The organism is Pseudomonas sp. OV546 (assembly GCF_900116845.1).
GTDB lineage: Bacteria > Pseudomonadota > Gammaproteobacteria > Pseudomonadales > Pseudomonadaceae > Aquipseudomonas > Aquipseudomonas petroselini.
This window is the reverse complement of the sequence record NZ_FPCE01000001.1, coordinates 342,279-457,621: the sequence shown is the minus strand read 5'-3', so window position 1 is coordinate 457,621 and position 115,343 is coordinate 342,279. Positions and strand designations below refer to the sequence as shown.

General features: G+C 57.4%; 99 protein-coding genes, 4 tRNA genes and 6 pseudogenes (1 of these 109 only partly in view). 52 read left to right on the top strand and 57 right to left on the bottom strand.

Annotated elements, in window-relative coordinates:
* The 5 genes and pseudogenes from BM403_RS02165 to BM403_RS02140 all read left to right on the top strand — a co-directional run.
* Positions 1–829, top strand: the 3' portion of a protein-coding gene (locus BM403_RS02165; RefSeq protein ID WP_056858396.1) for an acyl-CoA dehydrogenase family protein. It extends 362 nt beyond the left edge of the window; only the last 829 of its 1,191 coding nucleotides appear in the window; its start codon lies off the left edge, out of view; its stop codon occupies positions 827–829.
* Positions 830–1,153: 324 nt separating this feature from the next.
* Complete coding sequence (locus tag BM403_RS02160; protein WP_056858395.1) at positions 1,154–2,779, top strand: methyl-accepting chemotaxis protein; 1,626 nt, start codon at positions 1,154–1,156, stop codon at positions 2,777–2,779.
* A gap of 284 nt (positions 2,780–3,063) precedes the next feature.
* Positions 3,064–3,312, top strand: a pseudogene (locus BM403_RS32080) (hypothetical protein); the annotation flags it as partial.
* Between the two features lie 73 nt (positions 3,313–3,385).
* Positions 3,386–4,606 (top strand): multidrug effflux MFS transporter, encoded by a 1,221-nt coding sequence (locus tag BM403_RS02145; protein ID WP_056858394.1) that lies wholly within the window; start codon positions 3,386–3,388, stop codon positions 4,604–4,606.
* Between the two features lie 17 nt (positions 4,607–4,623).
* A complete protein-coding gene (locus BM403_RS02140; RefSeq protein ID WP_056858393.1) occupies positions 4,624–5,229 on the top strand; it encodes a TetR/AcrR family transcriptional regulator in 606 nt (201 codons plus the stop codon).
* Positions 5,230–5,324: 95 nt separating this feature from the next.
* On the opposite strand, the gene BM403_RS02135 is transcribed toward BM403_RS02140, so the two are convergent.
* The 6 genes and pseudogenes from BM403_RS02135 to BM403_RS02115 all read right to left on the bottom strand — a co-directional run bounded on the left by BM403_RS02135 (position 5,325) and on the right by BM403_RS02115 (position 11,293).
* Positions 5,325–6,281: a LysR family transcriptional regulator gene (locus BM403_RS02135; RefSeq protein WP_083207176.1), complete on the bottom strand. Its 957-nt coding sequence runs from the start codon at positions 6,279–6,281 to the stop codon at positions 5,325–5,327.
* A gap of 93 nt (positions 6,282–6,374) precedes the next feature.
* A pseudogene (locus BM403_RS32075) lies at positions 6,375–6,845 on the bottom strand (hypothetical protein); the annotation flags it as partial.
* A gap of 58 nt (positions 6,846–6,903) precedes the next feature.
* Positions 6,904–8,307 carry an APC family permease gene (locus BM403_RS02130; protein ID WP_065876905.1) on the bottom strand — a complete coding sequence of 468 codons (1,404 nt, stop codon included), beginning with the start codon at positions 8,305–8,307 and terminating at the stop codon, positions 6,904–6,906.
* 43 nt (positions 8,308–8,350) lie between these two features.
* Complete coding sequence (locus BM403_RS02125) at positions 8,351–9,643, bottom strand: NAD(P)/FAD-dependent oxidoreductase (protein ID WP_056858391.1); 1,293 nt, start codon at positions 9,641–9,643, stop codon at positions 8,351–8,353.
* A gap of 49 nt (positions 9,644–9,692) precedes the next feature.
* Positions 9,693–10,112: a Rid family hydrolase gene (locus BM403_RS02120; RefSeq protein WP_056858537.1), complete on the bottom strand. Its 420-nt coding sequence runs from the start codon at positions 10,110–10,112 to the stop codon at positions 9,693–9,695.
* A 38-nt stretch (positions 10,113–10,150) separates the two neighbouring features.
* A complete protein-coding gene (locus tag BM403_RS02115; RefSeq protein ID WP_065873529.1) occupies positions 10,151–11,293 on the bottom strand; it encodes an ornithine cyclodeaminase family protein in 1,143 nt (380 codons plus the stop codon).
* Positions 11,294–11,677: 384 nt separating this feature from the next.
* On the opposite strand from BM403_RS02115, the pseudogene BM403_RS32415 reads away from it, so the two are divergent.
* Both BM403_RS32415 and BM403_RS32070 read left to right on the top strand, forming a co-directional pair.
* A pseudogene (locus BM403_RS32415) lies at positions 11,678–11,852 on the top strand (helix-turn-helix domain-containing protein); the annotation flags it as partial.
* A pseudogene (locus tag BM403_RS32070) lies at positions 11,843–11,992 on the top strand (IS30 family transposase); the annotation flags it as partial. The pseudogenes BM403_RS32415 and BM403_RS32070, both read left to right, overlap by 10 nt.
* 52 nt (positions 11,993–12,044) lie before the next feature.
* Here the strand turns inward: BM403_RS32070 and BM403_RS02105 are convergent.
* Positions 12,045–12,995: an alpha/beta fold hydrolase gene (locus tag BM403_RS02105; RefSeq protein ID WP_175538042.1), complete on the bottom strand. Its 951-nt coding sequence runs from the start codon at positions 12,993–12,995 to the stop codon at positions 12,045–12,047.
* A gap of 292 nt (positions 12,996–13,287) precedes the next feature.
* A pseudogene (locus tag BM403_RS32065) lies at positions 13,288–13,430 on the bottom strand (IS5/IS1182 family transposase); the annotation flags it as partial.
* A 229-nt stretch (positions 13,431–13,659) separates the two neighbouring features.
* Here BM403_RS32065 and BM403_RS02100 point away from each other — a divergent pair.
* Complete coding sequence (locus BM403_RS02100) at positions 13,660–14,493, top strand: helix-turn-helix domain-containing protein (protein WP_056858389.1); 834 nt, start codon at positions 13,660–13,662, stop codon at positions 14,491–14,493.
* Between the two features lie 384 nt (positions 14,494–14,877).
* Here BM403_RS02100 and BM403_RS02095 read toward each other — a convergent pair whose 3' ends face one another.
* Complete coding sequence (locus tag BM403_RS02095) at positions 14,878–15,840, bottom strand: alpha/beta fold hydrolase (protein ID WP_093541409.1); 963 nt, start codon at positions 15,838–15,840, stop codon at positions 14,878–14,880.
* A 169-nt stretch (positions 15,841–16,009) separates the two neighbouring features.
* Here BM403_RS02095 and BM403_RS02090 point away from each other — a divergent pair, with 169 nt between their 5' ends.
* Entirely contained in the window at positions 16,010–16,900 is an 891-nt protein-coding gene (locus BM403_RS02090) for a LysR family transcriptional regulator (RefSeq protein ID WP_093541407.1), read from the top strand.
* Between the two features lie 233 nt (positions 16,901–17,133).
* Positions 17,134–17,487, top strand: a complete 354-nt coding sequence (locus BM403_RS02085) for a hypothetical protein (protein WP_056858387.1) — start codon at positions 17,134–17,136, stop codon at positions 17,485–17,487.
* 357 nt (positions 17,488–17,844) lie between these two features.
* On the opposite strand, the gene BM403_RS02080 is transcribed toward BM403_RS02085, so the two are convergent.
* Positions 17,845–18,117 carry a type 2 periplasmic-binding domain-containing protein gene (locus BM403_RS02080; RefSeq protein ID WP_236447961.1) on the bottom strand — a complete coding sequence of 91 codons (273 nt, stop codon included), beginning with the start codon at positions 18,115–18,117 and terminating at the stop codon, positions 17,845–17,847.
* Positions 18,118–18,227: 110 nt separating this feature from the next.
* Positions 18,228–18,686: a VOC family protein gene (locus tag BM403_RS02075; protein WP_093541405.1), complete on the bottom strand. Its 459-nt coding sequence runs from the start codon at positions 18,684–18,686 to the stop codon at positions 18,228–18,230.
* Between the two features lie 234 nt (positions 18,687–18,920).
* Here BM403_RS02075 and BM403_RS02070 point away from each other — a divergent pair, with 234 nt between their 5' ends.
* Positions 18,921–19,700 (top strand): AraC family transcriptional regulator, encoded by a 780-nt coding sequence (locus tag BM403_RS02070; RefSeq protein WP_236447963.1) that lies wholly within the window; start codon positions 18,921–18,923, stop codon positions 19,698–19,700.
* Positions 19,701–20,167: 467 nt separating this feature from the next.
* Here BM403_RS02070 and BM403_RS02065 read toward each other — a convergent pair whose 3' ends face one another.
* Positions 20,168–20,950 carry a substrate-binding periplasmic protein gene (locus BM403_RS02065; RefSeq protein ID WP_056858385.1) on the bottom strand — a complete coding sequence of 261 codons (783 nt, stop codon included), beginning with the start codon at positions 20,948–20,950 and terminating at the stop codon, positions 20,168–20,170.
* 702 nt (positions 20,951–21,652) lie between these two features.
* On the opposite strand from BM403_RS02065, the pseudogene BM403_RS31275 reads away from it, so the two are divergent.
* Positions 21,653–21,781: pseudogene (locus tag BM403_RS31275) on the top strand (transposase); the annotation flags it as partial.
* Between the two features lie 202 nt (positions 21,782–21,983).
* Positions 21,984–23,119, top strand: a protein-coding gene (locus tag BM403_RS02050; protein ID WP_218189859.1) for an IS3 family transposase whose coding sequence is annotated in 2 segments (ribosomal slippage) — positions 21,984–22,236 and positions 22,236–23,119 — 1,137 coding nt in all. Because the reading frame shifts where the segments join, the coding sequence is not laid out codon by codon here.
* Positions 23,120–23,319: 200 nt separating this feature from the next.
* Here BM403_RS02050 and BM403_RS02045 read toward each other — a convergent pair.
* The 5 genes from BM403_RS02045 to BM403_RS02025 form a co-directional block, all read right to left on the bottom strand.
* Complete coding sequence (locus BM403_RS02045; RefSeq protein ID WP_056858383.1) at positions 23,320–23,706, bottom strand: hypothetical protein; 387 nt, start codon at positions 23,704–23,706, stop codon at positions 23,320–23,322.
* A gap of 144 nt (positions 23,707–23,850) precedes the next feature.
* Entirely contained in the window at positions 23,851–24,306 is a 456-nt protein-coding gene (locus BM403_RS02040) for a hypothetical protein (RefSeq protein WP_175538041.1), read from the bottom strand.
* Between the two features lie 413 nt (positions 24,307–24,719).
* Positions 24,720–24,926 (bottom strand): hypothetical protein, encoded by a 207-nt coding sequence (locus tag BM403_RS02035; RefSeq protein ID WP_032883549.1) that lies wholly within the window; start codon positions 24,924–24,926, stop codon positions 24,720–24,722.
* Positions 24,927–25,025: 99 nt separating this feature from the next.
* On the bottom strand, positions 25,026–25,340 hold the full coding sequence (locus BM403_RS02030) for a hypothetical protein (protein WP_015371109.1): 315 nt from the start codon (positions 25,338–25,340) through the stop codon (positions 25,026–25,028).
* 29 nt (positions 25,341–25,369) lie between these two features.
* A complete protein-coding gene (locus BM403_RS02025; RefSeq protein WP_015371108.1) occupies positions 25,370–25,972 on the bottom strand; it encodes a hypothetical protein in 603 nt (200 codons plus the stop codon).
* 376 nt (positions 25,973–26,348) lie between these two features.
* Between BM403_RS02025 and BM403_RS02020 the strand changes: the two genes are divergently transcribed.
* On the top strand, positions 26,349–27,371 hold the full coding sequence (locus BM403_RS02020) for a hypothetical protein (protein ID WP_093541401.1): 1,023 nt from the start codon (positions 26,349–26,351) through the stop codon (positions 27,369–27,371).
* Between the two features lie 281 nt (positions 27,372–27,652).
* Here the strand turns inward: BM403_RS02020 and BM403_RS02015 are convergent, their stop codons facing one another.
* From BM403_RS02015 to BM403_RS01985, 7 genes are all read right to left on the bottom strand, one after another.
* Entirely contained in the window at positions 27,653–28,369 is a 717-nt protein-coding gene (locus tag BM403_RS02015; RefSeq protein ID WP_093541399.1) for a Cthe_2314 family HEPN domain-containing protein, read from the bottom strand.
* A gap of 71 nt (positions 28,370–28,440) precedes the next feature.
* Positions 28,441–28,692, bottom strand: a complete 252-nt coding sequence (locus tag BM403_RS02010; RefSeq protein ID WP_058410964.1) for a hypothetical protein — start codon at positions 28,690–28,692, stop codon at positions 28,441–28,443.
* A gap of 362 nt (positions 28,693–29,054) precedes the next feature.
* Positions 29,055–33,038, bottom strand: a complete 3,984-nt coding sequence (locus BM403_RS02005) for an NACHT domain-containing protein (protein WP_139237933.1) — start codon at positions 33,036–33,038, stop codon at positions 29,055–29,057.
* Between the two features lie 457 nt (positions 33,039–33,495).
* Entirely contained in the window at positions 33,496–33,864 is a 369-nt protein-coding gene (locus BM403_RS02000; RefSeq protein WP_082463679.1) for a hypothetical protein, read from the bottom strand.
* 279 nt (positions 33,865–34,143) lie between these two features.
* A complete protein-coding gene (locus BM403_RS01995; RefSeq protein ID WP_093541395.1) occupies positions 34,144–34,890 on the bottom strand; it encodes an AAA family ATPase in 747 nt (248 codons plus the stop codon).
* Between the two features lie 324 nt (positions 34,891–35,214).
* The gene (locus BM403_RS01990) at positions 35,215–36,858 is read right to left on the bottom strand and encodes a GMC family oxidoreductase (RefSeq protein WP_056861409.1); all 1,644 of its coding nucleotides are present in this window, start codon (positions 36,856–36,858) and stop codon (positions 35,215–35,217) included.
* 256 nt (positions 36,859–37,114) lie between these two features.
* Positions 37,115–38,074 (bottom strand): LysR substrate-binding domain-containing protein, encoded by a 960-nt coding sequence (locus BM403_RS01985; protein ID WP_234010441.1) that lies wholly within the window; start codon positions 38,072–38,074, stop codon positions 37,115–37,117.
* A gap of 149 nt (positions 38,075–38,223) precedes the next feature.
* Between BM403_RS01985 and BM403_RS01980 the strand changes: the two genes are divergently transcribed.
* The 3 genes from BM403_RS01980 to BM403_RS01970 all read left to right on the top strand — a co-directional run bounded on the left by BM403_RS01980 (position 38,224) and on the right by BM403_RS01970 (position 40,531).
* Positions 38,224–39,081 carry an SDR family NAD(P)-dependent oxidoreductase gene (locus tag BM403_RS01980; RefSeq protein WP_056861411.1) on the top strand — a complete coding sequence of 286 codons (858 nt, stop codon included), beginning with the start codon at positions 38,224–38,226 and terminating at the stop codon, positions 39,079–39,081.
* A gap of 2 nt (positions 39,082–39,083) precedes the next feature.
* A complete protein-coding gene (locus BM403_RS01975; protein WP_056861412.1) occupies positions 39,084–39,827 on the top strand; it encodes an SDR family NAD(P)-dependent oxidoreductase in 744 nt (247 codons plus the stop codon).
* 122 nt (positions 39,828–39,949) lie between these two features.
* Positions 39,950–40,531, top strand: coding sequence for an NADPH-dependent FMN reductase (locus BM403_RS01970; RefSeq protein WP_065883890.1), 582 nt, complete (start codon positions 39,950–39,952; stop codon positions 40,529–40,531).
* Between the two features lie 197 nt (positions 40,532–40,728).
* On the opposite strand, the gene BM403_RS01965 is transcribed toward BM403_RS01970, so the two are convergent.
* Positions 40,729–41,436 (bottom strand): efflux RND transporter permease subunit, encoded by a 708-nt coding sequence (locus BM403_RS01965; RefSeq protein WP_256577108.1) that lies wholly within the window; start codon positions 41,434–41,436, stop codon positions 40,729–40,731.
* On the opposite strand from BM403_RS01965, the gene BM403_RS32060 reads away from it, so the two are divergent.
* Complete coding sequence (locus BM403_RS32060; protein WP_256577107.1) at positions 41,416–41,712, top strand: hypothetical protein; 297 nt, start codon at positions 41,416–41,418, stop codon at positions 41,710–41,712. The genes BM403_RS01965 and BM403_RS32060 overlap by 21 nt on opposite strands.
* A 71-nt stretch (positions 41,713–41,783) precedes the next feature.
* On the opposite strand, the gene BM403_RS01960 is transcribed toward BM403_RS32060, so the two are convergent.
* Positions 41,784–42,221 (bottom strand): GNAT family N-acetyltransferase, encoded by a 438-nt coding sequence (locus BM403_RS01960; protein ID WP_056861406.1) that lies wholly within the window; start codon positions 42,219–42,221, stop codon positions 41,784–41,786.
* Positions 42,222–42,682: 461 nt separating this feature from the next.
* On the opposite strand from BM403_RS01960, the gene BM403_RS01955 reads away from it, so the two are divergent.
* The 5 genes from BM403_RS01955 (at position 42,683) to BM403_RS01935 (ending at position 47,210) form a co-directional block, all read left to right on the top strand.
* Positions 42,683–42,997 (top strand): zinc-binding dehydrogenase, encoded by a 315-nt coding sequence (locus BM403_RS01955; RefSeq protein ID WP_236708867.1) that lies wholly within the window; start codon positions 42,683–42,685, stop codon positions 42,995–42,997.
* Between the two features lie 63 nt (positions 42,998–43,060).
* Positions 43,061–43,378: a hypothetical protein gene (locus tag BM403_RS01950; protein WP_056861405.1), complete on the top strand. Its 318-nt coding sequence runs from the start codon at positions 43,061–43,063 to the stop codon at positions 43,376–43,378.
* Between the two features lie 338 nt (positions 43,379–43,716).
* Positions 43,717–44,847, top strand: coding sequence for a carbon-nitrogen hydrolase family protein (locus tag BM403_RS01945; RefSeq protein WP_015884712.1), 1,131 nt, complete (start codon positions 43,717–43,719; stop codon positions 44,845–44,847).
* Positions 44,844–45,872 (top strand): AraC family transcriptional regulator, encoded by a 1,029-nt coding sequence (locus BM403_RS01940; protein ID WP_093541393.1) that lies wholly within the window; start codon positions 44,844–44,846, stop codon positions 45,870–45,872. The genes BM403_RS01945 and BM403_RS01940 overlap by 4 nt, the downstream gene beginning before the upstream one ends.
* 333 nt (positions 45,873–46,205) lie before the next feature.
* On the top strand, positions 46,206–47,210 hold the full coding sequence (locus tag BM403_RS01935) for a transketolase-like TK C-terminal-containing protein (protein WP_043205565.1): 1,005 nt from the start codon (positions 46,206–46,208) through the stop codon (positions 47,208–47,210).
* A gap of 250 nt (positions 47,211–47,460) precedes the next feature.
* On the opposite strand, the gene BM403_RS01925 is transcribed toward BM403_RS01935, so the two are convergent.
* Positions 47,461–47,931 (bottom strand): MarR family winged helix-turn-helix transcriptional regulator, encoded by a 471-nt coding sequence (locus BM403_RS01925; RefSeq protein ID WP_015884715.1) that lies wholly within the window; start codon positions 47,929–47,931, stop codon positions 47,461–47,463.
* A 145-nt stretch (positions 47,932–48,076) separates the two neighbouring features.
* Here BM403_RS01925 and aceE point away from each other — a divergent pair, with 145 nt between their 5' ends.
* Positions 48,077–50,737: a pyruvate dehydrogenase (acetyl-transferring), homodimeric type gene (gene aceE, locus BM403_RS01920; RefSeq protein ID WP_093541388.1), complete on the top strand. Its 2,661-nt coding sequence runs from the start codon at positions 48,077–48,079 to the stop codon at positions 50,735–50,737.
* Position 50,738: 1 nt separating this feature from the next.
* Here aceE and BM403_RS01915 read toward each other — a convergent pair whose 3' ends face one another.
* Both BM403_RS01915 and BM403_RS01910 read right to left on the bottom strand, forming a co-directional pair.
* Positions 50,739–51,530, bottom strand: a complete 792-nt coding sequence (locus BM403_RS01915) for a DUF2242 domain-containing protein (protein ID WP_093541386.1) — start codon at positions 51,528–51,530, stop codon at positions 50,739–50,741.
* 89 nt (positions 51,531–51,619) lie between these two features.
* Positions 51,620–52,519 carry a LysR family transcriptional regulator gene (locus tag BM403_RS01910; RefSeq protein WP_046035624.1) on the bottom strand — a complete coding sequence of 300 codons (900 nt, stop codon included), beginning with the start codon at positions 52,517–52,519 and terminating at the stop codon, positions 51,620–51,622.
* A 118-nt stretch (positions 52,520–52,637) separates the two neighbouring features.
* Here BM403_RS01910 and BM403_RS01905 point away from each other — a divergent pair, with 118 nt between their 5' ends.
* Positions 52,638–53,843, top strand: coding sequence for an MFS transporter (locus BM403_RS01905; protein ID WP_093541384.1), 1,206 nt, complete (start codon positions 52,638–52,640; stop codon positions 53,841–53,843).
* On the opposite strand, the gene BM403_RS01900 is transcribed toward BM403_RS01905, so the two are convergent.
* The 11 genes from BM403_RS01900 to BM403_RS01850 form a co-directional block, all read right to left on the bottom strand.
* A complete protein-coding gene (locus BM403_RS01900) occupies positions 53,790–54,314 on the bottom strand; it encodes a GNAT family N-acetyltransferase (protein WP_093541382.1) in 525 nt (174 codons plus the stop codon). The genes BM403_RS01905 and BM403_RS01900 overlap by 54 nt on opposite strands.
* A 97-nt stretch (positions 54,315–54,411) precedes the next feature.
* Positions 54,412–56,286, bottom strand: coding sequence for a SurA N-terminal domain-containing protein (locus BM403_RS01895; protein ID WP_046035621.1), 1,875 nt, complete (start codon positions 56,284–56,286; stop codon positions 54,412–54,414).
* A 231-nt stretch (positions 56,287–56,517) separates the two neighbouring features.
* Entirely contained in the window at positions 56,518–56,790 is a 273-nt protein-coding gene (locus BM403_RS01890) for an HU family DNA-binding protein (protein WP_003174819.1), read from the bottom strand.
* A gap of 149 nt (positions 56,791–56,939) precedes the next feature.
* Positions 56,940–59,336: an endopeptidase La gene (lon, locus tag BM403_RS01885; protein ID WP_015884722.1), complete on the bottom strand. Its 2,397-nt coding sequence runs from the start codon at positions 59,334–59,336 to the stop codon at positions 56,940–56,942.
* A 173-nt stretch (positions 59,337–59,509) separates the two neighbouring features.
* Positions 59,510–60,793 carry an ATP-dependent Clp protease ATP-binding subunit ClpX gene (gene clpX, locus BM403_RS01880; protein WP_003238279.1) on the bottom strand — a complete coding sequence of 428 codons (1,284 nt, stop codon included), beginning with the start codon at positions 60,791–60,793 and terminating at the stop codon, positions 59,510–59,512.
* A 112-nt stretch (positions 60,794–60,905) separates the two neighbouring features.
* Positions 60,906–61,541: an ATP-dependent Clp endopeptidase proteolytic subunit ClpP gene (clpP, locus tag BM403_RS01875; RefSeq protein ID WP_015884723.1), complete on the bottom strand. Its 636-nt coding sequence runs from the start codon at positions 61,539–61,541 to the stop codon at positions 60,906–60,908.
* 91 nt (positions 61,542–61,632) lie between these two features.
* Positions 61,633–62,943 (bottom strand): trigger factor, encoded by a 1,311-nt coding sequence (gene tig / locus BM403_RS01870; protein WP_015884724.1) that lies wholly within the window; start codon positions 62,941–62,943, stop codon positions 61,633–61,635.
* A 399-nt stretch (positions 62,944–63,342) separates the two neighbouring features.
* Positions 63,343–63,418 (bottom strand) — tRNA-His (locus BM403_RS01865).
* 77 nt (positions 63,419–63,495) lie between these two features.
* A tRNA-Leu gene (locus tag BM403_RS01860) sits at positions 63,496–63,580 on the bottom strand.
* Positions 63,581–63,637: 57 nt separating this feature from the next.
* Positions 63,638–63,713 (bottom strand) — tRNA-His (locus BM403_RS01855).
* Positions 63,714–63,745: 32 nt separating this feature from the next.
* Positions 63,746–63,822, bottom strand: a tRNA-Arg gene (locus tag BM403_RS01850).
* Positions 63,823–64,101: 279 nt separating this feature from the next.
* On the opposite strand from BM403_RS01850, the gene folD reads away from it, so the two are divergent.
* On the top strand, positions 64,102–64,956 hold the full coding sequence (gene folD, locus BM403_RS01845) for a bifunctional methylenetetrahydrofolate dehydrogenase/methenyltetrahydrofolate cyclohydrolase FolD (RefSeq protein ID WP_093541379.1): 855 nt from the start codon (positions 64,102–64,104) through the stop codon (positions 64,954–64,956).
* A 207-nt stretch (positions 64,957–65,163) separates the two neighbouring features.
* Positions 65,164–66,087, top strand: coding sequence for a D-alanyl-D-alanine endopeptidase (pbpG, locus tag BM403_RS01840; protein WP_015884726.1), 924 nt, complete (start codon positions 65,164–65,166; stop codon positions 66,085–66,087).
* A gap of 64 nt (positions 66,088–66,151) precedes the next feature.
* On the opposite strand, the gene BM403_RS01835 is transcribed toward pbpG, so the two are convergent.
* Positions 66,152–66,814 carry a C39 family peptidase gene (locus BM403_RS01835; protein WP_015884727.1) on the bottom strand — a complete coding sequence of 221 codons (663 nt, stop codon included), beginning with the start codon at positions 66,812–66,814 and terminating at the stop codon, positions 66,152–66,154.
* A gap of 210 nt (positions 66,815–67,024) precedes the next feature.
* On the opposite strand from BM403_RS01835, the gene BM403_RS31820 reads away from it, so the two are divergent.
* Complete coding sequence (locus BM403_RS31820; protein ID WP_163825860.1) at positions 67,025–67,186, top strand: hypothetical protein; 162 nt, start codon at positions 67,025–67,027, stop codon at positions 67,184–67,186.
* Here the strand turns inward: BM403_RS31820 and BM403_RS01830 are convergent.
* Entirely contained in the window at positions 67,183–67,593 is a 411-nt protein-coding gene (locus BM403_RS01830) for a PA0061/PA0062 family lipoprotein (protein WP_015884729.1), read from the bottom strand. The two genes, BM403_RS31820 and BM403_RS01830, sit on opposite strands and share 4 nt — an antisense overlap.
* Positions 67,594–67,789: 196 nt before the next feature.
* On the opposite strand from BM403_RS01830, the gene BM403_RS01825 reads away from it, so the two are divergent.
* The 4 genes from BM403_RS01825 (at position 67,790) to BM403_RS01810 (ending at position 74,259) form a co-directional block, all read left to right on the top strand.
* The gene (locus BM403_RS01825) at positions 67,790–71,011 is read left to right on the top strand and encodes an efflux RND transporter permease subunit (RefSeq protein WP_093541377.1); all 3,222 of its coding nucleotides are present in this window, start codon (positions 67,790–67,792) and stop codon (positions 71,009–71,011) included.
* Entirely contained in the window at positions 71,001–72,170 is a 1,170-nt protein-coding gene (locus tag BM403_RS01820) for an efflux RND transporter periplasmic adaptor subunit (RefSeq protein ID WP_015884731.1), read from the top strand. Before BM403_RS01825 ends, BM403_RS01820 begins: the two co-directional genes overlap by 11 nt.
* Positions 72,154–73,572: an efflux transporter outer membrane subunit gene (locus BM403_RS01815; protein WP_093541375.1), complete on the top strand. Its 1,419-nt coding sequence runs from the start codon at positions 72,154–72,156 to the stop codon at positions 73,570–73,572. The genes BM403_RS01820 and BM403_RS01815 overlap by 17 nt, the downstream gene beginning before the upstream one ends.
* A gap of 228 nt (positions 73,573–73,800) precedes the next feature.
* Positions 73,801–74,259 carry an REP-associated tyrosine transposase gene (locus BM403_RS01810; RefSeq protein WP_093541373.1) on the top strand — a complete coding sequence of 153 codons (459 nt, stop codon included), beginning with the start codon at positions 73,801–73,803 and terminating at the stop codon, positions 74,257–74,259.
* Positions 74,260–74,365: 106 nt separating this feature from the next.
* On the opposite strand, the gene BM403_RS01805 is transcribed toward BM403_RS01810, so the two are convergent.
* On the bottom strand, positions 74,366–75,649 hold the full coding sequence (locus BM403_RS01805; protein ID WP_093541371.1) for a Zn-dependent hydrolase: 1,284 nt from the start codon (positions 75,647–75,649) through the stop codon (positions 74,366–74,368).
* A gap of 78 nt (positions 75,650–75,727) precedes the next feature.
* Positions 75,728–77,215, bottom strand: a complete 1,488-nt coding sequence (locus BM403_RS01800; RefSeq protein WP_046035772.1) for an NCS1 family nucleobase:cation symporter-1 — start codon at positions 77,213–77,215, stop codon at positions 75,728–75,730.
* A 591-nt stretch (positions 77,216–77,806) separates the two neighbouring features.
* Here BM403_RS01800 and hydA point away from each other — a divergent pair.
* The 3 genes from hydA to preA all read left to right on the top strand — a co-directional run bounded on the left by hydA (position 77,807) and on the right by preA (position 82,018).
* Positions 77,807–79,246, top strand: coding sequence for a dihydropyrimidinase (gene hydA, locus BM403_RS01795; RefSeq protein WP_093541369.1), 1,440 nt, complete (start codon positions 77,807–77,809; stop codon positions 79,244–79,246).
* A gap of 130 nt (positions 79,247–79,376) precedes the next feature.
* Positions 79,377–80,744, top strand: a complete 1,368-nt coding sequence (locus tag BM403_RS01790) for an NAD(P)-dependent oxidoreductase (protein ID WP_093541367.1) — start codon at positions 79,377–79,379, stop codon at positions 80,742–80,744.
* Positions 80,741–82,018 carry an NAD-dependent dihydropyrimidine dehydrogenase subunit PreA gene (gene preA / locus BM403_RS01785; protein ID WP_175538049.1) on the top strand — a complete coding sequence of 426 codons (1,278 nt, stop codon included), beginning with the start codon at positions 80,741–80,743 and terminating at the stop codon, positions 82,016–82,018. The genes BM403_RS01790 and preA overlap by 4 nt, the downstream gene beginning before the upstream one ends.
* A gap of 120 nt (positions 82,019–82,138) precedes the next feature.
* Here preA and BM403_RS01780 read toward each other — a convergent pair whose 3' ends face one another.
* Positions 82,139–82,759, bottom strand: coding sequence for a TetR/AcrR family transcriptional regulator (locus BM403_RS01780; protein WP_043205574.1), 621 nt, complete (start codon positions 82,757–82,759; stop codon positions 82,139–82,141).
* A 116-nt stretch (positions 82,760–82,875) separates the two neighbouring features.
* On the opposite strand from BM403_RS01780, the gene copC reads away from it, so the two are divergent.
* The 9 genes from copC (at position 82,876) to BM403_RS01735 (ending at position 91,267) form a co-directional block, all read left to right on the top strand.
* The gene (gene copC, locus BM403_RS01775) at positions 82,876–83,241 is read left to right on the top strand and encodes a copper homeostasis periplasmic binding protein CopC (protein ID WP_093541363.1); all 366 of its coding nucleotides are present in this window, start codon (positions 82,876–82,878) and stop codon (positions 83,239–83,241) included.
* Positions 83,242–83,244: 3 nt separating this feature from the next.
* Positions 83,245–84,102, top strand: coding sequence for a copper homeostasis membrane protein CopD (gene copD, locus BM403_RS01770; protein WP_046035775.1), 858 nt, complete (start codon positions 83,245–83,247; stop codon positions 84,100–84,102).
* Between the two features lie 163 nt (positions 84,103–84,265).
* Complete coding sequence (locus BM403_RS01765) at positions 84,266–85,528, top strand: OprD family porin (RefSeq protein WP_093541361.1); 1,263 nt, start codon at positions 84,266–84,268, stop codon at positions 85,526–85,528.
* A 230-nt stretch (positions 85,529–85,758) separates the two neighbouring features.
* Positions 85,759–86,577, top strand: a complete 819-nt coding sequence (locus BM403_RS01760) for an NAD-dependent epimerase/dehydratase family protein (RefSeq protein WP_015884743.1) — start codon at positions 85,759–85,761, stop codon at positions 86,575–86,577.
* Positions 86,578–86,607: 30 nt separating this feature from the next.
* On the top strand, positions 86,608–87,483 hold the full coding sequence (locus BM403_RS01755; protein ID WP_093541359.1) for an SMP-30/gluconolactonase/LRE family protein: 876 nt from the start codon (positions 86,608–86,610) through the stop codon (positions 87,481–87,483).
* A gap of 51 nt (positions 87,484–87,534) precedes the next feature.
* Complete coding sequence (locus BM403_RS01750) at positions 87,535–88,497, top strand: TRAP transporter substrate-binding protein (protein ID WP_093541356.1); 963 nt, start codon at positions 87,535–87,537, stop codon at positions 88,495–88,497.
* 64 nt (positions 88,498–88,561) lie between these two features.
* The gene (locus tag BM403_RS01745) at positions 88,562–89,089 is read left to right on the top strand and encodes a TRAP transporter small permease (protein ID WP_046035779.1); all 528 of its coding nucleotides are present in this window, start codon (positions 88,562–88,564) and stop codon (positions 89,087–89,089) included.
* A gap of 1 nt (position 89,090) precedes the next feature.
* Positions 89,091–90,371, top strand: coding sequence for a TRAP transporter large permease (locus BM403_RS01740; RefSeq protein WP_015884747.1), 1,281 nt, complete (start codon positions 89,091–89,093; stop codon positions 90,369–90,371).
* 2 nt (positions 90,372–90,373) lie between these two features.
* Entirely contained in the window at positions 90,374–91,267 is an 894-nt protein-coding gene (locus BM403_RS01735; protein ID WP_093541923.1) for an aldose 1-epimerase, read from the top strand.
* Positions 91,268–91,343: 76 nt separating this feature from the next.
* On the opposite strand, the gene BM403_RS01730 is transcribed toward BM403_RS01735, so the two are convergent.
* From BM403_RS01730 to BM403_RS01710, 5 genes are all read right to left on the bottom strand, one after another.
* The gene (locus tag BM403_RS01730; protein WP_093541354.1) at positions 91,344–92,495 is read right to left on the bottom strand and encodes an HlyD family secretion protein; all 1,152 of its coding nucleotides are present in this window, start codon (positions 92,493–92,495) and stop codon (positions 91,344–91,346) included.
* A complete protein-coding gene (locus tag BM403_RS01725) occupies positions 92,492–94,138 on the bottom strand; it encodes an MFS transporter (RefSeq protein WP_015884750.1) in 1,647 nt (548 codons plus the stop codon). Before BM403_RS01725 ends, BM403_RS01730 begins: the two co-directional genes overlap by 4 nt.
* A 412-nt stretch (positions 94,139–94,550) precedes the next feature.
* Positions 94,551–96,029 carry a DASS family sodium-coupled anion symporter gene (locus tag BM403_RS01720; protein ID WP_093541351.1) on the bottom strand — a complete coding sequence of 493 codons (1,479 nt, stop codon included), beginning with the start codon at positions 96,027–96,029 and terminating at the stop codon, positions 94,551–94,553.
* A 183-nt stretch (positions 96,030–96,212) separates the two neighbouring features.
* On the bottom strand, positions 96,213–97,019 hold the full coding sequence (locus tag BM403_RS01715) for a sulfite exporter TauE/SafE family protein (RefSeq protein WP_015884752.1): 807 nt from the start codon (positions 97,017–97,019) through the stop codon (positions 96,213–96,215).
* On the bottom strand, positions 97,020–98,264 hold the full coding sequence (locus BM403_RS01710) for an NAD(P)/FAD-dependent oxidoreductase (RefSeq protein WP_093541349.1): 1,245 nt from the start codon (positions 98,262–98,264) through the stop codon (positions 97,020–97,022).
* Positions 98,265–98,431: 167 nt separating this feature from the next.
* Here BM403_RS01710 and BM403_RS01705 point away from each other — a divergent pair, with 167 nt between their 5' ends.
* Positions 98,432–99,295 carry an MBL fold metallo-hydrolase gene (locus BM403_RS01705; RefSeq protein WP_093541347.1) on the top strand — a complete coding sequence of 288 codons (864 nt, stop codon included), beginning with the start codon at positions 98,432–98,434 and terminating at the stop codon, positions 99,293–99,295.
* A 75-nt stretch (positions 99,296–99,370) separates the two neighbouring features.
* Here BM403_RS01705 and BM403_RS01700 read toward each other — a convergent pair whose 3' ends face one another.
* Positions 99,371–100,990, bottom strand: coding sequence for a methyl-accepting chemotaxis protein (locus tag BM403_RS01700; RefSeq protein ID WP_371913988.1), 1,620 nt, complete (start codon positions 100,988–100,990; stop codon positions 99,371–99,373).
* 185 nt (positions 100,991–101,175) lie between these two features.
* Positions 101,176–101,658, bottom strand: coding sequence for an Lrp/AsnC family transcriptional regulator (locus BM403_RS01695; protein ID WP_015884756.1), 483 nt, complete (start codon positions 101,656–101,658; stop codon positions 101,176–101,178).
* A gap of 194 nt (positions 101,659–101,852) precedes the next feature.
* Here BM403_RS01695 and BM403_RS01690 point away from each other — a divergent pair, with 194 nt between their 5' ends.
* The 5 genes from BM403_RS01690 to BM403_RS01670 all read left to right on the top strand — a co-directional run bounded on the left by BM403_RS01690 (position 101,853) and on the right by BM403_RS01670 (position 108,016).
* Positions 101,853–103,088 (top strand): 3-methyl-2-oxobutanoate dehydrogenase (2-methylpropanoyl-transferring) subunit alpha, encoded by a 1,236-nt coding sequence (locus BM403_RS01690; RefSeq protein ID WP_046035783.1) that lies wholly within the window; start codon positions 101,853–101,855, stop codon positions 103,086–103,088.
* Position 103,089: 1 nt separating this feature from the next.
* On the top strand, positions 103,090–104,148 hold the full coding sequence (locus BM403_RS01685; RefSeq protein ID WP_043205577.1) for an alpha-ketoacid dehydrogenase subunit beta: 1,059 nt from the start codon (positions 103,090–103,092) through the stop codon (positions 104,146–104,148).
* Positions 104,149–105,408: a dihydrolipoamide acetyltransferase family protein gene (locus BM403_RS01680; protein WP_015884759.1), complete on the top strand. Its 1,260-nt coding sequence runs from the start codon at positions 104,149–104,151 to the stop codon at positions 105,406–105,408.
* A gap of 3 nt (positions 105,409–105,411) precedes the next feature.
* Complete coding sequence (gene lpdA, locus BM403_RS01675; protein ID WP_093541345.1) at positions 105,412–106,791, top strand: dihydrolipoyl dehydrogenase; 1,380 nt, start codon at positions 105,412–105,414, stop codon at positions 106,789–106,791.
* A 205-nt stretch (positions 106,792–106,996) separates the two neighbouring features.
* The gene (locus tag BM403_RS01670) at positions 106,997–108,016 is read left to right on the top strand and encodes a branched-chain amino acid aminotransferase (protein ID WP_015884761.1); all 1,020 of its coding nucleotides are present in this window, start codon (positions 106,997–106,999) and stop codon (positions 108,014–108,016) included.
* Positions 108,017–108,088: 72 nt separating this feature from the next.
* Here BM403_RS01670 and BM403_RS01665 read toward each other — a convergent pair whose 3' ends face one another.
* Positions 108,089–108,982 (bottom strand): GNAT family acetyltransferase, encoded by an 894-nt coding sequence (locus BM403_RS01665; protein WP_080943252.1) that lies wholly within the window; start codon positions 108,980–108,982, stop codon positions 108,089–108,091.
* Positions 108,983–109,252: 270 nt separating this feature from the next.
* Here BM403_RS01665 and BM403_RS01660 point away from each other — a divergent pair, with 270 nt between their 5' ends.
* Both BM403_RS01660 and BM403_RS01655 read left to right on the top strand, forming a co-directional pair.
* Complete coding sequence (locus BM403_RS01660) at positions 109,253–110,299, top strand: ornithine cyclodeaminase (protein ID WP_093541343.1); 1,047 nt, start codon at positions 109,253–109,255, stop codon at positions 110,297–110,299.
* Between the two features lie 121 nt (positions 110,300–110,420).
* The gene (locus BM403_RS01655; protein ID WP_093541341.1) at positions 110,421–110,918 is read left to right on the top strand and encodes an Lrp/AsnC family transcriptional regulator; all 498 of its coding nucleotides are present in this window, start codon (positions 110,421–110,423) and stop codon (positions 110,916–110,918) included.
* A gap of 76 nt (positions 110,919–110,994) precedes the next feature.
* Here BM403_RS01655 and BM403_RS01650 read toward each other — a convergent pair whose 3' ends face one another.
* From BM403_RS01650 to BM403_RS01635, 4 genes are all read right to left on the bottom strand, one after another.
* Entirely contained in the window at positions 110,995–111,828 is an 834-nt protein-coding gene (locus BM403_RS01650; protein WP_046036492.1) for a TIGR03915 family putative DNA repair protein, read from the bottom strand.
* Positions 111,825–113,045 (bottom strand): putative DNA modification/repair radical SAM protein, encoded by a 1,221-nt coding sequence (locus tag BM403_RS01645; RefSeq protein ID WP_015884767.1) that lies wholly within the window; start codon positions 113,043–113,045, stop codon positions 111,825–111,827. Before BM403_RS01645 ends, BM403_RS01650 begins: the two co-directional genes overlap by 4 nt.
* Before the next feature lie 180 nt (positions 113,046–113,225).
* Positions 113,226–114,563: a lysine N(6)-hydroxylase/L-ornithine N(5)-oxygenase family protein gene (locus BM403_RS01640; protein WP_015884768.1), complete on the bottom strand. Its 1,338-nt coding sequence runs from the start codon at positions 114,561–114,563 to the stop codon at positions 113,226–113,228.
* A 119-nt stretch (positions 114,564–114,682) separates the two neighbouring features.
* Positions 114,683–115,165, bottom strand: coding sequence for a sigma-70 family RNA polymerase sigma factor (locus BM403_RS01635; RefSeq protein ID WP_064055287.1), 483 nt, complete (start codon positions 115,163–115,165; stop codon positions 114,683–114,685).
* Positions 115,166–115,343 lie beyond the last annotated feature (178 nt).

Here is a 115,343-nt window from a genome sequence, read left to right as displayed (position 1 = left end):
CCAGGTCTATGCTGGCGGCCTTTACCCTCTACAACCTGCCAAAGAGACTGAAAATGGCTGGGAAGTCAGCGGGCACTGGCGGTTTGCTAGTGGGTGCAAAGGTGCCAACTGGATTGGTGTAGGCATCGGTGGCACATCGGCCAACGGTGGAGGACCGACGGCAGGCAAACCGCTGACCGCTGTGTTCCCGGCAAGCGAAGTGCAGATCGTCGACAACTGGAATGTTGTCGGGATGCAAGGCACGGGGAGCCATGACCTCAAATTGCACCAAAAGAACGTCCAACGCGAGTGGACTTTCGTGCGGGGCAGTGCCTCCACAATTGACGAGCCCCTCTATCATTACCCGTCTGTTTCCTACCAGGCGCAAGTTCACGCCGCCGTTAACCTCGGGCTGGCACGCGCAGCACTGGACTTGGTGATCGCAATGTCGGGCAGCACCAAGACTGTCACCGGTGCCCCGCGTTTGGGTGATCGCGCTTATTACCGCAGCGAACTGGGTAAGGCAGAGGCGATGCTGCGAAGCGCCCAGGCGTTTTTCTACGAATCCGCCGAAGCTGTATGGGCCTCGCTCATCGCCGGTAATCCGGTGACCCTGCAGCAGACTAACTTATTACGTCTCAGCGCCACCCATGCCGCTCATACCGGAGCGGACGTAGTCATGAAGGCTTATCGACTGGCGGGGACTGCAGCCATCTTCAATGACAATCGTCTGCAATGGATCGTACGCGACTCCATGGTAGTGACACAGCATGCTTTCCTCGGCGAAGCGACTTACGACGGCGCTGGCGCGGTGTTCGCGGGCATCGAACCGACCATCCCCTATCCTTGAGCACCACTATGCACAGCAGCTTCTGTCACGCTGCTGCAGCCTCTAGAGCTGATTCTGTAAGAGAAATATGCAACCTTGTTAGCGAGTCTCTACCAACTGAACGAAAATCGCGTCCAGGCCGTCTGGGTTGAAGATTGTCGCAATCGGGCTGCATCGGGCCGACATCAGTCGATGTATGTAAGTTGGTGAGTGGGCAATATCAGTTTTAATATGCGGCACACAGCTGTTTTCGCTCAAGTGTGTCATCAAGCGACCGATAAAAACTTATGCGCTGGGCCATCCGCCGCTGCTTGCGGGGAGCACATTCCACGCTCTGGGAAAACCATGACAATAAGAACAATGAACATTGCTCCGCGCGCATTTCTGGGGTTCTCCCTGATAGGCGCGCTCATGCTGATTCTCGGCCTCTTCGCCCTGTCTCAGATGAGCAAGATCCGAGCAGCTGGCGACGACATCGCGATAAATGGCGTCCCTAGCTTTCAGACCCTGAATGCTCTAACGGTGACGGGCGTCCGCATGCGGGTTTTATCGCATCGGCTGTTAACTGATCGCGAACCAAATATTCAGAACAGGACCATCGAATTACTTGCGGAACAAAACCAACAACTTAACCAGTCGCAGGCAGCATACGCCAAACTGATTTCATCCCCTGTAGAGCAATCCGACTACAACGACTATATGCGGCTGATGGGTGAATATCGCAAGATTGAAACGCGCCTTGTTACCCTCAGTCGGGCTGGCGATCTGCAGGAGCTAACGCGCGTGCTGAACGCCGAGTCTGCGGCTAACGCTGAGCAGATAAACGTGGCGTTGGGTAAGCTTACTGACTTCAATAACGCCCAGCTGGCTATCATCAATCAATCCGCTGCTGACCAGTACAGCTCTGCGTTCAACTGGGTTGTCGGCCTCCTCATTATTGCCTCGCTGCTGACCATGCTGTTTGCCTGGCTGCTGACCAAGAGCATCACCCAACCTATAGCGTTGGCACTTGAAGCGGCTGAAACCATAGCCGAAGGTAATCTGACCCGACCGATAAAGGTTGATGGCACTGACGAAGCGGGCAGGTTGCTGCTCGCCATGCAAAAAATGCAGGAGAAACTGCGCGATACCTTGATGCGTATTTCCGGATCCGCAACACAACTGGCTTCCGCTGCCGAGGAGCTGAACGTAGTTACCGATGAAAGCGCCCGCGGCCTTGCGCAGCAGGACAACGAAATAGAACAAGCCGCGACTGCAGTCAACGAAATGACCAGCGCCGTCGAAGAAGTGGCGCGTAACGCAGTGAGCACTTCAGAGGCGTCAAAAAACGCGACGGCGTCAGCAGGCGATGGCCGGGATCTAGTTCACGAAACCGTCAACGCTATCGAACGCATGAGCGGGGATGTGCAAAGCACCGCCGATCTGATTGGTAATCTTGCGGAGGAGTCCCGCGACATCGGCAAGGTTCTGGACGTGATTCGTGGCTTGGCGGATCAGACCAACCTGCTGGCGCTGAACGCAGCTATCGAAGCGGCCCGGGCCGGTGAAGCCGGTCGCGGTTTTGCGGTTGTCGCCGATGAAGTACGCGCTTTGGCCCATCGCACCCAACAGTCCACAAGCGAAATTGAACGTATGGTTGGCAGCATTCAAGGCGGCACCCAAAAAGCGGTCAGTTCAATGCGTAACAGCACTGACCGTGCTGAATCTACCCTGAGCATCGCGAAAGGCGCAGGCTTGGCGCTGGAAACCATCAACACCGCAGTGATCGAGATCAACGAGCGTAACCTGGTCATCGCCGCCGCTGCGGAAGAACAGGCTGCAGTCGCCCGTGAAGTGGACCGCAACTTGGTCAACATCCGAGACCTGTCGACGCAATCTTCCAACGGCGCCGCCCAGACCAGCGCCGCCAGCGGCGAGTTGACCCGCCTGGCGGTTGACCTGAACAGCATGGTGTCGAGGTTTCGCTTGTAAGAGGTATCGGAGGCCATCTGTTGGAGCGAGGCTTGCCCGCGCGTACGATGAAGAGGTCTGCCTGATACACCAAGGCGCCTAGTTCGCAGGCAAGTCTGGCTCTCATAGAGTTCAATTTGAACCCTGATCCCGCCCACAAAGTTACGGCCATTGGCGCTAAGTGTCCCGTTGGCGTGTGGGCCAACCGTGGCGCTGGATAACGGCGCCAGGTGGTCCTCTGTGTTGCCTCAAAATTGCCCCGACTACAACGAGATGGCCACCCTCTCCGCCCCATCGCTGGTGCGGAAGGTGACGGCGTCTGTCGATACATCCAGCGCGCCAGGCTCGAACGCAGCGTGATCGATTTGGCCAACCCGTTGCTGCGCACTGAGTCGCTTACCTCGATCGCTTAAAAATGATGTTTCACAGATTCCGCTCATTTCAGCCGCTTCTTGAAAAAACACTTTGAACTGAAGCCTAAAACACTTTCGTGCGCATGCATTGCGCGGAGCGCTGGGAGGTGCTGCCTGGCCACTAAGAAAATAACCGCTTGACCTTGCCTCTCGGTTCTCGTTAACTTCACGCCACTTTCCTACCTTCCGGTAGGAAGTCAATCATGAGTTTGTTATGGAAAAGAGTCATTTCGGCAATCCTTCACTGAAGTTTGCCATTGCCTTGGGGGCCATCGCCGCACTGGGGCCCTCAGCCGTCGATATGTATTTGCCAAGCCTGCCCGAAATGGCGGTTGATTATTCGACCAGTGTTGCCAGCATTCAGCTGACGCTCACGGTCTTTTTATTGGCAATGGGGCTTGGACAATTGCTGTTCGGGCCGGTAGTCGACGCCTTGGGCCGTCGACGTCCACTGATAGCAGGCTTGTTGCTGTTCAGTTTGAGTGCGCTGGCTGCAGGAGCGGCACCAACCCTTGAGTGGCTACTCGTGGCACGATTTGCCCAAGGGATAGGCAGTGCTTTGACGTTGGTGGTCATCATGAGCATGGTGCGTGACGTCACTCAGGGCGTTCAGGCAGCAAAACTTTTTGGCCTGCTGCTGACCATTCAAGGTGTTGCTCCCATCATCGCCCCGGGGTTGGGTGGTTACATTGAGGCGCATTTCGGATGGCGGGCCGTCATGCTGGTACTGGCTGTTCTCGGTGCGCTGGTGGCGGTGAATTCGATGGCTGTTTTGCCTGAAACACTACCAATGCAAAAGCGCGAGCCATTGAATATGAGCCTTGCGATACGCACGTATGCGCGCCTCGCAAAAGACGGTCGTTTTCTAAGGCCAGCTTTAGCGCTGTCAGCCGTGTTCTTCTTTCTCTTTGCCTATGTGGGCGGCGCTACATTTGTTTATCAGAAGGAATACGGACTGCCTGCTGCCCAGTTCGGTACGCTGTTTGGCGCAACCGGCATCGCGATTCTCATAGGGGCCGTCGTGGCTACCAGACTGGTGGGCAAGTACGGTTTGGCCCGCATGGCAACGGCTGGAGCTTTTTGCATCTTTGCAGGTTCTGTCATGGCCTACGGCGCAGCAGTATCTGGTTCTAGTTTGTACTGGCTGGCTGCCGGTGTCGCGGTAGCACTGCTTGGATTGGGGATTGCAGAAACCTCACTGATGACGCTGGTGATGTCTTCGCAAACCACTGCCCTGGGTTCAACGGCTGCATTGCTCGGCGCGTTTCAGCTTGGCATCTCGGCCTTCGCCACACCGTTGACCGGTTGGGCGAGCAGCTATGGCGCCATTGCCTGGTGCGCATTCCTGATAGTCTGCGCCGTTATGGTGGGTGCGCTGACCTGGGTCAGTGTGCGCGAAGGCAGGGCCGAGCACATCACCGCGTTAAATCACTGAATTAAAAGGTCATCCCGATGAAAGTGCTGAGCCCTTCCGCAAGCAGAATCTGTGATATCGCTCTGGTGCATTTCGCTGAGCGGGGATACGACGCCTCGTCGCTCAATGAAATCGCTGTCGTGGCAGGTATGCGCAAGCCCTCGTTATACGCGCACTTCAAGAGCAAGGATGATCTGTTCAACGCCGTGCTGAATCTGGCGCTGGCGACGGAGAGGCACTATATCGAAGAGATGTTTGCAAGCGTCCCGGCGAATGATGACGAGCCCGGCAAGCTGTACACGGACAATCTTTCAAACCGCTACGAGTCTTCCGCTGCCCTGCGTTTCCTGCTGCGAACGGCATTCTTTCCGCCTTCGGAGTTAAAGGCATCGGTGACAAGTGGCTTTGAAGCCTATCTGGACCGTCTTCATGAACGCTTTGGCGCAAGCCTTGAGAACAGGTATCCAGCCCTGTCGGCGAACGAGATTTCAATGTTTCAGGATGCTTATATAGCGGTTGTCGACAGCCTTCATGTCGAGTTGATTTACTGTAGTGAAGGCACCTACTGTCGGCGTCTTACCGCTTTGTGGCGCATTCTTGGTGATTCGCTGTCTCTGGCTGTGGGGAAGGTGGCGCATGGATAAATCAACCATTCAAATTTTGCAAAAACATCTAAACGCTATCATCCGCCTTGCTCCCTTGCCCGCCTCCCGTGCTGCCTTTTTAATGAGAAACACACTCAGACAAGCATACTCTTTGCAGTACGGCCATCGCCTCTACGCATCAATGAAATAGCTCTGGCAAGATGGCGTATCAACGCGTGGCTCACTGGGGAAAGCTTGCGGGATGGGCGAACGATGATTCGCATTTCGGTACTGCTCATTGCCTCACATGCTAACGGGATCGCCTTGAACAACCCTGATGTCAGCTCGGAAACCAAGGGCAGTTCTGGCAGCACGGTACTGGCTATCCCTGCGCGGACCAGGTCCAGGATGACCTGTAGTGAGTTGGCGGTAACCACCGGCTCAATCGTAAACGGCTCATCCTTGCAAGCTTGAGTAACCAGCTCCCTAACGCGGTATTTGGGGCCAGGCAAAACCAACGGTGTATTGGCAAGATCTGTTAACGTCAGCACATGCTTTTTTGCCAACGGACTTTCCCTGGACACAATCGCACGGAGCGGCTGCTCGAACGCATACAAACTGCGGAGGGTGGCTGTGCTTGCTGGCGAAAAAGCAAGGCCAATGTGCGCTTCGTCATCTTGGATCATCCGCTGTACCTCAAAAGACGGCGCGATGATGATTTCGATATGAGCATCGGGGTATTGCTTGAAAAAGTTTTGCAGTTCCACGATTGCCTGGGAGCCCAGCAATCCTTCTCCGATGGCAATGATAGTCGTACCTAGAAAACGCCCTCGCAACTCGCTGAGCTGATCCAGCAACGCTTCATGCTGGCTAGCCCTGGCACGGTAATAATCAATCGCAACCTGCCCAGCCTCAGTCAGGCGAATCCGATGAGTGCCCTGCTCTACCAGATCAATGTCTAGTTCCGCCTCTAACTTGGCAATCTGTCGACTGATCGACGAGGGGGCAATACCTAGCTCGTCAGCCGCTGCACGCATCGATCCGAGTTGATGGCTGAAGAAGAGATATTTGAGTTGTTGGTCCTGGAAGTCCAGTAGGACATTGGATCTCATTACTGTCACCGCTCATCAGGCTACTTTCTGTCCGACTAAGACGCATTTTGAATCCCGGACACGTCTCATCGCTTAGGTGGTTCACGTTTCTCTGCGCCAACCCTCCTGACCATCGAGACGCAGCACGGCCGTTTTGTCGAAGTTCTTGCATGCTCCCAACCAAGTAGGTACTGCCACCCCGTTTATACTCGCTATCGGCCAAACCGTTATCGAAGTTCGTGCCGTCGCCGCAAATTAGAAAACCATCGCCGACCGTAACCCTCTGGCGGCCGAAGGACACGTCTGGGCCGTCTTTACCCAGTGCCTCGAACCATTCGCCAGAGCGCCAGCCAGGCCCTGATCACCACTGATTCCGTACTTGATATAACCTTCGCGCCTGGTAGACGAACCCTTAGACTTACTGCCGGAGTTCGAGTAGTTCTGCTGGCTGTTAAAGACACCGCACGTGGCTTCGAGGTTAGCGCTGAGGTGAGTATCTTCATCTGAGTAAAGTTCGTAGGCGCTGGTTTGTATGCTGCCAGCGATCAACGCTGCAAGAGTGGAAATACCGATGGCCAAGTTAATCGATTGAGCGTAGCGGGTAGGCGCTTACCAATGAACGCCTACCTTGCGCCCAGTTTTATTAGTCCATATCAGGCTCAAAAATACCCCGTTTCATATAAAATTTAACCCAGATAACGCTACAGATGGTGATGAACGAAAGCATGCCGCCAGTAATGGCATAAACAGAACTCGTCAACGCCGGCGAGGGGGAATTATTGATGGCCACATACAGTATGGCAACAATTGCAAAGATTTGCGGTAAAGGGAAGAACGGAGAGCGGTATGGACGTGGGTGATCCGGCATCCGCTTACGCAAGACAATCACATTCAGATGCGCAATCAAGTAGGCGATAAGGTAACTGGTGCTGGCCGCGATAACAAATAGGATGATCGAGTCAATATCAAGCGATAAGTAAGGAATAACTATCGAAATGCTCAGCACTACGGTGGCTACCCAAGGCACATTATAACGATTAACTTTTTTGAAAATGGGTAGCAACTGATTTTGTTCAGCCATCCCATGCATCATTCTTGGAACGGCTGCCAGTACAGTATTAACAGAACTGGAAGTCGCAGTAAGTGCAACAACGGCTGTAATCACCAAGCCGGTAGAGCTACCAAATACAGCCATGATAAAGTCAACATATGGCATTTTAGCACTAACCAAGGTTTCCGAGTCCATATAAAAGGTTATACCATAGCCAAACCCGACGAATAAGAAAAATATTACGAACAAGGAAAGATGCATGGAGCGAGGAACATTTTTATGTGGATCTTTTACCTCGCCTATCAGCGAGCAAATGTACTCTATGCCGACAAAACACCACATCGAGAGTGCAATGAATCCGATAAAACCGAAGTTAGTCACGCTAGCAAAACTCCAGTCAACCGGAGTACCCGCCAACTCTGGGTGTGGTTGTGCTGTTCCCGTGATAGCAACACATGACACCAGTGCAATTGCGCTCACCATGACTACAACAAGCAGGTTTTGTACTCGTGCAAATACGTCTGTCCCCATTAAATTAGTAATGGTAAGGCCGACCAGAATAAGTAGAGATATTGACTTAGTTGGCACGAAGCCAGGCAGCAGTTTTGACACAATAATATCAATCATAAACATCTCAACCGGCACCGCCAGCACGGATACAACAATGTAACCGGCAAAAACGGCAACAATAGCTGGGACATGACCTAGTGCTTTTTGGGTATAGGTAGCCAGTGTTCCTTTTTGAGGAAACATCAGAGAAAGCTCGGCAAAACTCATCGCATTACATTGTGAAATTGCCAACGCTGCCACCATGGCAGCCAGAAATGTCATGGCACCAAAACCAACGCCCTGTGCCGTCGATATCATTGCGCCTTGAGCAACAACCAAGCCGATACAAATTGACATCATCGTGAGTAATCCGAACTTTTTGGATAGTTGCGGATTCGCACCAGCAGCCGTGAGATTGGAACTGGATATCTTCGTAGATTCGCTCATGTGTAGTGTCCATTTATTATTTAAGGGCCAATACTCGATTACTTCAGAGGCGATCAAACCGGTATGGAGCTGGGTCAACGAGTGGGGTCATATGGGTTACGAGGTCTGCTGCCAGTTGCCCAGCAGCGGGGCCGGTACCAAAACCATGACCTGAGAAGCCAGTGGCAATCGTCAGCCCAGGAATGGACTTAATATGGTCAATGACAGGGTTTGAGTCTGGGGTTATATCAATCTGCCCCGCCCAAGCTTCGCAAATGCTTGCGTTTTCAAAAATCGGCCAGGCCTTGCGAAGGTTGCTCAAGGCTTCCTGGATAAGGCTTTCGTTGACAGACGGGTCGAGTGTTCGAACGCGCTCAAACGGTGAGGTTTGGTCTGCACGCCAGCGGCGCTTTAGGGCAAGGTCCTGGAGGAAAGGTTTGCCTAAAGAAACGCGTAAAAAGGAACCTTGCCCACGAAGCAGACTGAGGTACCGGTGGCCAATTAATAAGTGATCCAAGGTTAGATTAGCGTCCAAGGCCGCGCGCTGGGTGATGATGTAACCACCCTCTATGTGTTTTCGAAATGAAAAATCAGGGCCTCCAACGGCAATATCAGTGGGACCCTCCATTGGGGTAGTGCGAAGCACGGAGCATGTGAGAGGAAGAGTTGGGTAACTAACTCCAACATTACCTAGAAAACGGCGAGACCAGGCGCCACCGGCTAATAGCACCTGATCACAGCGAATCTCACCGTGCTCGGTAACGACACCGCTAACTTTCCCACCCGTCGTTGATAGTGTTCTAACGGCACAGTGCTGAATTAAGACTGCCCCTTTTTCGATGGCTGCCTGTGCAAGCGCAGAGGTGGCCAGATGGGGCTCTGCTTTGCCGTCTGAAGGTGTGTAGAGAGCACCCGCCCACTCACCTTTGCCTCTAGGTACACGCTCATTAATCTCGCGTGCGCTAAGCATTTGGGAGTCTAAGGATAAAGACTCCACCGACTTCAACCAGCGTTCATGTAACGCTAAGTGCTCTTGATTTGCTGCAAGAAACATAATACCGGATTGCTGATAACCCACTTCGCGGCCAATGCGCTCAGGCATACCTGCCCATAGGCGATCTGCCGCCAGAGCTAATGGCACATCAGCTGCGTGCCGATTAGTCTTGCGCACCCATCCAAGATTTCGCGAGGATTGCTCGCCTGCAATATGCCCTTTTTCCAGGAGGACAACTGGAATATTTCGCTCGGCTAAGGTCAATGCCGCTGTCACACCAATAATGCCACCTCCGATAATGACGACAGTGGTGGATTTTGGTAATTGATCAGTAGTCCTCACTGACTCGAGAGTTTTCGTCATGACAATTTCCTGAGGTGCCCGCGAGAGTATCTGAAATGCTCAACCGTCGTTACTCTAGTTCTACGTTAACTTTATTTAGATTTGACGCACCACGGTACGCTGTAACCTCCACCTCTACTTTGTATACGGTTGAGCCTAATGGTGGGCAAGTGATCGTCGTGGCCGGATTGATGCCTTTGAATTTCTGCGCGATGAATCCCATCACAGCATTTACATGCTCGGGTGATTGGACAAAGACACGAGACATCACGACGTCAGCCAGAAAAGAGCCCAGTGAAGCCAGGATCTTTTCAATAATCCGAAACACTTGCACAGCCTGCTCAACGGCATCCTCAGGAATTTCCTTAGTATCTGGATTACGCCCCGCAGTGAGAGATACATAAATCCAGTTATCTACCGCCACCGCTCGAGAGTAGCTGCCTAGCACTTCAAATTTTGAGCCGGCATTTACTTTTATAATATCTTTCATCATGAGAAACGCCTATGACATTAAATAATAAATTATATTTAACGAAGTACTGGCTCATCCCATAGATTAAGTTTTACCCCAATGCCTTTTTGAACTGCATTGCGGTAAATCACTGTCGCCCAAGCTACGTCCTCAACCGGCATACCGCCAACAGACAAAATGATGATTTCCTCATCGTTTTGGCGCGCGGGTGTTATGCCTGCACAGATGTCACCCAAGTCCTCCAGCGCATCGCGGGAAAGTTTTCCTTCCCCGACCAGATCCATAAATCGCATACCCACTAACGGGATCAGGTTATGGGCCGGCTTGGGTAGTTCTTCATACCACGCATCGTAAAGCCCCGTGTTATCAAGTACTTTGCGTACATCTGCTTGCTCCATGCCGTCGTCCAAACGGCAAAAGGCAGGCATCGCAAGGAAAGCACCCGGCTTAACCCACTCGCGCTTGACCAAGGGATACGTCGATGGATCGCCGACATCACCGGAGTTACAGTAAGTAATGATGTCAGCACCGCGGACTACGTCTTCAACTGTATCGACCACATTGACATTTCTGATTTGAGGAAATACTTCGTTAACCCACTTAACGAACCTATTTAAGTTGTTTTCTCCACGGCCTTTGATATTGATTGTGTCAATTTCTGGGCACGTCGACATAAATGCAGTGACCGATGTTTTGCCCATGACGCCCGGGCCTAACAAGCCAATAACTTTTGAATTTTTCCGCGCAAGGTGACGAGCACCTACGCCAGGAACCGCCCCAGTTCGATAAGCCGACAACAGATTGGCTGACATATAAGCCAGTGGCGCGCCGGTATCGACATCGTTTAAAATGAACGTCAAAATTGAACGTGGTAAACCTTTTTCGCGATTCGCAACGTTAGAGCCGTACCATTTCACACCACAGGCCTGGAAGTCCCCGCCAAGGTAGGCGGGCATAGCCATTAAGCGACGATCAGGTGTAGGCTTCGGCATGTTGGGAAAGGGAGAATCTGCGGGAAATGTAATTTGTGAGCCATGAGAGTCATTATTAGCACCTGCCATGCGATAATCACCTTGCTGAAGCAGAATAAACATTTGCTCCATGGTGTTCACGCACTCAGCCATGTCCATCACTCCGGCTTTGATCATGTCCTGCTCGGAGAGATAAATGAAATCGATCTTGGCATTATGTTTTGACATAGTTTTTATCCGCAATATTATTATGTTGTAATTGGCATTAATTGAAAATCTGTTCGGATTTTCTTCCAGGCTTACGTCTAAGGGATGTGGGTCACATCTCTCGCACTTTATCGACGTGTCATTCACCCACTCAAAGACGCAAATTCCATTTCCAGTTTCGTAGTGCACCTGGTCATGCCAAGCGAGTAGCTATTCATATAAGGCTGACAGCTGCCTTCGCACTAGGCGGCCATTTTGTCGCTCAAGGAAATCTAAATCTTCCCCATCACTACCCACCCCTTCAGGATCAAGAAAAATTCTTAAACGGACTTGCTTTGAATTTTCCGGCGCAGGGCGATGAAAAATGACCCTGGCGTATTTAACGTCTCAAACAATCCTAAAGTTATTATTTGCCGGGATATTGAATTTTTGCGACATCAAATCGGTCATGCCCAGGCTTCAGCCTGCGTAGGATTGCCTGCTTGATCATCCGATCCCCTTCGACCATCAGCCGGGAGTTGCGCCGCAATCGAGAGCCCGTGACGGCTACTCGGCCCGCGTGGCCCAACACACCGTCAGGAAGAACTGGATCCGATCGCACTGCAACTGACCAATGGGCCCACGTAAGCGCTTTGACTTCAGATGCCAAGCGAAGTTATGGGCAAGGTGATGCAGGACGCCATGGCGATGCGGTATGACGTTCAACCCTCAATTCAATAACCGTATTGCACTCAGCTCCCGCAACTGCCACGTATAAAGTCGATTCAAGAAATCAGTCGCGTTTCTTGCCTATAACATTACATTCAAGATAATCAAAAAAACCATGCACTGCACCTGCAACTTCTTTAAATTTTAATTCCATTAAAGGTATCCCGCCTCCCTTTATTTCTGCGCGGGACACGAAACAGGAATTACAATAAGCATCAACTACTACCTGAGCCCGAGAGTATGTTACAGGATCCTCTGTAGCTGCCAGAACCAACACCGGCGCCTTGACAAGGCCAACTCTATTTTCCATATCATATCTTGCAACTGCAAGATGCCCCTCTAAAGGAGTTACCCCAGGAGCAAGCGCATCTCGAATAAATCGATTTAACACATCAGTGTGCCCTGCTGGGTATAAATTCAAACGTTTTCGCCAAAGTTCCATGAGGTGTGAGCCATCCTCTCTCGTTTCAGCTACATCTACGTCCAGCGCCTCCATTGCTTCTCGAAACTCTGCATCAACAATATCACCAGCAGAAAGAACCACAGCGGTCACACGCTCTGGAGCGATAGCCGCCACCTCTGAAGCAACAAACATACCTGTGTGATGCCCAAGTATAGAAAACCTCTCTATATTTAACGCATTAACCAGTGCCAAAACACCTTTGGCATAGTGTTCAACCGTCTGTGGAGCAGCAAATTTTGCAGACTGCCCAAAACCGTACATATCCATAGCTATTGTACGCCAGCGAGTTGCCAACAGCGGTTGGACTTCAGCGAACTCATCCAGTGAGCGCGGTGTTTGATGCAATAAAATCATCACATCACCTGCACCCGACTCCGCGTAATGAAGTTGGCCCAGGTTCGTATCAATATAATTAAATACGCGCTGATCAGTGACGCCCTGAACAGAACAAGAACTTGAAATCGTCATATCGTTAACCGTTTTTATATTGAGACAACCATAAATCCGAGTCGGATTTCCCAAGAAAAGCTTCGTCAATTTCAAAATTTTCACGAACGTCTTCTGCATGTAGCGTAACAACTATGTTACGTCTGAAAACCAGCTGTAATGGATGCATTACTGAATAGCGCCAATGCCACTTACACGATATATATCTTGAACAAGGCGCACTGAACTGGTGCGTGAACACCCACAATGGATCCTCGACCCCAGTATGGCTTTGTTACAGAACACCCCACTTGTAGAGCCTTTGTTGGTGCTGCGATGTGCCACCATCTGCCAGATAACCTTACCGCCATCATTTTCTGGAAGCTTTTCCAAACCAGTAGGCCTGACGGCCGCCTCCGCCCTTTACGACAGTGCGGCTCGCATCAAGCCAATCAAGCCCTTCCAGGGAGGCACTTGATCGAGCCCGATCAAGAACAACTCGTTACGGATCTGTTTGCGCCTGCCGGAGTGCTCGGCATCAACGAAGGTAACCGGCCTCACAGGAAGGCTCCGCTTTCAGGATCTTGATTGCTTGCCAAGATCAGGAATTTTTAGAGCCCCCTTAGTGATCAAGCTTAGGCGCTGTAGCGATTTTTCGGCTGGAACAAACCTATAACTCTGATATTTTTAAGTATTGAATTTTCACGACATTTGCAAAATTTATTATCAACCAACATGGCACGATACCTGCTTGGACTCAGGTGATCATTTTAATAAGCAGGTGCAGGTTATGTCAGTATCTTCATTGGCTTGTCCCTATTTAAGCATGCACTCCCACCAACCATGGTTTGTGTTGCAAGCCGCTAAAGAATTTTCAGTTTCGATATCGGACAGCCCGTTAATTTCACACTTTTATAGTTTTGAAACAAAACTATCCTCGGCATTCATGCTGTCGGTTCCGGACGGCTGTATCGATATAATATTTGACTGTGATGACACCAATCCTTCTGTAAGCGTACATGGAACAATGCTGCAAGCCGGTTCTGTGGAATTTTGCAAGGGGCGCCGCTATGTTGGCGTGCGGTTTTCACCTGGCTTTGTTCCTGATTTTTTAAATCTTTCTGCGGAAGAGTTGATTGAAGGCTCTTTCGACCTTCTTGACGTTAGCGATAATGCCGAACGTGTCTTTGAGCAGGTAGTGCGTGAGAAAAGCTTTATAACGCAACTCACTTTTCTCAAGCAATTTTTCTTGACGAATACAGCTCCGCGAAAATCATTAAAGCTGACTCTTCCAGTCGTAAATATGATTTGCCAAGCCCAAGGGAATGTGTGTATTAAAAATCTGGAGTCGCTAACGGGCTATACCATTAGAACTTTACAGCGCTCATTTCACGATGATCTGGGAATGACACCAAAAATGTTCTGTCGCATCATTCGCTGCCAGTCCGCGATTTATAAAATTCATCATAATAATATTGGGTTTAGCGATTTAGCATTTGACTTGGGTTTTAGTGATCAACCTCATTTTTTAAGAGAATTCAAACGTTTGGTCAGCGTAACTCCGCTGGACTATAAAAACCGTATACTCAAGGAAAACTTTGTTAGCAGAATGCACTTCTATTAAAGCCATCTGCTTCGCGCAGTAGTTATTTCGCTCCGTTATGTATGCTGCGCTCCCGCTCTCTTTCCGGAGCCAGCCCCGCCATGATGCGACCCGACGCAAAAGTCGAAAAAATGTACCCCTACCCCAAACCGGTGGACTTTTGAAAATCCATCGACGGCCTCGCTGCGCGGGTCGAAATGTTCCGACCACTTGGGGACGCCGACTTTTTCAACAAAATCGGCCGATTGCTGCCCTTCGCGAAGGGCAGAGATCGGCCAAAGGCAGTCAGTCGGATGTTTCTACGAAGCTAGGCGCTATTGAGCCACGTAACACACAACACGCTAACGAGTGAGTAGAGAGGACCACCAACAGCGAGCGCACGCCGTTGCAGAAGTGCGACAGGGCTTATTTTTGCTGCACCACATTCCGGTCTAGGAAAAGGTGGATTTCGCCACTGATCTCGTTCAAGTGTGTTTCCAGTGCGAAGTGCCCGGTGTCGTAGAAATGTACCTCAGCTTTGGGAATATCACGCTTGAACGCGTTCGCTCCTGCTGGGAGAAAAAACGGATCGTTCTTTCCCCAGACGGCCAACATCGGCGGCTGATATTTGCGGAAATACGCCTGGAACTCGGGGTAGCGCTTCACGTTGGTGGCATAGTCTGCGAACAGGTCTAGCTGGATTTCATCGTTACCGGGCCGCGAAACGAACGCGTAATCCAAGGTGTATGTTTCAGGTGCGATACTGTCAGGGTCCGCTACGCCATGCGTGTATTGCCACTTGATTGATTCTGGTTTGAGCAGCTCGCGCAATGCGTTGCGGTTCTCGGCAGTGGGAGCGTTCCAGTAACGTTGAATCGGGTTCCAGCCCTCGCTGAGGCCTTCAACGTAAGCATTCCCGTTTTGGCTGATGATTGCGCTGATTCTATCGGGGTGTGCGACGGCCATCCGCCAGCCTACAGGCGCACCGTAGTCGAACACTTGAAGAGCGTAGCGATTCAGCGCAAGCGCTTCAGTAAATCCGTCCATGGTTTTGGCGATGTTGTCGAACGTGTATGAGTACTTCGCCCGATCAGGGCTGTCCGAGAATCCAAAACCTGGGAAGTCAGGGGCAATCACGTGGTAACGGTCCGCTAGCTTCGACATCAAGTCGCGATACATGAATGACGAGGTAGGGAATCCATGAAGCAACACGATGGTTGGCGCCGATGGGTCGCCCGCTTCCCGATAGAAGATGCGGACCCCTTTTACCTCTACAAAATGGTGTTGAACGTCGCTTGCCCTTTGGTGGCTAATGTCGGCTGCTTCCACTCCTGCGGTGGCGAGCGCTGCACTGAGGGCAGTGGCGGATAACAACGTTTTAATGCTCATGCAAACTCCTTGGACACTGAATGAAAAAGATAAGTGGTCTATCAGGCGGTGAGTTCATGGCTTGTCGAGCGTCAGGCGCACCCACTTGATAGGGCTATATTGCATGTTTCACTAACCCAACATAATCTGAGAATATTGGTAATCTCCCTACCAAATATTGGAATATCCCATGGACAGATTTGAGGCAATGAAGCTGCTCGTGGCTGCGATTGATGCTGGCAGCCTGACGGCAGCCGGACGGCTAGCCGATATCCCTCTTCCCACCATCAGCAGGAAAATTTCTGACCTGGAGACGCTGATAGGTAGCCGTTTATTGATTCGGACCACGCGTAGGCTCTCGTTGACCGATGCAGGGGTGGCTTATGTGGCTGCTGCACGCCGAATATTGGAGCAGTTGGAGGTTGCCGAACGCGAAGCTGCCGGAGAATTCATTGCCCCCAAAGGCGAACTGGTCCTGACCGCGCCAATCATGTTCGGCCGGCTGCATGTGCTGCCGATCGTCAACGCGTTTTTAGGTGAGTTTTCCGAAATCAACATCCGGCTCTTGCTTTCTGATCGCAACGCTCACCTCGTTGACGACCACGTGGACATGGCAGTGCGTATTGGAACACTCGCTGATAGCGGCATGATCGCCACTCAGGTGGGGGCCATGAGAACTGTAATTTGCGCGAGTCCTAGGCTACTGCAAGCGTATGGAAGACCTGAATGTCCCGCAGATCTGCAGAACTTGCCAACCGTGCGACTTGACGCCCCTATGCCTTTTCAACACTCAAAACATGGCGTGGCAGAATCAACGAGGCGGATTACCCCGCGCTTATCGGTGACGACCGCTGACGCAGCAGCGCAGGCCGCCATTGATGGCGTTGGAGTCGTTCAGTTATTGCACTACCAAGTCGCGGAAGCGGTCAGCAAGGGACTGCTGGAGATTGTGCTGGATAAATATGAGCCTTTGTCGGCGCCTATCAACCTGATCCACATGTCACCTGGACACATGCCCCTGAAAATGAGGCTTTTTTTGGATTTTGCTGTTCCTCGGTTTCGTCAACGCCTGGATCAGTAAATTCAGCGATGGCGTGCGTCATCATTCAGATGGCATAAGACTTATATGGGGGATGTTGGCGCGAACACGCCGACGAAGTGGGCTAGAGGCCGAAAACCTCTAAGTTGGCAGCAATCGCGGGGATTCGTCATTTTTTCACGAGATAGTTAAGAACAAAATTAAGAGACTGGACCATCAACCACGATTACGATAACGACCAAAGCCGATTTGCCCCCAAGTTCCAGGAATTGTTCATGCCATTCATTGTTACCTGCGTTGTGTCCCTGTTTTTTTGGACTGTTGTTTCAGCAATCACAGGCGCTGCGGAGCCTTGGGACCTAGCCAGTTACTGGACCATCATCTATCCCGCCGCGCTAGTGTTGTCCGTGATCCTTGGAGCCGTTCTAAAAAGCTCACAGTGGTCCGCAGGCGGCATTGTAATGCTCTCTCAGATCCCCGTGGTTTTGGCGACTTCGGGTACATCCCCGTTGCTAGCTGTTGGTATCATCATTGCGGCCTTTCTCTCAATTCCGGCGATAGCGCTGTCATGGCTCGCCGGCAAATTGCGCTCAGGTAAGAAAGGACGATGGACATCTGCGAAGAAATGAAGGCACCGTTCCAGGAGCACCCGCGACGAATACTGAATACACAATACAGATTGAGCCAGATAAAAAACGGCGGCAAGCTGGACAGTACGACGTAACCACCAACTCGCTCAAATACGACTTTGAGGTCATAACGACTAATGAGACCGCACATGGCCGAGAACTGTTGAGCGGCACCACCATGCCGCCCCATAAATGGGGCTCCAGAATGGTGTACACCTTCGTCCGGTCGTCCGGTGAACCTGTGAGGTTGCGGTGCGCGATTGCACTGATCCTGGCGCCTTGGCGAAAGGCGTCTGGCAACGTCACCTTCTCGACCCCTGCCGTTCACGTTAAATAGAAAGCATCGCCCTTAAGTCATCAGTTTTGTTGAACTCGCTGCGCTACATCGCAAAGCCACCGGCGCAAAAGTTGGGCTGCTTCACCCAGCACCACATCTTTGGCCTGCACCAAATAATAGCCCTTGCCAGTCTTTAGTACAGATTCAAAGACAGGTACGAGAAAGCCTAGTTGTACGTCTTCTTCAACCAACCTACGGCTGGTAAGCACTAAACCTTGATCGCGCCGGGCCGCGTCGATTGCCAGCTCAGACTGGTCAAATTTGAGGCTGCTGGAGAAGCTATCGGGGGACATGCCAACCGATGATAACCATTGAGACCAGTTGGCATGAGACGTCATGCGCGACGGAGAGCGCTTTAAGTAATTGCTTTAGGGAAATAAGCTTAACAGCCTTCGGTAGGAAGCTACTCATTAGCCTGCATCAGTTCCAGAGTGATATGATCTGGCCCGGTCACATATACAACTAGAGTTCCCTTGCGTGGGCCTGCGGGAATCGCTTGAGGCTTGCCTCTTGCTTTCCAGCCTGCTTGCTCAATGCGTTCGAGTACGGCGTATATGTCTTGCACTCTCAATGCCAAATGCGCTGAACCAATCGCTGATGCCGTAGGTAGAGTGATACCGTGGCGGTCACCCTGCGAATATTCCAGCAACTCTACTCGGCTGCCATCCGGGCCTTTGACTATTGCCGTTCGCACGCTCGGATCGGCGGTGCCGGTTACTTGCAAAATGAATGATCCGCCCATTTCCGACTGACGCTCAAGAGTGAACCCAAGTCCAATTGTCCAGAAGCGAATGGCTTCTTCCAATGAACTGACTGCGAAGCCAATATGATCGACGGCATGCACCATGTGGTTAGAATTCATCAAATGCTCCTTTAAAGGTTCACGGGCCAAATAGGGAGGTGAGCTTGCGCATCCAGCTGTTACGGCCAAAACACAGAAAATAAATGTGTGAGAGGTACGCATAATCAGGCCAATCCAAGAGAAGCAACATTTGCGTTTTTTAGACATTGAGTATTCGTCTGACCGGTCTTATTCTCCATTAGGCATTCAGGATATGGCTACCTCGGATATGACATTGGATAACGTAAATCAGCCATGAATCGCGCGCTTATGCCACTGTTGGCGATAGAGCAACGCGACCGGGCGATCCGCGAAACGGCGCCCCACACTCATACGACAGGCCAACTAATCGCAAGCCTTGCCGGCCTGCTTTCCGTCAGCACTGACGGCGGCTCATGGGTAGTGCCAGCGACCCATGCCATTTGGATACCTCCCCGTGTCGCACACGCGATGATGTCACATGGCGCTTTTGCAGGAGCGATGGTCTATATCGCGGAGCGAGAGTGCGGGATCCTGCATCAAATGCCATGCACATTTAGGGTCAGCAGTTTGCTGCGCGAAGCGGTAAGCCGCGCTGCATCGTGGGGACAACCACCCCGCAACGAAATGGAGTCGCGGGTTGCAGCAGTCATCTTGGATGAAATTGCTACCTCACCCGCTGAACCCATCGGTCTGACGCACCCCAATGACCCGCGCTTGAGGCGTATCACCGATGCGATACTTGCTCAGCTTGATGACAATAGATCACTTGAGGATTGGGCTGCTTGGTCAGGTATGGCACCTAGAACACTTGCCCGGCGTCTGGTCGCTGAAACCGGTTTTAGTTTTTCTGAATGGCGACAACGTGCGCGCACGTTGCGCGCTATTCAACTATTGGTCGAGGGGATGTCAGTGACGACAACGGCGATTGAGCTTGGCTACGAAAATATTAGTGCTTTCATTGCCATGTTCCGTCGGATAATGGGTGTTACGCCAGGACAATATGTGCGTGCGCAGACACTGATTAGCAAAGAGGCAATTTCTAGATCAAGTTGATGGGTGTAAGAACCGCTGTACCATCCAACCCGATCCTGCACGCTACAGGCTAGACCTTCAACCATGTGCCGGAACAGATGAAGAAAGAAATGCCAGCCACTTCAGGAGTCGCCAGAGCATCAGTTTTCTTTTAACTGGTGGGGCACTCACGCTGCACTCAGCTAGCGCTTGTAACTTCAACCGTGCTAGTTGCTTATTCCCCCCAATACCACCACAAGCACTCTACGAGCTGTTCGTTAGTGCATTGGCTCAGGCATAACGTTAGTGTACGCGAAGTCCATGCTTCGCCTAATTGTGCGGCGCCAAGTGCTAAGGTGCTTTTGTAGAGAGCGCTGCGCGCACCACGCGATAGCCTTGCGTACCCCGCAATGATGTCTATTGGGAAAAGAGAACAGATTTATTTCTCTGTTCTAAACGTCCGCTTCTGGCCGATGTGGGACCTTCGTGAGAGGCAGCAGTCGATGCGTTCAATGTGAAGGACCTTGGAGCCATTTTTTGACGATAGCGTGATATGTGCCATCTTGCTTGATCCGATCCAATTCTGCCCTAAACCGTTCTACGGTTGCGTCTGGCGTAGCTGGACTGAAGGCCATGTACAGTCCTTCTTCACTTGATAGCTCGGGTAACGGCAGTGAACGCACCATCGTCATTTCAGGATCATCCCCATTCTTGCGCATAAGGTGAATGGCGTTGAGCTCATTGGAGATCCACAGCTCAACGTGATCGACCTTAAGCTTGCGGTAAGTGTTCTCGTACATGCTGCTAGACAGTAACTCTTTGCCCACCTGGAACCCGTGGGCCATCATGTACTGCTCACCAACGTCCTGTTTGACAGTCGCGATGTGATACTGACGTGCATCGTCGAGTGAATTCAGCCAAATAGGTCTTTCGGACAGACTGAACAGAAACCACCTCGTCGGTGCGATGGCTCCGACCCATTTGAAGAGATGTTCCCGCTCTTGGGTTCTTGCCATCGAATAGATCAGGACGTTGTCGGAATGTTGCGCTAAATCATAGGCGCGAGCCCAAGGCAGAATATCAATCTTGGAGTTGAGCCCGAGACCGGCCATAACTGCTTGCACGATTTCCGTACTCAGGCCTGTGACCACTCCGTTTTCTGCCATGTTGTATGGCGGCAATTCCTCAGTGACAACCCGAATCGGCGCTGTAGCCGGATCTGAGGCGACGGAGATGCCTGAGGCAGCGAGTAAGAGGAAAGCGCACAACTGCCTTAAAAGCGGGGAGAACATTTTGCACCTGTGTAAGCACCGAATCCTGTGGGTAAGTCGGACTTCATGAACCTTAGGTATTGTCTGTCTTATAGGCATTAAGACTCGTTCTCACCTTAGGAGTTCATCCACATGAAACCTGAGTGTTGGCTTGCACTTCCTTTGAAGGCTGTCGCTGTATGTACGCAAGGGGAGTAACAAAAACGTATATGCTTGTTTTCATGTGTGCTGCTACCCCATCGCGAGAGAGCGTTGTTACGAGCACCCCATCCCTTGTTGAAAATATCACAAGTCGCGCGGGTTGAGCACCTACGCGCAAGATTATGCACCGTTACTCGCGGGATGAGCTAGAGGAGTGAGCTAAGTAAGCACGCCAATAACCGCACTCACCAGCGCTGCCGCCATGTTGTCTTTGTTGACTATGGCGTCGGGATGGTCTCGCTGAATGATACTGATAGGCACGCTGGCTACAACTGCATCCTGTGGTTCCTGAACCAAGCACTTACCACCAGCTGCTGCCACTGTGTTGGTGTCCCTGGACGCCGCCGCAGTCTCCGCCTGAAAGAACAACGCAAATAACGCGTGGCCCAAATACCTCCGCCGCCGTAGTGGTCGCGGTAGGGACGGCAGTTACCTGCCGCCCCCCGCTCAGATCCGTACGTGCGGAACTACCGCATACGGCTCCTGCCTTGGGTACGTGACGCGAAGCGATCCTCAGGGTAAGGATGTGCACTCTTAGCGATCCCGCGCTCAACACTGGCCCAATGGGTCGGACAGACCGGTGTACAGCTTCAGGCACTGGTTGATGCTTTGCGAGAAGCGGTTCTAGCGCAACGAGTGCATCACACGGATAGAAAAAAGGAAGATGCCATGGACGCAGTAATCCGGCTTGCCAAACTTGCCGATATCGATGCGATTTTAAGATTCGAACCAGTGTTCGGGAAAATCACTTATTGAATCGCCCCTGATTTTCTAGACGCCTTTGACTGGCTTCTGGACTGCCCCCGGCATCGTAGACATCTCCAGCCTATGCTTTGAGCATAGGAGAAAGTTTATGAGCACCCAACGATTCACGCCGGAATTCAAGGCAGAAGCCGTGAGGCAAGTTATTGAACGCGGATACTCCGTTGCGGAAACAGCCGAGCGCCTCGGCGTTTCGACCCACAGCCTCTACAAATGGGTCAAAGCCGTGACGCCTGACAAAACCGAGAAACAGGCCAGCGAGTTGCTCGAAGCCAAAAGCGAGATTTTGCGGCTGCGAGCCCAAATGCGACGCTTGGAAGAAGAGCGCGACATATTAAAAAAAGCAGCGCGGTACTTCGCCAGGGAACCCGAGTGAAATACCGCTTTATGAACGAGCATCGGCATCAATACGCGGTCACTACGCTGTGCCGGGTTTTGCAAGTTGCTCGTGCCGGGTTCTATCAATGGCTACACAAGCCTGTTTCTGACCGCGAAAAAGAGAATGGTCGGCTGTTAGGGCTGATCCGCGACTCCTATGCGGCCAGTCGAGGTGTGTATGGCGCACGGCGGGTGTTTGCTGACTTGCGCGAGGCTGGAGAAAGTTGCGGCAAGCACCGTGTCGCGGCACTGATGCGCACCAATAAAATCAAGGCGCTCAGAGGATATAAAGCCCCGCGCGCAATCAAAGGCAGACCATCGATCATTGCCCCCAATCGACTTAACCGGGCCTTCACTGTCGATGCCCCTAATAAGGCTTGGGTGACCGATATCACTTACATCCGAACGTGGCAGGGATGGCTATATCTGGCTGTCGTACTGGATCTCTACGCTCGCAAGGTGGTCGGCTGGTCAATGAAGCCAACGCTAGGCAAGGAGCTGGCGCTGGACGCGCTGCTCATGGCGGTATGGCGCCGTAAACCCAAAACCAGAGTCATCGTGCATTCGGACCAGGGTAGCCAATATGGTAGCGATGACTGGAAACGTTTTTGTCTGGCCAACCACCTCGAGCCGAGTATGAGCCGCCGAGGAAACTGCTGGGACAATGCCGTGGCTGAGTCTTTTTTCAGTAGCCTGAAAAAAGAACGCATCCGCAAGAGGATCTACAAAACCCGGGACATGGCCCGTGCCGACGTATTCGATTACATTGAGGCGTTTTACAACCGAACGCGTCGTCACAGTCACCTGGGCGGCGTCAGTCCTGAGGCCTTTGAAAGTGCCTCACTTTGAGGCTGGAAAATGTCTACGGGAGCGGGGGTAGTCCACTCCTTTTGGCCGATTTCTGCCTGTCGCGACCGGCTGAAACCGACCCAAAGCTGACGGTGGCGACAGTCAGAGATCGGCCAAAAGCAGCTCCTCAATTCAGGGGGGTTTTCGTCCGAAAAAACACCATTCGGAAATGTCTGAAAGAGGACGCGCAGGCACCTACCTCAAGGACGATGCAGCCCTGTCGCATCCCGCCAGTACAAGGTTTTTTCGAACTGAAAGCTAATAAGAAAGAAAGCCGAACACGACTGAGATATGGACCGAGCGATTTTATCCAGATCTTCCATAGCCGACTCCCCCTCTGGTTCGGGCCCTTTAATTCTGATGGTGCAACGCACAGCGACAGGGAAGTCGATACCCATTGTATTCTCAGCATAAATCGTAGGGGCATCGAGTACGTCATTGGTACTCAATTTAAGTCCCGAGGTAAATTCAGCGTATAGCCCATTTCCTGCGACCTCTATTTCCCAAGCACCGGCATTCGCAACTGCCTTGCTCAGCGTCGAAATTGTGAGCGTACTATCAGCTTCCAAGCACAGATCAAGACTCATGAATCCTCCCTTTTCCTTGGCTGCACACTTGCACCAAAATTTTTGAGTGCGATCTTCGCGACAGTGTATTTGGCTAGGGGTTTGAACGACCTCCGCCGTTCACTATGGGGGGGAGTCGACCCAAAGCCGACATAACTCCGTGCATTATCGTTTTTCCACAACAACCACATAATCGGAGAAGTCGACATCACCCACCCCGTCGCTACATTCCAACGTCATCGTGCCATCGGTCCCGTGGACGTGAATTCCAGCATTGCCAACCCATGCATTCATGCCAAAAGCGCTCTTCCAGACGTTCCAGATTTTTAGAACGTTTCCACCTTTAGAAAACACTTCTATCTCCAAAGCATCGGGACTGATATCAGACCACAAAACTATTTCGGGACAGCCGTTGCCAGAGCCTTCGACGACGATTTGCCCGCCCATCATCTTTAATGCCAATCCTTGCACTCGACCGTTCGTAGCGCCCAATCGACGAACTGAAAAGACGGTTCTGGGCTCTGTGATCTTGATCTCCATGATCGCAACGATAGTTTTTCCATTGAAACTTATGGGCTTCCCTTTGGTGCGCATAAATGTAGAGGAGAGTGTTTCTTCCATTTTTTGATCCCCGGAATCTCTCAGGTGCCTTGCCTCAGTTTGGCCTAGCGAGGTTAGCATCCCTATACCTTAAGGGATTATGAATGGCTGCTTCTGGCCGAGGCTGTGGAAAAACGTTTTTGAGCGCGACAGGTACTCAAAACCGAACCGAAAATCGCGCTTCTACGCAAAATCCACATCTGCTGACGTACCGATAAATTTCAGATTTGACGTAGACGCGGACACTTAAATTTTGGTGAAGCGTTTTTACACACTCTGGGCCATTAGCCGCCATTTACTAAAAGCCGCTTTCGACTCAAAGCTGGCAATGGCGATACCCCAGACTGATTCCGGCCCGATACGATAGAAGCATTTACAACACTTGGTCGTGCCCAGCCCCATTGTTCGGGAACCTTCTGGCCACTTAATAAGAACTAATGCTGATCGTCTGGAGGGACGGTAACGGGATGAAGAAAAGAGTTCCAGGCCTTGTATGCTTCATGATGCTTTTTGACTTCCTCATCCCAATCAGGCCCTGAAACTCTCTTCGAGACCACCATCATCATCATTTTGGTATTGGCGGCATCAAGCTCAACTAGTAGCTCGTGGCATCTAAATCTAAAATCATCTATGTCTTCCATATACTCACCTTGCGACAGGTCTAGCCGGATATACCGGGTCATGCCCATTTTCGTAATGACAAGTCCCCAAAGACAAAGGTTCATTGAGCAGCCGAGTTTCTATTCGGCATGTTTTGAACAGACTGCATCGCACAGCAGCTCCAACAACTCATTCGCCAGGACCGCCGCTTCTTGTCGATAGTCGGCGTTCCAGCGGCACGACCAGTTATCAGGCTTTCCCTCATCCTCCCATTGCGCCAATGCAAGCCCGTTGAGTATTTCCAGCTCGAACCAAACACGCTGCCAAGCGACAGCGTCCTGGACTGACGCCGTGTCTTGCCATAGGAATTCTGTTTGCACGACAAATGCCGACCATGCAAACAGATCCTCTGAGGCTCGCTCACCGATCATTCGGAAGTATTTTGCGCTAGCCAATCAACGATTCCTTGTAGTCGTTTACCTGTTTAGTAAACGTCTATCCCCGGATAGAGATCCGCGGGTGGACGATAATTGGGGTTCTCAAAGCGGCTGTTCTCGTAATGGGTTTTGGCCGTCGGTCCATCGCCGTTATAGGTCACCTGCGGGTTTGGCGTGAGATGCCAACCGCTTCCTTCCTTGTCGCGCTCGATCAGTGATGCGTATAACCTACAGTTGCCTGATGAGCCGGATGTCAGCCTGAACTGGTAATAGCGTCCGGCTTGGGGCGTGAACTTAGTCGAGACATAGCAGGAACGAGTGCGTGTCCCCTCCCAGAATAGATCCACTTGCGTTTCGATACCGGGTCGGATCTGCGTTTCGTAATAGTCCCATGTAAGGTCTTGCCCTGCCTTTGGCATGCCCACGTCCTGTGTGTGGGTGAACGGCAGGGGGCCGGTGCGAACGGCGCCGCCCGAACGTTTGCCGTTTTCGTATTGGTAAATTTCGGCGTGCTGCGTGTAGTCGACGATACGTACCCAGGCAGGGTTGGGCTCGTTTTCGGGCGCGGTAAAGTAGTTGGTATGGGGCAAAAACTGGCAGCCTGCGAACAACGGCAATGCAAGCAGGCAGAGCAGAGGGCGTATCGACATGAAGCCTTTCCTTTTGCGGAGTCAGGGTTACAGACAGCAAAAGAGGAGGCGCATTGCGTAAAGGCTGAAAATTTTGTGGCTGAATCGTCGCGGCGATATCGGTTTCAACCGGTCGCGACAGGCAGAAATCGGCCAAAAGCGGACGCTTACGTAGGGGGCAATCAACCCAGACTCAACCATAGACACACTACCAACGACTTCGTAACATCCGTGCAGATCTTTTCGCTTTTTGTCCGCTGCCCGCGTCGCGTTTCTAACGCTGGACTCAACTGGCTCAAGGGGGCTACGCATGGACGTGGAATTTTATACGCCACATGTGTTGCCATACCTATAGTAATTTGGCAGTCCCCACTAGCTTTTCTGGAACTAACGAATTATGGGAAGAGACGTTACCCTGTACCCCAAGAAGGCATCTCGAAAAGAGCTTGGTGAATACCTAGAAAACCTTGGCTTTGTGAGGTGCGGCCACTTTTGGGATTGGCCCAAGGGAACACTGAATTATTCATGGTTCGATAGCCAAGATTTTAAGTCTATCGATGGTGTTTCGGCTGACATCTATCCTATATCAACAGAAGAGGAAAAAATCACTGAAAACGGCTGGGCATTACATGTGCGAAACCTATACAGTGCAAGCTGGCACGATGTCGCAATGCTAAACGAAGTTCTCAGAGGCGCGAGAAAAAGGTTTGGCGGAACAATAAAGGGCGACTACGGCACCAATAAATATGCGCCATTATGGGAGGATAAAAGCACTCCAATAAGCAGAGGAATATCCGGAATATATCAACATATCACCCAGCAAATATCATCAGTGAAATATGCGCTCCCTCCCCCATCGATAACCCCCCTCAAAAAAACCGGCAATAAAATTGACGAATTCAATGAGCTCGCAAACAGCATGGATCCTAGCCGGATAATTTATAACGGGTTAGTACCATTCGCAGTTGCAATGTTTGAATACTTCTTCTCGCAAGCATTTCAAATCTTAATTGCTTACGACAAACACGCCTTAGAAAAAAGAGAAACGCACAAGGCAAAAATTGATTTCACTACAGCACTAAACGTACATAGAAACAAACAAAGCATTGAAAGCATAATAGCGGAAAGCTACACATTTCAAAATCTTGAGCAGCTAAACAAAGCATACAAAGACTGGCTAAACATTGACGTAAGAAATATCTTATTCAAGAAGAAACGTATCGGACAATCAATAATATTTCTCGAGAATAGAATCTCAGAAATAATCCAGTATCGCCACGGCATTGTCCACCACTTTGCAATAGACAGGAGTCTAACCAAAGAGGCGTACACCCATATCCTTGATGCAATCTCATTAGCCATCGAAGAATTCATCTCTTACATGGAAAACAAGTACAATATAAAAATTGAGAAAACGTGACGCGATATATTAAATTGATCACTGGTCGTTTGTTAGCTTAATCGTTAGTGTCCGCTTTGGGTCGCCCTCTGCCTGTCACGACGGACGGGAGTCGGCCAAAAGTAGTCACTTTGTTTCTCATCGAAAGGATAGCAATTCAGACAGCGGCAGGGCTGAAAAAACTGTACGCTGTTAGTTCAGAGGATATTGCGAAATACTCATTCAAGGGTCGGTGGTGTGCGGTGTTATTTCCCGCTAAATTTTAGCTCTTAGACTCTAATTTGTATTGGGTATCGCAATATTTATTTCCTACGAAACTTTTTCTTGTAATGAATATAAACCGGCAGCATGACGTCATAAAGCTCATGAAGCCGTGTTTCTATTCCGTCCAGGTAACTGGTTAGTTCTTCCTGCTTAGAGCTAAGGTAGTTCTTGATCACCGCACGCAGCACATCTTCATTTACAACCCCCTTCCTACCTACTGTCTTAGCCAAGTGGTCTGCGCTGATGATTAAGGATAACTGATCGAACTGCTCCGCAGTGAAGCGATCATGGTGAATCACCCTATTTCTTATAGTTTTGAACTCGCTACACGCCTTACTAAATGCCTTGAGAGGTTTATCCAAACCATATCGTACAACATTTTCGTTCGTGACAATCAGCGGATGATGGATGTACTGATTGTCAATCCCCAGATCTAGAATATTATTGGTGAGAATTAGCGCCCGATCATATATTGATTGAACTCTAATGATGCCATTCTCTACCATCATCTCTATTAAAGCGCTTCTAGACCGATCTTCCGTAGAAATAGAGTCAAGGTACTTGGTATTCAATAGCTCCAGCGACAACCGAGCTTTGTCCATTGAGCCGCTTAATTGGCTTAGAGCTTTTCCGCAACGGACGATGTAAAACTCGAGATCATTGGCAGTATGAACCTCTACACCATTACCTTTTGCTTCTGCTTTAAAAACTGGACTTTCCTCGTCGAGAAGAATTTCCTTTTCGATTGGATGCATCTTTGACTCCTTGATGAATAACGCGCCGGGGGTGACAGCTACAATTTTTCCTATTTTTCAGCGCAAACTGGCTACGCACTAACGGCATCATTGAGCATTTGCACCAAAGCCTCTTTTGCTGCGTCTCGCTGCTCCCTAAAATGCTTACGATACGCGTCAGGCCTCGAACCTTTTTTAGCGTCAGTAGGCCAATTTTCGGTTTGAAGCGCATACACCGCCTCTCGGTAAGCATTCAGGTGTCTTAATTCACTGATCGACAGAGTAATGGTCAGAGGGGCGTTCAGAAGTGGTGGAGCGACTTGGTTGTTTAATTCTTTGCTCATGACTAGGTCCTTCATTCCTTTGATTGACGGTGGTTTAGGCGCTGCATCTACCAGCACAGCTCGCGCAACTTATCGTTTAATTGTCGCTTGCAGTAGATCGAGCTCGATTCTTTGAGAGCTGCGGCGGGGCCCTCTGAAAAGGGTAACAGCAAGCCGTCGTGGAGTTATAGAAATATTGGTTCAGAAATGCAGTCGTCATCTTCCAGAATTCACTACCATGTCGACAACAACCCGAAACTGAACGGCCGCTTCTGACCGTCTATAATTGTCTGCTTTTGGCTGATAGAAGCCCCCCATGACAGGTCGCTAGGCCTCGCTTGATAGCCAATTCGATAAAAGGTGCGGGGAGGGATAAAGCGATATCACCTTGAGAGATCAAGCACGTGGACATCAATTAGGCCGTGAAGCTCTGGGGGCATGGTTGTCGATATTGCGCTGCAAAGCTCCTCGGGAGTCGTATACCCATGGTTAGTTTTACCGGCTACTTTGACGTCTGCCCCGAACCATAAAACCAGGTAAATACCTTGCGAGGCCGCATCCGGGTGGACAGCGTACAGATCGTTCAACTGGTTAGCCGCGGCGGTGAAGAGCTTCGGGTGCCACTGCCCTTTAACTTCGCAGACGAGGAGATGGCTGCGGCCGTCAATAATTTTGGTTGCGGTAAAGTCGCATCGATTTGAGCCAGCCATATGATGCTCGATGACTACCGACGTATTGAGTGCCGTCATGCGCAGCTGGAGCCTTTCTACTATCCTATTACGCGCAGTGTTTTCATCTACGCGCTTGCCCTGCGGCCAGAACATCTCTAACGGATCGGTTTCTGCACCCTTGAGCCACCGCTGTGCTAATTCCAACTCCTCAACAAGCAAGGCTCTCATATCCTCGACGGACGCAATGCCGCCTTCATCTATGAGCGCAAATATTTCAGAGGGCGTCGCTAATCTAAAATCACGCACCCCCTTTTTACGGATGGCAGCCATTTTCATACTGCGCAGATCATTGTAGAAATCAGAAAATCTGGAATCTGAAAGCATTCTATTGATGACGGGAATGCTCCTGATAGGGTCATCCTGCTCAATTCGCCAAATCGCATCTCTGATGAAGCGGTACGCCGTTTCTTCTTTTGGCGAGTCTGAACCCCAAGACCTAGGCAGAGGGACTTTCGGCCAAACCAATACGTAGGTCTCGACAATCAGAAATATTTTATTTGCATTGAGTGTTGGCCAGCCTGTTGCTTCGCCGTGGTTGAACCGGCCAGCGCGCTGTTCCACAAAAAATATGCTATCAGCTTCGGACAAGGCATCACTCCACATATCGAATGCATCGGTATCGGAAAAGAAAAAATGTCGCAACGCCCAGAATTTTCTGCGCGCTTTTGTAACATCGTCCTCTGCTTTACCTGCCGTCCAGAGCAGTTCCTGACAACGCTTTTCGATCAGTGTGACCAAATACGAGCGGCTGCAGACCTTCGCGCAGAGATCAAAAAGTCTGCCAATCGTTTCCAGCGGTGCGCTGTTGTGCTGTTCGAGCCATTCGGCGCCCAATTTAGATTGTAAAAACTGAAAGGCAACTTTATGTTCAAGAAACCATAAATTATTGTGCTCCCCTTGAGGATTTGAGAGGGTGGGCTCAATAAACTCGCGTGCGAACACTTCGATATCTGTTTCGGATTGAAAAATCCGAGCATCAACTTCCGCCTCCAGCAACTCGATTTCACCGTTTCTGTAGCACCTCGCACCTCCGAGATCGGTTTTCACGGCACGCAAGATTTTTTCGTCTATGTCCGCGAGTGACCCGTTCATACGGAAATGAATCAAACAACCGGCGTGTAAAACACCCACTATATGTTGTCCATGTCCCCTTGCGAGTTCTCCAAGCGTTGGAGTATGTGTCGAGCGCGAGACAATGCAGTTGGCGAGAGCTTTTTCTGCTGTGTTGATGTCGTCAACAATCCTCGGCAGATCCTCGGGGAAATAGAGATAGTTTTGTGCGAAATGCTGATTCCACCACCAATCGACGCCTTGCTCAATTCGACTTCGATTGGCTTGGAGGTGGGCTAGGTTAGAATCCCGGACCAATTGGTCTCGAAGCTTGAATCGTTTATTGCGTCGCAAAAATTGGAGAGGGTGTTGGGAACTGCGCCAATGACGATCGAGCCGAATCCATTGCGCCATAAACTCTGGCTTACCACGAGCCTGGGCGCGCATCTTAAAGCGCAGAGTGTCCTGTTTTTTTTCTTTTGAGTGCCGGTTGTGGGGGGGCACGAATGCTTCCCAAAGCTTTAAGTTATTGGTATTGAAGCCATAATCAACGATGGCGTCGACATCCTGATGTTTGAACCGTAGTCCCTCATGAGGGGAGCCCCAGCGTAGATGGCAAATCATTTCCCAAATCTGGCTAGGTTGCGTCGTATTTTCAAACGCCAGAATGTGTATTGATTGCCGCAACTCATCGTTTTCTTGTAAAAATGCGACTGCACGGCTCTCCTTAGAGGACGCCTCGCGTTCAAATTTGAGGTTTTTTGACCAGCCCCAGATGTGCTTAGGATTGTGCTCTTCCTCGCCAAGCTCGAAATATTGATCAAGCAAGCGAGCGACAATTTTGCTAATGCTTGTGCGGCAATGGCAATCAAACTCGCTCGCCGCGTTGCAGGTGCAGGTCAAGCCGGCGGTCAGATGGTCCAGAAGCCAGACAGTGTGGTCATAGCTGAGGGAGTTAACTAACTGTGTAATGAAGTAACGAACATCGGTGCTTCGTTGCGGCCCGGAATCAAATATAGCATCACCTAACAACGCAAACTGACGGAGAAGCCGGAGAATTAGGTTCTTTTCTATGGGGCGCAATGAGGGGGTGCTGACAAAGCTCGCCGCAATCATCAATGCATCAGGGCTACCCTCGTCGAGTAGCTGCTCGAAATCATTTATTGAGCGATAGCCTGGCACTTTCGATAGGCATCGATGGGCGAGCAGTCGGCTGGTAAATTCGTTGGCTGAATTGAGCATGAATACTCGAAGGTCGACGGTCAGCGGTTCGACCGCTTCAGCGTTGTGTAACAGTTCGAGTATGAGCTGGGGGAGGTGCGAATCATCGCTACGGCCGCGCAGAATAATTTTGATGTCGTCGACTACATCGTCAGTAAAAAAACCGACGAGATTGAATTGGCGCCACGCATCCGAACGCCGAAAATAGGGGTCTGACTCAGACAATTTACGCAGGCTGCGCAGTAACAGTTGCTTTGATTTTGCCGTGAGCTGTGCTGGATCACCGTTGGCCAACACTGCATAGGGATCAATTTCTATGATTGTTTCTTGTAATGCTTGATTACCCAGAGCAGCAAGCCAACCAAGCAAGCCGCGAAGTTCGTCCCGGACGACCGAATTTGGCGCAATTAATGCCAGACACCGGCGTAGAGACAATCGATCGGTAGGATCGCTGATACGTTGCGCGATGTATTGAGCGGCGCAATATTCGGCTACTATCCGGTGCGCAGGCTCGTGAAAATCAGCATTTACTGTCGAGGTGAACACTCGGCTATTAAGGGCACTGAGAGCATGGGTGCTCTCTTTGATGACGCTGCAAACGTAGGGATAGCCACGCTCATCCAGTTGCTCGACAGTTGAAACACCGGTCGAGCCTGATAACAATAGTTTTGCGAACATTTCCGATGCTGCTGAAACGACCTGCGAGATCGGTGGTCTCCTCGTTTGACTGCCCCCTTTGCCATCATCACTGGCAAGCCGGTCGATTGCGTCTTTGAAAATCTGATGCTTTGAATGGAAAAACCTACCGCCTTGTATATAGCCTTCGACGAACAATTTGAAAAACATCGGGTTGCCGAGGATCGGCAATAGCCCGAATCTCGTTGCTTCACTCAGGAATGCTTCGAATTTTTCCTCGGGAAAAAGGCTCTCGAATAACTCCCTTTGTTCACTCTCATCGAATGGGCTCAGACGCACGACGTTAGGTTTGATGCCAAAGCAGTCTTCTATGAAGCGATTTCGTTCATTGCCCCACTCAGATGACCGACTAGCAAACACGACAGTCGACGCTTGCGACTCGAATGTCTTGACGATGGTTTGTTCGACTGCAGACGGGTCTTGTCTCGCGACCTCATCCAGCGCGTCTATCACGATCACCGCAGACGTCGGGACGGTTGTGCTGTAACGAAAGATGCTAGCCCGCTGGCTTCTGACGCCTAATCTTCGTGCAAAACTGTTAAGAAGCTCCGTTTTGCCTGCACCAGGCTCTGCCAGTACGACGATGATCCCCCCTTCAGATAAGCAATCGGATTCTGAAATGGGGTCTTCTCCGACGAAAAGTCTCCGTTCAATGTAGTAGTTTTCCATGCTGCTAATTCCCGGAGTGATCGCTTTCATGTTGGTGAAATTCTATTCGTATACGTTCCATAAGCCTATCCATGCTTTGCCAGACTCTAGGTGCAGGAGTTGCTAGGGAGAGAGAGTCGACCCTATGCACATGCGTGCTTTCCGGCAGGAGGGAAAATGGAATTGATGTAGCAGAAGCTCACAGATGTTGCAGATCAAAGGTATGCTTACGGGCGCATAGCTGTAGGTAATGGGCTGAGGAAAAAGCGGCAGCAGTAGACTGAAGGTTACGAAGTCGTTACCAAGGTGTATCTCGCCTCTGCTGGTGTAAGCGTCATTGCCCGCGAGAGACCGCTTTTGGCCGATTGCTGCCCGTTGCGAAGGGCGGCAATCGGCCAACAGCAGTCGTTCACGGGAGGCGGCTCTCGACCCACAGCAGTAATCTCGCATTGATTTAAAGCAATGCCTCCTGCCCATCCTAAAATCGTGATGGCAGTTCATTTCCGGCCTGGGCATCCGAAAAGACCTCATCTGGATCTGCCTGACACCAATATCTGAAAAGTAGGCGAGGCTCGATATTTCCGAAATATTGATCCACGATGCTCTCGGGGCGCACGACCAATTTAGGTTCTGGCCATTGCTGGGCTAAAACACCTAATGGTTTGCCAGATGAATAAACAACCCAAGTGGCCTTGCCTCCACTGATACGAGGTAGGTAGTCCATATCTTGTATCACTTCGATCAAGGTGCGCAGTGTTGCTGATTGATCGAATGTGATCGATATTGCATGACTTTCCAGATCATCTCCCGCATGAACGCTATCTCGATCAACGGCAACTACCAACATGACTGCTCCTTTTAGTGGTGTGCTTTCACCAGATCGATCAGCGTATAGACATCAGCGGCTAACTGTCGAGTGCGCTTCTAGCCGAAACCTGCCGTACCAGGCTACCGCTTTCGGCAAGAAGTGGCCATTCTCCTCAAAATCGGCGGCATCTCGATCTACGCTAAACAAGGCAATAATACCGTCGTACTTATTAAGCCGCGATCGGCAACAATTCATTTTTTTGCGCCAGCGATCTTGATAAACGCTCTAGCCATCGATGCTCTTCAGTGCCTGAACTAACTAAAAATCATGCTTCTCATCAAATAGTTTGCTCATAAAGCTTTCAGGGTTAGCAAAGTAACTTTTCATAATTAGGTAGTTTTCAGTTTCTGAATATTCCTTCTCTACCAATCCACTATTGGTAAACTCCCAAATTCTGGCGCCCGGGTAAGCAATTAAAATTGGTGAGTGAGTTGCAATTATGAACTGCGAATTTTGTTTTGCGAGTTCCGCTATACGTACCAGCAGAGATAATTGGCGTTGGGGAGATAGCGCAGATTCAGGCTCGTCTAGTAAATACAATCCGTTTCCTCCGAATCGATGTAAAATCAGATCCATAAAAGCCTCCCCATGAGACCTCGTATGAAGATCGTTTCCACCGTATGAGTCCTTAATAGCTGGCCCGCCAGGTCCGCAATCCAACTTATTCATCTCTGTAATTACATTATAAAAACTTTCTGCGCGATAAAAATAGCCATCTCGAGGTCGCTTTGCTGTGCGTGACAAGCGCAATGCCTTGGACAGTAGGGATTTTTCATCGCTGGAAGAAAACTTGAAATTCTTACTGCCTCCCTCATGATTAAAGCCACATGAAACTGCAATAGCCTCTAAGAGGGTTGACTTACCGCCACCGTTTTCTCCAACGAAAAAATTTATCACGGGATGAAGCTCGATTTTGCTAATTGATTGAATTGAAGGCAAATAGAAGGGGAAATTATTCTCTTCTCTATAGTTCTCTAAGATTTCAATTCTCTTAATGTAAGGCATTAACTTCCTGGCTTTATTTATCTTATTTAATGGTTATATTTATATGTGTGATACTTAGGGTAATTATAAATAGTCTTTCTGTAGTTTGGCTCTTTTTTATAAGCACTAGATATGTCCGACATAAAAATAAACCATTCTTGGCTCGCGCCGCAGTTGCGGCGCTGTTTCGGCCAAACTTCTAATTTGCAATTTATCGTCTATTGACGGCGTTTGCTCAACGGTCTCCGTATATTTTATTCAATTTCAGATTATGGTTCTTATTGCAGAGTTCGGCTTTAGCGATCCAATCATTGATGCTCCAGTTTTACGCTGCGTTCGGGGAAATTATCGAGTCAGGTGGGCACCAATGCGTTCGGCTAGCATGATAGTAGTAAGATTTGTCGCCACCGATGGGATATCCGGGATGATAGAGGCATCCACAACACGCAGTGCCGCGATACCTCGCACCGCGCCCCAATTGTTGACTACGGCGGCCTTGTCACCGTCCGCGCCCATCGGCACGCTCGACGTGGGGTGCTGATAGCCGGCGACATTGTTTACGATGTTTTGTCGCAAAGCCTTGCCTTCAAGTACGCTGCTACCCGGTGTCATTTCATGGTCAACCAAGTCAGCAAACGGTGCACTGCGGCCAATCTTGCGAGACAGTTCTACAGCTTCGACCATGCGATCCAAGTCATTTTCCTGTTCAAAAAAGTTGTACCGAATGTTCGGCGCAACTCGGGGGTCACGGCTGGTCAAGCGTACGCTACCGTTGGATTTAGGTAATGTGACGGCGCATGCCAGCACTATCGCACCGCCGGTAGGGCTTGCCTTTGGGTCGATCAGGTGTGTACCGGAGATATGTAAGTCCAGATCGTCCGGTGCGGCGTGTTGCGAACGAGTCCAGGCGATGGCGCCGCCGGCTGGGGTCATAGCAATTGCGGAGGTCTTCAGCGCGTAGACGTTGAAGAAAAACGGATGTTCTTGCAACCGTTCACCTACCGGTAGATCAGCGACGGTGGCGATTCCCATCTCGCGAAGATGGCCTTGTGGGCCGATACCGGAACGTAGCAGGATAGCGGGGCTGCCTATGGCACCGGCCGACAAGATTACTTCGCCGGCTGGAACTATCTCGCCGTCTACTAGCAATACACCTATGGCGCGTTCTCGTTCTATCAGGACGCGGTCGGCTTCAGCGTGGCCGCGGATAGTGAGGTTGGCGCGAGCCCGCACGTCTGCACTCAGGTAAGCCATGCCGGTATTGATTCGGGTGCCGTTGATGACATTCAACGGGTAGGGACCTACGCCGTGCTGGCGCGCGCCGTTGAAGTCATCCACGAGCGGCAGTCCAACTGACTCGGCAGCCGCCACGAAAGCACGCATTGAGATAGTATTCTGCGCAGCAGTGCGCTGACGCACTGGAAATGGGCCGGTACGGCCATGCCATGCATCTTCGCCAGTTGGCGTGTTTTCCATCGCTCGGTAGGCGGACAGCACTTCCGGCCAAGCCCAACCTTCGATTCCGCGTCCGGCCCAGCGCGCAAAGTCGGCAGGACGCGCACGCATCGCCACAGCAGCATTGACCGCGGAGCTACCACCGATCACTCGGCCGCGTGGGATGGCTATGTCGTGACCTATCCGAGCTGAGTCGTCACTATGGTAATGCCAGTCGTATTCGGGAGAGGCGGCAACTAGGTCGGCGTTCGTCAGCACTGCTGGATACCGGTCGGGCGCAAAGTCGGGACCTGCGTCGAGCAGCAGCACACTGCGCAGCGGGTCGGCACTGAGACGTGCTGCAAGGACGGCACCGGCAGATCCACCACCGACGATCACCACGTCAAACTGCTTGCCAGTCCGAGGGGTCTCTTTAGTTTTACTGGAGCTGCGCGTTGCACTAGAGGCAAACGTAGCAGCGCCTGCCGTCATTGCAACCAGCACTGCCTGTGCTCCCAAAGCTATCGCGCCGCGTCGTGTGATTGTCAAAGTCATAGATTCCAGATCAGGTATCGTTAGTGCCGTCGAGGATGAGAGGCAAGAAACCATGGTAGGAACGCGTACCTGACCCAGCAAGACGGGGTTTCTGGAATCTGTGTCCGGTGGAATGGACGTCGAGAACTCCCCCTATCTTCGGCGCCTACCCGCTCGGTAGTGCCGCCGTAGTTGCTGTATTCGGTAAAAAAATGTGCTGTATTCACGGAGAAGCCGCTGCAACGATTTGCCCAGCGTATTAAGGATGGCTTTACAGCTAGAGGATCTTGGGAAACTCCGAAGCCAAGTGATCCAAGAAAACACGTACTGACGGCAGTAATCCTTTGCGGGAAGGTACCAGTGCAGTGATCCTGGCATCGCCAGCTATCCATTCGGGCAGAACTCGATGAAGCTCACCACGCGCAACGGCCGCCCGCGCGATGTAACTCGGCAGGGCCACAATCCCAAGCCCGCTGATAGCTGCATGTTGCAGGCTGAGCATGTCCTCGCTTTGCAGCCGCGGCATGATGGGCACAGCAATTTCTTCGATCGATAAAGTGACATGGCGCAACCGCCAGTTCATGGGGGCATTAGCTCGCGCAAAGAAAATCGAGGCGTGGCTGCTTAGCTCCGCTGGCGTGGCCGGTGCGCCATGTTCGGCCAGATAGCTTGATCCGGCGAACAGAAACCAGGGAGCGACCCCGAGCATGCGCTGGACAAGATCGGAGTCCGGCAATGGAGCCTCATGCGCCCGGATGGCGACGTCGTAATTTTCGCCAACAATATCGATGGTTCGATCGGCTGCATGAGCGACCATATTGATCTTGGGATAGACACGAAGGAAGTCAGCGATCATGCCCGCCATGGCGAAATTCATGGTCGCGACTCCAGCGGTACACCGGATGGTCCCGACGGGCTCCAACAACCGCTGACGCACTGACATTTCTGCCATCTCCGCTTCTCGCAGCGCTGCCAGTGCGTGCTGGTAAAACTCTTCTCCTGCCTCGGTCATACCGAAGCGACGCGACGTTCGGCTGAGCAAACGCACACCTAATTCGCCCTCCAATTGTTGCATGCGGTGGCTAAGCGTTGACTTGGGCATACCGGTACTTGCAACTGCGGCAGTAAACCCACCGCGATCGACCACATTGACAAAAATAAACAGATCGTTCAGGTCCAGCCGATTCACGTATGGCCCAATCATAGGAAGGCAATTTTTAATCTTGAAGAGTTCCAAGGGTACCGTCTAGAACTATGTGGTTATTCGGCAATGTTTCGCTGGGAAGGAGCGTCCAATGAGCGGGAAGTTGAATCTGGCCAAACCGGCTTGTTGGGGGGAGGCCCAATACCTAACATCCGGTGAATAGCCAAACCCCGGAGCAGAGAATGAAATCAATAAATGGCAAAGTCGTCCTCGTTACTGGTGCCTCATCGGGATTGGGGCGCGAGTTAGTGCATCAACTGCTGGAAAAAGGTGCGCTAGTCGCAGCCACCTTTCGCAAGCAAGAAGAAGTGGATTTCTATAACGGTAAACATGCTGCGCAGGGCATGGGCGTTTTGGTAGACGTGACAGACGATGTGGCGGTCAAAACGGGTGTGGCCCAGGTGCTGGATCACTTTGGACGTATCGACATTGTCGCCAACTGTGCGGGTGCTGGCACAGTGGGTGCAGTTGAAGAAATGACGGATCGAGAAGCGCGGCGTGTATTCGATCTGAATTTCTTTGGCGGCCTGAACATCATTCGCGCTGTAACCCCTGCGATGCGCAAGCAGCGCAGCGGGCACATCATTCAATTCTCCGCAATCGGTGGCTTCATTGGCTACCCGGGCATGGGCGTGTACTCGGCCGCTAAGGGCGCTACTGACATCCTGGGGGAAGCACTGGCAGGTGAACTTGCACCCTTTAACATCGCCACGACTGTGTTGACCATCGGTGTATTCGAGACCCAATTTGCGGGTCGCTCACTGGCTTACGTCGAGCAAAAAATCGATGACTATGAAGGCACACCCGTCGGTAAGTTCCGTGTAGCTATAGGTGGTCTGCAAGGTAAGCAGCCGAATGTTCCAGGAAAAGGGGCTTTGGCGATTATCAACCTGATGGAGGCGGATCATCCACCCGTACACGCGGCCTTGGGTGCCGATGCGATGGGCGGAATGCGTGCAAAAATGGCCAAAGTCGAGCAGGAACTTGTCCAGTGGCAGGGCAACGCAACCTCTACAGAACGCAGCATCAACGGAATCTGATCATGCGAATGACCAACAAAGTTGTACTGATTACCGGCGCATCGCGCGGGCTCGGATTATCCCTGGCACGTCGTTTTGCCAGAGAGGGGGCTTCCGTTGCGTTGACGTACAACACTGACGCTGCCGCAGCCGACCGAAATGTCGAGGCTCTCGTTGCTGAGGGCGCTCAAGCAATGGCCATCGGGGGAGACATCAGCGACCCGGACGCTGTCAAAGCCATATTCGCAGCAGTGCTGGCTCGATTTGGGCGCATCGATATTGTCGTGGCCAATGCCGGGCGGGAGCTTATCGACACACCGATCACGGAAATCGATAACGCGATGTTCGAGGCTGTCACCAAAACCAATGTGTTTGGCACCTTCTATACGCTTCGCGAAAGTGCGCGCCATGTTACCGATGGTGGACGCATCATCGTGATTTCGTCCACTACGACGATCGTACCGAACGCAGGCTTCACCGCGTATGCCGGAAGCAAAGCCGCCGGCCGGCTTTACGTTGAATGTCTCGCGCAGGAAATGGGCAAGCGTAACGTCACGGTGAACGGTGTGGTACCGGGGCCGCTACGTGACGCCGGTGTCATCGCAAACCTTCAGGAAAATGACTATCAGGCATTGGCACAGTTGTCGCCATTTGCGCGCTTGGGCTCTGTCGCCGATGTCGAAGGCGCCGTGCTTTTCCTGGCAAGTGACGATGCAGCTTGGATTTCCGGTCATCACCTGGTTGTCAACGGCGCCGCCAAAGTATAGGGCAGACCCACATGACCAGGCGGTGGGGCAGTCCTCATCGTTCGGCCACCGTTCGACGTCCGTTTTTTTGTTCTTTTCAAATTGATTACCCCCTTTAAAGCCACTTAAATCAAGGTCCCATCATGTCGCCTAAAAAGATTGCCGTCATTGTCGGCAGCCTGCGCAAAGAGTCGTTGAACCGCCTATTTGCTCAAGAAGTAATCGCGCTTGCGCCACCGAGCCTTTTATTAGAAATAGTCGAGATCAATGAACTGAATCTGTTTAACCAAGACTTGGAAGAAAACGGTAAGAGTGCCCCTGAAGCCTGGACTCGTTTTCGCCAAAATATGGCGTCGAAAGATGGAGTACTGTTTTTCACTCCCGAATACAACAGGTCAGTTCCTGGTGTATTGAAGAACGCCATTGATATTGGTTCTCGCCCTTACGGCGAGTCTGTGTGGGCAGGCAAACCCGCAGCTATCGTAAGCGTATCGCCCGGTGCCAGCGGCGGCTTCGGTGCTAACCATCATTTACGTCAGTCTATGGTATTTCTGGACATGCCACTTTTGCAGCAGCCGGAAGCGTATATCGGTGGGGCGACAAGGCTACTGGGGCCAGGCGGAAATTTGAATGACGACGGAACTACTCAGTTCTTGAAAAAATTCATTGACGCCTTTGCTGCATGGGTCGAAATCAATACCGCCAAGTCAACGGGTTTAATCTAGGGTGCTAGAAACTCTCTGCTTTGGCTGATCTAAGGCGTTGTATGAGTCGTCTCAGGTTTCACGTACGGCCTTAGTGTCCGCTAATGGCCGATTTCTGCCTTTCGTCACCGCTAACTATGGGTTGTTTGTTACAAGTCAGAATGGCTTTAATTGCAAAACCCCGACCGGGTGCAGAGTTTTTTGGGCAGTTGAGGGTTTCAAAACGTAACCTCAGCGCGGTCGAGCAGTGTTTTTCGACGCCAGCGTTCAAACCATAGATAAACCACCGGCGTAGTGTACAGCGTCAGAATCTGTGACACCGCCAGGCCACCGGCAATTGCGATGCCCAATGGCTGGCGCAACTCGGAGCCGGCACCGTGCCCGAACGCCAGCGGCAAGGCACCCAGCAAGGCAGACAGTGAGGTCATCAGAATCGGCCGCAAGCGCAACAGGTAACCTTCGCGCACCGCATCTCGGGGCGACAGGCCCTGCTGCTGGGCCTGCAACGTGAAGTCGACGATCATGATCGCGTTCTTTTTGACGATACCAATCAGCAAAATCATGCCGATCATCCCCAGCACCGATAGATCCTGACCACAGAGCATCAATACCAGCAGTGCCCCGAAACCAGCTGACGGCAAGGTAGATATGATGGTTAACGGGTGAATAGCATTCTCGTACAGCACACCCAATACGATGTAAACCGTGAGGATCGCCTCGACAATCAGCCAGGGTTGTGACTTTAATGAATCCTGGAAGGCCTGAGCGGCGCCCTGGAAACTACCCAGCACGGTATCGGGCATTGCGACGGCCAGGGACGCCTGATTGATCGCCGTGACCGCTTCACTCAGGGCATGGCCGGGCGCGAGGTCGAACGACAGGGTAATGGCCGGGAACACGCCCTGATGGTTGATGATGATCGGCACTTATTCGGTCTTGACGCTGGCCAGCAGGCTCAGTGGCACCATGGCGCCGGAACTTGCGCGGACAAACAAATGTTCAAGAGTGGCGGCGGATGTTTACCAGCTCGGGTCGAGTTCAAGGAACACGTGGTTCTGATCAAGCTGGGTAAAAATTATCGCAATCTGTCGCTGACCGAAGGCGTCGTAAAGCACGTCGTCGATGGCCTGCACCTTTACGCCCAGCCGTGGGACGGTGGATTACCAGGGTCGATTGGGCGATGGCCTGTTGCTGCTTCGTAAGCGTCCGCCAAACACACCTTGCGCAATTGGCCGGGCGCCCATCTAACCGTCTCGATACCTTTATTCTCGCTTTACTTCAGTTGCTTCTCAAAACGAATGTCACCTTCCGGTAGGTTCTTCACGGGCTGCCAGCCAAGGCTTCTATAGAATCCGCTCGCACGGCTTGCTTCAGCGGTTTCTAACCATATCTTCTGATGGCGTTGAAATAGAAAAGACTCTGCTTTGTGCATCAGATTGCGCCCCAACCCGTACCCTTCGAATTCCGGCAAGACGAAGACCGCGAATACGCAACCATCTTCAATATCGACCATCGAAAAACCGACTGGAACGCCACTGACCTCCGCGACCCAAGCGCACGGATTCTCTGAAATTGCCTGACTTATAGCTTCAGGCGTTATGCCTATCTCCGTTAACTGATCTTGAGATAAGTGATTTTCCCGAACACTGGTTCGAATCTTAAAAATCGCATCGATATCGGCAAGTTTGGCAAGCCGGATTACTGCGTCCATGGCATCTTCCTTTTTTCCATCCGTGTGATGAAAGCATCCTTACATATCTGGGCTATCAAGGGTGGCTCCAATCGTGTGGCAACAACTCCCCAATCTCACTTGCCCGCTGTGTCGGCAGTTTCCGAACGACCACGGACCTGCCACATTCGGGTTGCTCATCCAGTATCCGGAGGCGCACTGAATACCAGCCACTGCCACCCAGATCCATGTCATAAATCGCCACTCGCGATCGCTCGCACACCCAGTGCAAATGGGGGCAAAAATGGGGGCATGATTCTATTTTTTCTGGCTGTAAATACCGCTTTAGAGCCTAGTAAAAATGTTTTTTGGCTATCCTGGGAGTCTTTAGGCCTCGTCGGGCTGGCTGTTCATCTGATCATTTTTGCCCCTCCACAAACCATGGAGCTCCATTCACTTCCAGTGGATTGCTACATTGGGGGCACATCTGAGGGCATGCTTTGGTGTTCGATACCGTTGGCAATGGGTATGCCGAGCGTTCGTTGTCGGTGCTCAAGCCGAACGGCATCGTAGTGACGTCAATGGGCCTCAGTCATGCTCACATGCCCGCGTTGGCGGCTGCTTCCGGATTGCGCTTTTCTAGCGTTGCGGTAGAGCCAGATGGAGCGGGTCTGCAACAGTTGGCGGCGTGGGTGGGGTCCGGCCAATTGACGCCACACGTTAGCCACGAATTGCCACTTAGCGAAGGCGCACAGGCGCATGCGCTGGTGGAGCAAGGAAGCACATCGGGCAAGGTCGTGCTGAGGGTCACACCATGAGCGCGCCATCCAACCCGTCGCTAACTCCCCCCGTGGTTAAACCAGTTAGCGACCGACGCGACCATGATTTCGTCAGTACTCGAACGTACGGTCGTAGGGAGGGATGCGATCATCAAAGTCATACAGGCCGCTGGCGCGCTGTATGAGACTCACTCGGTTACCTTCAGTGCCAGCTTCGGGAATCGGGAACTGTTCGAATATGAGGCGCAGGCGTTCGGCAACGTCGCCGTGCACGGTGTGGTGACACTGACACGAGGCTTGGAAGGAGAAATCGTCGCCGTTGGCGTTCACCACGGTCCGTTGAGCGCGGTAAACAAACTTTCTTCAGCTTTTAAAGAGCGTTTGGGCACAGAACTGGGCGCTGAATATTTCCCGTACTGAGCATCGGTTGTTTTGGCTGTAGCGCCTTTTCCACTTCAAAAAGCAACCGGCGACTTTGGTTGCGTGAGGCACTGGACCGAAAAGTCGGCCTATCGAGAGGCGATGAGCCTTAGGCAACAACTGCGTGCGAGGGCTTCTGAAGCTTGTGTCATTTGAGATCCCGTAATCACTGCGAATTCCATAAGTGAAGCTCAAGTTCGGCGAGAAAGTCAGAGTAGCTGCAAAAAAAAACTCACTTAATCTGAAAGATTAGCCGTAACTGATTGATATGCCGTCGGGCAAAATCTCATAATGAGTGATTACCCACGCCCTGCACACGGTCTGTTGTCTGTTCCCCCATGCGTAAACTTCTAGCTTTTACCGTCACCATGGCCCTGGTCGCCGCCGTCGCCGCGTATCTGGTCTGGACCCAGGAGCGCCCCGTGGCGCATTACCTGTCGGACCTGCGTATCACCCTCGCCGTCAACGAAGGCCTGCCCGCCGACCGGGGCAACTTGCTGGGCATCCAGCCGGAGCTGTTTCCCGCCGACTACCAGAGCCTGGAACGCCTGCACCTGAAGCTCGCGGCCTACCTGCAAAAAGCCCGCGATCAGGGGCTGATCAACGACAAGACCATCGTGGTGCTGCCTGAACATATCGGCACCTGGCTGATGCTCACCGGCGAAAAGAACGAGGTGTACCAGGCGCTCCACGTGAAGGATGCGATGAATTGGCTGTCGGTCAGCAACCCGCTGCTGTTCGCGCGCGCCTGGATCAGCGCGACGGGCGACAACCGCACAGACGACGCCTACCTGCGCATGAAAGCCTCCGGCATGGCACGGGACTATCAGTTGGTGTTCGGCGGCCTGGCCAAGGAATTCGGCGTCACGCTGGTGGCCGGTTCCATCACCCTGCCCAACCCGAGTGTCAGCCAGGGGCAGCTGCAGGTCGGCCATGGCGCGCTGTACAACGCCAGCCTGGTCTTCAACGCAGACGGCTTGCCGGTGGGCCAGCCGCAGCGCCAGCTCTACCCGATCTACGATGAACGCGGCTTTATCGAGCCCGGTGACGAAAACATCGTCAGCGTGGTCGACACCCCGGCCGGGCGCCTGGGGGTGCTGGTGGGCAGCGACAGTTGGTACCCGGACAACTACCGCAAACTCAACGAACAAGGCGCGCAGCTGATCGCGGTGCCGGCCTTTGTGCTCGGCCGCGATACCTGGGACCGCCCTTGGCGCGGCTTCAAAAGCGTGTCCACCCCGACCGAAATCAGCCTCAAGCCCGAAGAACTCAGTGAGGGCCAAGCCTGGCACCGCCTTACGCTGATCAGCCAACAACCGGTCAGCCAGGCCAGCGCCGGCATGAGCGTGTTCCTGCGCGGGCAGTTCTGGGACTTGGGCACCGCCGGGCACAGCTTTCTCAGCAGCAATGGACAGGTCAGCGCCGATGGCGAAGCCCGTGGCGCGCGCCTGTTGAATATCTGGTTGTGAAACCGGTACGGCTGGGGGATCTGTCGGTGGGCTTCGTGCACACCTTGGCCGATGCCATCCACAGCCATGGCCTGGACCCGCAGCCGCTGTTGCTGCAATACGGACTCGACCCGGCGCGCCTCGCCGAGGCCGGTGCCCGCTTGTCGATCCCGCGCTACATGCGCCTGGGCCATGCGGCCATTCAACTCACTGGCGACCCAGGCCTGGGCCTGCGCATGGGTCAGCTCAGCCGCTTGAGCCAGGCCGGGCTGGCGGGCGTCACCGCCGCCCAGGCGCCCAACGTGCGCGAGGCGGCGCGTGCGCTGACGCGCTTCGAAGCACTGTACGGCTCCAATTATCGTGGGCAGTCGAGCTTTGTCGAAGATGCCGAAGGCGCCTGGCTGCGCTTCTATTCCATCAGCCCCTACAACGCCTACAACCGCTTTGTAGTGGACTCGATCATCGCCGGCTGGCTGCATCAATTGTCCAGCCTGGCCCAGCAACCGGTGCAGGCGCAGCGCATCGATATCGAGTTCGAAGCGCCGGAGTACAGCGAACACTACAACGCGCTTGGCGACGTTCACTTCGGTGCCGACGCCAATCAACTGCGCCTCAACCAGCACACCCTGGCGCTGCGCAATCCGCAACACTGCCCGAGCACCTGGCAATTGCTGTTACAGCTGTGTGAAAGGGAATTGGAACAGTTGACCCGCACCCGCAGCCTGCGCGAGCGCATTACCCGGTTGCTCGGGCCGATGCTCAATGGCGGCCGGGAACCCGACCTGGAAGAAGTGGCGGCACGCCTGAAGCTGCCGACCTGGACGTTGCGCCGCAAACTGGCCGAAGAAGGCACTCAGTTCCGCGCGATTCTCAACGATACCCGCCGCGACCTAGCCATGACCTACATTCGCGATACGGAACTGGCGTTCGGCGAGATCGCCTACTTGCTCGGTTTTGCCTCGGCCCAGGCGTTTCAACGAGCCTTCAGGCGGTGGAACAACCAGACCCCAGGGGAATTTCGCCGCAGTCAGCGGCATTCCGCCTGAAGCCGGTCTTACAGCTCTGTCGCATCGTCTGCGGGTTCCAGCGGGTCCAACTCAATCGCGCGGTACTCGAGCAGTTCTTCCTGGTAATCGTCCATGGTGGACTCCTTGTTGAATTAAAAGCGGCTGCTGATTAATGACCTGCACAGCCAGCCTAAAGTGCCGTCATGACGAAAAAATGTCTGCACCATGACGTTCCTGCACTCAAGGATTAAACGTAGCAGCGTTACAGGGATTTAGCACCTGGGCTTTGAAGAACTATTGCAATCATTGCAATTGCAACCACATGCGAATTTCCATTAGGGTAATGGCATTCGTCGCCAGGTGACCCTCTCCATGACCGCCGCTACCGTAAACGCCGCGCAGCTCTGTATCGACGCCTTGAGCACTGCTGCCGCCGCCAGCCGTTCACCGCTGTACACCGTGACACGCATGGCCGACACCCTCGAATTCAGCCGACACGCCTGGGTGATCCGCGGCCAGTCACGCTCACGCCGCGCGGGTCACTGGCCCGGCTGGTTCGCCCGTAATACGGCGGAAAAACCTTTGTTGTACCTGCACAGTGCGCAATCCTCCGCACAGCTGAGCGCGCTGTCGGACGTCACCCAACAGCGCGGCATCCTGTGCAACGACATTGAAAACCAGCCCTCCCGTTGGCCCAAAGGTGCGCAGCCGTCCTTGCCGTTGTGGCTGGCCACTCATCCGCGCTGCACACCGTATGACCCGGCCTCGGGGGACGAAGCCCAAGCGATTGTGCTGGCGGCGCTGCGTACGCTGTATGTCGACGGCAAGCCTGGTTTTTACTACCTGGCCCTGCATGATCATGACAATACAGCGGCCCTGAATGAGCAGGACCGTGAAGCTGCGCTCAAGGGTATGTACCCGCTCCAGCAGGACACGCCAGGGGATGTGCGACTGCTCGGCGCAGGCCGCGCGCTGGAAGAGGTCGTGCAGGCCAAGCGCTTGTTGGAACAGGACTGGAATATCACCGCGCAACTCTGGAGTTGCCCCAGCTACACACGGCTGGCCCGCGAGGCAGCGACCGCTGAACGCTGGAATCGCCTGCATCCCGAGGCGCCCAGGCGCAGTTGCCATTTGCGTGATTGCCTGGCGGGGAATGCAGCGCCGGTGATTGCGGTGACCGGCTATCCGCAGGCGATTGTCGATCAGTTGGCGGGGCACGTGCAGGCGCGGTTCGTGGCATTGGGGGCGGGCTCGGTGCAGACGGCGGCGCCGAGTCGGTATTGGATTGTGGTGTCGGCGCTCAGGGCGTTGGCGGATGAGGGGCGGATTGATGCCCTGCTAGTGGAAAAAGGCATCAAGCGGTACGTCCTGAAATGAACTGGAATGCGATCAAAAAATGTGGGAGCGGGTTTGTTGTGGTGAGTGGGGCTTGTCCCCCGACGGGTTCACCGACGATCCCAGGGGCTGCTTCGCAGCCCAGCGCAGGGCAAGCCTGCTCACCACAGCAAGCCTGCTCACCACAGCAAGCCTGCTCACCACAGCAAGCCTGCCCACCACAGCAAGCCTGCTCACCACAACAGGCCTGCTCACCACAACAAGCCCGCGCCCCATTTGAACTCCATGTTTCTCAGACTTTGCGGCGGCTGCGGGTCTGCACGCCTGCGTCCATCGCCAGCCCCGCCGTGCGTTCCAGCGCATCCGCAAACCCCTGGCGCTGCTCCGGCTCGAGCTGAGACAGAAACAACTCATCCACCGTGCTTTCGTAGATCTTCCACATCTTTTTACGCAGCACCCGGCCGGCATCGGTGATCGAGGCAAACGCCGCGCGGCCATCGCCGTCGGAGCGGGAACGCACCACCAGGCCGTCCTTTTCCAGACGGTCGACCAAGCGCGTGAGGTTGTAGCGCTCGATGGCCAGCACATCGGCCAATTCGTGCATGCGGCGGGTGCCGTCGGGGCCGCTTTCCAGGCCCCACAACGCGTCGTACCAGGCATACGGCGGCAGGTCCGCCGCTGCCAGGCGCCGCTCGATTTCACGGATCACCGTCCTGTGAGCCCTGACAAAACGGAACCATACATCCGGCTCTTTCGACGACATGCAACACCATCCGGGGAATTTCAAGAAGGTTGCAATAGTAGCTCATCCCGCGCTAGATTCGATCATGTAGTTGCAATTGCAATTACTTTGTCGGCACTCCCACAAGGAGCCCGCCACTTGAAATCTGCCTACCCTGGAGCCTCACATGACCCCGAACAACGCAGTCAGACGCGACGACGATCCGCAGGAAACCCGCGAGTGGCTGGAGTCCATCGAATCGGTGCTGTCCACCGAAGGTCGCCCGCGCGCGCATTACCTGATCGATCAGTTGCTGGATTTCGACGTGGCGCGGCATGGCGACTTCTACGGGCGGGTGACCACGCCCTACGTCAATACAATCCCGGTGGACCGTCAGTTGCCCTACCCCGGCAACCTGGCCATCGAACGCCGTACCAATGCGTTTATCCGCTGGAATGCCATGGCGATGGTATTGCGTGCAGGCAAACATTCAGGTGTCGGTGGGCATATTGCGACCTATGCGTCAGCCGCGGTGTTGTACGACGTAGGCTTCGACCACTTCTTCCGTGGCCGTACCGACAGCTTTGACGGAGACCTGGTCTACATCCAGGGCCACTCCTCTCCCGGCATCTATGGTCGCGCCTACCTCGAGGGCCGCATCAGCGAAGCGCAGCTCGACAACTTCCGCCGCGAGGCCGGTGGCGACGGTATCTCGTCCTACCCGCACCCACGACTGATGCCGGACTTCTGGCAATTTCCCACGGTGTCCATGGGCCTTGGCCCGATCACCGCCGCCTACCAGGCGCGCTTTATGCGTTACCTGGAACTGCGCGGCCTCAAGCAACACCTGGGCCGCAAGGTCTGGGCATTTCTCGGTGATGGCGAAATGGACCAGCCGGAATCCCTGGCGTCCATCTCCCTGGCCGGGCGCGAGAAACTCGACAACCTGATCTTCGTGGTCAACTGCAACCTGCAGCGCCTGGACGGCCCGGTGCGCGGCAATGCCAAGGTGATCCAGGAGTTCGAAAGCCTGTACCGCGCCGCCGGCTGGAACGTGATCAAAGTGATCTGGGGCGGTGGCTGGGACGCGCTGCTGGAGAAAGACCAAAGCGGGCTGCTGCGCCAACGCATGATGGAATGCGTGGACGGCGACTATCAGAATTACAAATCACAGAACGGCGCTTACGTGCGCGAACATTTCTTCGGCAAATACCCAGAATTGCTGGCGCTGGTTGCGGACATGTCCGACGACGACATCTGGAAACTCTCACGGGGCGGGCATGACCCGGACAAGGTCTACAACGCCTACGCCGCTGCCGTGCGTCACAGTGGACAGCCTACGGTGATCCTGGCGAAAACCGTCAAGGGCTTTGGGATGGGTGAGGCCGGCGAAGGCCAGAACATCAACCATCAATTGAAGAAAATGGGCGCTGATGCGGTAAGGGCTTTCCGCGATCGCTTTGGCCTGGAAGTCGCTGACGAGCAGCTCGCCGACATTCCCTACCTCAAGCCCGCAGCCGACAGCGAAGAAGCCCGCTACTTCGCCGCACGCCGCCAGGCCCTGGGCGGCTACGTACCGGCGCGCCACAGTGCGGTCGAGCCCCTGCAGGTTCCCGAACTGTCCGCCTTCGCCACCCAACTCAAGGACACCGGCGAGCGCGCGATCTCCACCACCATGGCGTTTGTGCGCATCCTCGGCACCCTGCTCAAGGACCCGCACCTGGGCAAACTGATCGTACCGATTGTGCCGGATGAGTCGCGCACCTTCGGTATGGAGAGCCTGTTCCGACAGATCGGCATCCACTCCGCCGTAGGCCAGCTCTACACCCCACAGGACGCAGGGCAATTGAGCTACTACAAGGAAAGCAAGGACGGACAGATCATGCAGGAAGGCCTGAATGAATCCGGCGCCATTTCCTCGTGGATTGCGGCGAGTACGTCCTACAGCAATCACGGCCTGATGACGGTGCCGTTCTATATCTTCTATTCGATGTTCGGCTTCCAGCGGGTCGGCGACCTCGCCTGGGCGGCCGGTGACGCGCGGGCGCGCGGCTTCCTGCTGGGGGCCACGGCCGGGCGCACCACGCTGATGGGTGAAGGCTTGCAGCATGACGATGGGCACAGCCATATCCTGTCGTCGGTGATTCCGTGCTGCGTGTCTTACGACCCGACGTTTGCCTACGAGCTGGCGGTCATTATTCGCGAAGGTATGCGGCGGATGTATGTGCAGCAGGAGGACATTTATTACTACATCACCCTGCTCAACGAAAACTACCCGCACCCGGCAATGCCCGAAGGTGTGGAAGACGGCATTCTCAAGGGCATGTACCGGCTCAAGGCCAGCCAACAGGCCCAGGTGCAACTGATGGGCAGTGGCTCAATCCTGCGCGAAGTGATCGCGGCGGCGGAGCTGCTGGAGAAGGACTTCGGCGTGCAAAGCGCCGTGTGGAGCACCACCAGCCTCACCGAATTGCGCCGTGACGGGCATGAGGTGGAACGCTGGAACCTGCTGCACCCGCAGAGCGAGCCACGGGTGAGCTACGTGGAGCAATGCCTGGCCGGGCAAACGGGGCCGGTGGTGGTGGCGACGGACTACATGAAACTCTTCGCCGATCAGATTCGCCCCTTTGTCCCCAACCGGCGCTTTGTGGCGCTGGGCACGGACGGCTTCGGGCAATCGGATACCCGTGAAAGCTTGCGGGCGTTTTTCGAAGTGGACCGGCATTTCATCGCGCTGGCGGCCTTGAAGGCACTCGCGGATGACGGCGTGATCGGCCGTGAAAAAGTCAGTGAGGCCATCAGCCGCTACGGGATCAACGTCGACAAGGCGAACCCCGTAGCGGTCTGAGTTACTGCGCAGGCGTCGGCAGGGGCGGGATCGCTTCTGTCGGCGCTGGCAGGTCCGGGTTGGTGGCTGCGGGTGCGGGCTCTGCTTGCGGTGCAATCGGCGCGGCCTCGGCAGGCGGCGTGACGGGTTGCGAAACGGCAGGCTCTTCCTTCGCCTCCTTCGCCTCCTTCGCCGGCTCGACCTTCTCGGCAGCCGGTGCCACTTTAGGTTCCGGCACCCCCAGTTCAGCTTTCGGCTGCTCGGGAATATGCGCAGCCTTCTTCACTTCCTGAGGCAGGAACACATCCACCAGCGCAAAGTAGCGCTCGTAGAATTTCGGCGCCGAGACGGTTTCGCTTGCCACCTTCACCATCGAATCATCGGTGGAGCCGATCGGCATCGACACCGACCCCAGCACACCCACCCCCACACTCGCGGAGTTGTTGACCTTCTTCAGCGCGTAGCGATCCTGCAAGGCATTGGCGAACATCGTCGAATGGTTGGTGCCTTTGCCATCATCGGCACACACCACGTTGAAGCTGATTTGCAGATGGGTCTCGCCCGTCTGCTGAAAGCTCTTGTTACCCACGACTACTTTCGCATCGTTACTGGTGATGATGTAGCCCTGGCTCAGCAGGGCACGCCGCGCGGCCTCGCACGCCGCGACATCACTGACCGGGTAATCCCGCGAAAACGTGCCGGAGTCGTCGAAACTCTCATGTTCATAGATAGCGGTCTTGGGTGACGAGCAGCCCGCGGCGCCCGCCAACACCAGCGCCACCCCAAGGCTACGCAAGTAAAATGATGTCGACATTGAAAATCCCGAGGAAAACAGTCAGGGCGGTATTGTGCAACAGAACGAGGCCTTGGCGCGCGCATTCCTGTCGGTAAAACGTCACAGCCTCACACGACGCCGCTCGTAGGAAAAAGCCCAGCGCACATATGATCGATAAACACCCGCACTTTGGCCGTGGCATGGCGACTTGATGGCCATAACATCCAGAAACTGCCACGGTGCTCGATACAGTCGTCCAGCACCCTTTGCAGGCGCCCCTCACGCACCGCGTGGTTGACCATATAATCCGGCAGGCAAGCGATTCCCAATCCTTCGAGCACCACATGGTTGAGGGACTCGATGGTCGTGCTGACCAGTGGGGTGCGCAAAGTGGGCTCCGACGCACCGGGAGCCAGGTGCAAAGGCCAAGGCTCCAGTTTGCCCGTGGCGCAGAATTTGTGGCGAAGGCAGGCATGTTCGCTCAACTGCTGCGGGTGCTGCGGGGTGCCATGCTCACGGAAATAGCCCGGGGTGCCCACCAACACCAGCTGATAGTGCCCCAGGTGACGGGCCATCAAGCGTGAATCTTCCGGCTTGCCCGTACGAATCACCGCGTCAAAACCTTCTTCGATCACGTCCACCATACGGTCGGAGAAATCCACATCCAGCTCGATCTCCGGGTAGGCGCGCATAAAGTCACTGAGCACCGGCATCAGCAAACCGCGCACTTGCGGCACGCTGATGCGTAACTTGCCACGGGGTGTGGCGCAGGCCTCCGTCAGTTCCCGTTCGGCAGCCTCGACCTCAGCCAGGATACGCCGCGAACGCTCGAGGAACAGCGCGCCTTCGCTGGTCAAGGTGATGCTACGGGTACTGCGGTGAAACAGCCGAACCCCCAGGCGCTGTTCCATCCGCGCGATGCTTTTGCCGATGGCCGAAGACGACACGCCGAGCAGACGGCCGGCGGTGGTGAAACTGCGCGTCTCTGCCACCTGCACGAATACCGAAAGGCTGCCCAGACTGTCCATGATGTGCCCTTTGAGATTGCGGACACCGAAGTCCGATAAGTTCGGAACCTTAGCCTGTTTTTCCGCCGACCACAGCCCCCTACTCTTCCTGCTTGACCTTTTGCATGGACAGAACACGATGACCTCCCTCACCGATTCCCCAGTCACAACCCGGCCTGAAACACTTCCGATGGCTGGCTTGCTGGCCTTGGCCAGCGCCGGCTTTATCACCATTCTCACTGAAGCCATGCCCGCCGGGCTGCTGCCGCAGATGGGCGAAGGCCTGGGCGTGTCGCCCGCGCTGGTCGGCCAATTGGTCACGCTGTATGCACTTGGATCGCTCCTCGCCACCATCCCGCTGACGCTGTTGACCCGAGGCTGGCGGCGCCGCCCCTTGTTGCTGGTGGCCATTGGCGGCTTTGCGCTGGTCAACAGCGTGACCGCACTGTCCAGCCACTACGGGCTGACCCTGGTTGCGCGCTTCTTTGCCGGCGTATTCGCCGGGCTACTTTGGGCGCTGCTGGCGGGTTATGCCAGCCGGATGGTTGCGCCACACCTGCAAGGCCGGGCAATCGCGGTAGCCATGCTGGGTGCACCGCTGGCGCTGTCATTGGGTGTGCCCGCCGGCACCTTTCTGGGTGCCGCGGTTGGATGGCGCCTGAGTTTTGCGATCATGACCGGGCTGACGCTGGTGCTACTGATCTGGGCGCGCTGGCAACTTCCGGATTTTGCCGGCGAACGCGCCGAAAAACGCTTGGGGCTGCATCAAGTGCTGACATTGCCAGGCATTCGTCCGGTGCTGTGGGTGACCTTCACCTACGTGCTGGCCCACAACATTCTCTATACCTATATCGCCCCGCTGCTGGTACCGGCTGGAATTGTCACCGATATCGATCGGGTGCTGCTGGTGTTCGGCCTCGCTGCATTGCTGAGCATCTGGCTGGCCGGCGTGTTGATTGATCGGTGGTTGCGCGCACTGCTGCTGATCAGTTGCGCCCTATTTGGCCTGATCGCCTTAGCGCTGGCGTTTTGGATCGACCTGCCAGCCGTCATCTACGTCACCGTGGCACTCTGGGGTTTGGCCTTCGGCGGGCTGCCCGCGCTGCTGCAAACGGCACTGGCCAAGTCGGCGGGCGAGTCAGCAGATGCCGCGCAATCGATGCTGGTGACCGTATGGAACCTGGGCATAGCGGGCGGTGGTTTGGCGGGCGGCGCGTTACTACAAGGCTGGGGCGTCGGCGCATTTCCATGGGTGGTTGTGCTGCTGATGCTTTTGGCAATAACCGGCGCGCTACAGGCTGCGCCCCAACAACTGGCCCGGCCATCCCTCCAGGTCGAACGTTGAAATGCGCTCATAGCCACAGGACTCATAAAACCGCACCAGGTCGCCGGTCCCACCGCCATAGCAGTCCACCCGCAAACGCCTTACTCCCGCAGCATGGGCACGGTCGTCGGCGAAAGCCATAAGGCGCCGCCCGATACCCCGTACACGCTGATCCCGCGAGGCGATCAGCAGCCGCACATACACCTCCGGCGCTGTCGCCGCGGGCACATAAGCCATGGGCTCGCCCAACACGAGTGCCGCCAGGATCTGGCCGCCGCGCGCCTCAACCACCCACGCACCCGGCATCGCGCAGGCATCGGTGACTTGCGCAACCCGTCGCGGCGAAGCCGACCAAGGCTCAGTCCCCCATTGACCGTGATTGCCCATGGACACGAACCAGGCAATCACTTCGTCGAACACCTGCAAAACCGCCGGGGCATCCGCCACACTGGCGCGGCGGATCATCACCCCCTCACTTCCTTGATCGAACATGCTGCAAACTCCCTGGTCCGCACAGTGAAGGCCCAGTCTAGCGCACATAAAAAACCCCCGGACTTTTCAGGCCGAGGGCTTTTTATTCAAACCGACATCAGTACTTCTTGATGTCAGCCTTGGTCTCCAACTGCTTGCGGTAAGCCGCGAAGTCTTGCTGACCGACACGGGAAGCGAGGAAGCGGCGGTATTGCGCCTTTTCTTCGTCCGTCGGGGCAGCGGCTTCGTTGACGCCATTCAAGCGCACGATCACCAGGCTACCGTCAGCCAGGGTCACCGTGGTAAACGTCGGCTTATCCTTGGCCGCAGGCTTAGGCATGCGGAACAGGGCTTGCAGCACGGCCGGGTCAATGGTTTCCTGGCTACGGGTAGCCGCTTCAGTGACCTTCCATGCCTGGCCGTCGACCGGCTGGTTCAGCGGGGTCTTGCCATCACGCAGGCTGGCGATCAACTCATCAGCGTGGGTCTTGGCAGCCGCGCTGGCGCGCTCTTTGGCCATCTGGGTGCGAATCGCCGCTGCAACACTTTCGAGCGGCAGTTGCGCAGGCTTCAGGTGCTCTTTGGCACGCAGCACGATGATGGTTTCCGGGTCCAGTTCGATGGCAGTGCTGTTGGCACCCTCATCCAACACTTCCGGGCTGAACGCGGCGGTGACCACGGCACGGTTGGCCGCAACACCTTCACCACCTTCACGGCCAAATGGCGCAGAGGTGTGGACGGTCAGCTTCAGGTCGGACGCCGGTTGGGCCAGGTCGGAGGCTTCGAATGCCGCATCTTCCAATTGCTTGGTCGCTTCGACAAAACGCTGCTCGACTTGCTGGGTCTTGAGCTCTTTGGTCAGCTTGTCTTTCAGGCTGGCAAACGTCGGCACTTGCGGTGCTTCAACGCCCAACAGCTTGATCAGGTGCCAACCGAAGGTGCTGCGCACCGGCGCCGAGACCTGGTCCTTGTTCAACGCGTACAAGGCCGTTTCGAAGTCCGGGTCGTAGACGCCAGGGCCGGCAAAGCCCAGGTCGCCGCCATTGCTGGCCGAACCTGGATCCTGGGAGAACTCCTTGGCCAGGGCTTCGAACTTCTCACCCTTGGCCAGGCGTGCCTGGATTTCCTCGATCTTGGCCTTGGCTTGCGCGTCGGTGACCTTGTCGTTGACTTCAATCAGGATGTGCGCGGCACGACGCTGTTCAGCGAGGTTCGCGGTTTCTTTCTGATAGGCAGCCTGCAACTCATCGTCCTTCACGGCAACCTGGTCGAAGAAGGATGACTTCTTCAGTTCCAGATAGTCGATGACCACTTGATCAGGGGTCATGAACTCTTTGGCGTGCTGGTCGTAGTAAGCCTTGACCTCGTCATCGGTGAGTTTCACCGCCGCTGGGTTGGCCTTGATGTTGACGGTGGCGAAGTCGCGGGTCTGTTTTTCCAGACGGGCGAATGCCAGCACTTCGGAATCGGTGACGAAACCGCTGCCGGCGATACCTGCACGCACCTGGCCGATCAGCATTTCCTGGGTCAGCATCTGACGGAATTGCAGACGGCTGTAGCCCAGCTGACGGATCACCTGGTCAAAGCGTTCAGCGTTGAACTTGCCGTCCACCTGGAATTCCGGCGTCTGCAGGATCACTTGGTCCAAGGCAGCTTCAGAGAAGCCAAACTTGGAATCGGCGGCGCCTTGCAGCAACAGCTTGCGATCGATCAGGCTTTTGAGGGCCGCTTCGCGCAGCAGTTTTTCGTCCAGCAGAGAAGCATCGAAATCCTTGCCCAGCTGTTGCATCAGCTGGCGACGTTGCATGTCGACGGCCTGGCTCAGTTCGGTCTGGGTGATTTCTTCACCGTTGACCTTGGCCACGTCCTGCTTACTATTACCCGAAGCCTGGAAAATGGCCTCGATACCGGTGAACGCCATCAATGCGACGATGATCCCGATGATGGTCTTGGCAATCCAGCCTTGTGAATTGTCCCTGATATTTTGCAGCATGCGTCCCCCAGAAACGGTTGAACTTCAAAAATAGGCAACCGTGGAGCGTGGGTAGAGTCCGGATAGAAGAAAGGCGCATCCGAGGATGCGCCTTCTCGTAACTGGCGGAGCGGACGGGGGTTTGAACCCACACCCCCGGCGTGGCGACCCGATGGATACGTGGGTCAGCTGCCGCTCCGCTGCCAGGTCGAACCTGCGTTCGACCCGGGTAGGTAAAGGCTTGATCGAAACTTAGTTGACGGCTTCTTTCAGGGCTTTACCGGCTTTGAAACCTGGTTTTTTGGCAGCAGCGATTTGCAGTGCTTTGCCAGTCTGTGGGTTACGGCCAGTGCGAGCTGGGCGGTCAGTCACAGAGAAAGTACCGAAGCCTACCAGTACCACGGAGTCGCCGGCCTTCAGAGCGCCAGTGACGGATTCGATTACTGCATCCAGCGCACGGCCAGCAGCAGCTTTCGGGATATCAGCGGATGCAGCGATAGCATCAATCAGTTCCGACTTGTTCACTCTAAGTCCCCTTATATATCTATTGAGTATGATTCTAAGTTTTTTTGGTAAAAGCAAAAACCAGTGCTGAATGGCCTACAGACACTTAAGAGCCGCTTTATAACAAGGGCTCTAAAAAGCTGTCAAGGAAGCCCCCAGGCTCCAGCACATTAATGCGTGCTAATTCGTTCCTTGGAATCAGACTCGCGTTTTTCGTCCTTCGCGACTATCTCCGGAGCCACATCCGGCAAGGGCTCCGGCGCGTATTGCAGCGCAATTTGCAGGACCTCGTCAATCCATTTAACCGGTTTAATCTGAAGATCCTGCTTGATATTGTCAGGAATCTCCTTCAAGTCGCGAACATTCTCTTCAGGAATGATCACGGTCTTGATACCGCCCCGGTGTGCCGCAAGCAATTTCTCTTTCAGGCCACCGATGGCCAATACCTGGCCACGCAGGGTGATTTCCCCGGTCATTGCGACATCGGCTCGCACCGGAATGCCGGTCAATGCCGACACCAGCGCCGTGCACATGCCTACGCCGGCGCTAGGGCCGTCTTTAGGCGTCGCCCCTTCCGGCATATGGATGTGGGTGTCGTGCTTCTCGTGGAAGTCCAGGGGGATCCCCAGGCTCCTGGCGCGGCTGCGCACCACGGTCTGCGCGGCGGTGATGGATTCGACCATCACGTCACCCAGGGAACCGGTCTTGATCAGTTGGCCTTTACCCGGGATCACCGCGGCTTCGATGGTCAGCAATTCGCCGCCCACTTGGGTCCACGCCAGGCCCGTCACCTGCCCTACCTGATCCTGTTGCTCGGCCAGGCCATAGCGGAATTTACGCACGCCCAGGAAGTGTTCCAGGGAGTCGGCCGTGACCTTCACTGAGAAGCGTTTTTCCAGCGCATGTTCCTTGACCGCCTTGCGGCAGATCTTCGCGATCTGGCGCTCCAGGCCCCGTACACCGGCCTCGCGGGTGTAATAACGCACGATATCGCGGATCGCCTCGACCTCGAATTCGATCTCGCCCTTCTTCAGGCCATTGGCCGAAATCTGCTTGGGCGCGAGGTATTTGACCGCGATGTTGATCTTCTCGTCTTCGGTGTAGCCCGGCAGACGAATCACCTCCATCCGGTCCAGCAATGCCGGCGGAATGTTCATGGAGTTGGAGGTGCACAGGAACATCACGTCGGACAGGTCGTAGTCGACTTCCAGGTAATGGTCGTTGAAATTGTGGTTCTGCTCAGGGTCGAGCACTTCGAGCAACGCCGAGGCCGGATCGCCACGCATGTCGCTGCCCATTTTGTCGATTTCATCGAGCAGGAACAGCGGGTTGCGCACACCCACCTTCGTCATCTTTTGAATCAATCTTCCTGGCATCGAACCGATGTACGTCCGGCGATGACCACGAATTTCCGCTTCATCGCGTACACCACCGAGGGCCATGCGCACGAATTTACGGTTGGTGGCATTGGCAATCGACTCGGCCAGCGAGGTTTTACCCACACCAGGCGGACCCACCAGGCACAACACCGGACCGCGAATCTTTTTCACGCGCTTTTGCACGGCGAGGTATTCGAGGATGCGTTCTTTGACTTCTTCAAGGCCATAGTGGTCGGCATCGAGAATGTCTTCAGCGCGGGCCAGGTCGAGGCGCACCTTGGTCTGGGCCTTCCACGGCACCTGCACCAGCCAGTCGATGTAGGAGCGCACCACGGTGGCTTCGGCCGACATCGGCGACATTTGCTTGAGCTTGTTCAGCTCGGCGTTGGCCTTGGTCAGGGCGTCTTTCGGCAGGCCGGCGGCATCGATACGCTTTTTCAGCTCTTCGATTTCGTTGTGGCCTTCCTCGCTGTCGCCGAGTTCCTTCTGAATGGCCTTCATCTGCTCATTCAGGTAGTACTCGCGCTGGCTGCGCTCCATTTGTTTCTTCACACGACCACGGATGCGTTTCTCAACCTGCAACAGGTCGATTTCGGCATCCAGCAGTGCCAGCACATGCTCAACACGGGCCGGCAGGTCGATGATTTCGAGGATGTCTTGCTTCTGCTCGATTTTCAGCGCCATGTGCGCGGCCATGGTGTCGACCAGGCGGCTTGGCTCATCGATGCTGTTAAGGGACGACAGGACTTCAGCCGGTACTTTCTTGCCCAACTGCACATACTGCTCGAATTGCGAGAGCAGGCTGCGTACAAAAACTTCAGACTCGCGCTCCGGGGCCTCGACTTCGTCGATCAGCGCTACTTCGGCGCGCAGGTGACCATCCACCTCCATGAAGCGCTCGACCGCACCGCGCTGCTCGCCTTCCACCAACACCTTGACGGTGCCATCCGGCAGTTTGAGCAATTGCAGAACAGTGGCAATGGTGCCAACGCGATACAGGGCCTCTTCGCCCGGATCATCATCAGCAGGATTTCTTTGGGCCAACAGCAGGATCTGCTTGTCGCCCGTCATCGCTGCCTCAAGGGCTTCGATAGACTTCTCGCGCCCCACGAACAGCGGGATAACCATGTGCGGATAGACGACGACATCACGCAACGGCAGGAGAGGCAATTCGATGGTTGTCTTCATGATTTCGCCTCTATGACAGTTGAAAAGTAAGCTTGAAACCAAGATGGGGGCTGCATGCAAAAAAAACAAGCTTATTGCCAGCAGTTAAACGCAGTAAACGCTCTGGCGTAAAAACCTCGTAAAAACAAAGGGGCCCCTGGAGGCCCCTTGTTTATACCGACACTGCGAAACGCTTACGCGTCTGGCGCAGCCTTGGCAGTCGGCTCACTGTTTTCGTAGATATACAGTGGCTTGGACTTACCTTCTATAACGCTTTCGTCGATCACCACTTTACTCACCTCGGACTGCGAGGGGATTTCGTACATGGTGTCGAGCAGTACGCCTTCAAGAATCGAACGCAGACCACGTGCACCGGTCTTGCGCTCCAGTGCCCGCTTGGCCACCGATTTGAGCGCGTCGGTACGGAACTCGAGGTCTACACCTTCCATCTCGAACAACTTGGCGTATTGCTTGGTCAGGGCGTTTTTCGGTTCGGTGAGGATCTGAATCAGAGCAGCCTCATCCAATTCGTCCAACGTGGCCAGGACCGGCAGACGGCCAACGAATTCCGGGATCAGACCGAACTTGACCAGATCGTCAGGCTCGACTTCACGCAGGGACTCGCCCACCTTCTTGCCTTCTTCCTTGCTGCGCACTTCCGCACTGAAACCAATGCCACCACGGGTGGAGCGTTGCTGGATAACTTTTTCCAGACCGGAGAACGCACCGCCACAGATGAACAGGATGTTGCGCGTATCAACCTGAAGGAATTCCTGCTGCGGGTGCTTGCGGCCGCCTTGTGGCGGTACGGAAGCAACCGTGCCTTCGATCAGTTTCAACAGGGCTTGCTGCACGCCTTCACCGGAAACGTCCCGGGTGATCGACGGGTTGTCCGACTTGCGCGAAATCTTGTCGATTTCGTCGATGTAGACAATACCCATCTGGGCTTTCTCTACGTCGTAGTCGCACTTCTGCAGCAGCTTCTGAATGATGTTCTCGACGTCCTCACCCACGTAGCCAGCCTCGGTGAGGGTGGTGGCGTCGGCGATAGTGAACGGAACGTTCAAGAGACGAGCGAGGGTTTCTGCAAGCAAGGTTTTACCCGAGCCTGTAGGACCGATCAGCAAGATGTTGCTCTTGCCGAGTTCAACTTCGTCGCCTTTCTTGTCACGCTGGTTCAAGCGCTTGTAGTGGTTGTACACCGCTACGGCCAAAACCTTCTTTGCACGCTCTTGACCAATCACGTATTGATCAAGGATGCCGCTGATTTCTTTAGGCGAAGGCAATTTATGCGCGCTGCTTTCGGCCTGGGCTTCCTGCACCTCCTCACGGATGATGTCATTGCACAGGTCGACGCACTCGTCGCAGATAAAGACCGAGGGGCCGGCAATCAATTTGCGTACTTCATGCTGGCTTTTGCCACAGAAGGAGCAATAGAGCAGCTTGCCGTTGTCCTCGCCGTTGCGGGTGTCAGTCATTCGTTCGATCCAAATCCGATAGGCTTGCAACACAAGATGAAGGCTTATGCGGGCTTTTTCAAGCCCGCCAGTGGTCGGACATGCCGACCAGCCCTATTTTGAGCGGCTTATATTAAGCGGGGCGCTTGTCGATCACTGCGTCGATCAGCCCGTAATCACGCGCTGCCTCGGCACTCATGAAGTTGTCGCGGTTGGTGTCGCGCTCGATTTCTTCCAGGGTGTGCCCGCTGTGCTTGGCCATCAGCGTGTTGAGACGCTCACGGATAAACAGGATTTCCTTGGCGTGGATTTCGATGTCCGACGCCTGGCCCTGGAAACCGCCCAATGGCTGGTGAATCATCACGCGCGAGTTAGGCAGGCAGAAACGCTTGCCTTCAGCACCTGCGGTCAACAGGAATGCGCCCATGCTGCAGGCCTGACCGATACAGGTGGTCGATACATTCGGCTTGATGAACTGCATGGTGTCGTAGATCGACATGCCAGCTGTCACCGAACCGCCTGGGGAGTTGATGTAGAGATGGATGTCCTTGTCCGGGTTTTCCGCTTCAAGGAACAGCAGCTGCGCACAGATCAGGTTGGCCATGTAGTCCTCTACCGGGCCCACCAGAAAGATCACTCGCTCCTTGAGCAGGCGCGAGTAGATGTCGTAGGCGCGTTCGCCACGAGCGGACTGCTCGACAACCATCGGGACCAGGCCGCCAGCGGCCTGGATATCAGAGTTCTGCTGAATATAGGAATTACGGAACATGCTCTGCAGTTACTCCCAAATAGTCATGTCTTGAAAACGCATAAGCCAGCGCGAGGCTGGCTTATGGTTGAATTTCCAACGAGTTGGACAATCAGTCGGCTTGTGCTGCTTCCGCCGGTTTGACTGCTTCTTCGTAAGAGACCGCTTTATCGGTCACCTTAGCCTTCTGCAGAACAGTATCCACAACTTGTTCTTCCAGCACAACCGAACGCACTTCGTTCAGCTGCTGATCGTTCTTGTAGTACCAAGCCACGACCTGCTCAGGTTCCTGGTAGGCCGAAGCCATTTCCTGGATCATTTCGCGAACGCGGTCTTCGTCAGGCTTGAGGTCGAACTGCTTGACCACTTCAGCCACGATCAGGCCCAGCACAACGCGGCGCTTGGCTTGCTCTTCGAACAGCTCGGCCGGCAGTTGGTCAGGCTTGATGTTGCCACCAAACTGCTGAACAGCTTGTACGCGCAGGCGATCCACTTCGTTGGACAGCAGGGCCTTAGGCACTTCGATCGGGTTGGCGGCCAGCAGACCGTCCATGACCTGGTTCTTGACCTTGGACTTGATGGCCTGACGCAGCTCGCGCTCCATGTTCTTGCGAACTTCGGTGCGGAAGCCTTCGATACCGGTTTCCTTGATACCGAATTGAGCGAAGAACTCTTCGTTCAGCTCTGGCAGCTTAGGCTCGGAAACACTGTTGACGGTCACGGTGAACTCGGCGGCTTTGCCAGCCAGGTCCAGGTTCTGGTAGTCAGCAGGGAATTCCAGGTTCAGTACGCGCTCTTCGCCGGCTTTGGCGCCAACCAGGCCGTCTTCGAAACCAGGGATCATGCGGTTGGAACCCAGCACCAGCTGAGTGCCCTTGGCGGAGCCGCCGGCGAACGCTTCGCCGTCAACCTTGCCAACGAAATCGATGTTCAGCTGGTCTTCGTTCTGGGCAGCACGTTCGGCCACTTCGAAACGAGTGTTCTGCTTGCGCAGGATTTCCAGCATGTTGTCCAGGTCCGAATCAGCCACTTCGGCGCTCAGGCGCTCGATGGCGATACCGTCGAAACCGGCCACTTCAAATTCAGGGAACACTTCGAATACGGCAACGTATTCCAGGTCCTTGCCCGCTTCCAGGGACTTAGGCTCGATCGACGGCGAACCCGCCGGATTCAGCTTTTGCTCAACGACCGCTTCGTAGAAGGAAGCCTGGATCACGTCACCGACAGCTTCCTGGCGCGCATCGGCACCAAAACGGCGCTTAATTTCGCTCATTGGCACTTTGCCTGGACGGAAACCAGCGATCTTGGCCTTTTGGGCAGTCTGCTGCAGACGCTTGTTGACCGCAGTCTCGATACGCTCAGCCGGCACGGTGATGCTCAGGCGACGCTCGAGAGCAGTAGTATTTTCAACAGAAACTTGCATGGATATTCCTCGTTGCACAGACGTTAGCCGGCCATTTCCGACCCCAATCAAGGGCATGCATTCTAGTGGGTCAAACTCAAGAAGTCACCCTACTGGAAATACGCCCGAAAACAGCCGGCAATTTATCGGTACGAAGGCACTGATGCACCTCGCCCCGGTGACAAATACAGCCCATCACGCCAGGGCTCTGCGCCGCCCCTTCTATATATAGAAGAAGTCGTCATCCATCACCCCGACGGCCAACCCACACACAGGGCTGGCAGGCAGTGCGGCATCATCGAGATACATAAATACGACGAAACGCCCTGCCATTGCGACCCAGTACCTGCAGCCGCGGAATATTCGAACCGCTAAAACCAAAAAAGGCGCCAGACTGTTAAATCTGGCGCCTTTCGAATATGGGGTGGACGAAGGGGATCGAACCCTCGACAACGGGAGTCACAATCCCGTGCTCTACCAACTGAGCTACGCCCACCATATTGCGTTAACAAAGAAACCAAACTACTTCTTTGTCGAGCTTTACCCTGTCTTTCAACGGGGCCAAGCTTTAATTGGTGCGGATGAAGAGACTCGAACTCTTACGCCTCGCGGCGCTGGAACCTAAATCCAGTGTGTCTACCAATTCCACCACATCCGCGCTTGAAGCTCTTAAAGCAAAGGCGCCAGACGATTAATCTGGCGCCTTTTCAAAATATGGGGTGGACGAAGGGGATCGAACCCTCGACAACGGGAGTCACAATCCCGTGCTCTACCAACTGAGCTACGCCCACCATCTAACGCTACTTGTGCCAAAGCTGCCTAATGGCGCACCCGGCAGGACTCGAACCTGCGACCATCCGCTTAGAAGGCGGATGCTCTATCCAGCTGAGCTACGGGCGCCTTATTAATCTGTACTCTTGGAGGATTACAAACTAAGTGCTTCCAGCCTTGCAGAACAATCATCTATTCCGCCCGACCTTCTTAACCAGTGCTAGGCTGTGCCCGACAAGTGCGACGAATAGTATAGATGCCCCCGAAACCCGTCAAATCTTTTTTGAAAAAAACTGATTTTATTTAAGGAGTTAGGGCAATTTGCAGACCAAGCGCCTTTGCCCTCACGTCCTGGCATGCGAGAATGCGCGCACTTTTCTTCCCCCTCTCGATGGTTAATCACGCGTAATGACTGCACAACTTATCGACGGCAAATCAATCGCCGCCAGCCTGCGCCAGCAGATCGCCAAACGCGTCACCGAGCGTAGCCAGCAAGGCCTGCGCACGCCCGGCCTCGCGGTGATCCTGGTCGGCAGCGATCCTGCCTCTCAGGTTTATGTCTCGCACAAGCGTAAAGACTGTGAAGAGGTCGGCTTTATTTCCAAGGCCTACGACTTGCCTTCCGAGACCACCCAGCAGGCCCTTACGGACCTGATCGATGGCCTCAACGAAGACCCGAAGATGGACGGCATCCTGCTCCAGCTGCCGCTGCCCGAACATCTGGACGCCTCCAAATTGCTGGAGCGCATTCGCCCGGACAAAGATGTCGACGGTTTCCACCCTTATAATGTCGGCCGCCTGGCCCAGCGTATCCCGCTGCTGCGCCCGTGCACCCCGAAAGGCATCATGACCCTGCTGGAAAGCACCGGCGTCGACCTGTACGGACTCGACGCCGTGGTTGTCGGCGCGTCCAACATCGTGGGTCGCCCGATGGCCATGGAGTTGCTGCTGGCCGGCTGCACCGTGACCGTCACCCACCGCTTCACCAAGGACCTCGCCGGCCACGTCGGCCGCGCCGACCTGGTGGTAGTCGCCGCCGGCAAGCCGGGGCTGGTCAAGGGTGAGTGGATCAAGGAAGGCGCCATCGTCATCGACGTGGGCATCAACCGCCAGGAAGACGGCAAGCTGGTCGGCGACGTGGTGTACGAGACCGCCCTGCCCCGTGCCGGCTGGATTACCCCAGTACCCGGCGGTGTCGGCCCGATGACCCGTGCCTGCCTGCTGGAAAACACCCTGTACGCCGCAGAAACCCTGCACGATTAATAACCAGGCGTACTGAAAAAGCCCTGCCTTATCGCAGGGCTTTTTATTGCCCGTGATAAACCCTGTTTTTTCTTAGTTTTTAAGTACTTTCGTCTGGTTTTAGAAGAACATTCGACAGTCTCTCGTCCATACTCCTAAAATGTAACGGCATTTATCAAAAAACCGTTCCTGAACGGTATTTCCTTACTTTTTAGCGAGTTCATCCGCGTGAAAATTCGTCTCTCTATCATCAGCCTGTTTTTCGCTTTCACAGGCAACTTCACGCACGCCGCCGAAACCACCCAGGCGCCGCGTGACACCTCCAAACTGCAAATTGCGTCCGGCAGCGCCATGCTGGTCGACCTGCAGACCAACAAGGTGATCTATTCCAGCAACCCTGACGTGGTGGTGCCCATCGCCTCGGTAAGCAAATTGATGACCGGCCTGATCGTGCTGGAAGCCAAGCAGAACATGGACGAGTACATCGACATCAACATCACCGACACGCCAGAGATGAAAGGCGTGTTCTCCCGCGTGAAGATCGGCAGCCAGATGCCCCGCAAGGAAATGCTGCTGATCGCCCTGATGTCTTCGGAAAACCGCGCCGCGGCGAGCCTGGCCCACCACTATCCGGGCGGTTACGCCGCGTTCATCGCCGCGATGAACGCCAAGGCCAAGGCCTTGGGCATGACCAGCACGCACTATGTCGAACCCACCGGTTTGTCCATCCACAACGTCTCCACCGCCCGCGACCTGAGCAAACTGCTGGCCGCCGCGCGACACTATCCGTTGCTCAGCCAACTGAGCACCACCAAGGAAAAGACCGTGTCGTTCCGCAAGCCCAACTACACCTTGGGCTTCTCCAACACCGACCACCTGATCAACCGCGCCAACTGGGATATCAAGCTGACCAAGACCGGCTTCACCAACCAGGCCGGTCATTGCCTGGTGCTGGTGACGAGCATGGGCAACCGCCCGGTGTCGCTGGTAATCCTGGATGCCTTTGGCAAATTCACCCACTTTGCCGATGCCAGCCGTATTCGTAATTGGGTAGAGACCGGCAAGAGCGGCTCGGTGCCGGATGTGGCGTTGCGCTACAAGGCCGACAAGAACCTGAAGAACCGTCCGAACGCGGCAGAAGTGCGTCGCTAAGCAACAACGCCAGATCCAATGTGCAATACCCGTGTGGGAGAGGGCTTGCCCCCTCCCACATTTTTTATCGGTGTTCCGCCAGCACTTTAAGCGCCTGCGCCGCCGCCCGCTCCTGCCCGGCCTGGGCCGTGGCGTTGGCCGCATCCCGCCAGCGCTGGGCGTCCACATTTGCCGGCAATTGGCTCGGCCGCTGGGTGAGGATTGCCCAACTCCCGGCGCTTTTCCACTTCGACTCAAAGTCGCTGAAGCTCATCAACAGCCGCCGGTCCATGCCCGAACGCAGCAACACCGTGCTTTTCTGTTGATTGAACCCCACCACAACCACGTAGTGCGCGTCGGACCACAGCCCGCCGCCGATCCGCGCCATCACCGGATACCCCGCCGCCACTTGCGCCAGCACCGCCGTCAGCTTGGCATCCAGCGGGTACACCATCAGCCCGTACTCGCGCGCCAACACCTGCATGTTGCGCTCAAGGTCCGCTTCGCCGCCCGGTAGATGCAGTGGCTTATCCAGCAACCCCGGTGTCATGACAATGCCTTGTTGCGACAGCATGCTGGCTAACGCCGTAGGACCGCTCTGATAAGCCTCGCTGCGAAACGTCGGCACGCCATTGAGTTCGACACGCTCCGGCAGACCCGCCAGTTTCGACGGGGTTGCGGAACAGGCCACAAGCCCCAGGGCGCAGGCCAATAGAAAGGATGTTTTAAGGTTCGACCGTAACCGCAATTTTCTACTCTCTTGATCAACTGCCGGTGAGGGCCCTGATCATAGGACGCCCGGCCACGCGGGTATAGCCCGCAGGCTTAGTAAAGGAAGCGGATAGAGCAAACACGTTGGACGGACACGACCATTGGTCAATAGCAGGCAACCGCCGGGTAGCTAGACTGTCCATTGAGAAGACTGTGTGTGCCCCGTACGGGGCGAGAGGAGGCCCGAATGAGCCTTGCAACGACGATTTTCCTGTTGATCTGCGGTTGGCTGTCGGTAGCCGCCGCCATGTTGTGGGGGGTGTTGCGCATCACCCGCCGGCACCATCACCCCCACGTAAAACCCGCTGCGCCCGCCAAGCCTCATAAGGCGGCGGTGCACCACGCCTAGCCAGGCATGCAATTGAAGTCCTGAGTCGCTGCGACCTCCTTGCCGTGACCATCCATCAAGGCTGCGCGCACGGTGGTACCCAGGCTGGACTCCACCAGGGTGTAATGCTCACCCGCCTTGAAATGCTTGTATTCGACACGTCCCTGGCAGTCCTGCTGGTTGTCGTCACCCGCCTCCTCCTCGAACAGCGTCACATCCAGGCGATGGTCCCCCGGCGAGACCTCAAAAAAGCGGCCGTCATCCACACGCTTGCCGTCCACGCGTTCAGCCATCAGGTCGTTCGGCGCTTCTTCCCTCAAGCCGATCCAGGCTTCACTCGGGTCGGCTTTGGGCATTGGCCCGGCGCACGCCGACAACAACAGCGCAGCACCGAGGGCGGGAATCAATAACAGTGGTTTGAGTGACATGGCAGGGCTCCAAAGCAGGACAATGTGTCCGATGGGTTACAAGCTTGGGCGGCTGACCTGTCTAGAACAAATGAATGCCTATGAAACGATTTTCAGCCCTTACCTAAATGTTCCTTCACCTGGCTGAAAGGTGCGTGTTAGGTGGGTCGCGTGAGACTGCCGGGGTTTGCAATCCTGCTCCTCCGGAGGTTCACGCATGCTCGGGCTGGTAAAGACCGCACTGCAAAAGCCGTACACGTTTATCGTGTTGGCCATATTCATCTGCATCATCGGGCCGATGGCGGCCCTGCGTACGCCCACTGACGTTTTCCCCGATATCGGCATCCCCGTGGTCGCCGTGGTCTGGCAGTACAACGGCCTGTCGCCGGACGCCATGGCTGGTCGTGTGATCTACACCTACGAACGCTCCCTGAGCACCACCGTCAACGACATCGAACACATCGAATCGCAATCGCTGCCCGGCATGGGCATCGTCAAGATCTTCTTCCAGCCCGGCGTGGATATCCGCACCGCCAACGCCCAAGTGACGGCGGTGTCACAAACCGTGCTCAAGCAGATGCCGCCGGGTATCACACCGCCGCTGATCCTCAACTACAGCGCCTCCACGGTGCCGATCCTGCAGATGGCGTTCTCCAGCCCCAGCCTGTCGGAAGCCAGGATCCGCGACCTGGTGCAGAACAACATCCGCCTGCCCTTGAGCGCCCTGCCCGGCCTGGCCATGCCCACGCCCATGGGCGGCAAGCAACGCCAGATCACCCTCGACCTTGACCCACAGGCACTCGCCGCCAAAGGCCTGTCGGCCCAGGACGTGGGCAACGCCCTGGCGCTGCAGAACCAGATCATCCCGGTGGGCACCGCCAAGCTCGGCCCCAACGAATACACGATCCTGCTGAATAACAGCCCCAAAGCCATCGATGAACTCAACGACCTGCCGATCAAGACCGTCGACGGCGCGCTGATCACCATCGGCCAGGTCGCCCACGTGCGTGACGGCTCGCCGCCGCAGACCAACATCGTGCGCGTCGACGGCCACCGTGCGGTGCTGATGCCGGCGCTTAAAAACGGCAGCATCTCGACCCTGTCGATCATCGACGGCATCCGCCAGATGCTGCCGCGCATCAACGAAACCCTGCCACCGTCACTGAAGACTTCATTACTGGGCGACGCCTCGGTGTTCGTCAAACAATCGGTCGGCAGCGTGGCCCAGGAAGGCATCATCGCCGCACTGCTGACGAGTGCGATGATCCTGCTGTTCCTCGGCAGCTGGCGCTCCACGATCATTATTGCCGCCTCGATTCCGCTGGCCGTGCTATCGGCCATCGCACTGCTGGCGGTCAGCGGGCAAACCCTCAACGTGATGACCCTCGGCGGGCTGGCGTTGGCGGTGGGGATCCTGGTGGACGACGCCACGGTGACCATCGAAAACATCAACTGGCACCTGGAACAAGGCAAGCCGGTGAAGACGGCAATCCTCGACGGTGCCGCGCAAATTGTCGGCCCGGCGTTCGTCTCGCTGCTGTGCATCTGCATCGTGTTCGTGCCGATGTTTTTGCTGCAAGGCATCGCCGGTTACCTGTTCCGGCCGATGGCGCTGGCGGTGATCTTTGCCATGGCCAGTTCGTTCATCCTCTCGCGTACGTTGGTGCCGACCCTGGCAATGTTCCTGCTCAAGCCGCACACGCCGGAGCCAGGTGCGGGGCATCACCCGGAAGACGAATTCATCAACCACCACGAGGGCGAGCAGCACACCCAGCAGCGCAATGCCGTGCTGCAATCGGTGCTGAATTTCCAGCAGGGTTTCGAGCGCCACTTCTCGAACATCCGCGACACCTATCACGGCCTGCTGACCTTGGCCCTGGGCAATCGCAAGCGCTTTATCGTCGGTTTCCTGGCCTGCGTGCTGGCGTCATTCCTGCTCCTTCCGAGCCTGGGCCAGGACTTCTTCCCGGCCACCGACGCAGGTGCCCTGGCATTACATGTGCGCCTGCCGCTGGGCACGCGCATAGAAGAAAGCGCCGCCGCCTTCGACCGCATTGAAGCGCGGATCCGCGAAATCATCCCTGCCGAAGAGCTGGACACCATCGTCGATAACATCGGCATCCCGCTCAGCGGCATCGACATGGCCTACAGCAGCAGCGGCACCATCGGCCCGCAGGATGGCGACATCCAAGTCAGCCTGAAAAAGGACCACGCACCGACCGCCGACTACGTGAAAAAACTGCGTGAAGCGCTGCCGCACAGTTTCCCTGGCAGCCACTTCGCCTTCCTGCCGGCGGACATCAGCAGCCAGATCCTCAACTTCGGTGCCCCGGCCCCGCTGGACGTGAAAATCTCCGGGCGCAGCGATGAAGAAAACCGCGCCTACGCCGTGGAGCTTGAGCGCCGGTTGCAGCACGTACCGGGCATCGCCGACCTGCGCATCCAGCAGTCCACCGGCTATCCGTCGCTGCAGGTGAACGTCGACCGTATGCGCGCCAATGGCCTGGGCATCACCGAGCGTGACGTGACCAACAGCATGGTCGCCTCGCTCGCCGGCAGCTCCCAGGTGGCGCCGACCTTCTGGCTCAACCCGGCCAACGGCGTGTCCTATTCCATCGTCGCCGCCACCCCGCAATACCGCCTCGACAGCCTGCCCTCTCTGGAGGCCTTGCCGGTGACCGGCGCCGACGGCCAGTCGCAGATCCTCGGCGGCGTGGCGACCATCTCCCGCGTGCAAAGCCCGGCGGTGGTGACCCACTACAACATCGAACCGACCCTGGACCTGTACGCCAACGTGCAAGGCCGCGACCTCGGCGGCGTGGCCCGTGATGTGCAAAGAGTGCTGGATGACACCGCCGCCCTGCGGCCCAAAGGTGCGGTAATCAGCCTGCATGGGCAGATCGACGCACTGCATGAAGCCTTCAGCGGCTTGAGCCTTGGCCTGCTCGGCGCCGTGGTGCTGATCTACCTGCTGATCGTGGTCAATTTCCAGTCGTGGTCCGACCCGTTTGTGATCATTACGGCCTTGCCGGCGGCGCTCGCCGGGATTGTGTGGATGCTGTTCCTCAGCGGCACCTCATTGTCGGTACCGGCACTCACCGGCGCCATCTTGTGCATGGGCGTCGCCACGGCCAACTCGATCCTGGTGGTGAGCTTCTGCCGTGAGCGCCTGGCCGAACATGGCGACGCGTTGAAAGCCGCCATGGAGGCCGGTTACACACGCTTCCGTCCGGTGTGCATGACCGCCCTGGCGATGATCATCGGCATGCTGCCGCTGGCGATTTCCGAGGAGCAGAACGCACCGCTCGGGCGCGCCGTCATCGGCGGCTTGATCTTCGCCACCCTCGCCACTTTGTTGTTTGTTCCCGTGGTCTTCAGCCTGGTCCACGGTCGTCAGCCTACTCGCGCAGTTGCAGGAGAAACCCCACATGTCGTCTGATCACAAACCCTCGCGCAAGCGTCTGATGCTCATGGGTGTCGGCGGCCTGACCCTGGCCGCCCTGTTGGTCGCCAACGGCCTGCATGCCCGCACGCTGCACGAACAATCGGTCACGGCCTGGACTGAAACCGCCGCCATCCCGCAGGTGATGGTGTTCCAGCCCAAGCAGAACGTCGCCGGCGATACCCTGCGCCTGCCTGCGCACCTTGAAGCCTGGAGCAAGGCACCGATTCATGCCCGGGTCAGTGGCTATTTGAAGGACTGGAAAGTGGATATCGGCAGTCAGGTCAAGGCCGGGCAGATCCTTGCCGAAATCGACAGCCCCGACCTCGACCAACAGTTGGCGCAGACCCATGCGCGCTTGATCCAGGAGCAGGCGAATGCACGCCTGGCCGCCACCACGGCGACCCGCTGGCAAAACCTGCTGGCCAGTCATTCGGTGTCGCGCCAGGAAGCCGATGAAAAAACCTCCAACGCGGCGGCAGCCAAAGCCAATGCTGAAGCCGCCGCTGCCGACTATGCGCGCTTGTCGGCCCTGGAAAGCTACAAGACCCTCCGTGCGCCCTTCGCCGGCACCATCACCGCGCGCAACACCGATATCGGCCAGTTGATCAAGGCCGATACCGACAGCGACCCGGAACTGTTCAACATCGCCGACACGCATCAATTGCGCCTGTATGTGCCGGTGCCGCAGAACTACGCGGCCGTCATCCACCCAGGGCTTGAAGCCGAACTCACCGTGCCCGAGCATCCCGGCGAGCATTTCAAGGCGCGCCTGATCGGCGACTCCACCGCCATCGATCGCCGCTCCGGCACGTTGCTCGCGCAGTTCGTCGCCGACAACCCCAATGGCGAGTTGCTGCCTGGCGATTACGCCGAAGCCACCTTGCCGATTCCAGCCGACACCCATGGCGTGAGCATCCCGGCCAGCGCGTTGATCTTCCGTGCCCAAGGCACCCAAGTGGCGGTGCTGGATGCGCAGAATCATGTGCACCTGCAAGACATCCACATCGGCCTCGACCTGGGCGAACGCCTGGTCATCGACCAAGGTTTGAAACCCGCCGACCGTATCGTCGACAACCCGCCCGATGCCCTGCGCGAAGGCGACCCGGTGCAGTTGGCCGATGCCTCCGGAGGTGCGCATGCGCCCAAGGCTTAAACCTCTGGCAGCATTGATGCTGCTGGTGTTGCAGGGCTGCTCGATGGCGCCCGCCTACAAGGTGCCGTCGCTTGACCTGCCCGCGCATTACCGCGAACAGACCAGCGACGGCCCTTGGCACAGCGCGCAACCGTCCGACCAAATGGCCCCCGAATGGTGGACGCTCTACCACGACGCGCGCCTGAATGACCTGCAACAGCAACTGCTCAAGGCCAACCCGGACCTGGCGGCGGCGCTGGCGCACTTCGATGCGTCCCAGGCGTATGCCAGCCAACTGCATGCCGGGCTGTTCCCGCAGATCACCGCCAGCGCGCAGCCGTTGCGCCAACGGCAATCGGATTCAAGGCCACTGCGGGGAACCACACAGCCGTCGGTGTACAACAGCAATACGGCAGGCTTCTCGCTGGGTTACGACCTGGACCTGTGGGGCAAAATCCGCAACCAGGTCGCGGCCGGCGATGCCCAGGCGCAAGCCTCGGGTGACGATTTGGCGGTGGCGCGCCTGAGCTTGCAGCATCAGTTGGCAACCTTGTATGTGCAGCTCAATGGGCTGGACGCGCAGGCGCGGATTCTCGACCGCTCGCTGGATGATTTCAGCCAGGCACTGCAACTGACCCGCAGTCGGTATGAGGGCCAGATTGCTTCGGAGTTGGACCTGACCCGTGCGCAAAACCAGCTCGCCGAGGCCAAGGCGCAACGGGATGAAGTGCGCGGGCAACGCAACCTGACCGAGCATGCGATAGGCGAGTTGGTGGGTGTGGCGGCCAGTGACTTCACCCTGCCGCCGAGCCAGCAACTGATCGCGCTGCCGGGCATTCCCTCACAATTGCCGAGCCACCTGCTGCAACGCCGCCCCGACATCGCGGCGGCCGAGCGCCGGGTGTTCGCCGCCAACGCCAATATCGGCGTGGCCAAGGCGGCGTGGTACCCGGATTTCAGCCTGACCGGGCTGATTGGCGGGCAAACCCAGGGCGTTGGCAACTTGCTGTCCGCCGGTAATCGCTACTGGGCGTTGGGGCCGCTGGTGAACCTGCCGATCTTCGATGGCGGGCGCTTGAGCGCCAATGAACGCCAGGCCAAGGCCGAGTTTGAAGAAGCCTCGGCGCACTACCGCAGCCAGGTACTGAAGGCTGTGCGCGAGGTGGAAGACAACCTGGCGCAACTGCGGGATTTGCAGCTGGAGGCGCAGGATGAGCAAGCGGCGGCGGATGCGGCGCAGCACACCCAATCGCTGGCGATGAACAGCTACCAGGCCGGGGCCGTGAGTTACCTGGACGTGGTGACGGCGCAGACGGCGGCGTTGCAGGCGCAGAGGACGTTGCAGGCGGTGCAGACACGGCAGTTGCAGGCGAGCGTGGGGTTGGTGACTGCGCTGGGCGGTGGGTGGCAACCTGGCGCCTGACACGGCGGGTCAGTCACATCACTATCAACTGAACGGCTGCCATCGGGGGCAAGCCCCCTCCCACACGTGTCCGGTGCCGGACACATAATGTGTGAACACCGCAGAGCCAAGGTGGGAGGGGGCTTGCTCCCGATGGCGCTCTTCCAGACACATCCTGCCAAAAGTCCGCCCCTCACCCTGCGGCCCTCCAATCTAGCCTCTCTAGACGCATCTTGAGAGGGCCAGGGAATGGCAGAGTTACCCGCGTCACACCGCCTGCGCATCGGACGCTTCAGCGAACCCGACCGCATCTACCTCATCACCACCAACACTCACGAACGCATTCCCATTTTCAGCAACTTCCACTTGGGTCGGCTGCTGGTCTGGCAATTTCGGCTGGCACAACACCAAGGGCTCGCGAACTCAATTGCGTGGGTGATCATGCCGGACCATTTCCATTGGATTATTGAGCTGAAAAAAGGCTCTCTTGCAGATCTGATGCGACAGGTAAAATCCAAGAGCACGCGGTCCGTTAATGGCGTGAGTGGTCGCAAGGGAAGACTCTGGCAGGAAAGCTTTCATGACCGCGCACTGCGCAAGGAGGATGATCTAGTGAAGGTGGCGAGGTATGTAGTGGCCAATCCATTGAGAGCAGGTCTGGTGAAAAAGATCGGCGACTACCCATTGTGGGATGCCATCTGGATCTAACATCACACACTGTTCAAATGTGGGAGGGGGCTTGCCCCCGATAACAGGGTGACTGACCCACCGCTATCGGGGGCAAGCCCCCTCCCACATTTTTTTCTACCGTATTTCAGGCGGCTAACTTGCCGCTGGCGATTGCGGCGGAAGCTGCCACCATTGCGCGTAATAGAACCGCACACCCAGCAGCCAGATCATCCGGTGCGGCATTCTCGATTTCGTTATGGCTGATGCCGCCTTCACATGGCACAAAGATCATCCCCGCCGGGCCCAGCTCTGCGACGAAGATCGCGTCGTGCCCTGCCCCGCTGACGATGTCCATGTTCGACAGGCCCAGGCCGTTCGCCGCATCGCGCACGGCGTCGACGCAGCCTTTGTCGAAATACAGCGGTGGGAAATCCGCCGTGGGCTCCATCTCAAAACTCAAGCCATGCTTGGCACAGGTTTCATCGATCACCTTGCGCACCTGGGCAATCATCGAGTCCAGCCGCGCCGGCTCAAGGTGACGGAAATCCAGGGTCATGCGCACTTCGCCAGGGATCACGTTGCGCGAGCCGGGATAGGCCTGCAGGCAACCCACCGTCCCACACGCATGGGGTTGATGACCCAGCGCTGCGGCATTCACCGCCGCCACCACTGCCGCCGCGCCGACCAGGGCGTCCTTGCGCAAATGCATCGGCGTCGGCCCCGCATGCGCTTCGACGCCGCGCAGTTTCAGGTCAAACCACTTCTGCCCCAGTGCGCCGAGCACCACGCCGATGGTTTTCTGCTCGTCCTCAAGAATGGGTCCCTGTTCGATATGCGCCTCGAAATACGCCCCCACTTTATGACCGCTGACGGGACGTGTGCCCGCATAACCAATCGCATTCAGTGCATCGCCGACGCTGACGCCGTCTACATCGACCTTGGCCAGGGTATCGGCCAGGGTGAATTTCTCGGCGAACACGCCGGAGCCCATCATGCACGGGGGGAAACGCGAGCCTTCCTCGTTGGTCCACACCACCACTTCCAGCGGCGCCTCGGTTTCGATCTTGAGGTCGTTGAGGGTACGCAGCACTTCCACGCCCGCCAGCACACCGAAGCAACCGTCGAACTTGCCACCGGTGGGCTGGGTGTCGATATGGCTGCCGGTCATCACCGGTGGCAGGTCAGGATTGCGGCCGGGGCGGCGCGCGAAGATGTTGCCGATACCGTCGATGGTGACGGTGCAACCGGCGTCCTCGCACCACTGCACAAACAGGTCGCGGGCCTTGCGGTCGAGGTCGGTGAGGGCCAGGCGGCACACGCCGCCCTTGGGGGTGGCGCCGAGCTTGGCCAGGTCCATGAGCGACTGCCACAAGCGGTCGCGGTTGATGTGCTGATGGGTCGATTGCAGAACGTCGAGGGCAGCGTTCATGGGGATCTCCTCAGGCTGGTTTTTTATAAGTGGAACAGGTGGAACCCCCTCCCACATTTGGATTGCATTCCACTTCCGTTACAGCGGTGACTTAGCAGTGACCGGGCTGATACCACGCTTGGCATTCAAGCCGTAATACAGCAAGCCGCCCAGCGCCGAACCGGTGAACCAGCCGTAGCTGTAGAACCAGCTGAACGCATCGCTGCCCAACGACAGCAAGGTCAGCACCACCGGCACGCCAAACGCGATAAAGCCACTCCAGTTCCACGCCGGGTACACGTCATCGCGGTACAGCCCGGCCAGGTCCAGTTGTTGTTTGCGGGTGATGAAGTAGTCCACCACCATGATCCCGGCAATCGGCCCCAACAGGCTTGAATAGCCGAGCAACCAGTTGGAATACACGGTTTCCAGGCTCACATCGGAAACGATCAGGCCAAGCTTTTTCAGCAGTTCATGGCCCATCAACGCCAACCCCACCAACCCGGTCAGGATCACGGCGGTGGTGCGGTTGATCAGCTTGGGCGCGATGTTCTGGAAGTCGTTGGTCGGCGACACGATGTTCGCCGCCGTGTTGGTGGACAGGGTAGCGACGATGATCAACGCCATCGCCACCGCCACCCACACCGGGCTCTGGATATGCCCGATCAGGGTGACGGGATCGGACACGCTGACGCCCACCAATTTCACCGAGGCGGCGGTCATGATCACGCCGAGGGCGGCGAACAGGAACATGGTCAGCGGCAGGCCGAAAATCTGCCCGAGAATCTGGTCCTTCTGGCTTTTTGCGTAGCGGCTGAAGTCGGGAATATTCAGCGACAAGGTGGCCCAGAAACCCACCATCGCGGTGAGGCCGGCCATGAAGTAACCGGTGAGGCTCGCGCCCTCGGGACGCTTGGGCGGGATCGCCATCAATTCGCTGATCGACACGTTAGGCATTGCCCACACCAACAGGCCAATCCCCACCGCCACCAGCAACGGCGCCGACAACGTTTCAAGGCGCTTGATCGATTCGGCGCCGCGCAGCACCACCCACAAATTCAGGCACCAGAAAATCATGAAGCCAATCACTTCACCCGTACCGCCGAGGGACTTCCAGCCGTCGAAAATCGAGCCCAGGAACAGGTGAATCGCCAGCCCGCCAAACATCGTCTGGATACCAAACCACCCGCACGCCACCAGCGCCCGGATCAGGCACGGCACGTTGGAACCGAGGATGCCGAACGATGAGCGCAACAACACCGGGAACGGTATGCCGTACTTGGTGCCGGGGAAGGCGTTGAGGGTCAGCGGGATCAGCACCACGATGTTGGCCAGCAAAATCGCCATCAGCGCCTCGCCCACCGACAAGCCGAAATACGCGGTGAGCACCCCGCCCAAGGTATACGTGGGCACGCAGATCGACATGCCGACCCACAGCGCGGTGATGTGCCACTTGTTCCAAGTGCGTTCATGCACCTTGGTCGGTGCCATGTCGTGGTTGTAGCGCGGGCTGTCGAGGACGTCGGGGCCGGCGTCGAGTTCGTACAGGCCGTTGCGTTCAATGACTTGCGATCTGTTCTGTTGCATGGCCGCTCCACGGTTTTTTCGAATTATTGTTGCTCATCCAACGCGCTGCGCCGGATGGCCGGAGTACCTCATAAACAACATGACATCACGGACCCGGCCAGCCGCCACTGCACTCAATAACCGTGCCGACTACGGCCCTCGAACCCGTACCGCTTATATAACTGGCTGATGTTAATCAGCTTTCCGATTGAGCCCGCGGTACTTGCCACGTTACTCAGGCTAAATAATGCGTAAGTTGCCCGAACCCTCCGGACTCAATCTGGTGCAACACAATTATTTTTATTAACTGTCTTCGTCAAGAGGCATCTCTCAAGCGTCTGATTTGCAATAAGAAATGTTGCTCAATTTGCGAACCTGTCAAGTGCGTCAAAATGGTGAGCGGCCGCCACATTTTGGTGATTTATAAATTTTTAACTTATAAATCAATAAATTAAACACGCTATAAGCTTATAAAAAATCTTCTTGCTCAATCGAAAAACTCGGGCTAGTTTCTATTCCTGTCACCGATGACAGGAATTAACCGACCATCGGTAAGCAGCATTACAACACTTAGAACTGGCACAAGCCGGTCAATCCTGTGAGGAACTCGACATGTCGCTGTTGATCCGTGGCGCCACCGTTATTACCCATGATGAAAGTTACCGCGCCGATGTGTTATGCGCAGGCGGTCTAATTCGCGCCATTGGCACGAACCTGAACGTTCCCGCCGGCACTGAGATACTCGATGGCAGCGGTCAATATTTGATGCCCGGCGGCATCGACCCCCACACCCACATGCAACTGCCCTTCATGGGCACCGTGGCCAGTGAAGACTTTTTCAGTGGCACGGCAGCAGGCCTGGCGGGGGGCACTACGTCGATCATCGACTTTGTGATCCCCAACCCGCAGCAATCCTTGATGGACGCGTTTCACCAGTGGCGCGGCTGGGCGGAAAAATCCGCGTCCGACTATGGCTTCCATGTGGCGATTACCTGGTGGAGCGAGCAGGTGCGCGAGGAAATGGCCGAGCTGGTCAGCCACCATGGCATCAACAGCTTCAAGCATTTCATGGCCTACAAAAACGCGATCATGGCGGCGGACGACACCCTGGTCGCCAGCTTCGAGCGTTGCCTGGAATTGGGCGCGATGCCCACCGTGCATGCCGAGAACGGCGAGCTGGTGTACCACCTGCAACGCAAGCTGATGGCCCAGGGCATCACCGGGCCGGAAGCACACCCGCTGTCGCGCCCATCCCAGGTTGAAGGTGAAGCGGCCAGCCGCGCGATCCGCATCGCCGAGACTATCGGCACGCCGCTGTACCTGGTGCACGTGTCGACCAAAGAAGCGCTGGATGAGATCACCTATGCGCGCAGCAAGGGCCAACCGGTGTATGGCGAAGTCCTCGCTGGCCACCTGCTGCTGGACGACAGCGTCTACCAACACCCCGACTGGCAAACCGCCGCCGGCTACGTGATGAGCCCGCCGTTCCGCCCGCGCGGGCATCAGGAGGCGCTGTGGCATGGCCTGCAATCCGGCAACCTGCACACCACCGCCACCGACCATTGCTGCTTCTGCGCCGAGCAAAAAGCCGCCGGCCGAGACGACTTCAGCAAGATCCCCAACGGCACCGCCGGCATCGAAGACCGCATGGCGCTGCTGTGGGACGAAGGCGTCAACACCGGGCGCCTGTCGATGCAGGAGTTCGTCGCGCTGACCTCCACCAACACCGCGAAGATCTTCAACCTCTACCCGCGCAAAGGCGCGATCCGCGTGGGTGCGGATGCCGACCTGGTGTTGTGGGACCCCGAGGGTACACGGACCATTTCCGCCAAGACCCATCACCAGCAGGTCGACTTCAATATCTTCGAAGGCAAGACCGTGCGCGGTGTGCCGAGCCACACCATCAGCCAGGGCAAGCTGGTCTGGGCCGATGGCGACCTGAGGGCCGAGCGCGGTGCGGGGCGGTATGTGGAGCGGCCGGCGTACCCGGCGGTGTTTGAGCAGTTGAGCAAGCGGGCGGCGCATTCCAAGCCAGTGGCTGTGAACCGCTGAGACCGCTATCGGGAGCAAGCCCCCTCCCACCCAATGTGGGAGGGGGCTTGCTCCCGATGAGGCCAGTACAGGCAACACAAAAACCACTGCCCATCAGAGGCAGCACCTCAATAACCGTGAGGCCACCACCGTGATCCAGACCCTGACCCACCTCCCCCATCCCGTTGAGGATGGAGCCACCCTCGCCAGCCATTTCACCGACCTGGCACCGCCCCTCAACGCACGCCAGGCACAATTGGAAGCCTCGCGCTGCCTGTATTGCTACGACGCGCCGTGCGTGAACGCGTGCCCCAGCGAGATCGACATCCCCTCGTTCATCCGCAACATCCACACCGACAACGTACAAGGTGCCGCGCAGAAAATCCTCTCGGCCAACATACTCGGCGGCAGCTGCGCGCGGGTGTGCCCCACCGAGATCCTGTGCCAGCAGGCCTGCGTGCGCAATAACGCCGAAGAATGCGCCCCGGTGCTGATCGGCCTGCTGCAACGCTATGCCATCGACAACGCGCACTTCAGCGAACACCCCTTCCAGCGCGCCGCCCCCACCGGCAAGCGCATCGCCGTGGTCGGCGCCGGGCCTGCCGGTTTGGCCTGCGCCCATCGCGCCGCCCTGCACGGCCATGACGTGGTGATCTTCGAAGCCCGTGAGAAAGCCGGTGGCCTGAATGAATACGGAATCGCCAAGTACAAACTGGTGGACGACTTCGCCCAGAAAGAGCTGGATTTCCTCCTGCAGATCGGCGGCATCGAGATCCGCCACGGCCAGCGCCTGGGGGACACTCTCACCCTCAGCGAACTGCATCAGCAATTCGATTCGGTATTCCTGGGGCTCGGCCTGGCCGCGAGCAAACAGCTGGGCCTGCACCACGAGGACGCCCCCGGCCTGCTCGCCGCCACCGACTACATCCACGAACTGCGCCAGGCCGATGACCTCACACAACTGCCCCTGGCCGACCGCTGCATCGTGCTCGGTGCCGGCAACACCGCTATCGACATGGCTGTGCAAATGGCCCGCCTCGGCGCCCGCGACGTCAACCTCGTCTACCGTCGAGGCCTGGCCGACATGGGCGCGACCCACCATGAACAGGACATCGCCAAGGCCAACCAAGTGCGCCTGCTGACGTGGGCCCAACCCGAAGAAGTGCTGCTGGACGACCAGGGCCATGTGCGCGGCATGCGTTTCGCCCACACGCGCCTGGACAACGGCCGCCTGCAACCCACCGGCGAAACCTTCGAACTGGCTGCCGATGCGATCTTCAAGGCCATCGGCCAGGGTTTTGACAGCGAGGCACTGCACGATCCGCTGGCACAACAGCTGCACCGCGTGGGCGAGCGCATCTTCGTCGACGAGCAGCTGCGCACCAGTATTCCCGGGGTTTATGCCGGTGGCGACTGCGTCAGCCTTGGCCAGGACCTCACCGTACAGGCCGTGCAACATGGCAAGCTGGCCGCCGAAGCCATGCACGCCCAACTCATGCTGAATGTGGAGGCTGCATAATGGCCGATCTTTCGATTGTATTCGCGGGTATCAAGGCCCCCAACCCGTTCTGGCTGGCCTCCGCACCGCCCACCGACAAAGCCTACAATGTGGTTCGCGCGTTTGAAGCAGGCTGGGGCGGCGTGGTGTGGAAAACCCTGGGTGAAGACCCGGCGGCGGTCAACGTGTCATCCCGTTACTCGGCGCACTATGGCGCCAACCGCGAAGTGCTGGGCATCAACAATATCGAGTTGATCACCGACCGCTCGCTGGAGATCAACCTGCAGGAAATCACCCAGGTCAAAAAGGACTGGCCGGATCGAGCGCTGATCGTGTCGCTGATGGTGCCGTGCGTTGAAGAGTCCTGGAAAAACATCCTGCCGCGGGTGGAAGCCACCGGTTGCGACGGTATCGAACTGAACTTCGGTTGCCCCCACGGCATGCCCGAACGTGGCATGGGCGCGGCGGTGGGCCAGGTGCCGGAGTATGTGGAACAGGTGACGCGCTGGTGCAAGACGTATTGCTCGCTGCCGGTGATCGTCAAACTCACGCCGAACATCACCGACATCCGCGTCGCGGCGCGGGCGGCGTATCGCGGGGGGGCCGACGCGGTGTCGCTGATCAACACCATCAACTCCATCACCAGCGTGGACCTGGAACGCATGGTCGCCCTGCCGATGGTCGGCACTCAGAGCACCCACGGCGGCTACTGCGGTTCAGCGGTGAAGCCGATTGCGCTGAACATGGTCGCCGAAATCGCCCGTGACCCGCAAACACAAGGCCTGCCGATCTGCGGCATCGGCGGTATCGGCAACTGGCGCGACGCGGCTGAATTCGTCGCCCTGGGCTGCGGCGCGGTGCAGGTGTGCACGGCGGCGATGCTGCATGGGTTTCGGATCGTGGACGAGATGAAGGACGGGCTGTCGCGGTGGATGGACAGTCAGGGTTACACCAGCCTGCAGGAATTTTCCGGTCGTGCGGTGGGCAATACGACGGATTGGAAGTACCTGGATATCAACTATCAGGTGATTGCGAAGATCGATCAGGAAGCCTGCATTGGTTGTGGGCGCTGCCATATCGCCTGCGAGGATACGTCGCACCAGGCGATCGCAAGCTTGAAGCAGGCGGATGGCACGCATCAATACGAAGTGATTGATGATGAGTGTGTGGGCTGCAACCTGTGCCAGATCACCTGTCCGGTGGCGGACTGTATCGAGATGGTGCCCATCGACACGGGCAAGCCGTTCTTGAATTGGACGCAGGATCCGAGAAATCCTTACCGGGAGGCTGTGTAGGCCTTTAGACCGCCATCGGGGGCAAGCCCCCTCCCACATTCGACCGCATTCTTTCAGGTGAAATGCAGTCAGGTGTGGGAGGGGGCTTGCCCCCGATGAGGCCCTCAGCCCCAACAAAGATCAAGGCTCCAACCCAATCCCGCGCAAAATCACACCCGTCACCGTCTGTATTGCCCTCTCGAACTGCATGTCCGACAACGGCTGGTGATCATTCAGGATCTTCACCTGATGATCAAAGTCGGCGTAGTGCTGCGTCGAGGCCCAGATCATGTACAGCAGGCTCGACGGTTCCACCGGGAGGATGCGTTTGTCTTCCACCCACTGGCGAATTTTCGCTTCCTTCATCTTGGCCCAGTCGTACAGGCTTTCATCCAGCGCCTCGCCGAGCGTCGGCGCGCCATGGATGATTTCGTTGGCCCAGACTTTCGAGCCATAGGGCCGCGTACGCGAGCGCTGCATTTTGGCGCGGATATAACTGCTGAGCACCACCCGTGGGTCATCGAAGGTTTCGAAGCTCAGGGCGTCCTGTTTCCACACTTCCAGCAGGTCGAACAGCACGGCGCTGTACAGCTCGCTCTTGGTGGTGAAGTAGTAATGCAGGTTGGAGCGCGGCAGTTGCACTTCTTGCGCGATATCGGCCATGGCGGTGCTGCCATAGCCCTTTTCGGCGAAGATTTTCTCCGCCGCCAAAAGGATTTTCTCGACGTTGACCCGACGAATTCCGATCTTGTGATTGCCCATAAGGGCTCCCTGACGACGACATGCCCCAAAGACTACCATCCGCTCTAGATCGGGGCGACAAGCGAAGTCGAAACTTCGTACACTCCCGGCTCCTATCCATTGATTGGTATTGCCCAATGTTGATCAAGAAAGCCCTGACTGCCGTCGCCCTGCTCGCCTCCCTGCTGGGCGCCTCGGCCGCATTTGCCCATGCCCACTTGAAAAGCGCTACCCCTGCTGCCGACAGCACCGTCGCCGCCCCTGCCGACCTGCGCCTGACCTTCAGCGAGGGCGTCGAAGCCACGTTCACCAAGGTGTCCCTGAGCAAGGACGGTACCGAAGTCGCCATCAAGGGCCTGGAAACCCCGGACGCCGACAAGAAAACCCTGGTGGTCACGCCGGCCGCCCCTTTTGCCGCCGGGAACTACAAAGTGGTGTGGAACGCGGTGTCGGTCGACACCCATAAGAGCAACGGCGAATACAGCTTCAAGGTCGGCCAATAACCCATGGCGACGCTGCTGGTGCTGTGCCGTTTCCTGCATTTCATCGTCGTGTTGCTGATGTTCGGGGCCTGCGTATTCAGGCCCTGGCTGCTGGGCGCTGAACCGCAGCCGGCGCTGGACCGGCAGTTGCTGCGCATCACGCGCGCCTTGGCCTGGCTCGGGCTGATCTCTGGCGTGGCGTGGTTGATACTGATCACCGCCAGCATGGCCGGCAGTTGGGACGCGGCGCTGCAACCGGCCACCGTGCAATTGGTGTTGGGCAAGACGTTTTTTGGCCAGGTCTGGGCCTGGCATCTGTTGCTCAACCTGTTGCTGGTGATGGTGCTGATCAGGCCCAGGGCGGCGCTGCGCCTGCCCTTGATCGCGCTGCTGCTGGCAACCCTCGCTCCCGTCGGCCATGGCGCGATGCTCGATGGCCTGAGCGGGCAATTACTGATCCTCAACCAGGTGGTGCATTTGGTCTGCGTCGGCGCCTGGCTTGGCGGGTTGTTGGTGCTGGTGCTGATCCTCCGGCAGCCGCAACGCTTCGCGCTGGAACCGATCCTGCGGCGCTTCAGCGGTGTGGGTTATGGGCTGGTGACGGGCTTGCTGATGACCGGGCTGATCAATGTGCGCGTGCTCACCGGGCAGCTGTGGCCCACACCGCTGTTCGATGGGTTTGCGTTGATCTTGCTGATCAAGGTGATGTTGGTGCTGGGCATGCTGGCGCTGGCGTTGCTGAATCGTTTGCGCCTGGAGCGTTGTGACGAGCGACTGGGCAGTTTGAAGTCCAGCGTGATGCTGGAATGGTTACTAGGTGTTTCAGCGGTGGCGGCCGTTTCCCTGCTGGGTACGTTGCCGCCCATGGTTCTGGCCGGCTGATTCCCCCCGACCACATTGACCCAGCCCACTTTTGGCCAACGTCGAGCCAGTCATCCTATAACTTCCAGTTGACAAGCCCTGAAAAGCCCGCAAATATCCCGCTCGATGTTGTACGACGACGTATAACAAATAATAAAAACAACAAACGAAAGGGAGCTCCACCGTGAGTCAATTCGCCCGCAATTCGTCCTCGTGTATCGGCCTCATCGCGCTCGGCAGCCTGGCGTTCACCCTCCCCCCCAGCGTCCACGCCGAAGGTTTTATCGACGACGCCAAGGCCACGCTCAACCTGCGCAACGCCTACTTCAACCGCAACTTCACCAACCCGACCAACCCCCAGGGCAAGGCCGAAGAGTGGACGCAGAGCTTCATTCTCGATGCGAAGTCCGGCTTCACCCAGGGCACCGTGGGTTTCGGGATTGATGTGCTGGGCCTGTATTCGCAAAAGCTGGATGGCGGCAAAGGCACTGGCGGTACGCAACTGCTGCCGATCCACGACGACGGCCGCCCTGCCGATAACTTCGGGCGCCTGGGCGTGGCGCTGAAGACAAAACTGTCGAAGACCGAATTGAAGGTCGGCGAATGGATGCCGGTACTACCGATCCTGCGCTCCGACGATGGCCGCTCACTGCCCCAGACCTTTCGTGGCGGCCAGGTCACCTCCAACGAGATCGCCGGCCTGACGCTCTATGGCGGCCAGTTTCGCGGCAACAGCCCGCGCAACGACGCGAGCATGGAAGACATGTTCATGAACGGCAGGGCCGCGTTTACCTCCGACCGCTTCAACTTCGGCGGCGGCGAATACACCTTCAACGACAAGCGCACACAGGTCGGCCTGTGGTACGCCGAATTGACCGATATCTACCAGCAGCAATACTTCAACCTCACCCACAGCCAGCCGGTGGGCGACTGGACCCTGGGCGCCAATCTCGGCTTCTTCAACGGCAAGGAAGACGGCAGCGCCCTGGCCGGCGACCTCGATAACAAGACCGCCTTCGCCCTACTTTCGGCCAAATACAACGGTCACACCTTCTACGTGGGCTTGCAGAAACTCACCGGCGACAGCGCCTGGATGCGCATCAATGGCACCAGCGGCGGCACCCTGGCCAACGACAGCTACAACGCCAGCTACGACAACGCCCAGGAAAAATCCTGGCAGTTGCGTCACGACTTCAACTTCGTGGTGCTCGGCGTGCCGGGGCTGACCCTGATGAACCGCTATATCAGCGGCAGCAATGTGCACACCGGCGCGATCACCGATGGCAAGGAATGGGGCCGTGAGTCGGAACTGGCCTACACGGTGCAGAGCGGTGCGCTGAAGAACCTCAACGTGAAGTGGCGCAACTCGACCATGCGTCGGGATTTCAGCAACAACGAGTTTGATGAGAACCGGATCTTTATCAGCTATCCGATCTCGTTGCTCTAGCCCCTGGAATACTTGTAGTGAGCGGGCTTGCCCCGCGCTGGGCTGCGAAGCAGCCCCAATAGGTCTATGCGTTTTATCAGGTCGTTCTCGGCGTCTGGTTTTAGGGCTGCTTCGCAGCCCAGCGCGGGGCAAGCCCGCTCACTACAGGAAGAACGTTGACAACCTGGGGGATCACTCACAATACTTCGACATAGTCATACGACAACCTACAACAAAAATTTGGAATCCCCATGACCACGACCACCCCTGCTCCCTTCAACCGCCTACTGCTCACCGGCGCCGCCGGCGGCCTGGGTAAAGTCCTGCGTGAACGCCTGCGTCCTTACGCCCACGTGCTGCGCCTGTCCGACATCGCCAACATGGCTCCGGCTGCGGACGCGTCCGAAGAAGTGCACACCTGCGACCTCGCCGACAAACACGCCGTGCACCAGTTGGTGGAAGGTGTCGATGCGATCCTGCACTTTGGCGGCGTTTCGGTTGAGCGTTCGTTCGAAGAAGTCCTCGGCGCCAATATCAGCGGCATTTTCCATATCTACGAGGCCGCCCGCCGCCACGGTGTGAAGCGCGTGATTTTCGCCAGCTCCAACCATGTCATCGGCTTCTATAAACAAGGCGAGAAAATCGACGCCCACTCCCCTCGCCGGCCGGACAGCTACTACGGCCTGTCCAAGTCCTACGGCGAAGACATGGCGAGCTTCTACTTCGACCGCTATGGCATCGAGACCGTCAGTATCCGCATCGGCTCATCGTTCCCGGAACCGCAGAACCGTCGGATGATGCACACCTGGCTGAGCTTCGACGACCTCACTCAACTGCTCGAGCGCGCGCTGTACACACCGAACGTCGGCCACACCGTGGTCTACGGCATGTCGGATAACCTCGACACCTGGTGGGACAACCGCTACGCCGCACACCTGGGCTATGCCCCCAAAGACAGCTCCGAAGTCTTCCGCGCACAGGTCGAAACCCAGCCACCGGTCGCCGCCGACGACCCGGCCAAGGTTTATCAGGGCGGTGCGTTCTGCGCCGCTGGGCCGTTCGGTGACTGAGCGCACAACAACCCAAGGGAATGAGTTGCCATGAACGCTGAATTGATTGTCGACGCCCGCAATGCCGTGGGCGAATGCCCGGTGTGGGTGCCGGAGGAAAACGCCCTGTACTGGGTGGATATTCCCAACGGTGGCCTGCAACGCTGGAGCGCCGACACCGGCCACGTTGCCGCCTGGACTGCCCCGCAGATGCTCGCCTGTATCGCCCGCACCGACGCGGGCAACTGGGTCGCGGGGATGGAAACCGGCTTCTTCCAACTCACACCGCACAACGACGGCAGCCTCGACACCACGTCTCTGGCGAGCGTCAAACACCCACGCCCGGACATGCGCCTCAACGACGGCCGCTGTGATCGCCAAGGCCGTTTCTGGGCCGGTAGCATGGTGCTGAACATGGGCGCGAACGCAGCCGAAGGCATCCTCTATCGCTATGCATCGGGTTCATTGCCCCATGCCCAGTTGAACGGTTTCATCACCCTCAACGGCCTGGCCTTCAGCCCCGATGGCCGCACGATGTACGCCTCGGATTCACACCCGCTGGTGCAACAGATCTGGGCCTTCGATTACGACATCGACACCGGCACGCCGTCCAATCGCCGCGTGTTCGTGGACATGCACAAGCACCTCGGCCGCCCCGACGGCGCCGCCGTGGATGCCGATGGCTGCTACTGGATCTGCGCCAACGACGCCGGGCTCATCCACCGCTTCACCCCCGAGGGGCGTCTCGACCGTTCCCTCACCGTACCGGTGAAAAAACCCACCATGTGCGCCTTTGGCGGCAGTCGCCTGGACACCCTGTACGTCACCTCGATCCGTGACGACCAGAGTGAGCAGTCGCTGGCCGGCGGCGTATTCGCCCTCAATCCTGGCATCACCGGTTTACCCGAGCCCACGTTCACCCTCTAGCTGCATCGCTGTGCCTTGAATACAACAATAACAAGACTGGAGACGTACCCCATGGACTTCAAACGCACCTTGCTCGCCGCTGCATGCTTCGCCCTGAGCAGCGCCGCCCACGCGCTGGAAATCAAATTCGCCGACATCCACCCCGCTGGCTACCCCACCGTCGTGGCCGAAGAAAACATGGGCAAGGCCCTGACCAAGGAAAGCAACGGCGAACTGACCTTCAAATACTTCCCTGGCGGTGTGCTGGGCTCCGAGAAAGAAGTGGTCGAGCAGGCCCAGGTCGGCGCCGTGCAGATGACCCGCGTCAGCCTCGGTATCGTCGGCCCGGTGGTCCCGGATGTGAACGTCTTCAACTTGCCGTTCGTGTTCCGTGACCAGGCCCATATGCGCAAGGTCATCGACGGCGAGATCGGCGACGAGATCCTCGCCAAGATCACCGACTCCGAGTTCGGCCTGGTCGCCCTGGCGTGGATGGACGGCGGTACGCGCAACCTCTACACCAAGAAGCCGGTGCGCAAGATCGAAGACCTGAAGGGCATGAAGATCCGCGTGCAAGGCAACCCGCTGTTCATCGACGCCTTTAATGCCATGGGCGCCAACGGCATCGCCATGGACACCGGCGAGATCTTCAGCGCCCTGCAGACCGGCGTGATCGACGGTGCGGAAAACAACCCGCCGACCCTGCTGGAACACAACCACTTCCAGAATGCCAAGTACTACACCCTCACCGAGCACTTGATCCTGCCGGAACCCATCGTGATGTCGAAAATCACTTGGAACAAACTCACCCCCGCGCAACAGGGCATGGTGAAAAAAGCCGCCAAGGCCGCCCAGGCTGACGAGCGCGTGCTGTGGGACGCCAAGTCCGCCAGCAGTGAGGAAAAACTCAAAAAGGCCGGTGTCGAGTTCATCACCGTCGACAAAAAACCCTTCTATGACGCCACCGCAGCGGTACGTGATAAGTACGGCGCACCCTACGCCGACATCATCGAGCGTATCAACGCCGTTCAGTAACGTCCCTTCCTCTTAGCAAGGCCCGGCGCGGCCCATGCGGACGCGCCCGGTTACGGTGAACGCCATGAAGAATTTACTGCTGCGCATCAACGACCGCATCTACATGACCTGCATCTGGGTCGCCGGCCTCTCGGTACTCGGGGTCGCACTGATCATCCCCTGGGGCATCTTCGCCCGCTATATCCTCGGCACCGGCTCGAGTTGGCCGGAACCTACCGCCATCCTGCTGATGCTGGTGTTCACCTTTGTCGGCGCGGCCGCCAGTTACCGCGCGGGGGCCCACATGTCGGTGGCGGTAGTGACCGACCGCCTCGCACCGCGCCAACGCCAAGTGGTCGGCGTCGTCTCACAACTGTTGATGGCCATCATCTGCCTGTTCATGACCGTCTGGGGCACCAAGCTGTGCCTGTCCACCTGGAACCAGTTCATGAGCGCCATCCCCACCCTGCGCGTGGGCATCACCTATATGCCGATTCCCATTGGCGGCCTGCTGACGCTGATCTTTGTCGTGGAAAAACTCCTGCTCGGTGACCAGAGCAATCGTCGGGTCGTACGTTTCGATCTGGTTGAAGAAAGCGAAGGGGCCGCCTGATATGGACGCATTGATTCTGTTGGGCAGTTTTATCGCCTTGATCCTGATCGGCATGCCCGTGGCGTATGCCCTCGGGCTGTCGGCGCTGATCGGCGCGTGGTGGATCGACATTCCGTTCCAGGCCCTGATGATTCAGGTGGCCGGCGGGGTGAACAAGTTTTCGCTGATGGCGATTCCGTTCTTTGTGCTGGCCGGGGCGATCATGGCCGAAGGCGGCATGTCGCGGCGGCTGGTGGCGTTTGCCGGGGTGCTGGTGGGCTTTGTGCGGGGCGGCCTGTCCTTGGTGAATATCATGGCCTCGACGTTTTTTGGCGCGATTTCCGGTTCGTCGGTGGCGGACACCGCCTCGGTCGGTTCGGTGCTGATTCCGGAAATGGAACGCCGCGGGTATCCCCGTGAGTTCGCCACGGCCGTGACCGTCAGCGGTTCGGTGCAGGCGCTGCTGACCCCGCCCAGCCATAACTCGGTGCTTTACTCCCTCGCGGCGGGCGGTACGGTGTCGATCGCGTCGCTGTTCATGGCCGGCGTGGTACCGGGCCTGCTGATGAGCGCCTGCCTGATGGTGCTGTGCCTGATCTTCGCGAAAAAGCGCAATTACCCAAAGGGCGACGTCATCCCCTTGAAGCAAGCGCTGAAGATCGCCGCCGACGCACTCTGGGGCCTGATGGCCATGGTGATCATCCTCGGCGGCATCCTCTCGGGCATCTTCACCGCCACCGAGTCCGCCGCGATTGCCGTGCTCTGGGCGTTTTTCGTGACCATGTTCATCTACCGTGACTATAAGTGGCGCGAGCTGCCCAAGCTGATGCACCGCACGGTGCGCACCATTTCCATCGTGATGATCCTGATCGCCTTTGCCGCCAGCTTCGGCTACATCATGACCCTGATGCAGATCCCGGCGAAGATCACCACGATGTTCCTGACCCTGTCGGACAACCGCTACGTGATCCTGATGTGCATCAACGTCATGTTGTTGTTGCTCGGCACGGTGATGGACATGGCGCCATTGATCTTGATCCTCACGCCGATCCTGCTGCCGGTGGTGCTCGGCCTCGGCGTCGACCCGGTGCACTTCGGCATGATCATGCTGGTCAACCTCGGCATTGGCTTGATTACGCCGCCGGTGGGTGCCGTGTTGTTCGTGGGGGCGGCAGTGGGCAAGGTCAGTATCGAGAAAACCGTGAAGGCGCTGCTGCCGTTCTATGGGGTGCTGTTCCTGATCCTGATGGCCGTGACCTACATTCCGGCGCTGTCGCTGTGGCTGCCCAGCGTGGTGTTGTGATGATGATTGAACTTGAAGACAACCTGACCCACCTCACGTTGAATCCGGCCGTGGGCGGCAGCCTCGTCAATTGGACGGTGCGCGCCACCGGGCAGCCGTTGCTGCGCCATAACGATGAGCAGGCGATCCTCACCGGTTTGCCGGGCAAGTTGGGGTGCTATCCGTTGGTGCCTTGGTCCAACCGCATTGCCCACGGCGGTTTCGATAACCCCGAGGGTTGGCTGGCACTCGCGCCCAACAGCCTGACCGACCCGCTGCCGATTCACGGTTCGGCCTGGCAACAAGCGTGGCAGGTGGTCAGCCAGTCGGCGGATGAAGCCGTGCTGGAAGTGCGATGTGACACGCCGTTTGCCTATCGCGCCGAGCAGCGTATTCGCTTGAGCGATGGGGCCTTGCGTATCGAACTGCGGGTGACTCATCTGGCCGAAACAGCCGCCTGGCATGGCGTGGGCTTGCACCCGTACTTTCCGCGTCGGCCGGGTACCCGGTTGCGGGCCAAGGCCGCACAGGTGTGGATGAGTGATGTGTCCAAGCTGCCGACGGGGTTGGCGCCGGTGCCGGGCGAGTGGGATTTCCAAGGATTGAAAAGCCTGCCCGAAGGCCTGGTGGACAATGGGTTTTGCCAGTGGGATGGGCAGTGCCGGATCGAGCAACCGGAGCTGGGTTATGCGCTGGAATGCCAGGCGAGCGGCGCGGATTACTTCTTGCTGTATTGCCCGCCGGGGTTGGGGTTCTTTTGCATCGAGCCGGTGAGCCATCCGGTGAATGCCCATCATCTGCCGGGGCGGCCCGGTTTGAAACTGCTGGAACAGGGCCAGTCAACCCACCTCACCTTCAACCTGAAATACATTCAAAATGTGGGAGGGGGCTTGCCCCCGATGGCGGTGAATCAGTAATACATTGGGTGGCTGAGACACCGCTATCGGGGGCAAGCCCCCTCCCACAGTTTTGATTTGTGTTGTGTCAGTGATGTCAGGGTGGGCTGTTTTTCAGGCGGCCAGCGGTGTCGATGCTGACGACGACCGACAACCCCGGCCGCAACCGCTCGCTCTCGGCCTGGTCGGGATCCACCGCAATCCTCACCGGCACCCGCTGGGCGATCTTCACGAAGTTGCCGGTGGCGTTGTCTGCCTGCAACAGGCTGAACTCCGAGCCGGTGGCTGGGGAAATATGCTGCACCGTGCCGTGGAATTTACGGTGGTTCAGGGCGTCGACCGTGAAGGTCACCGGCTGGCCGACCTGCACATTGTCCATCTGGGTCTCTTTCATATTGGCGATCACCCACAGCTGCTTGGGCACCAGCGCCATCAACTGCGCGCCGGAGTTGACGTAGGCCCCAAGGCGCACGCCAATCTGCCCCAACTGACCGTCACGCGGTGCGATGATGCGGGTGTTGGACAGGTCTATACGCGCCAGCTCCACCGCCGCCTCGGCACTCGCCACGGCCGCTTCCAGGGAACCGCGGTTGACGATCACCGTCTGCAGGTCCTGACGCGCGATTTCCAGGCTGGCCTGGGCCTGGGCCACCGCCGCGACGGTCTGCGCGTTGGCGGCACGGGTCACGTCCAGCTCGCGCTTGGACACCGAACCGTCACTGATCAACGCTTCATTGCGGCGCAAGTCGGCCGTGCTTTTGCGCGCCTGCGCCTGGCTGTCCACCAAGGCCGCCTGGCGTAACTGGATGGTGGCTTCGGCGCTGTTGCGCTGCTGCACCACATTCGCCAACGACGCCTTCTGCACCGCCAGTTGCGCCAGCGCCTGGTCGAGGCGCTGCTTGTAGATACGATCATCCAGGCGCACCAGCAGATCGCCTGCCTTCACGTACTGGAAATCCTGCACCGGCACGTCGAACACATAGCCGCTGAGCTGCGGACCGATAATCGTGACTTGCCCACGCACCAGCGCGTTTTCGGTGGTTTCCACCGCGCTGCTGAACGGCGGCAATTGCCAGGCATACAGCACAATCAACACACCAACGATGGCAATCGCGGCAAAGCCCAGGGACGAGACGATGCGCACCCGCAAGGAGCGCGGCTCGGTCACCGTGGCCCCGGGAGGCGTGCTGCCTTCCGGCGTGGAAGCGATGGCGTTGGTGGTCGTGGTGGTGGAAGTCGGTTCGGTCATGAAGAAGCGCCGCTGGGTTGAACGGAAGGGGCTGCTGCCTGGGTGGTGCTCATCAGCCACAGACTGCGGATAAAGATCCAGATCATGGTCAGTATTGCGATGATCGCGATCAGCATGAAGACATCGTTGTAGGCCATCACGTTCGCTTCACGGGTCGCCGCCGTGGCCAGGCTGCGAATGCCCATCAAGTTGCGCAGCTCGGGGTCGGCGACAATGCCGCCGTAGGCCGAGCCGCCGCTCTGCACCCGCGCGGCTACACGCGGGTCGAGCAGGGTCAGGTGTTCGACGATCATGCTCGAGTGATATTTCTCGCGCACGATCTGGAACGTCCCCAACAACGCCGCGCCGATCAGGCCGCCGAGGTTCTGGCAAATGCCGAACATCACCGAAAAACTCACCAGGTTGCGCGGGTTGGCCAGCACGTTCTTGGTGCCCAGCACCATGGTCGGCCCCAGGAAGAACGTCCCGCCGAAGCCTAGCAGGAACTGGCTGATATACAGGTTCTGCGGCCGGGTCAGGTTGCTGGAAAAGCTGTCCATCACCGACCCCGTGGCCATCAGCGCCAGGGAAATCACCAGCGGCATCAGCAAATGCGCCGGGTTGATGGTCAGGGCGCTGACCGCCAGCCCCGCAATCGCCCCGGCGAGCATCACCACATAGAGCGTGTGCATCTGCTGGTAGCTCATGTTCAACATCTGCATGAACCCCACGGCACCGGTGGACTGCTCGGACAGCACCATGCGAATCAGGATCACCGCCAGTGCCAGGCGAATCATCACGCCGCTGCCCAGCCAGCGGGTCATGAGCATCGGGTTGGCGCGGTTATGCTCGATGGCCAGGCCAGCCATGATCAGCACCAGGGAGCAGGCCGAGGCCACGCCGATCCACGGAGCCTCCAGCCACCAATCGATGCGGCCCAGGGACAGCACGGCGCAGAGCAACGCGACACCGGTAGCCAGGATGGCGAAGGTCAGGAAGTCGAGTTTTTCAAAGGTCTTGAAGCGGTCACCGGGCGGTAACTTGAGCAGGAATACACAGCCCAGGCAGATCAGCGCCATGCCCAGTTCGAACAGGTACAGCCCGCGCCATTCGGCGATTTGCAGCAAATCTTCGGAGAACAACCGCGCCAGCGGCAAGGCCAACTGCGCCGTGCCCAACCCCAGCACCAGCGACTTCAAGCGCCACTTGGCCGGGAAGGCCTGGATCATGTAGTACAAGCCCAATGAACTCAGCGCCGCCCCCACCATGCCGTGGGCCGCCCGCACCGCAATGGCGGAGTTGAGGTCGTTGACGAACAAGTGGCCGAAGGTCACCAGCGCATACAGCACCAGGAACACTTCGGTGAATGCGCGCAGGCCGAACTGCTGGCGAAACTTCACCAGCAGCAGGTTCATGCACACGTTGGTCATCACATAGGCGGCGGGGAGCCAGGCCATTTCAGCGGTGGTCGCGCCCAGTGCACCTTGCAGGTATTGCAGGTTGGCGATCACCAGCGCGTTACCCAGCCCGCCGGTAATTGCCACCAGCACCCCCACCATCGCGAACAACCAACGCTTATAGGTGGGGTGCAACGGCGTCGACGGCGAACCGGGCAGGCTGGGCCGCTCGTGGGGCTCCCAGGTGTGGGGGGTGTATGTGTTCATTCGATGACCCAGATGACCCGACGCAGGATGTCGGTAAAACCATTACTCAGGGAGTAGTAAACCTGAGGGGAGTTCATCTTGTCATTTCGAAGGAACAATGGGTCATCGAAGTGAGCACGGTAAAACCGGTGGGAGCGGGCTTGCTCGCGACACACCGCCATCGGGGGCAAGCCCTAATGCCAGTCAGTTAAGAAGCAGCAAGAGCGAAAAGTAACCCGTGGCGAGGGAGCTTGCTCCCGCTGGACTGCGCAGCAGTCCCAGCCTTTTGAAACAAAGAGCTGGGGCCGCTTCGCGACCCAGCGGGAGCAAGCTCCCTCGCCACAGGTACGGTGCTCATTTTTAACTGACTGGCATTAGGGCAAGCCTCCTCCCACATGGAATCTGCAGTGTATTGGAGACAACCTTCACACTGTCAGACCCAGCCGAGCCAGCTCCAGTAAGTGGCGGCAAACACCAGCATCAGCGCATAGCCGATTAGCGTCACCAGAACCCCCACCTTGGCAAATTGCCGCGCCGTAAACGTCCCCGTTCCCAGGCACACCATATTCTGCGGCGCATTGATCGGCAGAATAAACCCATAACTCATCACAAACCCCAGCAGCATCGTCATCCCCAACCGACTGAACTCCCCCGGCAACGTCTGCAACACCGCAATCAGGATCGGCAGCAACGCCGAGGTCAACGCCGTGGCACTGGCAAACCCCAAATGAATCACGATCAAAAACGCCCCAAGAATCGCAAACACCCCCAGCGGCCCAACCTGATCCAACCCCGTGTGAGCCACCACGGCAGCCCCCAACCACTGCCCCGCCTGGGTGGTAAGCAGCGCCGTCCCGAGGCTGATGCCCACCCCAAACACAATCACCGTGCCCCAAGGAATCCGCGACTGCACATCCTTCCACGTCATCACGCCGATGCCTGGCAGCAACAGAAACACCAACCCCGCGTACGTGGTCGAGGTGGTGTCAAAACTGTGCAAACGCCCTTCCGTGGCCCAAGCCAGCAGCAACAACACCGACACCGTCAACAGGCGCTTCTGCGGCCCCGTCATCGGCCCGATGTCCACCAGCGATTGCGCCACCGCCTCTTTACCGCCCGGGATGCTGTCGGTCTCCGGCGGCAACAATTTGAGCACCAGGAACAGCAACACCGCCGACATGATCAACGCCCACGGTGCCCCCGCAATCAGCCAGTCGATCCACGACACGCGCTGGCCGAGCATCTTGTCCATGAAGCCGACGGTCAGCAGGTTCTGCGCGGCGGCGGTCTGGATGCCGACGTTCCAGATGCTGGTGCCCTGGGCCACCACGATCATGATGCCGGCCGCGATGTTCGAGCGTCTGTCCACGCCAAACGCGGCGATCACGCCCATCATGATCGGCACCACGCAGGCACTGCGCGCCGTGGCGCTGGGCACAACGAGGCTGAGCAGAATGGTCACCGCAACCGCTCCGAGCAGGATGCGCCGGGTACTCGTGCCGATCCGGCTCAGCGTCACCAGGGCAATGCGCCGGTCCAGACCGGTATGCGTCATCGCGGCGGCGATGAACAACGCGCCCGCCACCAGCGCCAATGCCGGGTTGGAAAAACCGGTAAGCGCCATGCTGATGGCCGGGCTGGTGCCGATCAGATGGATAGGGTCTTGCACCGACGGCGCCGTGCCGAGCAGAAAAGCCATCAGCGAGGTGATCATGATCGCACTGGCTTCATAGGACACCGCCTCGGTGATCCACACCACCACGGCAAACGCGAGGATCGCCAGCATGCGGTGCCCAGCCACCGGCAGGTCGGCGGGCAGGGGCAACAGCAGCACCCCGGCCATCACCAGCACGGCGACTACCAGGCCCAGGGGAAACTTGAATGATGCGGCGGTTGTGGCGGGGGCGTTCATGGCGGGCTCCATCAGCCTTCAAATCAGGCCGCAAGCATGCCCTGGATTGCCACAGGCTGCGTTGACAGGTATCAACGCCTCAAGCCAAAAGCGGGCTCAATACGGCCCGCCACTCGCCGGGCTTGACGGTTTGTTCAACAACGGTGCTGGGCACTGGGTGGAGGACACGAGAGGATGAGCCGATCAGATGGCCGCTTTAACCACCATGCCAATAGCAACCAGTACACACAAACTGGCAAAACCCACCTGCAAGATACGCGCGGGAATCACCGAGCACAGGCGTCGGCCGGCCAGCATGCCGACGATGCTTGCGCCGATAAATACCCAGCCTATCGGTTCAATGCGGACACCGGCATGGAACGCACCGGCCACACCGATCAGCGAGAGCAGGCTGATCACCATCAAGGAGGTGGCGACGATGCCGCGCATCTGCACATCGGTGAGCTGCTTGAACGCCGGCACGATCAGGAACCCGCCGCCGACGCCCAGCAGGCCGGACACCGCTCCCGTCACCGCACCGAGGGCGGCCAGGGTTGCGCTGCACTTGGCGGTCCAGGCGAAGCGCCCGGTTTGCTGGTCGAGCATGCAGTTTTTCTGGGCCCAGGAGGCGGTGCCATGGTCACTCGGCCCGGCCTCGCGTTTTTCGCGCTGCAACATGCGCCAGGCCACCAGCACCATCAACGCGCTGAACAGGCCCATCAGCACGGGCTCCGGCAACTGGTGGGCAAAGAACACGCCCACTGGCGAAAACAACGCGCCAAGCAACGCGATCAGCAACGCAGCACGGTAGCGCACCAGGCCATGGCGCAAACCGTCAATCGCCCCCACCGCTGCCGCCGCGCCCACGGCGAGCAGCGACACCGGCGCCGCCTGGGTCATGCTCAACCCCAGGCCCAGCACCAGCGCCGGCACCCCGAGGATGCCGCCGCCCGCGCCGGTCAGGCCCATGACCAGGCCCATCAATAATCCCAACACACTGGCCAGCAGCATTCAGTCCACCTTGCTCAGGCGGGTCAGCCATTCGCGGCCCTTGAGCATGCCGTTCCAGTAGAACCACGGCAGCAAGGTGGCCTTGAGGAACCACATTGAGCGGCGCGCCTGGGTCGGGTCCAGGGGAAAGGTCGGCAGCAATTTGCCGCCATAGCCGAACTCGGCCAGCACCACCTTGCCCTTCTCCACCGTCAGCGGGCAGGAACCGTAGCCGTCGTACTTGAGCGGCAGCGGCGCCTGTTTGCGCAGGGCCAGCAGGTTTTCGGCGACCACCACGATTTGCTTGCGCGCCGCGGCGGCGGTCTTGGCATTGGTGGTGCCGCACACGTCGCCCAGGCCGAAGATGTGCGGGTAACGCAGGTGTTGCAGGCTGTGGGGGTTTACTTCGCACCAGCCGGCGGCGTCAGCCAACGGGCTCTGGCGGATGAACGCCGGGGAGACTTGGGGTGGGACCACGTGAAGCATATCGAAGGATTTCTCTTCAACCGTCGCATTGCCTGCGGCGTCCTTCACTTCGAACCAGGCCTTGCGTGCGGGGCCATCAACCTTCACCAGGTTGGAATTGAACGCCAGGCGGGCAGCGTATTTTTCGATGTACTTCATCAGCGGCGGCACAAACGTCGCCACGCCGAACAGCGCGGCGCCGGCCAGATTGAATTCGACGTCGATGTTTTTCAGAGCGCCCTGCTTGAGCCAGTGGTCGCAGGACAGGTACAGGGCTTTTTGCGGCGCCCCCGCGCATTTGATCGGCATGGCCGGCTGGGTAAAGATCGCCTTGCCGCCCTTGAGTTGCTGCACCAACTGCCACGTATAGGCCGCGTGCTGGTAACTATAGTTGGAGGTGACGCCATGCTGGCCAAGGGTGTCTTGCAGCCCTTCGATCTTCTCCCAGGCCAGGCGCAGGCCAGGGCACACGATGAGGTTGTTCCAGGTGACGCGTTGGCCGCTGTCGAGGACCAGCGTCTGTTCGTCCGGCAACAGTTCGGTGACGGCGGCCTGTACCCAGGTGACACCATTGGGCAGTACGTCGGCCAACGGGCGGCGGGTCTTTTCCAGGTCGTAGGCGCCGCCGCCCACCAGGGTCCAGGCGGGCTGGTAGCAGTGGTGGTCGCTCGGCTCGATCAGGGTGATATTCAGGTGGGGGTCGCGCTTGAGCAGGCTGGCCAGCAGGCCGATCCCCGCCGAGCCGCCGCCGATGACTACGATATCGCCACTGATGGTAGGGCCCCAGTGTTGTTCGGTCATGGTCTATCGCCTTTTTAATTCGATGCACACAAGGAGCGTTGCCGTATGGCGTCACGTCCCGTTACAGGTCGATCCTTTGCCTCGGACCGTTTTTTTCCCTTAAGCTCGCAAGCCTATGTGGAAAACATCTCGAATGTAAGCCGCAATCCACTACAAGGACCGCCGCCATGCCCGCGTTGATACAAGCCTTTCTGGACGAGGCGTCGTCGACCTACACCTACGTCCTACACGAGGCAGATGATGGCCCCTGTGCCATCGTCGACTCGGTGCTCAACTACGACCCGGCCTCCGGGCGCACCGACACCCGCCAGGCCGACAAGGTGATCGCCTACGTGCGCGAACATCGCCTGCAGGTGCAATGGTTGCTCGAAACCCACGCCCATGCCGACCACCTCTCCGCCGCGCCTTACCTGCGCCGGACGCTGGGCGGCAAGATCGCGATTGGCCAGTCCATCAGCAAAGTGCAGGACGTGTTCAAGAACCTGTTCAACCTGGAGCCGGAATTTCGCGTGGACGGCTCGCAGTTCGATCACTTGTTTGCGCCGGATGAGGTGTTTCATATCGGCTCTATCAAGGCCCAGGCCCTGCATGTGCCCGGGCATACCCCGGCGGACATGGCCTACCTGATCGACGATCGGCTGATCCTGGTGGGCGATACGCTGTTCATGCCCGACGTCGGCACGGCGCGCTGCGACTTCCCTGGCGGTGATGCGCGGCAGTTGTACGCATCGATGCGCAAGCTGCTGGCGTTTCCTTTGGACACCGAGCTGTACGTGTGCCATGACTACCCGCCCGAAGGCCGTGAAGCGAAGTGCCTGACCACGGTGGCCGAGCAGCGCGCGGGGAATATCCATGTGCATGACGGAGTGGATGAAGCGGCGTTTGTCGCGATGCGCACCCAGCGTGATGCCGGGCTGGGGATGCCGACGCTGTTGCTGCCGGCGATCCAGGTGAATGTGCGGGCGGGGAATATGCCGCCTGCAGAGAAAAATGGGGTGACTTACCTGAAGATCCCCTTGAACCAACTGTGAAAGCGGGCAGGCGCGGCCTACGTGCCGCGCCATGTTGCGCGGGTTGCGCGGGTTGCGCGGGTTGCGCAGGTTTTATCAGGCGACGGAGAACTTCGACACGATCTGCTTGAGGTCCACCGCCAGCCTTGACAGCTCTTGACTGGCAATCGAAGTCTGGCCGGCCGCCGAAGAACTCTGGATGGACAGGTCACGGATACTGATCAGGTTCTGGTCCACGGAGCGGGCTACATGGGCCTGCTCCTCGGACGCTGTCGCAATCAACAGGTTGCGTTCATTGATATCCGTGATGGCTTCGGTGATCTGTGTAATGGCCAGGCCCGCTTCATGGGCGATCTTCAAGGAATCCACCGCCTCGTTACGGTTAAGCGCCATGGAGGACACCGCTTCGCTGGAGCAGCTCTGGATTTTGGCAATCATCTGCTCGATTTCCTGCGTCGATGTCTGCGTTCTATGCGCCAGTGCCCTCACTTCGTCGGCCACCACCGCAAACCCCCTGCCCTGTTCTCCTGCCCTGGCCGCCTCAATGGCGGCGTTCAACGCCAGCAAGTTGGTTTGCTCGGCAATCGAGCGGATCACTTCAACCACCCGTGCAATATCCTGAGCCTGCTTGGCCAGGCCTTCAACTTCCACGCCGGTCTGTTGCACCGTGGCGCTGAGTTTCTCGATTGAGGCGATGGTTTGCGTCACACGCTCCTGACCCATTTTGGCCGAGCGCTGGGAATCTTGCGTCGATTGGGACGCCGACACCGCATTGCGGGCGACCTCCTCCACTGCCGCCGTCATCTCGTTTACGGCCGTGGCGGCCTGGTCCGTCTCCAGGCTTTGGCGCTCGATCCCCGCACTGGATTCGCGGGTAATGGCACTCATCTCCTCTGCCGCCGACGCCAACTGCCCGGACGCTTCCGAGATGTGCTGCAGGGTACTTTTCAGATTCATTTGCATGGACGCGGTAGACCGTTGCAACGCCGTCAGCTCGTCATTGCCATTGATCGCAATGGCTACACGTAAATCACCGTCGGCAATTTTTCCGGTCGACACCAGCAATTCACGTACCGGAGCAATGATGCTGCGGGTAAACAAGCGTGCGACCACGACGGTGATCAGCAAGGAGCCGACCATCAGTATCCAGGTAAACAAGCGTGCTGTTTCATACTCGCCGGAGGCAACTTGTACCGCCGCCTTGGAGCCCTTCTCATTCAACGCGATCAGCTCACGGATGGCACGCTGCACATCCAAGGCGATAGGTCCGTTGACATCCCGCAAGTAGGTCGACATCTGTTCAACGGACAGGCTGGAGGCCTGCGCGAGAAACTCATCCATCTTCTGGCTGTAGTTCTTGATGCTGGCTAATGCCCCGTTGTAGGTGGATTGCTCCTCGGGACTCGACACAAACGGCACATAACGCTCGGCAATGTCGAGCACTTCCGTGCGCGTCGCCTTGAGTTTTTCAAGAGAAGCCGGATCCTGGCGGGTGGTTTCCATGGCATAACGACGCAGGTCAAGACGAAGTTTATAAAATGCAGAATCTATCTCACCGGCCAAACGGATACTGGGGAGCCAATTGTTTTCGATTTCAACCGTCGACGAATAAACTTTATCGACTTTTATCAGCGTCATGGCTCCTTGTACTAACAGCAGGAGGCACACCACACCAAAACAAAGTGTGGTACGAAAGTTTAACTTCAAGGCTCTCATGGACATCGCGGCTCACCCCTTTCCTGGACCGCGAACTTCACGGCCTGATGGGGATTAATGTGTTAAAACACATGTGAAAAATACGTGACTGATTACGCATTTTTTTATTAGCCGCAAAAATAAAATACGATGAAGTTAGTTACCCAACTAACGATCAAAGTACCCAATGTAATAGCGCGCCGTTATCAAACCATCAGTCCGTCCCTTGGCAGTGGCAGTGCGGTTTTGTAACGCACTTGCTTGAGCGCAAAGCTTGAGCGGATGTTGGCCACGCCCGGCACCTTGGTCAGAAAATCCATCATGAAGCGCTCAAGCGACTGGATCGTCGGTACCAGCACCCGGATCAGATAGTCCGGGTCGCCAGCCATCAGGTAGCACTCCATGACCTCGGGCCGGTCGGAAATCGCGCCTTCGAACTGCTGCAACGCCAACTCATTCTGTTTTTCCAGGCTCACGTGGATGAACACATTGACGTGCAGCCCCAGTAGATCGGCGTCCAGCAACGTGACCTGCTCGCGAATCAGGCCCAATTCCTCCATTGCCTTCACCCGGTTGAAACACGGCGTGGGCGACAGGTTGACCGAGCGGGCCAGGTCGGCGTTGGTGATGCGGGCGTTCTCCTGCAGGGCGTTGAGAATGCCGATATCGGTACGGTCCAGTTTGCGCATGAGACAAAATCACCTGTTTATTATGTTTATGCAGTTTTTTTATCCGCAAATGATCGTGAGCGCAATGAAACACAGATAAATATTCTTCTACGCCCCGCCTATGATTGTTGTAGGACAAGATTTCTCCTATCCGGAGACTGACTGTCAGCTAGCGCGCCCACTACAAGAAATTCACAAGATCGAGCGTAGAAGCCATGAATCAGCCGTACGAACCGCTGCGCCTGCACGTCCCTGAACCCTCGGGACGCCCAGGCTGCAAGACCGACTTCACCTACCTGCGCCTGACCGACGCCGGCCTGGTGCGCAAACCCGCCATCGACGTAGAACCCGCCGACACCGCCGACCTCGCCAAAGGCCTGATCCGCGTGCTCGACGACCAGGGCCAGGCCCTCGGCCCCTGGGCTGAGGGTGTTCCCGTCGAGATCCTGCGCAAAGGCATGCGCGCGATGCTCAAGACGCGGATTTTCGATAACCGCATGGTCGTCGCCCAGCGTCAGAAGAAAATGTCGTTCTACATGCAAAGCCTTGGCGAAGAAGCCATCGGCAGCGCCCAGGCCCTGGCCTTGAACATCGACGACATGTGCTTCCCCACCTACCGCCAGCAAAGCATCCTGATGGCTCGCGACGTGCCCTTGGTGGACCTGATCTGCCAGTTGCTGTCCAACGAGCGTGATCCGCTCAAGGGCCGCCAGTTGCCGATCATGTATTCGGTGAAAGACGCTGGCTTCTTTACGATCTCCGGCAACCTCGCCACCCAATTCGTACAAGGCGTGGGCTGGGGCATGGCCTCGGCGATCAAGGGCGATACCAAGATCGCCTCCGCCTGGATCGGCGACGGCGCCACCGCCGAATCCGACTTCCACACGGCCCTCACCTTTGCCCACGTGTACCGCGCGCCGGTGATCCTCAACGTGGTCAACAACCAGTGGGCCATCTCCACCTTCCAAGCCATCGCCGGCGGCGAAGCCACCACCTTTGCCGGACGCGGCGTAGGTTGTGGTATCGCCTCCCTGCGCGTGGACGGCAACGACTTCATCGCGGTATACGCCGCTTCCGCCTGGGCTGCCGAACGTGCGCGCCGCAACCTCGGACCCACGCTGATCGAATGGGTCACCTACCGTGCCGGCCCGCACTCCACCTCGGATGATCCATCCAAATACCGCCCCGCCGATGACTGGAGCCACTTCCCCCTCGGCGACCCGATTGCCCGCCTCAAGCAGCACCTGATCAAGATTGGCCAGTGGTCCGAAGAGGAACACGCGGCGGTCAGTGCCGAACTAGAAGCCGAAGTGATTGCGGCGCAAAAACAAGCCGAACAGTACGGCACCCTTGCCGGCGGCCAGATTCCAAGCGCCGCGACCATGTTCGAAGACGTCTACAAAGAGATGCCGGAGCACTTGAAGCGCCAGCGTCAAGCGTTGGGGATCTGACATGAACGATCACAACAACAGCATTGAAGTGGAAACCGCCATGACCACCACCACCATGACCATGATCCAGGCCCTGCGCTCGGCCATGGATGTGATGCTCGAACGTGACGATAACGTGGTGGTATTCGGCCAGGACGTCGGCTATTTCGGCGGCGTGTTCCGTTGCACCGAAGGCCTGCAGACCAAGTACGGCAGCTCGCGAGTGTTTGACGCGCCGATCTCCGAAAGCGGCATTATCGGCGTGGCCGTGGGCATGGGCGCCTACGGCCTGCGCCCGGTCGCCGAAATCCAGTTCGCCGACTACGTCTACCCTGCCACCGACCAGATCATCTCCGAAGCGGCACGCCTGCGTTATCGCTCGGCCGGCCAGTTCACCGCGCCGCTGACCATGCGCATGCCTTGCGGCGGCGGCATCTACGGCGGCCAGACCCACAGCCAGAGTATCGAAGCGGTGTTCACCCAGGTGTGCGGCCTGCGCACGGTGATGCCGTCCAACCCCTATGACGCCAAGGGCCTGTTGATCGCCTCCATCGAAAACGATGACCCGGTGATCTTCCTTGAGCCCAAACGCCTGTACAACGGTCCGTTCGATGGCCATCACGACCGGCCCGTCACCCCATGGTCGAAGCACCCGCAAGCCCAAGTGCCGGACGGTTACTACACCGTGCCGCTGGACGTGGCCGCCATCGTGCGTCCGGGCTCGGCCGTGACCGTGCTGACCTACGGCACCACGGTGTATGTGTCGCAAGTCGCCGCCGAAGAAACCGGCATCGACGCCGAAGTCATCGACCTGCGCAGCCTGTGGCCGCTGGACTTGGAAACCATCGTCAACTCCGTCAAGAAGACCGGCCGCTGCGTGGTGGTGCACGAAGCCACTCGCACCTGCGGCTTTGGCGCCGAGCTGGTCGCACTGGTGCAGGAGCATTGCTTCCACCACCTGGAAGCGCCGATCGAACGCGTCACCGGTTGGGACACCCCCTACCCGCACGCGCAGGAGTGGGCGTATTTCCCAGGCCCGTCCCGAGTGGGCGCGGCGTTGAAACGGGTCATGGAGGTCTGAATGGGCACGCACGTTATCAAGATGCCGGACATTGGCGAAGGCATCGCGGAAGTTGAACTGTCGGTGTGGCATGTGAAGGTCGGCGACATGGTGGTCGAAGACCAGGTGCTGGCGGATGTGATGACCGACAAGGCGATGGTGGACATTCCCTCGCCGGTGCATGGCAAGGTGATTTCCCTCGGCGGCGAGCCGGGTGAAGTCATGGCCGTGGGCAGTATTCTGATCAGCATTGAAGTGGAGGGTGCGGGCAACGCCAAGGACGCGCCGGTCGTGAAGGAGGCGCCGAAGGCCGCCCCGGTGGTGCAAGCCAAGCCTGCACCGGTGGTGGTTGAAAGCCAACCCGCTCCGGTTGTCGCAGCCCAGGCCCCGGTGGCCCGTACCGCCGACGAACGCCCATTGGCCTCCCCTGCCGTGCGCAAACATGCGCTGGATGCGGGGATTCAACTGCGCCTGGTCCAGGGCTCAGGCCCGGCGGGCCGGATTCTGCACGAAGATCTGGACGCTTACTTGCAGCAGCGTCCGACGCAAACCCAAACCGCAGCCAACCCCTACGCCGAACGCAACGACGAAGAACAGATCCCGGTGATCGGCATGCGCCGCAAGATCGCCCAGCGCATGCAGGACGCCACCCGGCGGGCCGCGCATTTCAGCTACGTGGAAGAAATCGACGTCACCGCTCTCGACGAACTGCGCGTGCACCTCAATGAGAAGCACGGCGCCACGCGTGGCAAGCTGACCCTGCTGCCGTTCATCGTGCGAGCCATGGTCGTGGCGCTGCGGGACTTTCCACAGATCAATGCGCGTTACGACGACGAAGCCCAGGTCATCACCCGCCTTGGCGCGGTTCACGTAGGTGTCGCCACGCAAAGCGACGTGGGCCTGATGGTACCGGTGGTGCGTCACGCCGAGGCCCGCAGCCTGTGGGGCAATGCCGAGGAAATCGCACGTTTGGCCACTGCTGCACGCAATGGCAAGGCCAGCCGTGACGAGCTGTCCGGTTCGACCATCACCCTGACCAGCCTCGGCGCCTTGGGCGGCATCGTCAGCACGCCGGTGCTCAACCTGCCGGAAGTGGCCATCGTCGGCGTCAACCGCATCGTCGAGCGGCCGATGGTGATCAAGGGCCAGATCGTGGTGCGCAAGATGATGAACCTCTCCAGTTCCTTCGATCACCGCGTGGTCGATGGCATGGATGCAGCGCAATTCATCCAGGCCATTCGCGGCCTGCTCGAACAACCCGCCAGCCTGTTCCTGGAGTAAGGCATGACGCAGACATTGAATACCACGCTGCTGATTATCGGCGGCGGCCCTGGCGGTTATGTGGCGGCGATCCGTGCCGGCCAACTGGGCATCCCGACCCTCCTGGTGGAAGGCCAGGCGCTGGGCGGCACCTGCCTGAATATCGGCTGCATCCCGTCCAAGGCGTTGATCCATGTGGCCGAGCAATTCCAGCAAACAGTCCAGCACAGCCAGGGTTCACACCTGGGCATCGAAGTGGATGTGCCGACCCTGGACATCCGCAAGAGCGTGGAATGGAAAGACGGCATCGTTGACCGCCTGACCACCGGCGTCGCCGCGCTGCTGAAGAAGCACAAGGTGCAAGTGATCCACGGCTGGGCCAAGGTGGTGGACGGCAAGACCGTCGACGTCGACGACCAGCGCATCCAGTGCGAACACCTGTTGCTGGCCACCGGTTCGAAAAGCGTCAACCTGCCGATGCTGCCGATTGGCGGGCCGATCATCTCGTCCACCGAGGCGCTGGCGCCAACGCGGGTGCCCAAGCGCCTGATCGTGGTGGGTGGCGGCTATATCGGCCTGGAACTGGGGATTGCCTACCGTAAGCTTGGCGCCGAGGTCAGCGTGGTCGAGGCGCAGGATCGCATCCTGCCGGCCTACGACGCCGAATTGACCCAACCGGTGAACGAGTCCCTCAAGCACTTGGGGGTGAAGCTGTTCCTCAATCACAGCGTCAGCGGTTTTGCCGACAACCAGTTGCAGGTACGTGACCCGAAGGGTGACACCCTCTCGCTGGAAACCGACCAGGTGCTGGTCGCCGTGGGTCGCACCCCCAATACCCAGGGCTGGAACCTTGAGGCGCTGAACCTGGAGATGAACGGCGCGGCGGTCAAAATCGACAGCCGCTGCCAGACCAGCATGCGCAACGTGTGGGCCATCGGCGACCTGAGCGGCGAGCCGATGCTGGCCCATCGGGCCATGGCCCAAGGTGAAATGGTTGCCGAACTGATCAGCGGTAAATCCCGCGAATTCAACCCGGCAGCGATCCCGGCCGTGTGCTTTACCGACCCGGAACTGGTGGTGGTCGGCAAGACACCCGATGAAGCCAAGGCCGCCGGCCTGGACTGCATCGTGTCGAGTTTCCCGTTTGCCGCCAACGGCCGCGCAATGACCCTGGAGTCGAAAACCGGCTTCGTACGGGTGGTGGCACGCCGCGACAATCATCTGATCGTCGGCTGGCAAGCAGTTGGCGCCGGCGTCTCGGAGCTGTCCACCGCCTTCGGCCTGAGCCTGGAAATGGGCGCGCGCCTGGAAGACGTGGCCGGCACCATTCATGCCCATCCGACCCTCGGCGAGGCGGTGCAGGAGGCTGCGCTGCGGGCGCTGGGCCACGCGCTGCACCTGTAAAACCGCAGGGAGGCCATCGGGGGCAAGCCCCCTCCTACAGGGGCATGCATGCCAAATGGGGGTGGGGGCTTGCCCCCCGATAGCGGTGGATCGGTCAATACAGAGGCTGAAGGCGTCCACCCTGTGGCTCCCACACAAGCCAAGAATGCAGTATTGTTGCGCCCATTCAGAAAAAAAACCGACTTGACCAAAGATAGAGGGTGTCATGGGTAACGAAAGCATCAATTGGGACAAGCTGGGTTTTGACTACATCAAGACCGACAAGCGGTTTCTCCAGGTCTGGAAAAACGGCGAATGGCAAGCCGGCACCCTGACCGACGACAACGTGCTGCACATCAGCGAGGGCTCCACCGCCCTGCACTATGGCCAGCAATGCTTTGAAGGCCTCAAGGCCTACCGCTGCAAGGACGGCTCGATCAACCTGTTCCGCCCGGACCAGAACGCCGCCCGCATGCAGCGCAGCTGCGCGCGCCTGCTGATGCCGCATGTGTCGACCGAAGACTTCATCGACGCCTGCAAACAAGTGGTCAAGGCCAACGAGCGCTTCATCCCGCCGTATGGCAGTGGCGGCGCGCTGTACCTGCGCCCGTTCGTGATCGGCACCGGTGACAACATCGGTGTGCGTACCGCGCCGGAGTTCATCTTCTCGGTGTTCGCCATCCCGGTTGGCGCCTACTTCAAAGGCGGCCTGGTACCACACAACTTCCAGATCTCCACCTTCGACCGCGCCGCACCCCAGGGCACCGGTGCCGCCAAGGTCGGTGGCAACTACGCCGCCAGCCTGATGCCGGGCGCCGAAGCGAAGAAATCCGGTTTCGCCGATGCGATCTACCTGGACCCGATGACTCACTCGAAAATCGAAGAAGTCGGCTCGGCCAACTTCTTCGGGATCACCCACGACAATAAGTTCATCACACCGAAGTCGCCTTCGGTGCTGCCAGGCATCACCCGCCTGTCGCTGATCGAACTGGCCAAGACCCGCCTGGGCCTGGAAGTGGTCGAGGGCGAAGTGTTCATCGACAAACTGGACCAATTCAAGGAAGCCGGTGCCTGCGGTACCGCTGCAGTGATCTCGCCGATCGGCGGTATCCAGTACAACGGCAAGCTGCACGTGTTCCACAGCGAGACCGAAGTCGGCCCGATCACCCAGAAGCTCTACAAAGAGCTGACCGGCGTGCAGACCGGCGACGTTGAAGCGCCAGCGGGCTGGATCGTCAAGGTCTAAGCCACACCAAGCTACGCCCCAACCCCATGTGGGAGCTGGCTTGCCAGCTCCCACATTTGAGCTCAGGTGTTCTCAGGATCGAGTCGGAATATTCCCAACAATCTTCTTCCCCATACTGATCCTCGGCTCCACCCCATACCCCAACGCCTCGTAAAACCCCGCCACCGCCTCATTGCCACTGGTGATCTGCAGGTTGATCTTCATGCAGCCCAGCGCCGTCAATGCCTGTTCCGCATGCCGTACCAGTGACGAACCCAGGCCATGACGCCGATAGTCAGCGTGCACCGCCACCGAATACAGCCAGCCACGATGGCCGTCGTAGCCCGCCAGAATCGTCCCGATCACAGTTTTTTTGTCGGTCGCCACGAAAAACAACCCATCGTTGACGGCCAGCTTTTTATCAATCGCCAGGGTCGGCAGGTTATGGGCGGTTTCATAGCCAAAAGCCTCCTGCCATAGCGCAACCACTTGCGCACGATGCTGACGGTCGCGATAGGGCCCGATGGGATGCCTGGACAGCAGCGCCTTTTCCATCACCAACGTACGCTCGTTGCCGTGGTAGACGTCGCGCGCAGTATGGAACCCCAACTTGGCATAGAACGGTTCGGCGGTCAGCGAAGACGGCACGCTCAGTACCGTGACCCCGGCCTCGCGGGCGCGTAACTCGATTTCAATCATCAACAGCCGCCCAATGCCCTGCCCTTGCAGCACCGGATTGACGAACACCGAGCGCACCACACTGCCGTCGAGTGCGGCGGTGGCCACGATCACCCGATCCTGAATCGCCACCAGCACCACGCGGCGCTCAAGCAATGCCAGTACCGCATCCGGCGTGAAGTTACTGGCGACCCGGGCAATCACATCCGCCGGATAATCCCGCGCATTACTGCTGTGCAATGCCGCCAGAATCACTTGGCTGATCCCCTCGGCATCGGCGGGCTGGGCAATACGAACAACGGTAGACATGGCTCCTCCTGGCTGACCGCGCTATCAGAGTCGCCACTGTAGCAATGTGGGAAGGAGCACGCTCCCTCCCTTATTTGATCGCCTCTCAGGCTCGACAGCCGATTCGGCTGCCCGACCCCACTTTTCAGCTTTACCGGCTGAGCCACCCGCCAGTTTCAGCCGAGATCCTTGCGCAACAACCGCCACAATAACCGCACTGGCCCACTCCATGACGGCGCTCTGTGCGCAGCAGAAACCGCTGGCCGCCTTCCAATAACAAGGAGCATTTCCATGACCCGCTATATCGACGTCAATGACCTCAGCTATCTGGTCGCGCAAAAAGGCCTGCAAACCTGCCTGACCGAAATGGCCGAATACATTCGCGCCGACTACCTGCGCTGGCAGGATTTCGAGAAATGCGCACGCCTGGCCAACCACTCCCCGGATGGCGTGATCGAGCTGATGCCGGTGTCCGACGCGTCGCTGTATGCCTTCAAGTACGTCAACGGTCACCCGAAAAACACCCTGGCCGGCATGCTCACCGTGATGGCCTTTGGCGCGCTGGGCGATGTCGACACAGGCAAGCCGGTGCTGCTGGCGGAAATGACCCTGACCACCGCCATTCGTACAGCCGCCACCTCAGCCCTGGTCGCCCGCTACCTGGCGCGCGAGAACAGCCGCAGCATGGCGTTGATCGGTAATGGCTCGCAGAGTGAATTCCAAGCCCTGGCCTTCCACGCCATGCTCGGCATCACGGAAATCCGTCTGTTCGACATCGATGCCAAAGCCACCGCCAAACTGGCCGACAACATGAAGGCTTTTCCGGCAATCAAGGTGATCCTGGCCGGTAGCGTCGCCGAAGCGGTCAAAGGCGCGGATATCGTCACCACCGTCACGGCCGACAAGGCCTACGCCACCATCCTCACAGACGAAATGATCGAACCCGGCATGCACCTCAACGCGGTGGGCGGCGATTGTCCAGGTAAAACCGAGCTGGACCGACGCATCGTCGAGCGCGCCCGCGTGATCGTCGAGTACGCGCCACAAAGCCGCATCGAAGGTGAAATCCAGCAGATGCCGCACGACTCACCGGTGACTGAACTGTGGCAAGTGATCAACGGCCAGCAGCCCGGCCGTGAGAACGCGCACCAGATCACCCTGTTCGACTCCGTGGGCTTTGCCATCGAAGACTACTCGGCGCTGCGTTACGTACTGGATGTGGCCAAGGCACTGGACGTGGGCAGCGAACTTGAGCTGGTGCCGGACCTCGCCGACCCGAAAGACTTGTTTGCCCGACTCGCCCAGCAGCCTCGCGTGCAGCAGCAAAAGCGCGCCTGAGGTGTACAGGCACGTCCCCGAGCGCATACAGACGTTGACGGAGGAAGGCCGTACCATGTGAAGGGTCAGGCAAACACGCAAGGTTTGCCGCCATTTATTCCAACCGTTTGAAGTGAACCCCATGGATACCAAGGCCTCCGGACCCCATTCCGCCCCCGTACTGGACCGCATTGATGAAGCCATCATCGAAGTGCTGCGCCACCAGGGCCGTATCACGTACGAAAAGCTTTCGTCGCTGGTGCACCTCACCCCCAGGCCCTGCCTGGAGCGGGTGCGCAAGTTGGAGCGACGCGGGGTGATCCGTGGCTATGGGGCGATCATCGATGTGCAGATGGTCTCGCCAGGGCTGTCGCTGCTGGTGTTGGTGGCCTTGTCCAACCAGAGCGGGCGCTCGGCGCAAAAGGCCTTCGAAGCCTGCGTGAAGGCCTGCCCTCAGGTATTCGAATGCCAACTGATCAGCGGGCCGTTTGACTACAGCCTGCGCATGCGTTGCCGGGACATGGAGCACTACCGGGTGCTGACGGAGACTTGGTTGAACAATGATGAGTTACACATTGATAAGCTGGTGGCGCATCCGGAGTTGGCGGTGGTCAAGAACACCGCCAACGAGCTGGCCTGAACCTATCGCTCCAAAACGATGCAGATCTAATGTGGGAGCGGGCAAGCCCCCTCCCACACCAGCCCCTCCTGCATTTTCAACCTTGCCCGATTAAGATTTTCTTGCCGGGCCTGGCCCCGATTAGCCTGGCCTGCCCATCCTTCTGCTTCCCCGTCCGCGCTTCACTGATCAACCCCGGTATCAACTTGCCCTCCGGCAGATTCTTCCAGAACCGGCTCGGCAAATGCCCTTCCATGACCTTGGGGTTCAACCGCGCCGGGTTGAAGATATGGCTGTAGTAGGTCAGCCACATCGCACTGTGGGGATCCTCGACATTCTGCGCCAGCTGCCGCCAGGCTTCGGGGCACTCACGTTGATGGATCAACTGTTCGCCATCGTAGTAAACCCCATCCAACGGCGTGGCGATCATCCAGCGATGACGCCCCATGCGCCCGATAAAGTGCTGGCTGGCTGATTTCAGGATGTCATGGGCCGGCTCATGCCAGGCCACGTACTCGGGCAATTCCGGCCCAGCCCCGGCCGGCAACGCGATAAACCGCACAAATGCATGCAGGTGGTGCGCCTCGCGACTGACCTGCTTGATCCGCCGCTGCAACTCGCTGCCCAGCTTGTCCCCGGCCAGCATTGCGGTGCGGTCGCCGTGGCTGACTCGCCACAACACTTCATACAACAAGCTCCAGCGCTGGTCGCCGTGGTAACAAGCGGCCGACTCCAGCAGCTGCAGCAGGGCCTTGGGCACCCGCGTCTGGAAAGGCCCCGGTGCCTCCGGAATCGACTGGTCAGTGGCAAACAGGTCCGCCACCTCCGCCTCCCCCCAGCTCACCTGGCTGGGGTCGACCTGATGGCTGAGCAACCAGCGCGCCTGTTCGCGCCAGGTGCTGAACAGGTTGTCGCATTCCAGGCTGATCATCCCCACAGCCCCATTTGCTGCGGTTGCGGGCGGTCGCGCAATTGCTCGCGCAGCAACACGCTGGTGCTGTCGGCCTGTTGCGGGTGGTAGTCACTGGTGATGAAAAACGGCTTGGCTTTCGCCAGCACGCAGCGCATGCGCGCCAGGTCTTCGAAGCGGATCTTGCGTTCACGACGCAGGTCCACCAGGCGCTGGGTGGTACGCAAGCCAATGCCCGGAATGCGTGCAATCAAGGTCGGTTCGGCGCGGTTCAGGTCCAGGGGGAACACGTCGCGGTTATCCAGGGCCCAGGCCAGCTTGGGGTCGATGTCCAGGGCCAGGTGGCCAGGGCCTTCGAACAATTCGTTCGCACTGAAACCGTAGCTGCGCAGCAGGAAGTCAGCCTGGTACAAACGGTGTTCACGCATCAGCGGCGGCGCGGCCAGGGGCACGCTTTTCGGGCTGTTGGGGATGGGACTGAAGGCCGAGTAATACACACGGCGCAATTTGAAGTTGCCGTACAACGCCTCGGCCCCGTGAAGAATGGTGCTGTCGTCGGTGTCGTCGGCACCCACGATCATCTGCGTGCTCTGCCCGGCCGGGGCGAAGCGCGGGGCGCGCGGTTCGTTGAGCACGGTCTGCTCGCCGGTGTAGATGGTCTGCATGGCCTGCTTGATCGAAACGATCTGTTTTTCCGGCGCCAGGGTGTGCAGGCTGGCCTCGGTGGGCAGTTCGATGTTCACGCTCAACCGATCGGCATACCGCCCCGCTTCGGCGATGAGCGCCGGATCTGCATCGGGAATGGTCTTGAGGTGGATATAGCCGCGAAAATCGTGTTCTTCGCGCAGCAGTTTGGCCACGCGCACCAATTGCTCCATGGTGTAGTCGGACGAACGGATGATGCCGGAGCTGAGAAACAGCCCGCTGACGCAATTGCGCCGGTAGAAATCCAGGGTCAGGGTGACCACCTCCTCGGGGCTGAAACGCGCGCGGGGCACGTCGCTGGAGCGGCGGTTGACGCAGTACTGGCAGTCATAGAGACAGAAATTGGTGAGCAGCACCTTGAGCAACGACACACAACGCCCGTCGGGGGTGTAGCTGTGACAGATGCCCATGCCATCGGTGGAACCCAGCCCCGCCTTGCCCTCGGAGCTGCGCTTGGGCGCGCCACTGCTGGCGCAGGACGCGTCGTACTTGGCGGCGTCGGCGAGGATGCTGAGTTTTTCGATCAACTGCATGGAGGGCTACCGATACTGGTTTTTTGTACAGTACCAGTAGCTCAACCATCACGCCAGTGCCGTCTGTAGGACCGTGTGTTTGTGGCGAGGGAGCTTGCTCCCGCTGGGCTGCGGAGCGGCCCCAAAAAAGCCGGCTCCAGCTGCGCTGTCGAGCGGGAGCAAGCTCCCTCGCCACAACGATCAGCTGGCGGTAGCGAGTAGCAAGTCCTGCACCGACCGCCCCTTGCCGCGCCCACGGTCCAGCGCGTACAACGACGCCGCAATCTCATCCGCCCGAATCGGCAGCACCGACAGCAAGGTGTCGCTCAACCCATGGCTGGCCTGGCTGAAACCCTGGATGTAGATGCCGGCGTTGCAACGCTCGTCGGTCACGATGCGGTAGTCGCGCGCCACGTCAAAGTCGCCCAGGTAGCCTTCCAGCGGCGCCAACAAGGCGCGGTGTGTCTGGCGCTCGTAGCCGGTGGCCAGGATCACCGCGTCGTAATGGTTGACGCTGGTTTCCCCGTTGGCGTTGTTGCGCAGCACCAGTTCAATGCCCAGCGGGCCTGGCGTGGCCTTCTCGACCACGGTCATGGTGCGGAACGCCTGGCGGGCGATGCCGGAGACTTTCTGGCGGTAGAAGATGCCGTAGATGCGCTCGATCAGGTCCAGGTCGACCACCGAATAGTTGGTGTTCTGGTACTCGGCCACCAGGCGTTCACGTTCGGCGCCCTCCTGCTGGAACACCAAGTCGGTAAAGGCCGGCGAAAACACTTCATTGACGAACGGGCTGTCATCGGCGGGCTTGAGTGCCGAGCCGCGCAGGATCATGTCGACCTGCACCGACGGGAAGCTGTCGTTCAGGTCGATAAAGGCTTCGGCCGCACTCTGGCCGCCGCCGATAATGGCGATGCGCATGGCCTTGCCCTCGACACACGGCTGCGAGGCCATGCGCTCCAGGTACTGGGAGTGGTGGAACACCCGGCTGTCACCCTTGAGCGCCTTGAACGCTTCGGGAATCCGCGGCGTGCCGCCGGCGCTGACCACCACCGAACGGGTGGTGCGAACATGCTGCTCGCCGAGGGCATCGCGGGAGATCACGCGCAGGGCTTCGACCTGCTGCTGATGCAGGATCGGCTCGATGGCCAGCACTTCCTCGCCATAGCGCGCCTGGGCCTGGAACTGCCCGGCGACCCAGCGCAGGTAGTCGTTGTACTCCATGCGGCAGGGGTAAAAGGTGCCGAGGTTGATAAAGTCCACCAAGCGGTCGTGGGCTTTCAGGTAATTAACGAAGGAATACGGGCTGGTGGGGTTGCGCAGGGTTACCAGGTCCTTGAGGAACGAAATCTGCAATTCGCTCTGGGTCACCAGGGTATTGCCGTGCCAGCGGTAGTCGGCCTGTTTGTCGAGAAACAGCACGTCCAGTTTGCCCTGGGCCTTTTCGCGCTCCTGCAGGGCGATGGCCAGCGCCAGGTTCGAAGGGCCGAATCCGATACCGATCAGGTCGTGAACCGCGGGCGAAGCAATTGCCTGTGTCATTCCAGTGTCCTCTGGATAAGCCCCTTGGCGGTGGGGCGGGAATACCTTCAAGACCTGCACAACAGGTCATGTGTTGATAGGAAACGAGGACAATGAAATAAAATTTAACTGATCATTGATCAGTGGGCTTCCCACTCGCGCATCCGCACCCGGCAATGCTTCATGGCATTGACGATGTGTTTTTCCACCAGCGCGCGGGAAATGCACAGACGTTCGGCAATTTGCACATGGGTCAAACCCTCGAGTTTGCGCAGCAGGAAGCTGTCGCGACAGGCAGGGGGCAGCTCGGCCAGGGCGCGCTCGAGCAGTTCCAGGCGCTGGCTGTGGTCATGGGTGGTGTGAGGTGAACAGGCGGCGAAACGCTCTTCGCTGTCCAGCACATCCAAGGGCTCAACCTGGCGCAAGGCGTTGCGCCGGTGGCCATCGATCACCAGATTGAGCGCGGTGCGGTACAAAAAGGCGCGGGGTTGTTCGATCGGCGTGTCGCTTGAACGTTCCAGCACCCGGACATAAGCGTCATGCACCACATCCTCGGCCACCTGACGGTTGCCCAGCTTGGCGTTGAGGAAACACACCAGCTCGCGATAGTAGTTTTCCAACATGACTCCCGACCGCCGGGTGGCGGCATTAGGTCCCTGAGTACAAAAAAAGACGGCGTTTACGTAATGGCAGTTTGGATGTGTGCAATTTATAGTAATTCTCATCTACTTTTAAAGCAGACTTGCATCAACGGAGGTTTTTTTTCTTCGAGGGCTGATGTAACTGCTTGTGTAACCGCCT

Excerpts from the sequence above, each read along its gene's own strand:
- BM403_RS01650 (WP_046036492.1), bottom strand. The coding sequence starts at position 111,828 with ATGATCAGCCTGGAATGCGACAACCTGTTCAGCACCTGGCGCGAACAG.
- BM403_RS01760 (WP_015884743.1), top strand. The coding sequence starts at position 85,759 with ATGACCACGACCACCCCTGCTCCCTTCAACCGCCTACTGCTCACCGGC.
- BM403_RS01830 (WP_015884729.1), bottom strand. The coding sequence starts at position 67,593 with ATGTCACTCAAACCACTGTTATTGATTCCCGCCCTCGGTGCTGCGCTG.
- BM403_RS01895 (WP_046035621.1), bottom strand. The coding sequence starts at position 56,286 with ATGCTGCAAAATATCAGGGACAATTCACAAGGCTGGATTGCCAAGACC.
- BM403_RS02160 (WP_056858395.1), top strand. The coding sequence starts at position 1,154 with ATGACAATAAGAACAATGAACATTGCTCCGCGCGCATTTCTGGGGTTC.
- BM403_RS01820 (WP_015884731.1), top strand. The coding sequence starts at position 71,001 with ATGTCGTCTGATCACAAACCCTCGCGCAAGCGTCTGATGCTCATGGGT.
- BM403_RS01980 (WP_056861411.1), top strand. The coding sequence starts at position 38,224 with ATGAAATCAATAAATGGCAAAGTCGTCCTCGTTACTGGTGCCTCATCG.
- BM403_RS01935 (WP_043205565.1), top strand. The coding sequence starts at position 46,206 with ATGACCGCCGCTACCGTAAACGCCGCGCAGCTCTGTATCGACGCCTTG.
- BM403_RS02040 (WP_175538041.1), bottom strand. The coding sequence starts at position 24,306 with ATGGAAGAAACACTCTCCTCTACATTTATGCGCACCAAAGGGAAGCCC.
- BM403_RS01655 (WP_093541341.1), top strand. The coding sequence starts at position 110,421 with ATGGATACCAAGGCCTCCGGACCCCATTCCGCCCCCGTACTGGACCGC.
- BM403_RS01700 (WP_371913988.1), bottom strand. The coding sequence starts at position 100,990 with ATGAGAGCCTTGAAGTTAAACTTTCGTACCACACTTTGTTTTGGTGTG.
- BM403_RS01815 (WP_093541375.1), top strand. The coding sequence starts at position 72,154 with ATGCGCCCAAGGCTTAAACCTCTGGCAGCATTGATGCTGCTGGTGTTG.
- BM403_RS02005 (WP_139237933.1), bottom strand. The coding sequence starts at position 33,038 with ATGGAAAACTACTACATTGAACGGAGACTTTTCGTCGGAGAAGACCCC.
- BM403_RS01645 (WP_015884767.1), bottom strand. The coding sequence starts at position 113,045 with ATGCAGTTGATCGAAAAACTCAGCATCCTCGCCGACGCCGCCAAGTAC.
- BM403_RS01720 (WP_093541351.1), bottom strand. The coding sequence starts at position 96,029 with ATGAACGCCCCCGCCACAACCGCCGCATCATTCAAGTTTCCCCTGGGC.
- BM403_RS01725 (WP_015884750.1), bottom strand. The coding sequence starts at position 94,138 with ATGAACACATACACCCCCCACACCTGGGAGCCCCACGAGCGGCCCAGC.
- lon (WP_015884722.1), bottom strand. The coding sequence starts at position 59,336 with ATGAAGACAACCATCGAATTGCCTCTCCTGCCGTTGCGTGATGTCGTC.
- BM403_RS02115 (WP_065873529.1), bottom strand. The coding sequence starts at position 11,293 with ATGTCAAAACATAATGCCAAGATCGATTTCATTTATCTCTCCGAGCAG.
- BM403_RS32060 (WP_256577107.1), top strand. The coding sequence starts at position 41,416 with ATGGTTGATGATGATCGGCACTTATTCGGTCTTGACGCTGGCCAGCAG.
- BM403_RS01635 (WP_064055287.1), bottom strand. The coding sequence starts at position 115,165 with ATGTTGGAAAACTACTATCGCGAGCTGGTGTGTTTCCTCAACGCCAAG.
- BM403_RS02045 (WP_056858383.1), bottom strand. The coding sequence starts at position 23,706 with ATGAGTCTTGATCTGTGCTTGGAAGCTGATAGTACGCTCACAATTTCG.
- folD (WP_093541379.1), top strand. The coding sequence starts at position 64,102 with ATGACTGCACAACTTATCGACGGCAAATCAATCGCCGCCAGCCTGCGC.
- BM403_RS02065 (WP_056858385.1), bottom strand. The coding sequence starts at position 20,950 with ATGTTCTCCCCGCTTTTAAGGCAGTTGTGCGCTTTCCTCTTACTCGCT.
- BM403_RS02075 (WP_093541405.1), bottom strand. The coding sequence starts at position 18,686 with ATGAATTCTAACCACATGGTGCATGCCGTCGATCATATTGGCTTCGCA.
- BM403_RS01755 (WP_093541359.1), top strand. The coding sequence starts at position 86,608 with ATGAACGCTGAATTGATTGTCGACGCCCGCAATGCCGTGGGCGAATGC.
- BM403_RS01745 (WP_046035779.1), top strand. The coding sequence starts at position 88,562 with ATGAAGAATTTACTGCTGCGCATCAACGACCGCATCTACATGACCTGC.
- BM403_RS02070 (WP_236447963.1), top strand. The coding sequence starts at position 18,921 with ATGAATCGCGCGCTTATGCCACTGTTGGCGATAGAGCAACGCGACCGG.
- BM403_RS02085 (WP_056858387.1), top strand. The coding sequence starts at position 17,134 with ATGCCATTCATTGTTACCTGCGTTGTGTCCCTGTTTTTTTGGACTGTT.
- BM403_RS01915 (WP_093541386.1), bottom strand. The coding sequence starts at position 51,530 with ATGTCGACATCATTTTACTTGCGTAGCCTTGGGGTGGCGCTGGTGTTG.
- BM403_RS01780 (WP_043205574.1), bottom strand. The coding sequence starts at position 82,759 with ATGGGCAATCACAAGATCGGAATTCGTCGGGTCAACGTCGAGAAAATC.
- BM403_RS01905 (WP_093541384.1), top strand. The coding sequence starts at position 52,638 with ATGACCTCCCTCACCGATTCCCCAGTCACAACCCGGCCTGAAACACTT.
- BM403_RS01735 (WP_093541923.1), top strand. The coding sequence starts at position 90,374 with ATGATTGAACTTGAAGACAACCTGACCCACCTCACGTTGAATCCGGCC.
- lpdA (WP_093541345.1), top strand. The coding sequence starts at position 105,412 with ATGACGCAGACATTGAATACCACGCTGCTGATTATCGGCGGCGGCCCT.
- BM403_RS01900 (WP_093541382.1), bottom strand. The coding sequence starts at position 54,314 with ATGTTCGATCAAGGAAGTGAGGGGGTGATGATCCGCCGCGCCAGTGTG.
- BM403_RS01740 (WP_015884747.1), top strand. The coding sequence starts at position 89,091 with ATGGACGCATTGATTCTGTTGGGCAGTTTTATCGCCTTGATCCTGATC.
- BM403_RS01825 (WP_093541377.1), top strand. The coding sequence starts at position 67,790 with ATGCTCGGGCTGGTAAAGACCGCACTGCAAAAGCCGTACACGTTTATC.
- BM403_RS01995 (WP_093541395.1), bottom strand. The coding sequence starts at position 34,890 with ATGCCTTACATTAAGAGAATTGAAATCTTAGAGAACTATAGAGAAGAG.
- BM403_RS02020 (WP_093541401.1), top strand. The coding sequence starts at position 26,349 with ATGGGAAGAGACGTTACCCTGTACCCCAAGAAGGCATCTCGAAAAGAG.
- BM403_RS02025 (WP_015371108.1), bottom strand. The coding sequence starts at position 25,972 with ATGTCGATACGCCCTCTGCTCTGCCTGCTTGCATTGCCGTTGTTCGCA.
- BM403_RS01925 (WP_015884715.1), bottom strand. The coding sequence starts at position 47,931 with ATGTCGTCGAAAGAGCCGGATGTATGGTTCCGTTTTGTCAGGGCTCAC.
- BM403_RS01750 (WP_093541356.1), top strand. The coding sequence starts at position 87,535 with ATGGACTTCAAACGCACCTTGCTCGCCGCTGCATGCTTCGCCCTGAGC.
- BM403_RS02090 (WP_093541407.1), top strand. The coding sequence starts at position 16,010 with ATGGACAGATTTGAGGCAATGAAGCTGCTCGTGGCTGCGATTGATGCT.
- BM403_RS01810 (WP_093541373.1), top strand. The coding sequence starts at position 73,801 with ATGGCAGAGTTACCCGCGTCACACCGCCTGCGCATCGGACGCTTCAGC.
- BM403_RS01975 (WP_056861412.1), top strand. The coding sequence starts at position 39,084 with ATGCGAATGACCAACAAAGTTGTACTGATTACCGGCGCATCGCGCGGG.
- BM403_RS02125 (WP_056858391.1), bottom strand. The coding sequence starts at position 9,643 with ATGACGAAAACTCTCGAGTCAGTGAGGACTACTGATCAATTACCAAAA.
- BM403_RS01960 (WP_056861406.1), bottom strand. The coding sequence starts at position 42,221 with ATGGACGCAGTAATCCGGCTTGCCAAACTTGCCGATATCGATGCGATT.
- BM403_RS01665 (WP_080943252.1), bottom strand. The coding sequence starts at position 108,982 with ATGTCTACCGTTGTTCGTATTGCCCAGCCCGCCGATGCCGAGGGGATC.
- BM403_RS01800 (WP_046035772.1), bottom strand. The coding sequence starts at position 77,215 with ATGCAACAGAACAGATCGCAAGTCATTGAACGCAACGGCCTGTACGAA.
- BM403_RS01705 (WP_093541347.1), top strand. The coding sequence starts at position 98,432 with ATGCCCGCGTTGATACAAGCCTTTCTGGACGAGGCGTCGTCGACCTAC.
- BM403_RS02145 (WP_056858394.1), top strand. The coding sequence starts at position 3,386 with ATGGAAAAGAGTCATTTCGGCAATCCTTCACTGAAGTTTGCCATTGCC.
- BM403_RS02095 (WP_093541409.1), bottom strand. The coding sequence starts at position 15,840 with ATGAGCATTAAAACGTTGTTATCCGCCACTGCCCTCAGTGCAGCGCTC.
- BM403_RS31820 (WP_163825860.1), top strand. The coding sequence starts at position 67,025 with ATGAGCCTTGCAACGACGATTTTCCTGTTGATCTGCGGTTGGCTGTCG.
- BM403_RS01640 (WP_015884768.1), bottom strand. The coding sequence starts at position 114,563 with ATGACACAGGCAATTGCTTCGCCCGCGGTTCACGACCTGATCGGTATC.
- BM403_RS01805 (WP_093541371.1), bottom strand. The coding sequence starts at position 75,649 with ATGAACGCTGCCCTCGACGTTCTGCAATCGACCCATCAGCACATCAAC.
- BM403_RS02100 (WP_056858389.1), top strand. The coding sequence starts at position 13,660 with ATGTCAGTATCTTCATTGGCTTGTCCCTATTTAAGCATGCACTCCCAC.
- BM403_RS02120 (WP_056858537.1), bottom strand. The coding sequence starts at position 10,112 with ATGAAAGATATTATAAAAGTAAATGCCGGCTCAAAATTTGAAGTGCTA.
- BM403_RS02135 (WP_083207176.1), bottom strand. The coding sequence starts at position 6,281 with ATGAGATCCAATGTCCTACTGGACTTCCAGGACCAACAACTCAAATAT.
- BM403_RS02010 (WP_058410964.1), bottom strand. The coding sequence starts at position 28,692 with ATGAGCAAAGAATTAAACAACCAAGTCGCTCCACCACTTCTGAACGCC.
- BM403_RS01945 (WP_015884712.1), top strand. The coding sequence starts at position 43,717 with ATGCGTAAACTTCTAGCTTTTACCGTCACCATGGCCCTGGTCGCCGCC.
- BM403_RS01710 (WP_093541349.1), bottom strand. The coding sequence starts at position 98,264 with ATGACCGAACAACACTGGGGCCCTACCATCAGTGGCGATATCGTAGTC.
- tig (WP_015884724.1), bottom strand. The coding sequence starts at position 62,943 with ATGCAAGTTTCTGTTGAAAATACTACTGCTCTCGAGCGTCGCCTGAGC.
- copD (WP_046035775.1), top strand. The coding sequence starts at position 83,245 with ATGGCGACGCTGCTGGTGCTGTGCCGTTTCCTGCATTTCATCGTCGTG.
- BM403_RS01715 (WP_015884752.1), bottom strand. The coding sequence starts at position 97,019 with ATGCTGCTGGCCAGTGTGTTGGGATTATTGATGGGCCTGGTCATGGGC.
- BM403_RS01970 (WP_065883890.1), top strand. The coding sequence starts at position 39,950 with ATGTCGCCTAAAAAGATTGCCGTCATTGTCGGCAGCCTGCGCAAAGAG.
- aceE (WP_093541388.1), top strand. The coding sequence starts at position 48,077 with ATGACCCCGAACAACGCAGTCAGACGCGACGACGATCCGCAGGAAACC.
- BM403_RS01990 (WP_056861409.1), bottom strand. The coding sequence starts at position 36,858 with ATGACTTTGACAATCACACGACGCGGCGCGATAGCTTTGGGAGCACAG.
- clpX (WP_003238279.1), bottom strand. The coding sequence starts at position 60,793 with ATGACTGACACCCGCAACGGCGAGGACAACGGCAAGCTGCTCTATTGC.
- clpP (WP_015884723.1), bottom strand. The coding sequence starts at position 61,541 with ATGTTCCGTAATTCCTATATTCAGCAGAACTCTGATATCCAGGCCGCT.
- BM403_RS01685 (WP_043205577.1), top strand. The coding sequence starts at position 103,090 with ATGAACGATCACAACAACAGCATTGAAGTGGAAACCGCCATGACCACC.
- BM403_RS02130 (WP_065876905.1), bottom strand. The coding sequence starts at position 8,307 with ATGAGCGAATCTACGAAGATATCCAGTTCCAATCTCACGGCTGCTGGT.
- BM403_RS01690 (WP_046035783.1), top strand. The coding sequence starts at position 101,853 with ATGAATCAGCCGTACGAACCGCTGCGCCTGCACGTCCCTGAACCCTCG.
- BM403_RS01910 (WP_046035624.1), bottom strand. The coding sequence starts at position 52,519 with ATGGACAGTCTGGGCAGCCTTTCGGTATTCGTGCAGGTGGCAGAGACG.
- BM403_RS02140 (WP_056858393.1), top strand. The coding sequence starts at position 4,624 with ATGAAAGTGCTGAGCCCTTCCGCAAGCAGAATCTGTGATATCGCTCTG.
- hydA (WP_093541369.1), top strand. The coding sequence starts at position 77,807 with ATGTCGCTGTTGATCCGTGGCGCCACCGTTATTACCCATGATGAAAGT.
- BM403_RS01695 (WP_015884756.1), bottom strand. The coding sequence starts at position 101,658 with ATGCGCAAACTGGACCGTACCGATATCGGCATTCTCAACGCCCTGCAG.
- BM403_RS02035 (WP_032883549.1), bottom strand. The coding sequence starts at position 24,926 with ATGGAAGACATAGATGATTTTAGATTTAGATGCCACGAGCTACTAGTT.
- BM403_RS02000 (WP_082463679.1), bottom strand. The coding sequence starts at position 33,864 with ATGTTGGTAGTTGCCGTTGATCGAGATAGCGTTCATGCGGGAGATGAT.
- BM403_RS01730 (WP_093541354.1), bottom strand. The coding sequence starts at position 92,495 with ATGACCGAACCGACTTCCACCACCACGACCACCAACGCCATCGCTTCC.
- BM403_RS01660 (WP_093541343.1), top strand. The coding sequence starts at position 109,253 with ATGACCCGCTATATCGACGTCAATGACCTCAGCTATCTGGTCGCGCAA.
- copC (WP_093541363.1), top strand. The coding sequence starts at position 82,876 with ATGTTGATCAAGAAAGCCCTGACTGCCGTCGCCCTGCTCGCCTCCCTG.
- BM403_RS01950 (WP_056861405.1), top strand. The coding sequence starts at position 43,061 with ATGATTTCGTCAGTACTCGAACGTACGGTCGTAGGGAGGGATGCGATC.
- BM403_RS02080 (WP_236447961.1), bottom strand. The coding sequence starts at position 18,117 with ATGTCCCCCGATAGCTTCTCCAGCAGCCTCAAATTTGACCAGTCTGAG.
- BM403_RS02015 (WP_093541399.1), bottom strand. The coding sequence starts at position 28,369 with ATGCATCCAATCGAAAAGGAAATTCTTCTCGACGAGGAAAGTCCAGTT.
- BM403_RS01680 (WP_015884759.1), top strand. The coding sequence starts at position 104,149 with ATGGGCACGCACGTTATCAAGATGCCGGACATTGGCGAAGGCATCGCG.
- BM403_RS01670 (WP_015884761.1), top strand. The coding sequence starts at position 106,997 with ATGGGTAACGAAAGCATCAATTGGGACAAGCTGGGTTTTGACTACATC.